Consider the following 115,343-nt stretch of genomic DNA (forward strand, 5'->3'; position numbering starts at 1 on the left):
TTCTCCTTGTCCGCGCGCCCGCTGAGGCGTTCCACCCCGCGGAGCAGGGCACTGTGATCGAGTCCGCCGTCGCCGTTCGCCTTGGCGGCGGCCACCAGCTGAGCGACCAAGGCGCCCAACGGAACCACGATCCCGGCCTCGCGGGCCGCGGTCGTGACGATGCCCATGTCCTTGTGGTGCAGATCGATTCGGAAACCGGGCTCGAAGGTGCGCGAGAGCATGTTGTCCTTCTTCTGCTCGAGCACCTTCGATCCGGCCAGCCCGCCGCCGAGCACGCGCAGCGCCGCCTCGGTGTCCACGCCGTACGCCTCGAGGAAGAGGACAGCCTCGGACAGGGCCTGGATGTTGGCGGCGACGATCAGCTGATTGGCCGCCTTCACAGTTTGGCCGCAGCCGTTGGGGCCCACGTGCACGACGGTCTTGCCGACCACCTCGAGGATCGGTTGTGCCGCCGCGAAATCGGCCGGGTCGCCGCCGACCATGATGGACAGCGTGGCGCCGACCGCGCCCGCTTCGCCGCCGGAGACGGGCGCGTCCAGTAGCCGGAAGCCTCGCTGCGCCGCCTGTTTCGCGAGTTCGACCGTGACATCGGGCCGGATGCTGGAGAAGTCGATGATCAGCGCACCGCGTTCGGCGCTGTCGAACACGCCCTTCTCCCCGGCCAGCACGTCCTGCACGTCGGGGGAGTCGGGCACCATCACGCAGATCACCTCGGCGCCGTGCACGGCGTCGGCGATCGAGGTGGTGGCGCGTCCGCCCGCCGCGACGAGCGGCGCGGCCTTGTTGGTGCTGTGGTCGTAAGCGGTCACCGAGTGACCGGCGGTGGCGAGGTGAACGGCCATGGGGCTGCCCATGATGCCGAGTCCGATGAAAGCGATTGTGCTCATGCGATATCCCTGAAGTCGGTGCGTGACAGTGGTTATGCGGTGGCGCCGCGGCGTTCGCGGGGCAGCCAGGCGAAGCTGTCGGCGGAGTCGCCGGACGGCTTGTATTCGAGTCCGACCCAGCCGCAGTAGCCGCCGGCCTCGAGCGCGCCGAGTTGCTGGTCGAGCGGCAGGTCGCCGGTGCCGGGTTCGTGCCTGCCGTTGTTGTCGGCGATCTGGACATGGGCGATGCGTGCGGTGTGCGCGGCGATCACCTTGTCCACGTCGTCACCGTTGACTGCCAGGTGATAGAGGTCGGCGAGCAAGGCGATATTCGTTGCGCCGGTAGCGGTTTGCACCCGGTCGAGTACCGCGAGCGCATCCGCCGCGGTGCGCAGCGGGTACCGGGTCGCGCCGCTGACCGGCTCGATCAGCACGGTCCCGCCGATCCGAGCCGCGGCCGCGGCGGCCAGCGCGAGATTCTCGGTCGCCGCCGCGTCCTGTTCGTCGGCGGACGACTCGTCGACGCGATTGCCGTAGAGCGCGTTGAACATTCGGCAGCCGAGGCGTTCGCCGATCGCGAGGGTGGCGTCGATGTTGTCGCGGAACTCGGCGGACCTGGCGGGCCAGGACACCAGGCCGCGGTCGCCGAGCGGCATGTTGCCGGCCGCGAAGTTCAGGCCGACCAGCGCCACGCCCGCATCGGCGATCGCGGCGACGAACGCGTCGGCTTCCCGGTCGCCGGGTACGGCGCCGTCGAACGGCCACCAGAACTCGACCGCGTCGAACCCGGCGGCCCGGACCGCCGCGGGCCGTTCGAGGAGGGGCAGTTCGGTGAACAGGAGTGAGCAGTTGACGGCGTAGCGCAGCGAGTGACCCACGGATACCTCCAATAAATTCCGCGATACGGAAAAGAACTTCTGTTATGCGGAATATGCTAGAAGTCCGGCTCGGGCCTCGTCAAGGAAAGTGCGCAGCGTTCGGCGGGTCTCGGACGGCCGACTGGCCTCGGTAGACTTCCGCCATCCGGAAAGATGGAGGTGGCCCGGTGACCGCAGCGAGCGAAGCCAGAGGACGGACCGGCGGCGTCCAGTCCATCGAGCGCGCCTTCGGCCTGCTCGAGACCATGGCCGACGAGGGCGGGATGATGGGCCTCTCGCAGCTCGCCACGGCGTCCGGTCTGCCGCTGCCGACCATTCATCGCCTGGTGCGCACGCTCGTCGACCTGGGATATCTGCGCCAGGAACCGTCGCGCCAGTACGTCCTCGGTCCGAAGCTGATCAAGCTCGGCGAGAGCTCGGCGCACATGCTGAGCGTCCGGGCGCGCCCGCAATTGGCCCGGCTCGTGGACGAACTCGGTGAGTCCGCGAACATGGCCATGCTCGACGGCGATCAGATCGTGTACGTCGCGCAAGTACCGTCGCGGCATTCGATGCGCATGTTCACCGAGGTGGGCCGTCGGGTGCTGCCGCACTGCACGGCGGTCGGCAAGGTGCTGCTGGCCGGCATGCCCGCCGAACAGACCCGAGAACTGTTGCAGCGCACCGGCATGCCGCGCTACACCGAGCACACCATCACCGATCCGGCCGAGTTCGCCGCGCAATTGGCGACCGCCGCGCAGCACGGCTACGCCATGGACGAGGGCGAACAGGAACTCGGCGTGCGGTGCGTCGCCGTCGCGGTCCCCGACGCGCCCGCCCAGTTGGCCATCTCCGTTTCCGGTCCGGTGGGCCGGATGTCCGAGGAACTCGTCGAGCGGGCGGTGCCGCTGCTCACCGAGGTCAGCCGGGCACTCTCGGCTGACCTGAGCTGAATTTCGGATGCCCGCGCGCGGCGGTCGTTGTTAGCCTGCTTGCCTCAGCTTGCCTGTCCGAGCACGAAACCTAGGAGTCTCGGTGGTCCACGACGATCGGCCCGCGTCACCGTTCAGCGTCCTGCCGACGCGCCTCGACCTGCCCGCGGCCGAATCGTCGATCATCGAATGGTGGCGGGCGCAGCGCATTTTCGCGCGCAGCCTGGAGCGCACCGCGGACGGGCCGCGGTGGGGGTTCTACGAGGGCCCGCCCACGGCCAACGGGTCGCCGGGCGTGCATCACGTCGAAGCCCGGGTCTTCAAGGACGTCTTCCCGCGGTTCAAGACCATGAAGGGCTATTCGGTGCCGCGGCAAGCTGGTTGGGACTGCCACGGGCTGCCGGTCGAGCTGGCGGTGGAGAAGGAACTGGGCCTCAACGGGAAGCCGGAGATCGAGAAATTCGGCGTCGCCGAATTCAACGCGCGTTGCCGGGAATCGGTGCTGCGCCATGTCGGCGAGTTCGAGCGGATGACCGAACGCATGGGGTATTGGATCGATCTGGCACATCCGTACACCACCATGTCGCCGGAATACGTCGACAGCGTGTGGTGGTCGTTGCAGCGGATCTTCGAGCGCGGACTGCTCACCGAGGACTTCCGGGTGGCGCCGTACTGTCCCCGGTGCGGTACCACGCTGTCGGATCACGAACTGGCGCAAGGGTATGAGACCGTCACCGATCCGTCGGTCTACGTGCGCCTGCCGCTGGTGGATCCGGTGGCCGGCCTCGACGGTGTCGAGCTGCTGATCTGGACCACGACGCCGTGGACCCTGCCCGCCAATACCGCCGTCGCCGTCCATCCGGCGGTGAACTACGTGGTCGCGCGCACCGACGCCGGGACATTCCTTGTCGCCGAGACCCTTTCGGCCGCGGTGCTCGGGGATGGCGCGCAGCGGCTGGCCGAGGTGCCCGGCGCGGAGCTGGCCGGCCTGCGCTATCGCCCCGCCTTCGACCTGGTCGACATCCCGAACGCACATCGAATCGTGCTCGCCGACTACGTGACCACAGCGGACGGTACCGGTCTGGTTCATCAGGCTCCGGCGTTCGGCGCCGACGATCTCGTCGTCTGCCAGGCCAACGGGCTGCCACTGGTCAATCCGATCGAGTCCGACGGCCGGTTCTTCGGCGACCTGCCACTGATCGGCGGGCTGTTGTTCACCGACGCCGATCCGGTGCTGATCCAGGAACTCCAGCGACGCGGACTGCTGTTCCGCCGCACCGATTTCGAGCACAGCTACCCGCACTGCTGGCGCTGCCACACCCGGCTCATGTACTACGCGCAGCCGTCCTGGTACATCCGGACCACCGCGGTGCGCGAGCAATTGCGGCACGAGAACGAGCGGACCAACTGGTTCCCGGAGACCATCAAGCACGGACGTTTCGGTAACTGGCTCGACAACAACATCGACTGGGCTCTCTCCCGCAGTCGCTACTGGGGGACCCCACTTCCGTTGTGGCGCTGCGAGAACGGGCACGTGACCGCAGTCGGCTCGCGCGCCGAACTCGGCACTCTGGCGGGCGCCGACGTGTCGAGCATCGATCCGCACCGTCCGTACATCGACGCCGTGACCTTCGCCTGTCCGCAGTGCGCGACCACGGCCACCCGCGTGCCCGAGGTGATCGACGCTTGGTACGACTCGGGGTCGATGCCGTTCGCCGCCTTGGGCTATCCGCACGTCGAAGGCAGCGTCGCGGCGTTCCAGCGCAACTATCCGGCGCAGTACATCTGCGAGGCCATCGACCAGACGCGCGGCTGGTTCTACACCATGATGGCGGTGGGCACGGTGGTGTTCGATCGGTCCGCGTACGAGAACGTCGTGTGCCTCGGGCTCATCCTGGCCGAAGACGGCCGCAAGATGAGCAAGCACCTCGGCAACGTGCTCGCCCCGGTCCCGCTGATGGACGCGCACGGCGCCGACGCACTGCGCTGGTTCATGGCCTGCTCGGGTTCGCCGTGGTCGGCGCGCCGGGTCGGCCCCGGCCCGCTCGACGAGATCACGCGGCGTCTGCTGATGACGTACTGGAGCACCGCGTCCTTCTTCGCGCTCTACGCGAGCAACTCAGCGTGGCAACCGGATTCGGCACGCCCGGTGGCCGAGCGCCCGGTGCTCGACCGGTGGATTCTGGGTGAACTGCACACGCTCACCGCGGAAGTGGATGCCCGGCTCGAGTCCTACGACACGACCGGCGCCGGTCGTCTGCTCGCGGAATTCGTCGACGCGCTGTCGAACTGGTACGTGCGGCGCTCACGGCAACGATTCTGGGACGGCGAACAGGACGCCCTGTCCACGCTGTTCGAATGCCTCGAGGTCGGCACGCGGCTGCTGGCTCCGTTCATCCCGTTCCTCACCGAACGGGTGTGGCAAGACGTCGTGCGACCGGGCCTGCCGTCGGCCCCGGATTCGGTGCACCTCGCCGAATGGCCCGGTGCCGACCGGGCATTGATCGATCCGGTGCTGGCCGAGCAAGTACATACCGCGCAGGCGCTCGCGGAGGCAGGCCGGGCGGCGCGCAAGGCGAGCAAGGTGCGGGTGCGGCAACCGTTGGCGCGGGCGTTCGTCGGCCTGCCACCGGGCGCCGACCTGCCGCGCGAACTGCTCGACGACGTAGCGGACGAACTGAACGTCAAGAGCCTGCAACGGTTGCAGTCCGCGGCGACGGTGCTCGACATCGGGGTGAAGGCGAACTTCCGGGCGCTGGGCAAGCGTTTCGGCAAGCAGACCCAGGCGGTGGCCGACGTGATCCACCGCGCGGACGCGGCCGAGCTGGTCACCCAACTGCGCGACAACGGCTCGGCGACAGTGGATTTCGACGGCGTACCGGTCGTGCTCACCGCCGGCGATGTGCTCGTTTCCGAGCTGCCGCGCAGCGGCTGGGTGGTCGAATCCCAGCGTGGTGTCACCATCGCGCTGGACACCGAGATCACCCCGGAACTCGCGGCCGAGGGAAGTGCCCGGGATGTGGTACGCGTCGTCCAGAACGCCCGGCGCGAAGCGGGCCTGGCGGTCGCCGACCGCATCGTGCTCACCGTCGCCGCGGCGGCCGAGGTGGCGCAGATCGTGCGTCAGCACGAAAACTTCATCGCGCGCGAGACGCTCGCGACCACCGTGGTATATGCGGATTCGGTCGAGGACGGATTCACCGGCACCGTCGGCACTTCCGCCGAGATCGCGGTGCGGGTCGAACGGGTCTGAGCTAGAGGCGCGCCTCCTGCCGCAGCTGCGCGAACCACGAAACCTCGTTGGCCGAGGCCATGTTCGGGTCCGCGAGGCGATGGCGGACACCGGCGACGAAGCTGTCGGCGACCGCCTCGTCGCCCGCCGCCAGCAGCAGCGCGTAGCGGATGACGTGAGTGCGCTGGGGAGCGCGGCCGAAGCGGATGTCGAAACCGTACTGCTCGCCCAACTCGTCGGCGTGCTGCACGATATCGCGCCAATCGGCGTCGATCATCGGATAGTTCGAGCGGTGCGGACCGCTCAGGCTGCCGACCAACTGCCGGTCGTACAGGGACGTGACGACCTCGGCGGCGTCGAATGCCGTGGCGAGGCCGCACAGGTCGGCCACTGTGTCCACGGCGTGCCCCCGATAGGTGAGTGCGGCGGTGGGGGCGAGCTTGGCGGTGAAATAGGTGGCGAGTTCTTCCGGACCCCAGCCGTCGCCGTAGGACTTCAGCTCGGCATACGAATCACCGGTGCGGACATCGTCGACGAGCCAGTTGAGCAGCGCGGCACGGCCGCGACCGGCCAGCGCGCGGGCGGCGGGTTCCGGATAGCCCGCCATCGCGGCGCCGAGCGACGCGCTGTCGTGAAACGTGCCGACGCCGGGCAGTGCGAACGGCATCAGGGCCCGCCGCGCTCGGCTCGCGGGTTCCTCGGCGTTCGGCGCGGCGCGGTGCACCGCCGGGGCTTTCCCGGCGAGCCACGCCTCGACCTCGGTGAACCCCCAGCGTTGCCGCGGATCTCGGGTCAGCAGGCCGGTCAGCAGTCGCTGCCACCGGCTGCGCATCGCGGGCCGCAGCGCCAGGTCGTCCAAGGCGGCCAAGGAGATATCGCGGGTGTTCACCTCGGCGTCGATGGTGCTGTCCGCCAGCTGCCTGCCCGCGTCGTCCTCGAAGTAGCCGCGGCCGACGGGCACTCGGTAGAGCACCATGCCGACACTCCACCAGTCGTCCTCGACTCGCCAGCGTTGCGGCGCACCCGGTGCGCTGTAGGCGGCGGTGCCCTGACCGGTATTGGTGATCTTCGACCGGCCGCCCAGATCTACCGCGAGGCCGAAGTCGGCGAGCACCAACTCCAGCGGCGAATCCGAACGCACCAGAATGTTGCGGGGATTCACGTCTCCGTGCACGAGTGTGCCGCCGTCCGGCCGCTGCAACGCGTGCAGCTTCGTCGCGAGCTGGCGCAGCACCTCCACCGCGAGATCCGCTGTGCCACCGTGCGGATCACGCTCCCGCAAGAAGCTGTCGAGCGAGCCGAACCGGCAGTACTCCATCACCTCGAAATGGATGTCCAGGTCGCTGCCGCGCTCGAAGACGCGCACCGAATGTTCGGCCCGGAAGCTGTTCCGGTACTGCGGCGCCTCGAAATCCACGCGGTAGCGGGGCACCTGGTGGAACAGCTTGATCGCGAAGTCGTGCCCGTTGGTGGCCCGGCACAGCCACACCGTCGCCTCGCCACCGCTGCCGAGCTTGCGCTGCACGGTGAATCGGGAAGCCAGCGCGGGCGGCAGCGGCTGGAACGCATCGTGCGGGCTGCTGTCGATCCGAGTCTGCGGCGCGGGCGGGCGCGGGGCGGTCTCGCTGTGCGCGGTGCTGCCGGGATCATCGAGCCGAGTCGGCGGCGCACTGGTGCCGGTGCGATCCAGTCGCGTCTGCGGTGCCCCCCGCCGACCGGAATCGGGGGCGTCCATGCGTGTTTCGTCAGCCATCGTCGTCTCCTTCGCCGTCACAGGCCACAACCTGCAGAACGGTCACGTTGTCGCCGCCGCCGCCCGCGATGGCCAGATCGCGGAGCTGTGCGGGCAGGTCGGCCGCGCCTGCCGCGAAGAGTCGTTCGATCGCTTCGGGTTTCGTGTAGTCGTCGAGGCCGTCCGTGCACAGCAGCATGCCGGGGTACGAAGGCAGGCGGCAGTCGAAGAACGCCGGATCGAGCAGGGTGCGCCGGCCGCCGCCGAGGGCCTGCTGTAACCGATTCGATCGGGCCGCACGGTGATCCAGCGACAGCTGGGCCAGATAGCGACCTTCCAGCCGGTAGGCGCGCGAATCGCCGACGTTGAACACCAGCGCGGATCCGTCCGGGTGCACGGTCACCCCCGCCACGGTGCAGCCCATGCCGCGCAGGTCGGCTCGTTGCTCGCCGAGGTCGTCGAGTGTCTCCGAGATCCGTTGCAGCAGCGCGCCGATGACGGCTCTGGTCTGTTCGGGCCCGGCCGACGCGGCGACCGTCGCAGGCGCGGTGAGGGATTCGCAGGCCAACCGGCTGGCGGTCGCGCCCCCGGCATGGCCGCCGAGCCCATCGCAGACGACGAGTGTGGTGGGGCGGTCGACGCGTAACTCGGTGGTGATCGGCGCGGGCATCGCGCCCTGCAACGCCCAACCGCCCCAGCCCAGCGCGTCCTCGTTGTGCGCGCGGGTCAGTCCGCGGTGGGTCACCGCGGCGATCCGGATCCGCATCAGGGCTCCCATTCGATGGTGACGGGCACGTCGGCGGCGAGCCGCAGGGTGTCGCCGCGACTGATCGGGTGCTCTTCGTGCTGTGGTATCCGGACGTCGTTCACGAACGTGCCGTTGGTGGAGGTATCGGTGAAATACAGGCGATCGCCGTCGTAGCGCAGCTCCCCGTGGAAACGCGAGACATTGGTGTAGTTCTCGAAAACCACTGCGGCGGGGAACCCTTCGTCGCGGCCGATGCCCACGAGCTGGCCGGGCAGGATTCGCAGTCGTGCGCCCGAGGCGAGGACGAGTTCGAGCGGCCCACCGCGCGAGGAGGTTTCGGGTTCCGGTGGCGCCGACGTATCCGGCAGGTCGTGGCCGCAGTTCGGGCACATCAGCGTCGGTGCGCCGCGGCTGCCGCAGGCGGGACAGGTGACTTCTCCGTCGGTCAGGTCAGCCATGACGCGTCGTCCAGCTCGATGTCCTGCTCGGACAGCGCCGCGGTCAGCGCCGCCATATGACCTGGCAACGGAATACCGACCAGCCGAACGGTTCCGCTCTCCACGTGCACGCCGAGTTCTCGTCGTTGCACGGCATAACTCGTGAAGTCCGGTCCGAGGTAGCGTTCGCGGCCGAGGTCGGTCAGCACGTGCACGTGCTGGTTCGATGAGCCGCGCAGCGGTTCGCACCCCGCCTTGGCGGCGACGAACGGCTCGCTCACCAGGACGTCGACGGCGTCGAACACCCACGCGCATTTCGCGCGTAACCATTTCGCCGAGCGGCCGGAGAACAGCAGGACGTCCAGCGGCGCACCGGTTTCGGCGTTCCGGCGCTCGATTCCGGCCAAGAGGGCACGCAATGCCTCGGGTTGGTCGGTGGGCTCGCCGCCGGAGATGGTCACGCCGTCCAGCGGTCCCGGAGTGCGCCGTAACCACTCGAGGACCCGTCGGACATCGCAGCGCGTCGCTTCGTCGGATGCCCAGGTATCGCGGGCCAGGCAGCCACGACAGCCGATCGTGCAGCCTTGGAACCAGACGCCCGCGCGGGTGCCGAAGCCCAGATTGCTCACCGGATAGTGCAAGCGTGACAACAACATCGACGTCATGCCAGGGTCACCGTCCATCCGTCGTCCGACTCGGCCAGATCCGTCACCGTCGCCGCGTCGGTACCGGACGGCAGGTCGAACAGCGCCCGCGCCAGCGGATTGACCAGCAGTGCCTCCACCGCGGCGGCCACACCGCCGCCGCCGAAGTCGAGCCGGGTCAGCGCCGCGGCCAGCAGCTGCTTGCGGACCGCGTCCTCGACCGTCACCGTGATGCCGGTGGTGGCGCGGACCCGGTCGATGACGTTCGAGACGAACTGCGGAACCAACTGCGCGGCAGTTTCGTCGGAGATGAAATCGAAGATCACCACGTCGTCGCCGATCCGGCGCAGCAACTCCGGCCGGCCGATCTCCTTGGTGAAGTAGTCGGCGATCGCCGCTCGGATGGTCGATTCGACCGTCGTGTACGGCGTGCCCCGGGCCACGATCGGCACCCGCTGCCCGGTCGAATCCGTCCGGTACACACCGAGATTCGAGGTGAACACGATGAGCGTCTCGGAGAAGTACACGGTAGACCCGCTGCCGTCGGTCAGCCTGCCGTCACCCAGGATCTGCAGGAACTTGTCCAGAATCCGCGGCGCGGCCTTTTCGATCTCGTCGAACAGGATCAGCCGGAAAGGCTGCTGGCGCACCGCGTTCGTCAGTTCGCCGCCCGCGCTGTGCCCGGTGTATCCCGGTGGCGCGCCGATCAGCCTCGCCTCGGTGTGCTCGGCGGAGAACTCGCTCATATCGAACCGGACGAACGCGTCGGCGCGGCCGAAGACGAGTTCGGCGATCGACTTGGCCAGTTCGGTCTTGCCGACTCCGGTCGGTCCGGCGAAGAACAGCACGCCCTGCGGGCGGGTGCCGCTGCCCGCCGTGTGGGCGCCGGTCAGTCCCATCGCAGAACGGATCAGGATGTCGACCGACTTGCGCACGGCGACCGGCTGGCCGAGCACCTTCGCGCCGAGCAGCTTCGTGCCCATCCGGATCCGCTGCTTGAGCGCCGCGTCCTGCCAAGGGTTTTCGGGGATGCCGACGCGAAAGGTGCGGATGGCGTCCTCGATCCGCTCGGCCGGAATCCGCCGATCGATGGCCAGGCGGTTGATCTCCTTGATCGAGCGCAGCGTCAAACCACTGGTCTGCCCGGCGTAGCTGTCGACGACGGCGTGGTACTGCACCGAATCCCGCAGGGGCGCTTCAGGGAGCGACGAGATGAGCAGCGCGACCACCGCGCGACGTTGCGCGAGCCCGGCGGCCGGAATGGAGACCACCCGGGCGAGCTGTCCGCTGATCATCCAGTGCGGCAGGTCGTTTTCCCGGTCCAGCAACCAGAAGACCGTGTTGTACAGCGATGTCCGATGTGGTCCCGGCACGGTGCGCCGGGGCGCGCCGGTCATCAGCCGCTCGGCGGTGATGAAGACGCGGTGCAGTTCCGCACTGCCCAGATCCGCGGCGGGGACCAGCCGGGAGGCCGAGTCGATGATCAGGCAACAGGGGCGTTCGGAGAGCACGACATCGTGCAGCACCCGGCGCAGCAGCGGTAGCGGATCGGTCGGTGTCCGGGAATTCGACGAGGCGGCGGCGCCGACGATCGCGGCGGCTACGCCGCCGTCGTCCATCATGACGCGCGCGCCGTCCACCGGATCGAGTGCGATCACCGACCGATGCCCCGCCTCCGCCAGCACGCTGCGCAGCGCCTCCGCCACGCTCACCAGCCTGGTCACAGTGCCGTCGGGGCCGGGCAGCAGCACGAGATCGCGCAGCGCGCCAGTGACCATGATCTGCGGGTTCGCGGCCAGCGCCACATCGATCTCGCGCAACCAGGACGGCAGCGCCTCGACCACGGGGGAACTCATTGTTCGGCACTCCGTTCCACGGCGGATCGGCGGACGGTCGCGGCCGTCTGCGGCGCGGGCACGACTTCGACGGCGGCCAATCCTGCCCCGGACTGCCGGAACCGATCGGGTACTACGCCATGTGCGCGTAGCCGATCCGGCAGTGCGCGGAGGTCGGCACAGATCTCGCCCTGCGCGGACAAAGTGACTTCCTCGGGCTCCGCACCGGTCTGCACCGTGCGAATATCGATCTCCCCGTTGACGATCCGGGCTCGCACGCCCATCGCCGCCGATCCGGGCGCGGTGAGCACGATCGATCCGGCGGTGTCCATGGCGACGGGTGTGACCGCATAGCCGAGGTCCGTCAGGGCCTGCTGCACCGCGTCGAGCACGAATCGGCGCTCGCGCGTGGCGTCTTCGTGTGCGATCCGTTCAGCGACGCGTGCGCGGGCCTGTGCCAGCTCCGCCGTCGGATCGAGCCCACGGTCGAGAAGGCGTTCGGCGCTGTCGAGTAACCGGGCGATGCTGCTCGGGTCGGCCAGTTCTGTTGCGGCGGCGCGTAGTTCTGCGAGTTGCTCGCGATCGGCCGTTGCCCTGCGGGTTGCCGTGTTGGCGGCGGCGATGCGCGAATCGAGTTCGCTGAGCAGCATTTCGGCCCGCGCCGGGTCGGTGCACCGGAGCACCGCCGCGCCCGCCTGCACGAGCTCGGGCGCCGGGACGAGCAGGGTGGTGAGCAGTCGATCGACACGTGTAGTCAATCGAGCGTGGGTGGACGTATCCGGCTCGGCGCGCTCGATTTCCGACCCCACGGGCTGAGTTCGGGCAAGGTCGGCGAGCGCCGTCGCCACGTCGCGGCTGACCTGTTCGGCCCGCTGCTGGGTTTGTGCCTGTTGGATGGCGGGTTCCGCCGCGGCGAGGGCGGTCTCCCATTGTTCGCACGCCGCGTTGATCTCCGCGGACGTCGTGTACCGGCCGGCGGGTGCTTGGGGCGCGGGAAGGCCGACCGCGGTGCACCGTGCGGACACCCGGGCGGCGCGCGCGCCGAGCACGCGCAGCCGCCGCTGCGCCTGTGCGCGCAGGGTGTGTTCGGGCACGACCTGATAGCGGATGGCGGCACTGCTCATCGGCTACCCGCTCGCTCGCGTGCCGCGGTAAATCCCGTAGGCCAGGTGCCCCACCACGGCGAACGCCGACGGTAACCACCAGGCACCGGCCCCCGCGCCGCTCAGCGCCTGAAAACCGAAGAGCGCCGCGCCCCCGGCGAAACCCCATGTGGCAAAAGGCGATACGACTTCTCGACCGATCGGATACGGGAACTGGAACGCGAGCACCGAGAGGGCGGCCACGGCGCTCAGCAGTGCGATCGACACGTACAGCCAGAGGGAGCCGAAATCGGCGAAAGAGACCCTGCGTACGTCGTAGGCAGCAAACCACACCGTCTCGGCGATGTGCTCGCTGAACGCGGCGGCCATGGCCCCGAACGCGGAGACCAGCAACGCCGTGAACACGGCCTGGACCGCGAGCCGACCGGCTCTGATCAGCACACGGCGGCGCAGGTCCGCGGCCTGACGCTGCCGGGCTCGCAATTGCTCGGTGACCCGCGCGTCGCGGAGCTGCCGGTCGGCCGCCGCCTCGTCCCGCGCGGTATCGGCTGCGGCGTCCACCAGCAGGACGAGCGCGAGCATTCGATTCGACAGCATGGGAACGGCTAACCGCGCGGGGAAGTGGTGCGCGAGTACTGCATGGGTTGGCCTTTCGTCGGCGGCGGACAGTCGCCACGGGGCGTTGCCGTCGATTCTCCCGCTGCGCAAGGGGCGTCGTCAGTCGTGCGATCGACCGACAGCGGCGTCGTGCGCCTGGCTCGGCCCGGCGGGTTCGCGCGCGGGCGCGACGGTGCTGGTGAGTGCGGCCCAGACGATCGGGGAACACGACGTCGCACCGGTGTCGCGCCAGGCGCACAGCTGCTCGCGCTGCCAACGCGCCAGTGCGGCAACGGGATCGGAGTCGTTGTGCGCGTCGTCGACCTGCAGGGCGAGTTCCGTGGTCGGGCGTCGCGCGGGCGGCAGGCCGAGACAGGAGCGGAAGGCGGCATCGGTGGGCAGCACCCAGCGGGTGGTGGTGACCAACTCCGCGCCCGCGTCGAGCGCGGCCATGATCAACCCGAAGGTCTCGGCGGACCGGAAGTCGACGCCGCCTTCGCACGCGATGATCGCGACCCGGCTCGGCATCGGCCAGATCTCGTGGCCGAACTGCGGGCGGGTCGCGCCGTAGCGGGTCCATACCTCGGGGTCGTCGGATCGGGTTGTGCCCAAGAGGAAGTCGAGCGCGCAGAGCGGAAGATGCGCGCCGCGGGTGTCACCCGGGGCCCCGCCGCGCGGCGCGGCCAGACCCCACACCCCACCCGGCTCGTCGGGCGGTCCGACGACATCGCCGAGATGAATTGCCGCGGAGCCGGGTTCGTTCGGCGTCGCCGAGACATGGCCGAAGTACAGAAATCTGGAGCAGCCCCGAATCAGTGCCGCGCTGAGTTGCACCCGGGTGACTTCGCCCTGCACCGGCACCAGGGCAGGCACGGGTCGCGCGGCGCGGTCCTGCCCCCGGCGGCGATGCGTACCGCGGCCGGCCGTGCGGCGCTCGCGCACGACCCGGCTCTCGAACGCGCCCAGCGCGCCGAGGTCGTCGAGATGGCGAAAGACGTTGTGCAGTGCTGGTTGTGCGCTGGCCGGCAGAACAGGGTCGATCACGTGCAGTGGCGGCAGCTGTCGCTGCTGGGCCCAGGGCACCGGCGGCCTGCTGCGGCCGACATGCAGTGTCGCGGGTGGGTCGTAGACGATCTCCGCGATATCCAGCAGCCGGCGGTCACCGTCGAGCACGAGCAGTTCCCACGGCACCTGGGCGAGCCGGGCACTCGGGGTGACCCTGATCCGGATGCGCCGAGCGTCGGCGTACTCGGCCAGCCGGTTGCGCACGTCGCGGGGCAGCAGCGCGTCGGCGAGGCGCGTCGACAGAGCGTGTTCGGTGGCGTACGCGGCGAAGGCGCCGATGGTGAGCGCACGTCGCACGGCCTCGGGGTCGGATTCTTGCCGAGCGTCGCCGCCGTTCCCGGTCGCCGGCGGGCGCGGGTGTGGCAGTGCGTCTTCCAGGGCGCCGAAGACCCTTTCCCGTTCTCGGGCATCGAGTCGGCAGACAGTGGGCGTGCGCGCCGCGTCCAACCAGGTCCACGACAGGTAGGTGTCGCCCGCATCGGCGGCGCGTACGAGCAGTTCGATCTCGGCGGCCGGGTCGTTCACGTGGGCCCGTCCTGCGCATCGTCGGCCGGAACCTGCTCGGCCAGTAGCGGCTCGGTCCCGGGCGCGAGATGCAGCGCACTGCCTTCCAGCGTCGAGATATAGCCATCGATGGCATCGAGTCGCGCGTCGAGCTGGTCACCCAGCGGCTCGTCGTCCGGCGAGATGCGCGCGGCCAGTACTTCCAGCCGATCCAGCGCGTTGTTGGTCAGCGATCTGGCGCGCACGAGCATGCCCTCGGCGCGTCCCCGCAGCTGTTGCTGTACCGCGTCCGGCGCGTCGGGATCGGTGGCCGCGGCCGCCGCGACGGCCCCGCGGTGGGTGGACCACGCGTCGATCATCAGACGGTCGATCGAGCGCAACGCGCGCCCGGTGGGCGTGCAGCGCAGGACGCCCGGCCCCAGGTCGGCCGAGAAGACGCCGAAGACGGGGTCCTCGCCGTGGCGCCTTCGGAAACTGAGTTCGCCCAACAGCATTCGCTCCCGCAGGTGCATCGCGGCGGTGCACAACAATCGGCCGCTCTGCCCGTCGGCCGCATAGGCGCGCAGGACGCCGGCCTCCCGGCACAGCGCGTCCACCTGATCCGCGAGGGGCACGTGCACGCGGACCGTCTCATAGCCCCGGTCTCCGGTGCGCGTCGTGGTCAGCACCCGGATCTCCGGTTCGCGCGATCCAGCCCAGCGCAGGATTCGCGCGGGCACCGCGAGCAGATCCACTTCCTCCGGCAACTGCGCCGGTGTCACGCCAGGCTCCGTGCCGCCGCCCAAAGTGAATGCCGATACCGAATCACCGCTGCGCGCAAGCCATTCGAGCAACGGACTCAGCCGACGCGCCGCAACGGCGGTTTGCCGGTGCGCGAGCCGCTCGGCGAGCGCGGTCACATCCGTGCCGACGTCGACGCCCGCGGCGGCTCGTTCACACTGCTGCGCAACGTCGTTGAGGGTGGCCGCGGCGGCCGGGGTGAGTTGGTCTGTCAGGCTCGCGGTGGCGAGCGCGTCGAGCACCGGCGCAGCCCAGCCCAGCGTGACTGCCGCCAGCGCCGAATCGCCGACGCCTTGATCGGCCGCTGCGGCATCGAGCAGCAGCGCTCCCTCGTGGAGCGGCGCCGGAAACCGTTGCGACACAGCAGCTACCAGTGCGCGCCGGGTCCATGCCGGACCGAGCCGCAGCGGGGTGTCCGCGGTGGTGCCTGTCCCGGCGCGGACCTGCTCGACGAGCGCGGTCACGTCCTCCGTGCAGGCAGTGGCCAGTGGGGTGGGATCCGCCTGTGCGGCAACGGACCAGGCGAGGACCGTCCCCGGGTCGGCGGCGTCCACTGTCACCGACACGCCGGGCCCGACCGCGACCGTGACCTCGGCGACCGCCGCCTCCGATGTGGACCGCCACACTGCGGGCGGTGCGCCGAGCGGTATCGGGATGCCGCCGACTCGAATCGCCGGGAGCGGTCTGTCCGGTCCGGTCATGCCCCGCCCCTCGACTGTTCGACCGCCCACCGGACGGCATGCAGGATGACATCCGCAGCGGCGACGGGGTCCATCGCCAGCGCGTGATCCGGGCGTTGCTGTGCCCAGGCCGCTGCGCACCAGGCGGTGAGTGCGGCGGTGTCACCGATCAGGAGTTCGGCTTCGAGGCCGGGCAATCCCAGCAGCCGCAGCACGAGGTCGTATTCCGCCGCCGCACCGATGCCGAGTGGGATCTCGGCACGGTGCCGGATCAGACACGTCCGCAGCGCGGTGAGCAATTCGTCCCTGGCGGTGCCGTGATCGGCGGTGTCCGCAGCCGCATGATCGCCGAACTGTCTGTGTGACTTCATTTTCGCCTCGCCGCGCACGAGCCAGCCCAGGCGCGCGTAGAACATGCGCCGAGCATCCTCGTCGGTCATGGCGCAGCCGCGGCGGATCGCCCGCAGCAGCGCGCGGTGGGTGCGCGCCCTGGCCTCGGTCAGGTGTTCCGACCGGCGTTCGAGCTGGACGGGCGGTGGCACGCCGGCCAGGGTGTGCCGCCGGATCGCCGCGACGACGTCCTCGTACTCCTTGTCCACGAACCGGAGCAGGTCCTCGGTGCGCGCCGATGCCTGCGGTGCGGTGGGCAGATCCAGGTCGTATTCCGCGATGAGGCGGTCCGCACTGTCGATCAGCCGTGCGATGAGCGGTTCGACCGCGTCGAACGGCAGCCCGCAGCGATCAGCGACGGCGACGTGGTCGCGGTCGAGCATTCTCGCCTGATCCAGTACGCCGTCGGCGAAGGCGAGGACCGCCGACTGCCGATGCGCGCCGCGGTGTTCGACGGCGTCCGCGGCGACCTGCGTCACGAACGACGTGGCCATCTGCTCGGTGCCGAGCACGCCGGGTTCGGCGGCGGAGCCACGCACGAGGCGGAGGTGGACCGCGGTGCAGGCCGTCGAGCGGGCTTGTTCGCGGAAAGGATCGCGCAGCTTGTTCGGAATTCCGGTCGGACGCAACGCCCAGGTCGCGTAGTAATACGAGACCACGTAGCGCGCGAGCGGATCGGCGAAGTCGCCGTACAGGTTTCGGACGCGCCGCCACCCGGTCAACTCGGTCGTCGGTGGCGCACCCGCGCAGACGGTTGCCGCTCGGCCGTAGCGGCGGGCGACCCAGTCGGGTTTCGACAGATCCAGCGACCACGCGTTCACCTGATGGGTCAAGCACTTACGGTCCACGGGAACCCGCGCAGCCGATGCACGCACCCAACGATCGACGAAGGCACGCCGTGTGTCGAGTTCCTCGGTTTCGGTAGTCGTTGCGGGCAATTCGGCTACCACACCGCCACCTCCCCAGGACGCTCGATGGGCGCGTAGGCGGCGTCGGCGGCCGCCAGGTACGGGGCGAGCGCCACGTGCCCATCGGGCATGCGCAGCCGCGGTGGCGGTCGCATCGGCAGGATCGCACCGGAGATCAGCGCGGCCGCACCGCTGATGCCGGATTCGGCCAGGCTGTGGTCGGTCGTCGTATCCGACATGTCTGCGCCTGAGACGGCGAGCGCGGCGAGGGTGGCCTGTAGGTCACCGCCGTCGTCGGCCGAATGATGCTCGGCCACATGGGTTCCGGAATTGATCGTGGTCTCGATCAGATCGGCCAGGAGCGTGGTGTCGCCGAGTTGATCCGCCCACTGGAACATTCCGGCCTGGATCACCGCGTTCATCTCGCGCCAGGAGATGCGGGCCGCGGCGGAGGCGAAGCCGAAGCGCTGGGCGTCGACGAAAACCGCTGCGGGCAAGCCTTGTTCGAGCGCGACGCGCACGTCGCCGGCTTCGGCGGCTGCCGCCGCGCCGATCAGATCGCATTTGGCGGCGGTGACCACGTCACCGATGTCGAGGGTGACCTGTCGCGCAGCTCTCGCGCGCGCGAGAGCTGCGTCGTAGTGCCCGGAGATCAGTTCGGCGCAGCCGAGATTGAGCAGCCCGACGGCGTGATAGCGACCATTGGCGGGGTCGGAGTCGAACACCGTGAGGACGGATTCGGTGAGTTCGGCGCCGATACTGTGGTCGCCCTGCATGATGAGCGCGCCACCCAGGCTCAGCCGGGCGACGGCCGCCTGGAACAGCAGACCCGAGCGCGTCAGCTCGGCCGCGGCCGTGCGGAACGCGTCCGCTGCCTGCCGGTAGCGACCGGCCCGCATGTGCAGCCCGCCGATGAGTGATTCGGTGTGGGCGGTGAAAGGGTGGTGTTCGAACTCGTGCAAACCGGCACGTCCGCGCTCGAGTGCTTCCTCCGCTTCGGCGCAACGTCCGGTCTGGTAGTACACGAGGCCGAGATGTAGATCGGCGGTGGCGAGTTCGGTGCGGAGCCCGAGCAGGACGTATGCCTGGCGGGCGCGGATCAGCAGATCCTCCGCCACGGCGTAGTGGCTCAGATGGTATTGACAAAGGCCGCTGAATTCCAGGCACTGAGCGGCCACCGCCCATTCCTGTGCCTGCTCGGCACCGGCTCGCACCTCGTCCAGCATCGTCAGCGCTTCGGTGAAATCACCACCGCCGTGCACGATCAGCCGACTTTCCTCCAGGAGACAGGAGCGGAGCAGTTCCTCCGAGTCGGCGTAGCGGCGTGCCTGCGCGAACAGGTGCCGAGCTGCCTGGATACGCCCGCGATGACCCTGTACCACACCGGTATCAAGGAGACACTGCGCGTAACGCGGGTCGCTGCGATGATTCTCGAAGACCGCGGTCGCATCGCGCAGCAACTCCGCGGCCTCGGCGAAATCGCCCATCGAGATTCGCACCGTGGCGAGGTGCATATCGCATTCGGCTACGTCGAGCAGTTCGCCCGCCCCCACATAATGCGCTCGCGCACGCCGATAGGCCGCCGTGGCGTCCTCGTAGTCGCTGCAATTCTGTAGCACTATCCCGAGGGTCACATCAGCGGCTGCGGCGAGGCCGGGTTCATCCGCCGCCAGCCACTGTGCGCGGACAACGGTGAATTCGACGATCGCCGCGCGTAACCGGCCCGCGCGCAGGTGGAGTTCGCCTGCCCGGAAACGGGACTGACCCGCCTGCAAATGCCTGCCCGCTGCCGCATACCCCGCGCCGGCCGCGCTGAACGCGGCCGCCGCATCCTCCTTGCGTCCGTCCGCGAGGTACAGCTCGGCGAGTTCCTCATCGCAGTTCGCGGCCCCAGCAGCATTCCCCTCGACCGTTGCTGAGGCCTTCGCGCGAACGAATTCCTGTTCCGCCGTGGCGGTCTCACCCAACTCCCGGCACGCCAGCCCGATCGCGTAGGAGCATGCGCCGGTCCGCGACAGCTCCCCGGCCCGCTCGTAAAGCTCTCGGGCGGTGCGATGTTCGTCGCGGACCCGGTGCGCGTCCTCGATTTCCATCGCCGCCTCGCCGCAGGACTCCCGGCATTCGGCGGCCTCGACGATCCGGTCGACGGCGAGGTAGCGCTCGGCGGCGCGTCGCCACACGATCATGGCTTCGCGGAACTGGCCCGTGTCGGCGAGCGCGCTGCCGAGGATCGCGTCGCAATCGGCCTGCTCTTCGAGATCGCCGAAGCATTCGAGCCCGGTGGCGGCCCGGCGCAGATACGGCACCGCGCGCTCGGGCTGTTCCAGCACATCGAAGCCACGGCCGGCCATTTCGGCGCATTCGACGGACAATTCGGTGAGCGGCCCCGCGGCGAGCAGATCCGCGGCACGCGCATACGCGTCGGTCGCCTGCTCCACCTGTTCCGATTCCGCGTGCGCGGCGCCGATTCCGTAGAGGCATTCGGCGGTGCGTTCGGTCTGCTCCGCGCCGTCGCATTCGGCCAGCGCGGCGGTGAACGCGCCGATCGCGTCGGCGGCGTTCCCGTCCTCGAGCAGGGCTAGGCCGTGCAGGAAAACGGCGCTCGGCCATGGTGATGCAGGCGGGGGAGCGGTCATCGCTGCCAGTTGCCGCCGTGGGAGTTGCAGACCAGCCCGGTGTTCTTGCAGGCGCCGCAGTTCATGTGGCCGAATATGTTGGAGCCACCGCCGCGACCCTTACACGACTGGCAATCGTTCAGATGTTTCGCGCATTTCTCGCACTGCATGACGGTATCTTTCTCGTTGCTTCGAGCCGGATTCGGCGAATATCGAGAACGATACGGAGCGGGCGCGGCGGGCAGTATCCGCCGAACAGATGAATCGGCCGAATCAGCAAGGGCCGCCGCAAAATCCGGTCGCTATCCGTAGGGGCGCACCACGTCGGCGTTGCCGTGGCGGCGGCACCAGCTGACGATGTATCGCATATGCAGCCCGCACCAGCGGGCGACGGCGGGCAGGGTCATCGGCACGAGCGGATCGTGTTCATTTCGCGCCCTGATGATCGGCCCCAGATAGTGATTGGTGACCTTGTTCGCGGTGTTGAGGCCGACACCGGCGACCTCGGCCAGGGAGGCGAGGTCGACCGCGCCGCCCGCCGCGATCGCGCCCGCGAGGCGGGCGGCGGTGTTGCCGCGCCTGCCCTCGAACAATTCACACAGGGGGCGCGGCAGGGTCGTCGCGCCCGGCGGCGGTGGGCGGCGGCCGAGGGCGGCCGTGCGGATCGCGGCGAGCAACGGCTCGACGCCGGCCGACTTCTGGCACACCGCGGCCACTTCCGGACGCCTGCGGGCCTCCTCCAGATGTTCGCGTTCCATGCTGTGGCCCTGGGCGGCCAGGATCACCGGGGCGACCCGGTCGGCCTCGTGCATCGTGCTGAGCACGTCGAGGCCGTCGAAGGCGAGTTCGAGCGCCAGTTCGGGGCGGTTCCACACCAGGTCGGTGAGCACGACATCGAAGCGCACGTTGTCCATGATGTGGCGGCGGACGTCGTCCTTGTCGATCGCGACCGCCACGGTCGAGCGGGGGAACACCGAGGCGATCACGGGCTCGATCACCCGGCCCAACGGCGATGCCACCAGGATGCGGTAGTCCATGCCGGCGATCATCGCGCGCACCTGCGGATCGAGCAAGATGTTGCCGGTATGTCGCGGGCAGTGGTGTGTCCATGCTCGAAATCGCCGCAGGCATGCAGCATTACCCGCTGTATCCGGCGCGAGTTCCGCGCATTGTTGACGGGCGTCGATGACATCGTTTCGGTGACATCGCCACCGCCACAACCCCATCCGTTCGTCGCAGCCTCGGGAGCATGCGACGCGCGGACCTCTCCAGGGAGCATCGATGTCCGAACCGCTCGGCTACCCGGCCTACGAATGCCCGGCCCTGAGCCCGCGCGAAAAGCAGGTCTTGCTCGTCTGGCTGCGCTGCGACTCCAAAGCCGCCGCGGCCCGCACCCTCTACCTCTCCGTAGCGACGGTCAACACCCACATCGCCCGCATCCGAGCCAAATACGCCGCCGCCGCCCGCCCCGCCCCCACCAAAGCCGCCCTCTTCGCCCGCGCCATCCAGGACGACCTCGTCACCCTCGACGAATGGTGAACCCCCCGTCAGTCGTTCAGCGGGTGCGTTGGACGCGGGGTTCGGTCCAGATGGGGGTGGGGGATTCGTAGACGGTGCCGTCGGAGCCGAAGACGAGGAAGCGGTCGAATTGGCGGGCGAACCAGCGGTCGTGGGTGACGGTGACCACGGTGCCCGCGAAATCGGCGATGCCCTGTTCGAGGGCTTCGGCGGAATGCAGGTCCAGGTTGTCGGTGGGTTCGTCGAGCAGCAGCATGGTGACGCCGGACAGTTCGAGCAGCAAGATCTGCAGCCGCGCCTGCTGACCGCCGGACAGGTCGTCGAAGCGTTGTTCGGCGGCCTGCACGAGGCCGTAGCGGTCGAGCACGCGGCTGGCGGCCTCGCGGCCCATACCGTCGCGATGCTCGTTGCCGGTGTGCAGGATTTCCAGCAGGGTGCGATCGGCCAGGTCCGGCCGGGCATGGGTCTGCGCGAAATATCCCGGCCGGACGCGCGCGCCGAGGGCGGCGACGCCGGTGTGCGGTACCGGCGCGAGGTCGAGATCGCCGACGGGGCGATGCTCGGCATCGGGATCCGTACCGCCGGTCGCGAGCAGACGCAGGAAGTGTGATTTGCCGGATCCGTTGGCGCCGAGCACCGCAACGCGGTCGCCGTACCAGATCTCCGCGTCGAACGGCCGCATCAACCCGGTGAGTTCCAACTGCGTGCACACCAGCGCCCGCTTGCCCGTCCGTCCGCCGCGCAAGCGTACGGAAACGTTCTGCCGCAACGGAATCGCCTCCGGCGGCCCGGCCGCCTCGAACTTGGCCAACCTGGTCTGCGCGGCGTGGTAGCGCGCCGCCACGCCGTCGTTGTATTTCGCCTTCTCCCGTAACCGCAGCACCAGCGCCCGCAGTTTCGCGTGGTCTTCGTCCCAGCGCCGGCGCAGTTCGGCCAGGCGTGCCGTACGATCCTCGCGCGCTTGGTGATAGCCGGCGAAGTCACCGCCGTGGATCCACGAGCCGGCCCCGCTGACCCCGGGTTCGAGGGTGATGATCCGGGTGGCCGCGTTCGCGATCAGCTCCCGGTCGTGACTGACGAACAGCACGGACTTCGCCGACGCCGCGATCGTGCGTTCCAGCCACTGCTTGCCCGGCACGTCCAGATAGTTGTCCGGCTCATCGAGCAGCAGCACTTCGTCCGGCCCCGCGAACAACGCCTCCAGAACCAGGCGTTTCTGCTCGCCACCGCTCAGCGTGCGCACCGCCCGCCACTTGGCGCGATCGAAGGCGACGCCGAGCGCGGTGGTGGTCACGTTGTCCCAGAACGCCTCGATCTCGTAGCCGCCGATGTCACCCCACCCGGTCAGCGCATGCGCGTAGGCCAATTGCGTTGTCTCGTCGTCGGTTTCGATCAACGCGTCCTCGGCGGCGTCGAGCGTTCGCGCGGCGGCCCGCACCGGTGGTGCGGCCACCGAGAGGAGCAGGTCGCGGGCGGTCGATTCGTCGTCGATCTGCCCGATGAACTGACGCATGACGCCCAGCGATCCGGACCGGGTCACGGCGCCCTCATCGGCCGTGACGTCGCCGGCGATGATCCGCACCAGCGTCGTCTTACCGGTCCCGTTCGGCCCGATCAACGCGGCCTTGACGCCCTCACCGATACGAAAGTTCACCCCGTCGAGGAGCTGTCGTCCATCCGGCAGGAAATAGTCGACATCGGAAACATCTACGTGGGCCACAGGGCTCCAGACAACCCGTTCCGTCCGATCGTCGCAACCGAATTTCGCAATGCGCGCCGGTACCGGGCGTCTTGTGACACCGTCTGAAGATGGGATCGAAAATGCGGGTGCTCGCGGTGGCGGTGAGCGTCGGTGTGTCCTTGACGGGGGTGACGGCCTGCGGGTCGGACGGCGACGGCGAGTCGCTGACGATCACCGCGAACGCGATCAATTCCGCGGGCGGGAAGAACGCCGCCGAAGCGAAGTGGATCGAAGACTGGGTCATCCCGGAATTCGTGGCACAGCAGCGAGCCAAGGGCGTCACCGTGCGGGTGAAGTTCCAGGCGACGGGGGTGCCCGACGAGGACTACAAGAGCCGGATCGCCAAGGATCTGAAGACCGGCACCGGCGCGGATGTCGTTTCGCTGGACGGGATCTGGGTCGGTGAGTTCGCCGAGGGCGAGCAGATCGCGCCGCTGGACGAACTGGTCGGCGCCGACAAGGTCAAGGCGTGGGACGGCTGGCGGCAGATGCCGGAATCGGTGCAGCGGTTGCTGTCCTACAACGGTGCGCAGTACGGCATCCCGCAGGAGACCGACGGGCGGGTGCTGTTCTTCAACCGGAAGCTGTTCGAGCAGGCGGGTTTACCGGCGGACTGGCAGCCGACCGGTTGGGACGACGTGCTCGCGGCGGGCCGCAAGCTGAAGACGGTGCCCGGTGTGCTTCCGGTGCAACTCGACGCGGGCACGAGTTTCGGCGAGGCGACGACAACGCAGGGGGTGCTGCCGCTGCTGGCCGGCACGGGTAGCGAGTTGTACGAGGACGGCAAGTGGGTGGGTAACACCGCGAAATTCCGTCGGGTGCTGGAGTTCTACCGCACGCTGTACGGCGAGAAACTGGGCGACGCGCAATTGCAGCAGGACGCCAAGGGCCGGGAGAAGAGTTTCGAGAAGTTCGCCGAGGGGCAGGTCGGAATCCTGTTGGAGAGCGACTATTTCTGGCGTGGAGTGCTGAACCCGGCTGGGGGCAGCGCCCCGATGGCCGACCGTGACACCGCGGTCGGCTGGGCCCGGATTCCGGCGACCACGCCGGGTACCGGGGTGCGTGGGCAGGACTTCGTGAGCATGTCCGGTGGCGGTGGCCGGGTGCTCAATCCGAAGAGCAAGAACATCGAACTGGCCTGGGAGCTGCTGCAATTCATGAACTCGCCGGCGGCGTTCGCGCAACTGCTGGCCGCCGGCGGCCCGCGGATCACCGCGCGCCAGGACGTGAATGCCGATGTGCTGAGCGGTGATCCGTTGCTTACCTTCGTATCGCGACAGGTCTTGCCGACCACGTCGCTGCGCCCCGCCTTACCGGAATACGCCCGGGTGTCGAAGGCGATCCAGCAGGCGACGCTGGACGTGATCACCGGAACGAGCCCTGCCGACGCCGCCGCCGAGTACGGCGCCGCGGTGGCCGAGGTGGTGGGCAAGGACAAGGTGGCCGGTGACTGACCGGGCCGCAACCGATTCCGATGTGGCGGGACTGGGACGCTGGAAGGCGAGCGCGTTCGTCACACCGGCGCTGCTGCTGATCGCGGCGTTCCTGGTGTTCCCGGCGCTGTGGCTGCTGTGGATCGGGCTCACCGACCTCACCGTGTCCGGGCGCACCTCCGTACACGTTTCGGTGGTGGGACTGGACAACTACGGCAAGGCGCTGACCGATCCGCTGTTCGGCAACAGCGTCTGGATCACCCTGCTTTTCGTGTTCGGCTCGGCGATCATCGGGCAGAACTTCCTCGGCTTCACCTTGGCCTGGTCGCTGCGCGACGTGCCACGCTGGCTGCGTGCGGTGGTGGAAAGCCTGGTACTGCTGGCCTGGATCCTGCCCGCCAGTGTGGTTGCGGTGCTGTGGATCGCGATGCTGGACCGCGACGAAGGAACGGTGAACCGGCTGCTGGACAGTCCGGGTTACGCCTGGATGATCGAGCACCCGCTGGTCGTCATCATCGTGTTCAACATCTGGCGCGGCACGGCGTTTTCCATGCTGCTCTATTCGGCCGCGCTGTCCACGGTGCCGCCATCGCAACTGGAGACTGCGCGCCTGGCGGGAGCATCCGGCCCACAGGTGTTGCGGGACGCGGTATTTCCGCATGTGCGCGGGCATGTCCTGACCAACACCCTGCTGATCAGCCTGTGGACGTTCAACGATTTCACGCCGTACCTGCTGACCCGTGGCGAACCGAACCATCGCAGCGAAACCCTGCCGATCTTCCTGTACCGGCAGGGCATCGATGACGGCGCACTGGGTTACGGCGCCGCCGCCTCGGTGCTGATGCTGCTGATCAATCTGGTGCTCGCACTGTTCTATCTACGACTGTTGCGGCGGAGGCCGGCATGAACCCCGGGCAGGTCGTCGCCAGGATCGGGTTCTACACCTTTGTCGCGGTCGTCACCGGCTGCTTCGCGCTGCCGATGCTGTGGCTGGCGTCCGCCCCATTCGACGCGACGCCCGGCTACGCCCCTCGAATCCCGGAAAAACCTACCCTGGAACACTTTTCGGCACTGTTCGACAACGATCTGACGATGGGATCGCTGTGGAACTCGATGCTGCTGTCCGCGGCGTGCATGGTGCTCGTCGTGGCCGCCGCGGCGCTGGCGGCCTATGCACTGTCGCGCGTGCGGATTCCGGGCCGGGACGCGCTGCTGTACCTGCTGCTACTGCTGTCCAGCGTGGTGACGGGCACGGCGGCGATGGTGCCGATCTTCCTGATGATCTGGAAGGTGGGGCTGCTGGACCGGCAACTCGGCGTGGTGCTGGTGTTGTCCGGCGGCCTGCTGCCCGCGGCGATTTTCATCCTGAAGGACTTCATGGACTCGGTGCCCCGGTCCTACGAGGAATCGGCGCGGGTGTTCGGCGCGGGCCCGCTGCGGATACTGCGCGACATCGTGGTTCCGGTGGCGCGGCCCGGCCTGGCCACGATCGCGGTGTGGACCGTCGTGAATGTGTGGGGCAGCTACCTGGTGCCGTTCCTGCTGCTGCGCGATCAGGACAAGCAGCCTGCCGCCGTGGTGGTGCGCACCTTCTACGACGAGGGCGGCGCGGCGCAGCTCGGGCCGATTTCGGCCTTCTCGCTGTTGTATTCGATTCCGGTTGTGCTGATGTATTTGTTCGTCAACCGGCGCTACGGCTTTCGGCTGCACGGAGGGATCAAGGCTTGATGGCGCAGATCGAACTGGTGGAGCTGACCAAGGAATTCGCCGGTGGCGTGCAAGCACTCGACGGTTTGTCTTGCACGATCGAGGACGGCGAGTTCTTCGCGCTGCTCGGCCCTTCCGGATGCGGCAAGACCACCTTGCTGCGCACCATCGCCGGACTGGAAAGCCCGACCAGCGGCCAGATCCGGATCGGCGACCGGGATGTCACCCGGCTCGCACCCGGGCGCCGGGATGTGGCCATGGTGTTCCAGGACTACGCGCTGTTCCCGCACATGTCGGTGGCGGACAACATCGCCTACCCGTTGAAGGTGCGCGGCGCCGACCGGCGCAGCCGGGTCGCGAAGGCGACCGAGACCGCGGAGCAGCTGTCCCTGCAAGGGTTGCTGGCGCGGCGGCCCGCCGAACTGTCCGGCGGGCAGCAGCAGCGGGTCGCGTTGGCTCGCGCGATGGCCTGTCATCCGAAGGCGTTCCTGTTCGACGAACCGCTGTCCAACCTGGACGCTCGGCTGCGGCTGGAAGCGCGGACCTTCCTCAAGAAACTGCAACGTGAGCTCGGCGTGACCACAGTGTTCGTCACCCACGATCAGGCCGAGGCGCTGGCACTGGCCGATCGGATCGCGGTGCTCGCGGCCGGGCGGATCCGGCAGCTGGGCACGGCCCGCGAGGTATTCCGCAGGCCCGCCGACACTTTCGTGGCCAACTTCATCGGGTCCACGCCGATGAACCTGATTCCGGGTGAGTCGGTCGGGTTGGCCGATTCGGTCATCTGGGGCGCGCGGCCCGAGTACCTCGAGTTCTCCGGCACCGCGGTGGCGGGGGCACTGCACGGTCAGGTGTCGACGGTCGAGCACCTCGGTGCGACCGCACTGGTCACCGTGACCGGGGACGGGTACACCGTGGGCGTGACGGTGCCGGAGGCGGCGGAGCCGGAGCCGGGTACCGAAGGCTGGGTCGTTCCGCAGGCCGATCGGGTGCTGCTGTACGACGCGGAATCAGGCCTACTGCTGCCCTGACGCCGAAATTCCGTGGGGTGTCCGGCGCTTGGGCCGCTAGTCTCGAGACATTATGACAACGCAAGCCCCGGTGGGTGCCGAACCGCCCATCGATGATCGGTACGACGAATTCCTGGACGGGGTGCGGCGGACGTTCGCAGCGAAAACCGCCGAGAACGCCGCGCTGTTCACGGTCGACACCGGTGATCTGTTCGACGTGTTCCTCGACGCGCTCACCCCGGAACTCGCCACGGCGAACAACTGCGGCACCTGCCGGGCGTTCCTGCGCCGATACGGCGGATTGGTCTGCGTCGATTCGGACGGAACCGCGAAATCCGTGCTGTGGTCGACGCACGATATTCCGCCGAGCTATGCCCGCGCCGTGGCCGCGCTCGCCGATGCGGTCGAGCGCAGGCCGATCACATCGCTGTTCCGGTCCAGCGCGGCGAATTGGGGCTGTGCCGAGCGCGGTTCGTGGACTCATCTCGCGCTCACACCCGCTGAGCACCTGCTGCATCGGCCGACGGCGCTCGCCTCGACCGGTCAGTATGTCGCGGCGAAGAACGCCGACCGGGAAACACTCGGACGCGCCCTCGTCGAGTTCCCGGCTCCGATCGTGAAAAAGGCAGTGGCACTGCTGCGCACCGAACAGCTCTACCGCTCGGACGCGATACTCGGTGCCGGTCAATGGCTTTCGACAGTGCACAAGCAACTCGGCGCGGTCCGGGGGCACGGCGCGGCCGCGCAACGGCAGCGCGACAATCTGGTCTGGCTCGCCGCCGCGACCGCACCGGCGGGGTTCTGCCACGTCAGGAGCGGCATGACCGGCACGCTGCTCAGCGATCTCGCGGCGGATCTGCCGTACGAGAGCGTCCAGCGGCGGTTCGCGGAAAAGATGAACCCGCTGCAGTACCGCAGGCCCACCGCGGCCCCGACGGCGGCGATGATCGCGCGCGCCGAAAAGGTCATCGGCGAACTCGAAGCCGCCGGATCGCTGGCTCGTCGTTTCGCGAAACTCGCCGATGTGCGCCCGATTTGGGCGCGGACGGCGCAGACCCATCGTTCCGGTGGGGTTTTCGGGCATCTCGTACCCGCTGAGAAGCGCAGGGGCGGAGCCGATCTCGACGTCGGCCCGGTGGTGCTCACCTGGACGAAGTTCGCGCGCACCGTGCTGCCGGACGCGGATCGGATCGAGTACGAAGTGCCCGGTTCGGCAACCAGTTACGGTGCGATGGTGACCGCGGCGGACCCGGCCGCGCCGCCGATCGTGCAGTGGGATTCGCCCGACCGTCGCAACCCGGTGACCTGGTACGTCTACGTGAACGGTTCCCCACCGAAGCAGTGGGGACTGCGCCCCGGTGAGCACCGTGACGTGACCGCCGTGGTCGCGCACCCCGCCACCTGGTACGTCGAGGACGACCGTACGGCGCGCGAACAATCCGTGCTGTTCGCCCTCGCGGGCGCCACCGATACCGGCTACACCAACGGCGCAGGATTCTTCCCGGAGTTCCTCAAGAGCGAATTGCACGAAATTCGGCAGACTTTGGCGGCGCACGCGCAACAGGCCGTGGTGGCCGGCAAGAACGACGCCGAGGTCTGCGGACTGCTGATGTCGAAAGGCGGCAGCCTCGGGCATACCTTCCGGGTTACCAGCGCCGGAATCCGCACGCGCTACACCATCGATCGCTGGGACTGAGTCGACGCGACGTGCCGGTCCGGTGTGGCGATCGCTCGTTCAGTCGGTGACGTGTCCGCTGCGGACCGGGCAGGCCCGCGCCTCCTGCGCGTCGAGATCGGCGAAGTACCGGGCGCAGGGGCGTAGGCGGCGGGCGTCGAGCACCATCCAGGTGCCGAGCACGAGCTGGGTGAGGCCGCGCCAGACGTCCTCGAACCGATCACGCGCCCGCAGCCCGGTCAGCATGGTGCGCAACACGATCGGTGACGGCGGCCGGTCGGCGGCCAGCAGCAGGCACGGGGCACGGTGCGGGATGGAGCGGGTGTGCGAGACCGACGAGTGCAGGCGGTAGCCGTCCAGCACCGTGCGCGCGACCGCGCGCATCGCGATCGGTGACAGCCGCCAGGCCGGGCACGGGCGATTGGCGGCGACGCCGAACGGGATGTGGTGGGTGTCCTTGGCGCGGTGCGTGATCCACCGATCGGGGTCGAAGCGGTCGGGGTCGAGGTGACCGGTGCGCTCGAACTGCTGATAGTTGAAGCACAGCACCGTGCCCGCGGGGATCGTGTTCCCGTCGCCCACCGCGATATCGCCGGTGGTGATCCGGTGCGCGATGCCGAAAAGCGGAAACTGACGCAAGGTTTCGTCCAGCACGTGCTCCAGGTACGAGCTGGCGGGTTCGGCCAGGATGCGGCGCTGCACGCCCTGGTGCCGGGCGATGGCGAGCAGCAGATGCGCCATGCCCTCCGACATCTGGACGACGGCGGTGTTGAAGAACGCGCCCTGCAGGTAACAGGCGTGCTCGCGCGGGCTGAACAGGGCGGGCAGTCGATGCGGCACCTCGCCCGCCTCTATCCGGACGAGCAGGTAGCGGGTGAGGCGGTCGCGCCTGCGCATATGCCGCAGCCCGGTGCATTTCAGCGACGTCACCACATCGTCGGCATTGCCGACGATGAGATCCCGGGCCGCCCGCGGGCACGGCTCACGAAAGACCAACTCGTAGAAGAACTCCGCCCAGATCGGCATCATCAGGTCGCGCAGCCGCACCAGTGTCACCGGGCCGGTGGGTAGCTCGGCGAGTATCCGGCGGGCGCAGCGTGCGGCGAGCTGCTCGATCTCGGCGGTCGGCAGGGAGAGCACGGCCCTGGTGGTGCGTGCCGCTTCGGCGTAGCGGGGGCCGTCCTCCAAATGTTCCTGATGTACTTCGGGCCCCGGTGCCAGCCAATACCAGAACAGATCCGAGAGAGCCGCTCCTCTGCTGCGACCGTTGGCCGCCGGATGCTCGTACAGGCGCTGGAACAACTCCGGGCCGCCGCGCTCGCCGGGTAGCGTGATCTCGTTGCCGCCGTTGACTTTCGCGAAGATCCAGACCCGTAGGGCCACCACCGCCTGGGGCAGCCAACGGGATACTGCCCAGAGTGCGCCGGTCGTCGCGAGTAGCAGCCTCGTTCGCCTCAGCACCGCGCCGCCGCCCCTCGGATCGTCACCAGGTCGGTGTCCAGTTCGGACAGCGCCGCCACGCCGCAGAGGGTCAACGTCTGCTCGACCTCCGTGCGCAGGGTGTCCAGCACTTCCGCGACGCCCTTGTCGCCGCCGACGGTCAAGCCCCACAGCACCGGTCGCCCGAGGCCCACTGCCCGCGCGCCCAGTGCGAGCGCCAGCACGACATCCGAGCCGCGGCGCACGCCTCCGTCCAGAAAGATCGGGATCCGATCGGCCACACCGGCCGCGATCGCGGGCAGGGCGTCCAACGTCGCGGGTGCGGCATCGAGTTGGCGTCCACCGTGATTGGACACCAGGATCGCGTCGGCGCCGAATTCGATCGCCAGCCGCGCGTCTTCGGGGTGCATGATCCCTTTGAGCACCAACGGAAGTGCCGTCACCTCGCGCAGCCACTCCAGGTGGTCCCAGGTGAAGGTGGGCGACATCGCGATACGCCGGAGCCCGTTTCCGGTCGTGCCGGGCAGGCCGCGCATGTTCTCGGCACAGAGCCCGGCGGGCAGATCGTGAAAGCCGTTGCGATCGTCTCTGGTGCGCCGCCCCAGGGCGGGGGAGTCGACCGTCACCACCAGTGCTGTACAGCCGGCGCGCTCCGCTCGTCGCACGAGTTCGGTGGTCACCTCCGGCTCGGGCTGCAGGTACAGCTGGAACCACACCCGTGCGTCCCGGTAGATCTCGCGGGCCGCGGCAGTGATCTCGCCGATGGCCACGGTCGCGGCCATGCTGGCGATCAGCACGAGTCCGGCCGCGGCGACCGCCCTGGCGGTCGCGCGTTCCCCCTCTGGGTGGGCCAGGCGATGAAACGCGGTGGGCGAGACGAACACCGGCATCGTGCTCGGATCGCCGAGTAGGGTCGTCGTGATGGACCGGCCGCTGGTATCTCGCAACACCCGCGGCAGCAGCGCGAGGCGGCGGAAGGCCTGCTCGTTGTCGGCCAGCGCGATCTCCTCGCCCGCCCCGCCGGCGAAGAAGTCGTAGTGCGCGGGCTCGAGCAGCTCCCTCGCCCGCTGCTCGAGCGCGGCCGGTGGGCAGGTCACCGGGTGGGCTCCGGGGCGGGCAGCGCGGTCGCCAAGAAGTCGAGCAGCGGCTTGCGGTGCACCGTTTCGTGCGTCCACTCGTTTTCGAGGTTCTCCGTGATGTGATGCTCGGCGATCCAGCACCCGTCGCGGTACTGCCGGAGGACCGGGTGCAGATACCGGCCGTCGAGGGCGTGTTCGGCGTCGGACTGGGCGATGCGCCGCGCGTTGATGTCGAACGGGTCGAAGCGGTCGTGATCCTTGCCGTACTCGAGGGTGATCACCAAGTAGGTCTCCACCTGGCCGAAGTCTCCTGCCGCGATGGCGGTTCCGAGGTAGTCGACCGGTAGTTCCGTCCAGTACCGCGCCTGCGCGTCGGGCCCGACCGTGACCAGATCGCCGAGGAAGCCGAACATCTGCCACAGCGCCGAGGTCCGGTTCACCCGCTCGAGGATCGCCTCGCCGATGTCGGCCGCGGCCGTGCCGAGTTCGCGGTGCGGCCAGACCCGCTGATGGTGTCGCTGTTCCAGAATTCGGTGCAATGCCCTTGTCCCATAACGGAACCCGTGGATGAAGCCGCTGGTGGACTGCTTGAAATCACGCTCCTGCGTGATCGTGCCCGCGAAGTACAGCCCCGGCACCGTGGTCGACTCCCACGCCGGGGTCTGGGCCGGGAAGCGATCGTTGATCGCCAATTCCGGCCTGCACTCCGGGGCGAAGATCGAAGCGTCGAAACGGAATCCGGTCGCCACGATCACCCGGTCGTAGCGGATGCCCTTGGTGACCTCGTCGGCCCGGGAGAAGCTCACCGTCACCAGATACGACCCGTCCGACTGCCGCGCGATATCGACCACGTTGCCGTCCAGGATCGCGTTCTGCGACTTGAGCTGATAGGTATCGAGGAAGTTGTTGTTGACCGCGCGCAGATGGCCGACGAAGTGGGTCTGCCAGGCCAGCCGCACCGAATGCGGTCCGGCGACATGGATCAGCGCGGTGGTCTCGGCGAGGTTGTCGGCGGTCTCGAAGGCCGAGTTGCCTTTTCCGATGATCAGCACCCGCTGATCGGTGAAATCCGCCGGGTCGACCGATACTTCGCTGTACAGTTCGGCCGTCTCGATACCAGGGATATCGGGTACATAGGGTTTCGAGACGCCGGTGGCCACGATCAGCCGGTGGGCGCGCAGCACCTCGCCGTGCTGATCGACGACCTCGAACAGATCCGGTCGGCTGATCCGTTCCACCCGGGTGTCGTAGCGGATCGACAAGCCTTGTCGCACAGCGTAATCACGGAGATAGCGGACCATATCGTCGGCGTCCGGAAAGAAGCGTCGCGAGTAGTCCTTGAACAGCGGGCCCGGCAGCAGCGAATTCCAGTCCATGCGCAGATTCAGCTCCGGATCGTCCCAGCCCGTGTGCACCTTGTTGATCGAGATGAGCCGGCGGTGCCGGGGATACCTGGTGAAGAACGTGCCCGCGGCGGGCCCGCCCTCAACGATCAGATAGTCGCGGCCCGCCTGCTGTAGGTGGTGACCCATTTGGAGACCCGCCGGTCCCGCGCCGATGATCAGGTAGTCGAGTTCGGACAACGTCTCCTCCAAAATGTCTGGCGTTACCGTGGATACAGCTCCAGCAAGGCCTTCTTGTCCGGCTTCCCGCTCGCCGCCGTCGGGGCTTGCGGCACCACCGTGTAGGACTGCGGCACACTCGATTCCCCGAGTTCGGCGCGCACCAGGGCCGACAGTGCGATCGAGTCCGGCGTACGGCCCGGACGCGGTACCACGAAGGCGTGCACCGCTTCACCGCGGCGCTCGTCCGGCGCGCCGACGACGTAGGCCTGGTCGATATCCGGGTGCCCGGCCAGCAGTCGTTCGATCGGACCCGCGTACACCGGCAGCGCGTCCACGATGATCACGTCGCGTGCCCGGCCGGTCAGGTAGAGGTAGCCGTCCGCGAGATAACCCAGGTCTCGGGTGCGTACCCAGCCGTCTACGAGGACATCGGCGGTTTCTGCCGGGTCACCGAGGTACTCGGACATCATGTACTCGTTGCGGACATAGATTTCGCCGTCCCGGATGTCCACCGCGACGCCGGGTAGCGGGCGACCGACCGAAGCGAGTACGCCGCTGTCGATTTCGGCGGGCGTCAATGCGGTCAAGCCACCGGTCTCGGTCTGCCCGTAGGCCTGATGCACCACCGGACCGAGCATCCGCACCGCGTCCGCGAGCCGATGCGGGGCCAGCGGCGAGCCCGCCACCACCATGGCGCGCAGGCTGCTCGTGTCCGTCGGGGTGGCGCGCAGTGCGTCCAGCATCTGGTAGAGGCGGGGCACGTTCATGATCGTGGCGGTGATCCGCAGGCGCTCGATGACCTCTGGAAAAAGTTCTGTGCCAACAGGTTCCGGGATAACCGCGGTGCCGCCGGCCAGCAGGCACAGCGCGAGATAGTCCTGTACCACCGCACTGGCCAGTGTACCGAACAGCAGGTAGCGCTCGGCGCAGGCGGCGAGTGCGGCCGTCTCCGGGCTCCACGTCGGCTTGCCCCACGACCAATGCGCGGACATCGCCCGATAGGTCTGCGCGCACCCCTTCGGCAGGCCGGTGGTGCCGCTGGTATACGCGACACGGGCGATGTCACCCGAACGCGCCTCGACCGTCACCGGCTGCGCCGGGCCCGCCAGCAGCGCGCGCACCTGCTCGTCATCCAAGACCGCGTCCACCCCGTTGCTCAGCACATGCTGCAGCTGCCGCGCACTGAGCCCCGGCCGCACCCCGACGACGCGGCAGCCGAGGGTATAGGCCGCCAGATACGCGGCCAGCGATTCGGCGCTGACATCCACCCGCATCGCCACGCCGCGACCAGGACCGAGCCCCCGTTCCCGCAGCCCGCCCGCGACGGTGCCCATCATCGTGAGCAACTGCCCCCTGGTGACGGTGCGCGCACCGTGCTCGACCACGACTTTTCCCGGCTCCACCTGCAACGCCCGCACGATCGACCCGGGAAAGCTCACCCGACCATGATAAGAACTGCACGGTCGGAATAGTTTGATATTCAACAAGTTTGGCCACTTCGACAAGGGATCTGACCGTCAGCGCATACTTTGTTTTGTCCTGTCCGATGAGTTTCGTGCGTCCGGGAGGTCTGTTCAGTCATGCGAAAACTGATCTATTCGTTCACCGTCTCCCTGGACGGTTTCGTCAACGACCGGGACGGCAAAATCGACTGGTCGGAGCCCGACGACGAACTGCACCAGTTCCACAACGACCGGTATCGCGAGATCGAGATCTCGCTGCACGGCCGTCGCCTGTACGAGTTGATGGCCGAATACTGGCCGCACGTTCCCGCGGATGCGTCGCCCATCGAGCGCGAGTTCGGCCGGCTCTGGACGGACAAGCCGAAGGTGGTCTTCTCCAGGACGCTCACCGAGGTCCAGTGGAACAGCAGGTTGGTGCGGGAGAACGCGGTCGAGGAAGTCCGCAAGTTGAAGGCCGAGGGCGACGGGGTGATGGAGGTCGGCGGGGCGGAGCTCGGCGCCGCGCTGATCCCGCACGGCCTCGTCGACGAGTACTGGCTGTTCGTCGCCCCGGTGGTCCTCGGTGGCGGTACCCCGCTGTTCCCCTTGCTGGACAAGCGAATCCAGCTCCGCCTGGCCGAGACGAAGCATTTCGACAAGGTGGTGCTGCAGCGCTACGTGCTCGACTGACTCGACCACGCAGCACCGAACCGCCTCAGCTCCGAGTGTCGCGCAGCCAGCCCCGCACATCGGCCAGCGCGGTACCGCCGCTGTCGTCATCGATGCCCGCGGCCAAGTCGGCGACCGAGACCCCGGCGAGCGCGCGCGACCACGCCTGCTGCGCGGCGGCCATGGTGCGGGCGATCGCGCACGGACGCACACACTGTCCGGCGGGAATGCCCAGTGGTCCACGCTGCCGGATCTCCGCGCAGCGGTAGGCCGGTTCGGTTCCGTCGATCGCCTGCGTGATGTCGAGCACGCTGATCTGCGCGGCCGGTCGGGTGAGGGTGTACCCGCCGACCTGACCGGCCGTGGACCGGACGATGCCCGCTCGGGACAAAGCCTGTAGGTGCTTGGCCGTGTACGCCGGTGGGGTGCCGTGCAATTCGGCCAGCCGAGCCGCCGGTACCGGCTCCTGGCTCTGGCTGAGCGTGACACAGCTGTGCAGGGCCCACTCCACACCGTTCGACATCTTCACGACCCCATCCTACCGATCTCGGACACGATATATCCGAGATGTGATAGAACTCGGATAGAAAATGTCCGAGATAAACCTGGGGTACCTCATGACAGGGATTGCATCCCGCACCGCACTGGGCGCCGCCGCGATCGCGTTGTTCGCCGCCGCCGCGAACCTGCGCCCGGCCATCGCGGCCGTCTCACCACTGGTGGACCGCATCCAGACCGACCTGGATCTGTCCGCGACCGGCGTGGCCTTGCTGACCACCGTTCCCACGCTGGCGATGGGCGTGTGCGCACCGCTGGGCGCATATGTGGGACGCCGCTTCGGATTGCAGCGCGGAGTGCTGCTCGGGCTCGCGATCATCGCGATCGCCACGGCAGCCCGCTCGGCCGGCGCATCCACCTGGCTGCAATTGAGCAGTGCGGCGATCGTGGGGGCCGGTATCGCGATCGCGCAGACCCTGTTGCCTGCCGTGGTCAAGACGCGTTTCGCCGATCGGGCCACGCTGGTGACGGGCATCTACACCGCCGGTCTCGGGCTCGGCGGAGCGGTGGCGGCCGGTGTCAGCGCGCCGTTGGCCGACCTGCTGGGCTCCTGGCCGGCAGCGCTGGCCTCGTGGGCGATTCTCGCGGTCGCGGGGATGGTGCTGTGGTCCGGTGCGAAAGGCGCGCTGGGGCTGGAAGGCGTTGCCGCCCTTGCGGGTCCGGCGACTCGGAGTCTGCCGTGGCGCAGCGGTCCGGCCTGGCGGATCACCATACTGTCGGCGGTCAATTCGGCGCTGTACTACTGCGAATTGGCTTGGGTCGCACCGCTGCTGCACAACAGTGGGGGCTACAGCGCGTCCGCGTCCGGCGTCATGCTGACGGTCATGATCGCCATCCAGGTCGTCGCGATGCCTGCCGTGCCGATGCTGCTCGGCGAGCGTCAGGACAAGCGTGGCGGCCTCGCGGTCACCATGATCGTCACTGCCGCAGGCTTTCTGGGCCTGGCCCTCGCGCCGGACACGGCGACGTGGGTGTGGATCGTCGCCCTCGGCGTCGGGCACGGCGGCCTTTTCACGCTCGTGCTGACCATGCCGGTGCTGGTGGGCCGCGATCCCGGTGAAGCCGGACGGATCAGTGCGCTGGCGTTCTTCGTCGGCTACGGCAGTGCCGCGGCGGCTCCCGTGCTGGTAGGCGTACTACGGGACAGCACAGGCGATTTCCGGCTCGCATTCGTCCTGCTCGCCCTGCTGGGCGTGCTCGCCCTGCTGCCCATTTTCCAATTGCGACCCGCCCTGAATCGAAAGGCATGAACGATGGAATTCACCGAAGTACTGCGCGGCCGCCGGATGGTGCGCCACTACCGACCTGATCCGGTGCCTGCGGAGACGCTGCGGCAAGTCGTGCGGGTTGTCCGCCGGGCTCCCAGCGCCGGCTTCAGCCAGGGCCATCGGCTCGTGGTGATCACCGATCCGCCACTGCGCCGGCAATTGGCGGCGGTCGCCGAACCCTGGTATCTCGAACACGGTCATCAACCGTGGATTTCGCAAGCTCCGGTGCACATCGCCCTCGGGATACGAGAAGCGTCCTATCACGAGCGCTACACCGAACCCGACAAGCTCGCCGACAACACCGAAATCCCTTGGCCCGTACCGTTCTGGTGGTTCGACGCCGGCGCGCTGTTCACCCTGCTGCAACTCGCCGCGATCGACGCGGGACTCACCACCGGCTTCTACAGCCCCGCCCCGCCCGAACAACTCGACGCCCTCGCGAAGATCGCCCAGTTCCCCGACGACGTGGCACTCGCCGGCATCCTCACCCTCGGCTATCCCGCCGCCCCGGACGCCGCCCCCGACCGCCGCCTCGCCGACCGCCGCAAACCGCTCGAAGAATTGGTTGTCTGGCGGTGAGCAGAAGCCGCCTGCGCGCGGGCGTACGTGATGGCCGCGCAGGCCCTGGTTACATTCGGCTGAGATCGCCATGAACCTGTCCTGGCTGCCATTGTCATCTGACTTCATGATCGCGTCATGCCTGGTGATCATGTGCCTCTGCCTGACCTCGATCGTCTCGGCGGCCTGCGGTGGGTCGAGCGCACCCGAGGTGTGCTGACCTGGCGTGAGCAACGCCAGTTCCTCGGCGCGGCTACCAAGATGATGGCAACCGCTCTGTCGGGTCGAATGCGGCTCGCGATTCGGGGAGCGTCCAACGACGCAAGCACGCTGGAAACTGTCGACTTTCGACCGCCGGACAGTAAATTCGCTCGTGAGGTCATGAAAGCGTGCGCCGAGCAGAGTCCGACGGTATCCGCGCACTCGTACCGAACCTGGATATTCGGCAGCGCTCTGAGCGCGATCGACGCTACGCCCATGGATTCCGAACTGTTCTTCGGGGCGGCGCTGCTGCACGATCACGGAATCGAGCAACCGGTCCCAGGGGAGGATTTCACGTTGCGAAGCGCCGCCCGTGCGCGTTCCTGTGCGCACGTCGTGGGGCTGCCGGAGCGGTCAGCCGTTGCATTGGCCGATGCGATCACGGCGCATTTCATGCCGGATCTGACGAGTGATCGCGACGGAGCGCTGGCGACCTACGTCAGCCAGGGGGCGATGCTCGATCTCGCGGGTTTGCGTGCCGAGAAACTGACTCGGGACTTCCGGGCGAAGGTCGCCCGCGCTTACCCGCGAGACCGATCGGTTGCGAACGAGATCGCCCTGATTCGCAAAGAGAGCCGGCTCAATCCACGTAGTCGGATGGGTCTCGCTTACCGTCTAGGAATGACTACGGCACTGCGTCTGTCCCCGATGCGACGTGATTGATCGGTTCGGGGCGGCGATCAGTTCTGACCCCAGTGTGTCGCTTCGGTCATGTACGCGTACACGGAGGCGGCGCGGTGGCACAGCGAGAAGGCGTTGGATTGGATATCGGAGTACGCGTTCCGGCAATTGACCAGAAGTTCTTGGTAGAACGCCGCGTTACACGGGCCGTAGCCGGTCTCGCGCCACCCTTCGGCTCGCCGCGCGTCGACCACGTCGTAGCACATGTCGTGCCGTGCGCACGGGCCCTCGAAGTTCGCGCTGCCGAACTGATCGAACGACGAGGTGCAGAAGTCATGTCGGGCAACCGGTTCCAGGGTCGGGTTGTAGACATAGTCGGCCGGCACATCGATGTAGGGCAATGCGGGGTCCGGGTCGCGCTTGTCTCGGCTCGGCTCCGGCTCGGACGACCAGAGCGTGCCCAGCCGGGCGTCCAGCGGATATTGCGGGGTAGGTGTCGCGTTCGCGGTGGACATAGCCGACGTGATCAGCACTGCCGCGAACCCGGTGATGCCGAGAATGCGTCTGATCCTGGAAGCGTTTTTGCTCATCGATACCCCTCTGTCGGTGTAGGGCGCGGAATGCGCAATCGCATCGCTTGCTGCGATGCGGATTCACCTTCACCTGCGTCGCGATATTCGACAAGCGGGCGGATTCGACAATGCCGAACCGACTCGAAATGAGCGGTCCACGAAAAATTGCGGCATCGGAGCGGCAGTTTCGGTCCAGGGGCGAAAGGCCTTTATTTATGGGAAATTTCCTCGGCCGAAGCCGGGAAATGTCCTATCGCACCGTGCGGGTCGGCGGCGGCAAAGGCGCGGCCCACCGCAGGGTCGTGCCCCCTTCGGCTCGCCGCTCCAGTCGGCAACTGCCCCCGTGCTTTTCGGCCCGCGCCGCGAGGTTCGCCAGCCCACTGCGATGCGTGATCTCGGCGGGTAGACCGATTCCGTCGTCGGTGACCTCGACGGTGATATCGTCGCGCACGCCGAGTTCCACCGAAATCGTCGTGGCCGACGCGTGCCGTACCGCATTGCTGATCGCCTCGCGCAGCACGGCTTCGACATCATCGGACAACGGCGGTGTGAGGACGGTGACAGGTCCGGCCAAATGCACTCTCGTCCGTATCCCGGTGTCCTTGGTCATATCCGAGACGATGCTGTGCAGCCGTTTTCGATAGGTGGACGAATCAGCGGCCGTATTGGTCTGCAGGTCGAAGATCGAGTGCCGGATATCGTGCACGATCGTCTGGATATCGTCGACGCTTTCCGCGAGGCGTGTCTGGGTATCCGCCGAATCGGTGCGCCGGATCGTGTTCTGCAGCGAGAGTCCGACGGCGAACAGGCGTTGGATGACTTGATCGTGCAGGTCGCGGGCGATCCGATCGCGGTCGGACAAGATGTCGAGTTCCCGCATGCGCCGTTGCGTATCCGCAAGCTGCAGCGCGAGCGCTGCTTGATCGGCGATGGCCGCCATCATCGACCGGGCGGCGGTGTCCAATTGCGGTGCGCCGCCGGGTCGTATCGTCGCCAGTACGCCGACGACCGCGTGGCCGGCGTGCAGCGGAAGAATGAGTGCCGGGCCGAGTTTCGTCCCGTCGCCGAGCGTCGTCTCACCACTCAGGGTGTCGACGGCGACCGCCAGGCCTTCGCGAAAGGACCGGCCGAGCGCCGTCGCCTGCACGGGTTCGCGTCGGCCGATCAGCCGCTGGGCGCAGCTGCCCGCCGCGGCGACCACGACGAGCTCGGTCTCCTCCGCGACTGTGCTCGAGTCGCCCGCCAAAGCCAAGAGGGTGCACGCCGATTCGGTGAGCGCGAGCGTGCGTTCGGTGACCAGTGTCAGCACTTCGTGATTCGCGCCGCCCGAGAGGAGTTCGGTGGCCACGTCACGCGTGGCTTCCAGCCACTGCTGTCGTATCCGAGTTTCTTCGTAAAGCCGCGAGTTCGCGATGGCGATGCCGGCCGCGGCGGCCAGCGCCTGTACGACGACTTCATCGTCTTCGGTGAACTCACCGCCACCCACTTTCTCGGTGAGATACAGGTTTCCGAATACTTCGTTGCGCACCTGGATCGGTACGCCGAGGAAGGACCGCATCGGCGGATGATTCGCGGGGAAACCGACCGAGGCGGGATGTTCGGAAAGATCGGCGAGCCGGATCGGTCTCGGTTGTTTGATCAGCAGTCCGAGTACGCCATGCCCATGCGGCAGATCACCGATCATGACGCGGGTGCGATCGTCTATGCCTTCGTAGACGAATTCGGTGAGCCTGGCGGCGGGCTGATCGGATTCGAGCACGCCGAGCGCGCCGTAACGGGCGTCCATCAACTCCAGGGCCGCGTGCACGATCGAACGGAGCGTGTCATCGATATCGAGTCCCGAGGTGACGATCAGCATCGCTTCGATGAGCCGATCCATCCGATCTCGCGTATCGACGATCTGCGCGATGCGCTCTTGCACCTCTTCGAGCAGTTCGTGTAGTCGGAGCTGGGACAGCGTCTCGGTGACCGGAGGCAACCCGCTCGTCGCCGGCTCGGTGAACCGCATCGGCACGGTCTGGCTCCTTCGCGGTCGGGGCTCGAGTGATCAGCCTGGGTTCTTGTCTCGGACGTTCAGCTGCGAGGCGAGTACGGCCGCCTGCGTACGCCGTTCGAATCCGAGCTTGGTCAAAAGCCGTGAGACATAGTTCTTCACCGTCTTCTCGGCCAGGAACATGCGGCCGGCTATCTGCCGGTTGGTCAGCCCCTCGCCGAGCAGCGACAGCAGAGCCAGTTCCTGCTCGGTCAGGTCCGCGAGCGGCCCGGATCGTTCTTCGGCATCCGTGCGGAGTTTCGCCATCAAGGTGGCCGCGGCGCGGTTGTCGAGTAGCGATTTGCCCGAACCCACGTCGCGGATCGCGCTGATGAGTTCGAAGCCTTTGATGTCCTTCACGACGTAGCCGCCCGCGCCTGCCAAGATCGCATCCAACATCGCTTGCTCGTCGGTGAAGGAAGTGAGGATGAGGCAACGGAGTTCGGGATCCGCGGACAGGAGTTCGCGGCACAGCTCGATGCCGTTGCCGTCCGGCAGGCGCACATCCAGAACGACCACATCGGGTCGCTGCGCCGGAATCCGAGCGAGGGCCTGGGCGTAGGTTCCCGCCTCGCCGCCGACTTCCATGTCGGGCTGTTGACCGATGAGATCGCCCACGCCGTGCCGCACTATTTCGTGATCGTCGACCAAGAACACACTGATCATGCTCGAACTCTCCCTTCGCCTTCGAGCCTTACGCACGCGGCGCGCTCGGGAAATGTGAATAGTGCCCTTGGTTCGAGGGCCAAAGACCCTCGATCGGTGCGATCAGGGCCGTTCGGCGGCCGAATGCGATCCAACGCGCAGCCGAGGTCCTCGCTTCGAAGGCCGTCGGACCCTTCTTCGCGGCCGCGCCATCGACGAAGTGGTGGACCCGTTCGGCGTTCGGGGAGTGCTCCGCGGCAACGACGTCACCGGTGGGTTGGTGTGCGTGTCTTGGCATCCTCGTGCCTTGCCCCGGCAGGCAAGGACGATTCCGTCTGGCGTGGGTAACGCCTACGGCGGGTTCCTGTTTCGTGGCCGAGTGCCGGGACGGGTCCTGGCCTCTTGTCGGCTCCACAGGCGTTTCTGCTCTCCGCCTGCCCGGCGGCGAGAATTGTGCGGGCGGCACGGTCGGGGTGATGCGGACCGGGCACGGGTGATGGCGAAACTTTGCCGAAGCGCCGTCCATAGCGAGCGGCCTTCTGATCGAGCATCCGGGTGAGGACGGTCCAGCTGTCGTCGTCGGTCGAGCGGGTCCGGCGCGACGGAGCCTTGGCGCGGTAGGGCAGTCCTTCGATATACACCGCTTGGTTTTCGCGGATGATCGCTGTCGACTGCTTGTGCGCCCAGTCGCGCCGGGTGTCGTTCAGTGCCGCAAGGGCTTTGGCGACCGCGAGCCGAGCCTCGAGCTGATTCTTGCTGCCCGGCTGCTTTCTGGACAGTGTTCGCCGCGCCCGGTCCAGTCTGCGTTGCGACCGCCGGAGGAATTCCGGAGGGGCGATTGTGGCGCCGTTGCTCAGCACCGCTACTGTGCCCGTCCCTCGGGCGATGCCGACCTGAGCCGATTGTTCGGGTAGCGGGTCGGCGGTGGATTCGACCACGAAGGAGGCGAAGTAACGACCTGCGGTGTCTCTGATCACCGTCACCGACGTCGGTTCGGCGGGCAGCGGCCGTGACCAGACCACTTTCACCGCACCGATTTTGGGCAGACGTAGCCGACCTCCCGCGGTCACGGCGAAGTGAGCGTTGCGGGTGAATCTGATGGACTGCCGGTCATGGCGGGACCGGAACTTGGGGAGTCCGACGGTGGGGCCCAGTCGCCGACCGGTCGCCGAGGCGAAGAAGTTCCGATACGCGGTGTTCAGGTCCGCGAGAGCCTGCTGGAGAACCACTGCCGATACGTCTGCGAGCCACGCACGTTCGGCGGTTCGCTTGGCCGCCGTCAGCCGTCGGGACAGCTCCGCGTCCGGTATCCAATGACCGGCAGCGCCGGCGCGTTGGCGCGCGTCCAGGGCGTCGTTGTAAACCACTCGCGCACAACCGAAAGCCCGTGCGAGCGCGGCCTGCTGCGACTCGTCCGGATAGCAGCGGAAGTTGTAACGCAGTTGGATGGAGCGCATCGGTCACCTCCCCCTGGCTGATGTCTGTGCCGGTAGCGGCAATGAAATGAACGCCGGTGTGGATCGATGTTTTCACGATAGGCAAACTTCGCGTCGTAGGAAAAGAGGGAATGGTCCATCAGCCGGGGACTTTCCGTCCTGACCCTGTGGGCCGTACGCCTCTGTCGAGAACCGCCGGGTGAAGCCAGCATGAATGACATGGGAACGCCGAGTGCTCGCATCGCAGTGATATTCGCTACGGCCCAAGGGTCCACCCGCGACATTGCGGAATACTTCGGGCAGGACCTGACTGCGCGAGGCGCCGAGGTCGTCGTCGCGGGCGTCAACCACGCTCCGCAGCTCACCGGGTTCGACGCGATCATCCTGGGTAGTGCGATTCATCATCGTGAATTCCTCCCGCCGGCAGCATCGTTCATCCGCGCGCACGCGGATATCCTTGCCAAGAAACGGGTCTGGCTGTTCAGCGTCGGTCTCGGGCCCGCGCTCGTCGGGCCGATAGGCCGGCGGCTGGGCCGGAAGGTGCCCAAGGAAATCGCCGCACTGCGCGCATTGGTCGCACCCGAGGACTATCACGCTTTCGCCGGTCACTACGAACGGGCCGGGGTCGACTTCAAGGCCCGCACGATCTATCGGCTCCTCGGCGGCACGCGGTACGGGGACTTGCGCGACTGGGCCGAGATCGCCGCATGGTCGGCGAAAATCGGGGAGTCGCTCGGGCTGCCGCAGACCGCGGTAACCATTGTTCGCCCCTGAATTCGTGCGCCGAGGTGTGTCCGCGGTTTGCTGCGCCCCGCCCGGCTGCCGGCCCCGCCGACGGCAGAGCGGTGCTCACTGTCCAGCTCTGGGTGAGCACCGCGCCGCCTCGGCTACCGCACCAGCTGGAACTGTTCGGTGACGGAATTGATCGCCGCGCTGACATCGGTCAGGCCTTGTTGTAGCTGCCTGGCCACCGGCTCGACTGCGGCCGCGACCGGTGCCGCGGCGTCCTGGCGCTGCGTGTACGCGAACCCTTCGAGGTCGTTCAGGTTCTGCTGAGCGAGACCCTGATTGGCTTGCGAGGCGGCGGTCGCCGCACCGATCGCGGCGCCGAGGCCTGCGCCGATCGCCGCCCCGACCGGAGTGGCGATGGCCGCGGTGCCCAGACCCACGGCGGTCGCGACGCCCGCACCGGCGCCTGCGCCGATAGCGGTGCCGGCCAGTGGTCCGACGACGGCTCCCGCGATAGTTCCGGCCACACCGCCGACGATGCCACCGATCACCGCGCCCGGGATGCACCCGACGATCAGGGCCGGCAGCCCGACGACGCAACCGAGTGCCATTCCGGTGAGTGTGCCGATCGTGGCGGCACCGACGCCGCCGATCACCAGACCGGCACCGGCGCCGATGCCGGCGCCGATCGGAACGGCCGCCAGACCGGTGCCGAGTCCGGTGATCGCCCCTACGGTCGCGCCGGCGGCCGCGCCGCCGATCCCGCCGATCGCCGCACCGTCGGCCGCGCCGTCGAGTGTGGCCGCGGACAACAGTTCCCGCCGACGCTGATCTACCAGTGGAAAGTATTCGGGTTTGATGATGATGTCGCTCAAGACCCCATTTGTTCCCGGTTCGAAATCGGTGCCCCGGCCCTGGCCGACGTTGTCCCAGGGGGCGACGACGGGCTGGGCGACGTCCGCTGCGGCGGTACGAAGGAGGGGATTGGCAACCTGAGCCACCGGTTCGGCCGAAGCGAAGCACTGGCCCGATGCAATTCCTGCCGTTGCTACGACAGACACGATTCCCATTCGCGCAAAGCCATGTCTCGCGGACATTCGTTCTCCTTTGGTTCGATCATTCGACTGCTAGGCGATACCGAGATTTCGCATAGCCGGTACGGCATCACGGACGATCGTTGGAATTCTCGAATGTATTTCCGAGAACTGATGCCGAGTGACAATCGAACCATTGCGACTGTTCCTTGAATAGAAGTCCGGAGTCACCGGACGCCGGGACATCGTGTCCGGATACTTTGTGACCACTGTCCTGTGTGCCGATTATTCGGCGCGACCGATCACCTCGATAGACGGTCTGTCCCCGGAACGGCGATGTCCGGCCCGGGCGGGACAAAAGTCATGAAATACATCGCCCATTGGTCGGATAACATGGTGACCTTTGCCCGCAGGATGATCCGACCGATTCCGATACATTGGGCCGCAAAGTAGAGTCGGCGGCTCGTGCGCTCATGACTCGATCAGCTCGGATGGGATCTGTGCCGAATCCGGCGCGAACGCGAGACCTGTTGTCCGAGCTGTGCATCGGGCGCAGTGCCGCCCGCCGGAAGTTCTGCTGGAGGGGTTGGTTGGCGTGACTAGAGTGTTCCTGGTCGATGGGCATCACATCGTCCGGCGCGGGATTGCCGACCTGATCGGAGCCGAACCCGATCTCGAGTTGGTCGGTGAGGCGGAGACGGTGTCCCGGGCCATCGAAGACATCCTGCGGCTGCGTCCTGACGTGGTCGTGCTCGAAATCAGGCTGCCCGACGGTGACGGGATAGCGCTGTGCCGTGAACTACAGAGTCACGGATTGGGCGCCCAGTTGCTGATCCTCACCGCGTTCATCGATGAGAAGTCGATGCTGAACGCCATCCGGGCGGGAGTCAGCGGTTACGTCATCAAGGACATCGGCACGGTGGAGTTGGTCGACGCCATTCGTGAGGTCGGGTCGGGCAAATCGTTGCTCGACAACCGCGCCGCCGCCGCGCTCATGTCCAAGCTGCGGGCGGACGGGGCCGCGCGGCGCGGTCCCTTCGCGCAGCTCACCGCTCAGGAGCGCACGCTGCTCGAGCTGCTCGGTGAAGGACTGTCGAATCGCCAAATAGCGGAACGAATGTCGTTGGCGGAAAAAACGATCAGGAACTACGTGTCGCGCCTGCTGACCAAACTGGGGGTCGAGCGACGAAGTCAGGCGGCGGTGCTCGCCCTGGAGCTGCGGCCGTCCGGCAGTATGCGATGAACGGTCACTGGTCGACACCGCACGAGCGGGACGCCGGAGCGGGTCTCGCGACCTACTTGGCTGCCTGCGGAGTGAGATATGAGCAGCTGCGGCCGGGTTCGACCGGTGTACCGACGGTGTCGATCGTCCCTCCGTCACCCTGGACGCAGGTGGATCGCGGATATTTCCGCGATGTCTATGCGATCTGGGCTCGGCCGCCGATCGAAGGCTACGGCTGGGTCGACAACGCGGTGCTCGTCCTCATCCGATTGACTCCTGGTGCCGATCACATCGAGCTGCTCACGCACGCCGTATTCGACGCACGCCGACTGCCCGGCTGGGATGAAATCTATGTCGAGGAAACGCGGTACGAGGGTTATCCGTCCTGCCTCATCGCGGGCATCTATGTCGTCGACTCGCTACGACTGCGGGCCGACACCCGATACATCGTCATAGGCGATAGCGGTTGTCAGTATCTGGTGCAGTTCACCATCACCAGCCAACTGTCCTCTTTTTCCGAGGCTGCCGGATGGGCCTCGAAAGAATTCGATCAATTCAAAGGCTGGTGGGTGACCCTGCCCCGATAGCGCCCGTCATAGATATGCAGGAGGTACGACATTGACGAATTCCATTGCCGTCGAAATACGCGATACCGGTAGTGCCGAAGGGCGCGGCATGAATGTATTGATTGTCGTCGAGTCTTGTTTCGGGAACACCGCGCACATCGCGGAGTCCGTCGCCGAGGGGATTCGTGCGCATGGCGGCAGCGTCACGGTGGTCGGTGCGCACACCATGCCCGCACTCGACGACGTCGATCTCTTGCTGGTGGGGGCGCCTACGCACAATGCGGGTCTGTCTACACCGACATCACGTCGTCAAGCGGAGGCCCATGGTGCAGTCCGATCCGTGACCGGTGTGCGGGAGTGGCTCGATGCGCTGCCCGCGCGGCTGAACGTCCGTGCCGCGGCGTTCGACACCGTCGCAGGCAGAAGCATCTTCACCGGGTCCGCGGCGCGACGGATCGTGAAGCGACTGCAAGGGCACGCCTGTGATGTGCTCGGGCGAGAAAGCTTCCTGGTCGTCTCCCGCGTGGGGCCGCTGGTCGGCGACGAGTCCGCTCGGGCCGAGCGTTGGGGTAGCGAGCTGGCCGACAGACTGTCCCGCTTCGGAACGGCATGAGTAGTCAGATCAGCTGCGGCACAGCGGCAGCCGTGCGTGTGCCCGGTTGCCGCGGCCGAAGCTCAGGTCGAGGCGTGGCTGGGAGGCGCGGTCGGCACGCCGCCGGCCACCGCACATACCGCGTCGAGCACGACGGCCTGAATCGGAAGGGTTGTGACGTAACCCGGTTCGACCACCCACACCGGTGACCAGCCGAGCTGCCGATCCGAATGCGGAAGCATGATCCGGCTGCCGCGTGCCACGATCGTGACGCCGAGTTCGTCCAATCGCCGCACGAGGTCCGGATCGAGGCTGTCGGCCGGGTAGCGGACGAGGAACCCGACGCGATTCGACTTGGTGTGCAACATGACCGGCGCGGTGTGTACGGCCGTGGATACCTCGTACCCGAGTACTCGCGGCATGGTGACCATGCCGAACCGGTCGTCGGTGAGCAGACAGGGATGGGAGCCGAGTAGGGAAACCGGCAGACCGCGGTCGCGGTAGGTCGTCCAGATCCGTTGTGGGGTGGTGCAGTTCGCGAACATCCTGTCGGTATCCCTCGAGTCGTGGTGCCCGTCGGCCTCCGGAACGGTTCAGTGTGCAGTCCACTCGCGAAGGTAGCGCCTGATCCGCTTGTCGGGCAGAGCAATTCGGCTCTACTGGACCGGACTGCGGGCAGCGGAGGCGTGGGACGTAAGTCCTGACCGGCATGACGAATATCACGGACATGAAACCGGAGGAGTTTCGGCCCTACCGAGGTGTGCCATTCGGCTCTCGATGCGGAGAATGGCGATATTCGATTCTACGGATATGAGACCTTCGGTGGTGTTAGATCGGGCGGCACAGCTGCTCGAGCGCGATGCGGGGGAGTGGGCGGGAAGCGGGAGCTGTGCACAAAGCGATCCGGAAGAATTCTTCCCCGAGGCCGGCGAGACCTCGCTGCTCGCGGTGCGTATTTGTGGCCGGTGCGAAGTACGCGAATCCTGCCTCGAGTACGCGATGGAGCACAGCGAGGTCTTGGGTATCTGGGGCGGGCTCACCCGTCGGCAGCGGATCAAGCTGTCCCGGCTGCGCGCGAGTCGGGAGCGATCGCGCGGGGCGGCAACGCGCAACGGGGCCCGGCGTCCTCGTGCGATAGAGATCGTGGTGACCGCAATGGACGGCGCCGGTCGCCATACCGTTGTCGACTGCCGGTGACGATCGGCCTGTATCCGGTGGCACAAAGGCCCTCGTGCGACGAATACGGTTCCGGATATTCGTGTTACATGAGCCTTGTCGAACCGACCCGGATCGAAATGGCCGATGCGGCATCCTCAGCGCCGCCGAGCCGTTTGTCCGTCGCTCGACCGAGCACCGCGTGGGTGCTGCTGCTGGCCGCGTCGGCGGGTTGGCTGGCCTCGTTCACCTTGACGGTGGAGCGGTTCAAACTCTTTGTCGATTCGAGCTATCGGCCGTCGTGCAGCATCAACCCGATTCTGTCGTGCGGGTCGGTGATGGCGACGCCGCAGGCGGCCGTTTTCGGTTTCCCCAATCCGATCATCGGCGTCGTCGCGTTCTCGGTCGTGCTGCCGCTCGCGCTGTTGAGCGTGGCCAGAATCGCGCTGCCACAGTGGATCTGGATCGGACTCTGGATCGGCACGGCCTGCGGTGTCGGGTTCGTGTGCTGGCTCATCTTCCAGACGCTCTATCGGATTCACGCGCTCTGCCCCTACTGCATGGTGGTGTGGGCGGTCGTCACCCCCATGCTGGCCGTGCTGAGCAATCAGCTCAGTTCAGCGCTGCCCCGGCCGGTGCGTGCGATAGTCGGCTGGCGCTGGACCGTGGTAGCGCTCTTCTGCACAGCCGTTGTGCTGCAGGTCTTCCTAGCGTTTCAGGACTACTGGTTGTCGCTCGTCTGAAGGCGCCGACCCGTTCCGCTGCTGCCCTCCTCGCGGTGCGTGCCGAAGACTCCGCCAGGGACGTTCTTCGCCGAGTTCGGAAACGTCGTTGCTGGTCAATAGGCCGGTGGTTGGTAGGGAAGGGTGGGTGCCAACAGGGTGAGCAGGCCCAAGACGATGGGCAGGAGCGCCGCGAGGTAGATGAACGTGTAGCCGACGATGTCGCGTGCCTCGAGCGACAGCACGCCGAGGAGCGGGAGCATCCAGAACGGGTTGATCAGGTTCGGCAGCGCCTCCGCGGCGTTGTAGATCTGCACCGTCCAGCCGAGGTTGACGTGTGTGTCGTTCGCCGCCTGCATCACATACGGCGCCTCGATGATCCATTTGCCGCCGCCGGAGGGAATGAGGAAGCCGAGGACCACGGAGTAGGCGCCGATGAGCAGTGGGAAGGTGGTGGCGTTGCCCGTCGCGGTGAACAGCGAGGCGAGGTGGTGGGAGATCGAGGTGCCGGGGCTGTCGGTGGCCTTGGTGAGAATGGCCGCGGTCCCGGCGTAGAAGGGAAATTGGATGAGGACACCGCCGGTGGCAGGCACGGCTTTGGTGACTGCGGCGAGAAATCGGCGGGGGCGCCAGTGCAATAGCATGCCGAGGCCCAGGAACAGCAGGTTGTAGGTATTGAGCCCGGAGATGGCGACGAGGGGGTCCTTGGCGGCGAATTCCTGGATCGCCCACCCGCCGACCAGGACGACGACCACGATGGTGAGCAGCGGGCTGTATTCGAGCCATTCGCCGGGACGCGAGCGCGGCATGTCGTCTTCGACCGGGTCGCGGGGATCGATGCCGAGATCGGTGGCGGTAACGGCGGTGTCGGCGCGGGGCGCGGTCAGAAACGCGATGGCCACACACACCGTGACGACGACTGCGGCCACAACGAGTGACTGCCAGGTGAAAATGGTGGCCCGGAACGGGATGACGCCGGTGATGGGCAGCAGCGACTGCGGAATGCTGGCGGGGTTGGCCTGTAGTTGCGCGGCCGACGAGCTGAGGCCGAGAGCCCAGCTCCCGCCGAGGCCGAGGTAGGCCGCTGCCGACGCGGCCCGATAGTCCATGCGCAGCTCGCGGCGCCCGGCGAGTCGCCGGACCAGCAGCGCGCTGAAGATGAGACTGAAGCCCCAATTGAGCAACGCCGACAGTAGGCTGACCGCGGCGACGACGGCGATCGCCGCACGCGGAGTGCGGGGCACTCGGGCGAGCCCGGTGATGGCCCGCTGGACAGGGCGGGCGGTGGCGACGACGTAGCCGCCGATGGCGACCATCGCCATCTGCATCGTGAACGGGATGAGGTCCCAGAAGCCGTTGCCGAAGACCGCGGCGACATCGGCGGGCCCGGAGCCGATCGCCAGCGCGGCGATGGCGACCACCGCGACGATGAGCAGTGCGAAGACAAGGGTGTTGGGGAACCACTTCTCCGACCAGGCCGCACTGCGGGTTGCGAATCGGGCGAGCAGGCCGGCCGGTGGGTCGGCGGCGAGCTGGGAATCGGGCACAGACATGCGAACTCCTGAGTGGTCAACCGGCGTGCCGGAGGACGTGGTGGTGGACCAGCGTCGCGGCGGTCAGGTCGGCCAGGGCCGTGCCGACTGCTTTGAACACGGTGATCTCGTGGTCGTTGCGGCGACCGGGAGCTTCATTTCGACAAAGCTCGGGCAGCGTGGCGGCCACGTCGTCACGGGTGATGACACCGGCGGCGAGTGGCTGGGTGAGGTCGCCCGATTCGTCGAGCGCGTTGTCGCTGTCGACGTAGACGACGCCGCGGGTCAGGCAGGCGTCGTCGGCTTCGCGCATCTCCGGGCGGAAGCTGCCGACGAGGTCGAGGTGCGTGCCGGGGCGCAGTAACTCACCGCGGATGATCGGGCTGGTGGCGAGCGTCGCGCAGGAGATCACGTCGGCGTCGGGGATCGCGGTGTCGAGGTCGACGGCGACGCGAGCGTCCGTTCCGGCGGCCCGCAGCCGTGCGACCAGGGCTTCCGCGGAGGCGCGGTGTTGATCGTGGACGAGCACGGTGGCGATGTCGAGGACCGCGGCGTGTGCTGCGGCGATGAGCGAGCCGACGTGCCCCGCGCCGACGACGAGATGGACTCGGCTGTCGGGGCGGGCCAGATAGGACGAGGCCAGTGCCGCGGTGGCGACGGTGCGCCGCCTGGTGAGTTCGTTCCCATCGATGACCGCCAGGTGTTCGCCGGTGTCCGCGCGGGCCAGGACGTAGGCGGAGGACAGGGCCGGGCGACCGTGCGCGTTGTTCTGGGGGAATACGTTCACGAGTTTGACGCCCAGCAGCCCATCGGCCTGCCAGGAGGGCATCAGGAGCAACGTCGACCCGGTCTCGTCGATCTGATGATGGTGGCGCGGTGGGGTTGTGGCGCCGCGGGCGAAACCCGCTCGCAGGGCTGGGATCAATATGTCGAACGGCAATGCGTCGACGGTCTCGTCGGCGGAGACGATGAGCACGGTCGGACCTTTCGGAATCAGGCGTCGAGCACGACGTCGGACGTCGGCACGGACTGGCAGGTGAGGCAGTGATCGTCGGGCAGCTCGCTCCCGACGGCGACGAGGTGTGCCACCGTGCCGTCGAGCACCCGGACCGCGCAGCTTTCGCATTGGCCGACGCGGCACCCGCTGGGCACGGACAGACCCGACTGCTCGGCGAGCTGCAAGAGGGTGCCATCCGATTTGCGCCACGCCACGTCTCGGCCCGAGCGGGCGAACCGAACGGTCGCGGTCGCATCGTCGGCGATGCGCACCGGCACAGGCGCGGCGTGGAACTTCTCGGCGAAAATGTCGAATCGGGGAACACCTCGGCCTACCAGGCCGGCGGTGAGTTCATCGAGCATGTCCGTGGGGCCGCACAAGTAGAAGCGCGCTCGCCGGTCGATCAGGGCGGGGTCGACGTCGGAGGCTGATACCCGCCCGCGCAGGTGGTGACGGTCGCCCGCACCCGGCCGGCTGTAGTGGTCGATCACGCGCAGGGACGGCAGATGCGCGGCGAGGGCGGCGATCCGGGCCCGGAAGGGGTGGCGCGCGCCGTCCCGGTTGCCGTAGTGGAGCACGACTTCCGGGGCAGCCGACGGGGTGAGAGCGAGTGTTTCGAGGTAACTGAGGAACGGGGTGATCCCGATGCCTGCGGCAAGGAGCACGATCGGGCGGGAGTGGACGAGGGGCACGGCGAAGCCACCAGCAGGAGGCGTGACGAGCAGGCGGGTGCCGGGCCGGAGCCGGTCGTGCACGGCGGTGGAGAAGCGGCCGCCGGACACGCGACGCACCGCGATCGTGTACAGCTCCTGAGCAGCCGGTCCGGCGGGTCCGGTCAGCGAGTAGCTGCGGGTCAGATCGGGTTGATCGGGCCAGGCGACTGTGATGTGTTGCCCGGCGCGGAACGCGGGTAACGGTGTCCGGTCTACGGGCCGCAACTGCACCGCCAGGATCTCCTCGGTTTCGAGTTCGCAGTGCTCGATCAGGAACTCGCGCTGCGCACGCCACCGTGTCGAGTGCGCGAGCTGGACGTCACAGGGCACCGCGCGCAGCCCGACGGAGCCACTGATCGGATCGCGGCTGCCGTCACCGACCAGGAGGTTGTAGTTGGCGCCGTTACCGGCGAGCGGATCCGCACCGGGCAGGGCGAGGTCCGAAGCGGCCTGCCACCAGCCGTATTCGGCGACGACGACGTCGCGGTGCAGGTCCGAGTCGATCCGTGCGCGCATACCGACCGTGGCACGCGATGTACTGATCCGCACCCAGTCGCCGTCGCAGATCCCACGCGCGGCGGCGAGTTCGGCGCTCAGCTCGACGATCGGATCGGGGAAGCGTTTACGCAGCGAGGAGATTCCGCGGTGCTGGCTGTGACAGAAATAGCCGTTCTTCGCGCAGGTGAGCACCAGCGGATAGGACGGGTCCGGTGCCGGCGGCTCCGCCACCGGTACTGCGGATTGTCCGTGCTGGGCGAGCATCTCGGAGTAGAGCTCGACCCGGCGGGTCGGGGTCGCGAACCCGGTGACCGTTCCGTCGTCGGACTCCTCGGCGTATTTGCGGTAGCGGACGTGTAACGGCAGATCCATCCCGCCGGGGCGTTCGCGCAGTTCGGCCGCGGTGACCGCGAGCGGAGCAAGCTGATGGTTCCAGCCGTCCTCGATGCGTCCGTGGAAGAAGTCCTCGCCGTGCCCCAGCCGGACGGCCAGGTCGAACGCGATCTCGGTGTCCGAACGCGCCTCGCCCTCGGGCTCGACCAGCTGCGGCCGCAACTGCACTCGCTGCTGAGCGGCGACGCTGATCTCGAACCCGGCTCTGATCGCTTCGCGCTCCCACGGCGTGTTGACCGGCAGCAACAGGTCGGCGAAGCGAGAGGTGGGGTTTTCGAACAGGTCTAGATGAACTGCGAAGTCCAGGCTGCGCAGGGCGTCGGCGGTCCGCCGCGGATCAGGCTGGGTCAGCAGGAGATTCCCACCGAAGGACACCAGCGCCCGTACCGGATACGGCTCACCCTGGAGCACCGCCTGGCAGAAGTCGCGGGCATTGATCCAGCCCTGCGCCGGTGGTCCCAGCGGGAAGCTTTCGAGGCCAAGGGCTTTCGCGCGCTGGGCGGCTGCGAGCTGGCCGGGACCGGTGACCGGATTGACCGGAGGTTTGGGCAGCAACACGTTGCCGCCAGGGGCGTCGTAGCTGCCCGTGAGCGCGTAGAGGGTGGCGATCGCTCGCTCGGTCTGGGTCGCGTTGACATGCTGACCGACCCCGGACCACGTTGCGTACGACACCGATCGTGCCGCGCCGAGTTCCGCGGCGAATGTCTCGATCGCTGCCGGGGCGACCGTTGTCACCGCCGCGGCCCGGTCGACAGGCCAGGCGGCGCAGGCAGCGGCATAGCGGTCGAAGGCGGGCACACAGTCGATCGGTCCGCGTCGGGTGAGCACCCGCCGCCGGCCGCGCAGCGCGAACCGTTGCGCACCGTTCGGCGCGCGGGTGGTGTCCAACGGCTCCGCCCGACCGGACAACTCGTCCCACACGACATAGCCCGGCGTCCCGGGATGCAGGTCCGAAGCTCGCAGGAACGCGCCTGTGTCGAGCCGGACCAGTAGCGGCGCATTCGTCCACGATCGGACGAACTCCTCGTCGTGGCCGCGTCGGGCGAGTAGTCGACCGGCCACGCTCAATGCCAGCGCGCCGTCAGTACCGGGGCGTACCCGCAGCCAGTGGTCGGCCTGTAATGCGCTGGTCGACCGGCGCGGGTCGACGACCACCAGCCGTGCCTCCCGCGCCCGGGCGAGTGCCGCCGACTGTGCCAGCCAGGATTTCGCCGGGTTGTGGCCCCACAGCACGGCGAGGTCGGTGTTCGCGTAGTCCGGCGCGGGCAGCGCGCTCCCGAACGTGAAAGCGTGCGCGAAATCCTTGTGCCAATTACAGATCTCGGTCGAATACAGCGTGTTCGGGCTGCCGAACACCCGAATGAATCGCTCGACCCAGTCGATGGAATCCGACATCGGCGTGCCGCTCGGCGAGGTCACCGAGAACGCGACCGCCTCCGCGCCGTTTTCCGCACGGATACGGTCCAGTTTTTCAGCGACCTCGGTCAAGGCTTCGTCCCAGCCGATTTCTCGCCAGCGCGGGTCGGGATCGGATTTGGGCGTGGTCCGTCGCAGTGGCCGCCGCAAGCGCTCGGGGGAGTACACCAGCTCGGGAGCGGCACGACCCTTCGGGCACATCGCCGCACCGGTGGGATGTGCGGAATCCGGCCGGACATCGCGCAATACGCCGTTCTCGACCGTGTAGACAGCGCCGCACCGGGAGCGGCACAGCGTGCAGTAGCCGCGCACCTCAGCCATCATGTTACTCCTTAGTAACCGGCTACCGGTTACCGATTGCCGGTGACAAGTAAGATGCGGGAAAGAGGCGGGGAAGTCAAGACCGAGCGTCGAAAGGCAGGTAGTTGACCGAGGACGGAGCAGTGCGACTGCAGCACACCAACTTGCGCGATCAAGTGCTCGAGGTCGTGCGGCAAGCGATGGTGTCCGGTGAGCTCCAGCCAGGAGACATCTACTCGGCGGCGGCGCTCGCGACCCGGCTGGGCGTATCCAGCAGTCCGGTCCGTGAAGCGATGCTGACGCTGGTCACGCAGGGTTTGATGGAGCCGGTGCGCAACCGTGGTTACCGAATTGTCGCGATGACCGAACAGGATCTGGACGAGATCTACGAGCTGCGTCAGTTGCTCGAGATCCCGGCCACGCTCGCAGCGGGAGCGAAGATCGAACCCGAGGACCTGGACCGGCTCGCCGGTTTGGCCGGGGATATCGAAAGCGCGGCCCGGGCCGGAGATGTCGCCGGCTTCCTCGAGGCGGACCGCCGGTTCCATCTGGACTTGCTGGCACACGGCGGAAATCGTCGGCTGGTGGACAGCATCGCCACCCTGCGGGACCAAACGCGTCTGTACGGATTGGACAAACTTGCCGAGGGCGGCCGGCTGATCGGGGCAGCCGTCGAACACCGAGAAATCCTCGCCGCCATCTCGTCGCGCGATTGGGCCGAGCTGGAAAGGCTGATGCATACGCACCTGCGCCACACTCGCGCGGACTGGGCGAGTGGCTGAACTGCGCGAGTCGGTGCTCGACCGCGGGAAAGGCGTTGCCGGCGCCGATCATCGCGCTTCGACTTGCCGCACGGGCGGACCGGGACCGGCATCGGCCGGCTGAATGGAGTTGAAAGCAGCGCGGCCGCAACGTTTTTAGTGCAACATTGATCGTGTGGTTCCTGGCCGCGGGGCTCGGCACCAACTAGCTGGCGCAGGAGACCGGTCATGGTTGAAATCAATCTCGTGCTATCCGCCCAGGACCTGCCGGACACCGACACGCTAGGGGAGACGGACCCCTACCTGAAACTCTATGTTCAGCGCGCCGGAGCTTGGGTGCTGGCCACCATGACCGAGATCCGCAAGAACGACCTGAATCCGCGCTACGCGCCCTGCGTCGTCGATGTCGGCGACAGTGAGGGGTCCGCCATCCGGATCGAGGTGTGGGACCACGATCGGATGGGCAGCGACGAATTGGTCGGCAAAGCCGAACTCTCGGTGTCCGAGTTCCTGCGCGCCGGGGGAAACGCCACCCTGCCCTTGCCGGGCGGAGGGCAGGTCAACGTCTCGACGTTGTGATGGAGCGAAGGCGCGGCTCGCCCACCGGTGTCAGGTGGGTGGCTCAGCGGCTCGCGGGTGGTAGGCGGTCGGTCGGGGTGAGGATGTCCGATCGCACGTCGAAGAGGAACGGTACGTCGGCGGGGCCGCCGGACAACCACCATGTGCTGACAATTGCTATGTCGTCGTTGATCTCTTCGATCGTGCACTGGATCGTGGTGGGGCGGGGATAGGTCGACGTCGGCGACAGTTCGCCGCCGAAAAGGGCGCTCTTGCCTACCAGTTGGTGAGGTCGGCCGTGCGCGTCTGCGAATTCGACCAGGACGATCCCCGGCTGCGGATCGTCGCTGAGCCAATGGATAGCGCTGGCCGGCAGTTCGCAACCATCGCCCTTGCCCAAACTCTGTTGCACCACAACACCTTATCGAGATGACGGCCCGCCGGTAAATCAGCGCGCGGCAGCGCAGGCGATTGGTCTGAAGCGACAAAAAGCGGTTGGCGAAGATTCGGCCGGCGAGAAGAATCGAGCCGTGACGAAGACTGTGACGCTGATCAGATCCGACAAGCTGGCCACTGTCGCCGAATACGCTTATGCCGCTACGGCTCCGGCGGAGGCGCGACTCATCTTTCTCGCCGGTGCGTGCCCGCTGAATGCCGACGGCAGCACCGCGGCGGTGGGGAATTATGCGGGACAGGCCGCGAAGGCGATCGAGAACCTGCAGATCGCGTTGCGCGAGGCCGGCGCCGAACTCGAGAACGTGATCAACACGCGGGTGCTCGTCGCCAGTGCCCGACAGGAGGATTTGGTCACGGCCTGGGAGGTCGTGCGGGACGCGTTCGCCGAACACGATGTGCCCAGCACCCTGCTGGGCGTCACGGTGCTCGGCTACGACGACCAACTGGTGGAGATCGAAGCGGTGGCCGCCGTCGTGGATTAATAGGCAACAGTACTTTTGACGAGTTCGTAGCCGTCGGGTCCGTTTTGGCGCGGGTAGGTTCAGCGCCCCGGTCTCGATGGCCACGGGCTCGAGGATGCCGGACACGTAGCGAGGGGTGTCGAGGCGAGCTGCGGCCTGGACGAAACCTGCTGCGGTATAGACGTTTTCCTCGTCAGGGGCTGAGGCGCGCGGGGGTGGGTCCAGCGGGCGAGTAGGACGGTGGCGTCGTCCGGCAGGTTTCCGTGCTGGTGGGTGAGGATGGCGTGGATCAGGCGGCGCGCGGTCTCCGGCGACGGGGTGTCGGCATGCGGACGATGCACACCGAAGCAGTCCGATAGCCGATCGAGGAATACGAGAACTGTTGGCCGAATCGGGACTTCACGCGGCGGTCAGCGCGGTTCGGCGGCGCAGCGCCGGGCCCAGGGCGTGCTGGCCTGCGAACAGTGCGACGCCGACGAGCGCACAGGCCGTTGCCAGGGTCTCTCGTCCGGCGTGGTTCAGCAGGACGGTGCCGACCAGCGGGCCGAACACTCCGCCGATACTCCAGGTGGCCGATGCGACGCCCATGTACTTTCCGCGCAGGTCGGCCGGCGCGATCGCGGCGAAGACGCCGCCGAACATGACCGCGATACCGATCTGGCCGAGGGTCCAGGCCAGAACCGATGCCGCATAGGCGGTGCTGCTGTGTGCGAGAGCGCTGAAGGCGGTGCCGGCGCCGACCATGAGCATCGAAACAGCCAGCACCACACTGGGATTGCGATGTGCGAGCAGCCGTACCGCCAGCGGCTGCCCGACGACGATGGCGGCGCCGTTCATCGCCAGCATCGTGCCGTACATCGCCGGGCTGTGGCCGTCTGCGGTCATGATGAGCGGCAGCGTGGCGAATGTCTGCTGGAACAGTGTGAAGTAGACGACGTAGATCAAGGCCATCGCGATCATCAGTGGGTCGCGCAGCAGTACCGGCAGCAGGGCGCGCGGCGCGAGTTCCGCTGTCGGCGGGCGGGTTTCGGGGACCCGGTGCCAGACGATCAGCGCCGCGAGGACCGAGGCGGTGGCGTTGATCCAGAACAAGAGCCCATACCCGTGCTGGGCAAGGATCCCGGCCGTGACCGTGGCGACGGAGAAGCCCAGGTTGGCTGTCCAGAACAGCAATCCGAAGGCCCGGATGCGTTGTGCTGGTGGGAGATCGGCCACCATGGCGGCTCCGGCGGGGCGAAACAGGTCTGCGGTCAGTCCGAGTCCGAGGGCGGCTGCCCAGATCGCGGGCATGGCGTTGGCCGAGCCGAGCGCGACAAGCGCGAGGGCGGTCCCGAGGAAACCTACGAGCATGGTGTGGCGTCGACCGATGCGGTCGCCCAGCCAGCCGCCGAGCAGCTGGGATCCGATGCCTCCGATACCGACCGCCGCGACCACCGCACCGGCGGTCGTCGGTGTCAGCTGCCGTTCCTGTGTCAGATAGAGCACCAGGAAAGACTGTGCGACGCCGCCTGCTCGGCTCACGAAATGTGTTGCCGCCAAGGCCCAGACGAGGTCCGGCAGGTTCAGCCGCAGTCGGGAGGGTTCGCGGACGAGTACTGCGGCGGTCGGCGCGGCGGGGGCGTAGGTGGTCATGTGAACGAATCTAAGAACTGGAGTGCATCGAGAAAAGCGATCATTTCTTCTCGATTTGATCGGTATTGCTTATGCTTATGCGATGGCTGAAATCGAGCTGCGCCACCTGCGCACCATGGCCGCCATCGCCGCGGAAGGAACATTCGGGCGAGCGGCGCAGCGCCTCGGCTACACCCAGTCCTCGGTGAGTCAGCAGATCGCCGTGCTGGAGAAGGCCGTCGGCGGTGCGGTGTTCGACCGTCCCGGCGGGCCCAGGCCCGTGCGGGTCACTCCGCTCGGCGAAGTGGTCCTGCGTCGCGGACGTGTCCTGCTCACCGAGGCAGACGAACTGGCCGACGCGGTCGACCGTTTTCGCGCCGGCCACGGTCGCATCGACATCGGAACTTTCCAAGCCGCGACCAAGCTGATCCTTCCGGCGGTCGTGCGTCGGCTACTGACCGAGCATCCGCACTGCGACATTCGGTTGTCGGAGGTAGAGCCGGCCGATCCCCAGCTCGGCGGTCTCGACCTGCTGTTCCACTACGGAAGCGTCGACGCCGATGTGGAATGCGTAGAGCTACTCGACGAGCCGTACCTCTTGGTGGCAGGCGTTGGTGCATTCCCCGAGGGGCCGGTGCGGACGGGGCTGCTCAACGACGCCCCGATCGTCGCCTGGCCGCCCACTCATCACCAGACGTGGCTGGAACGGACCCTCGCTGCCAAGGGCGCGCGGCCGCGCATAGTGTTTCGAACGACCGGCCACGAAACCATCCTGGCCATGGTGCGAGCGGGCATAGGCTCAGCAGTGCTGCCGGCGCTGGCCCTCCACGGATCCGACGTGTGGTCCGACGGCGAACTCAGTGTCCATCCACTGCAACCGGCGCCCTCCTGCCCGTGGTACCTCTACTGGCCGACCGGCCGCGCCCCCGCACCCCTCGCGGCCCGAGTCATCGACATCGCCACCACTGAGGCCCAGGAACTGGGCGGCGAACTTGCGCGACTCATCGACCGGACAGGAGCCGTCACGAGCCTGAAAACTTCTGTCCCGCCGGATAATTGAGCCGATAGCAGGGGAGCACACAACCGCAGCGCCGGGTCAAGAGTCGAACTGCACCTGCTCCCAAGGCAGGGCGAGCAGGACGTCGATGAGCCGATCTGCTTCGCCGTGCTCGACCAAGTGGCCGGCGTAGCGTAGAGAATGGGCCGTCGGCCTTGGCCGATTAGTGCCAGGCTGATTGTCCGCCGTGGCCTCGCCGTCTTCAGTGCCCGCGGCAAGCCGTGCCGAAAAGTGTTGCGATATCGAACAATCCGGGTTTCTCTCGGCCATTCGCGACTCGTTACCCTCGATGGGTCGAAGTGACGATGGTGGCTGGGACTGCGCGGGCTCACCCGGCTCGACGCCGAGGTCGTCGAGCGCGCCTGCAACATCTCGACCGTCATGTCGTCTGCTGGCGAAACCGATGGCGGGACTTAGGTGAATTCGGCGAGATACTTCGTGACGGCTTGGGAGTCGCCGGCGTCGGAGATCAGTCCGATATAGCCGTCGGGTCGGATCAGGACGAGCGTTTGGTCGGTGGAGGCATAGGCAGTCGCGAGGGTGCCGGCGGTATCCGCGAATTCATCTGTTGCCAGTGGCTTCGCGACGAGGTGCAGTACTCGGGGCGGGTTGCCGGGAAATATCGGGCTCAGTCGGGGGCCGAAGTTGAGCAGGGTGAAGCGGCCCTGGCCGATCAGGTCGAACAGGCGATGGACCCCGTCGGCGGTGGCAAGCTCGGTCGCGTCGGGCGCGCGGTCTCCGGCGCGCAGGCGCGCCTGGTCGTCACGGTCGTCGCTCGCCAGAACGGATCCGCGGTATCCGACGTCGAGCTGGATCGTGCTGGCGTCTCTGTCGACCGAGATCACGTTGGTCTGAACGATTTTGGCCAGGCGGGCGTTCGACAGTGCGAGGACGTGAGCGGCGACGGGACGTCGCTCGGACTCGTACGAATCGAGCAGCGCGAGCGGCGCGCCGTCGTTCACCACGGCAGCGAATTTCCATGCGAGATTGTGTGCGTCCTGGATTCCGGTGTTCATGCCCTGGCCGCCGGCCGGTGAATGGATGTGTGCCGCGTCACCGGCGAGGAAGGTGTTCCCTGTCCGGTAATGGTCGGCCAGCCGAATATTGGCGCGCCACATCGAGATCCACTCGGGTTCGTGTAGTCGGATGTCGGTGCGGCCCGTCCTTTGGTCGACAGTCGCCTGCAAGTCGGCGAGGCTGAGCCGGGGTTTTGCGCCCGGTGGGAGGGACGCGACGTATTGGAACACTTCGGTGGAGGGCAGCGGGCACAGGCTCAACAACCCGGTCGGGTGCGCCCAGGTCTTCCATGCGTCACGACTCACGCCGGAAACTGGAAGGTCCGCCACGATCATTCGCACGTCCTCCCGCGTCTCGCCGGCGAAGGTGACCCCGGACTGTTTGCGGACGATGCTGTGTCCGCCGTCGGCGCCGACGAGCCAGCGCGCATCGATGGTGGTCGAGATGCCATCGGTGACTATCTCGGCCGCGATGCCGTCCTCGGTCTGGGTGTAGCCGACCAGCGCGGTGTCGAATTCGACTGCGCCCCCGAGTTCTTCGAGCCGAATCCGGAGGGCTTCCTCGACTCGCCACTGCGGCGTGATCACGCTTGCCGGGTACGGAATGTCCGGCCGGTCGGTCAAGTATTCGGGGGTCGTACCACCGTGTGTCACCTGCCCGTCGGGGCCGGTCGCGTTCATAGGCATCGCCATCTGGCCGTTCGCGATCACTCGTTCGACGATGCCGAGGTCCTCGAAGATCTCGAGGGTGCGCGGTTGCACGCCCTTGCCGCGTGAACCTGGCCGGGGGCCGGGTGCGGAGTCGATCAAACGGAACGACACGCCGCTGCGTGCAAGTTCGACGGCCATCGTCAGCCCGGTCGGCCCGGCCCCGACGATCAAAACCGTGGTGGCGTTCGTTTCTGCGGAAGTGACGTCGTGCAACTCGTCCATCGAGTCTCCTAAGAAAGTAAAACCTTTCTTGAACAGTAGCTCGGATTGCTTAGAAAGGTGGACCTTTCTAAGGTGGGACAATGGTCACAGCGGAGACGAATCCCGTGCGGTCGGCGGGCCGACGGCACGGAGCGGCACTCGAAGCTGCCATCCTCGACGCCGGCTGGGACGAGCTGACCGAGGTCGGTTATGCCCGCCTGACCATGGGATCCATCGCCAAACGTGCGCACACCAGCGAGCCGGTCCTGTATCGCCGCTGGGCGAACAAGGACGAACTCGTGCTCGCCGTCTTGGACAGATACCGGGCGACGCATGCCGTTGCCGTTCCCGACACCGGCAATCTGCGTGACGACCTGATCCAATATCTGACCGCGCTGAGCAAATCCCTTGCCGGGTACTTCGCCATCACGGCGGCCGCGTCCTTGTCGGGCTTGCTCGCCGCCACCGGCATGTCGCCCGCGCAGATCCGCGAACGTGCCATGGGTGGCCAAGCACTACCGCAGCGACGAACCGTCTACCGGCAGGCTGCAGCCCGAGGAGAGCTCGAAGGCGTTCCAGCGGCGGTGCTCGCCGTGCCGTTCGATCTGGTGCGGCACGACCTCCTGATGGACCTCGAACCCCCTGGCCCCGAACGCATCCACGCGATCGTCGAGGAGATCTTTTTGCCCCTCGTGCGGGCTTACCGACCAGGCTGAGAACTACTGGGCGGCCGGGCATGAGGTCGGTGGATCGGTCAGGTGCGGTAGAGCTCGGTGAGCAGCTCGAGTACGGTGCGGGTGGCGGGGTGGGGGTCGTCGCGCCACCAGATCAGTTGTACGGCGATCGGTTCGGCGTCGCGTACCGGTAGGTAGACGATGCCGGGGCGGGGATATTGGTCGACGACGGATTCCGCGGTGACCCCTACGCAGCGGCCGGTGGCGATGACTGTGAGCCAGTCGTCGATGTCGCGGCTCTCCTGTTCGGCGGGGCGCGCGTCGGCGGGCCACAGATCGGCGGTGGTCGTCCCGGTGCGCCGGTCGACGAGCAGGTCGCGGCTGCTGAGATCGGCCAGGCGTACCGAGCGGCGCGTTGCCAGGGGATCGGCGGTGGCGATTGCGCACCAGCGTGTTTCCAGGCCGATGATGGCGCTCTCGAAGCGGCGGTCCGCCAACGGTTTTCGGATGACGCCGAGGTCTGCGGTGCCCTCGGCCAGGCCTGCGCTCGGGGAGTTGATGCGAAGCAGGTGCAGTTGGGTCTCCGGGTGTGCTGCCTGCCACCGGTGTTGAAAGGTGATTGTGCGTCGGCCGAGTGCCGACCAGGAGTGGCCGATACGCAGTTCGACGTGGCCCGATGTCGCGTCCTGGATCAAGTTTTCGACCTCGCTCAGCACGCGCCGGGCGTGCGCCACGACGCGTAGTCCGATCGCGGTTGGCGAGGTTTCGCGCGATGTGCGCCGCAGCAGCCGGACGCCGAGGCGCTGCTCGAGCGCCGACAGTGTGCGCGAGACCGCCGCCTGTGAGACGCCGAGAGTGATCGCGGCGTCGGTGAACGTGCCCTCGTCCACGATCGCGACGAGGCAGCGCAACTGACGCAGCTCGATATCCATAACCAGATCGTATAGTTGGTGCGCGCCATGCATTTTGCGAATGCGCAGCCTCGGCACAGGATCTCAGTGTGCAAGCAGACTCCACGCGCCCGGCAGACCTTGCCGTCCTGCCCGCGAAGCCCGGCGCCGTGCCGATTGCCGGAGTGTGCGCGATGCTCGCCAGCGGCCTGTCGAACCAGCTCGGCGCCGCGATCGGGTCGTTGGCCTTCCCGGTGCTCGGCCCGGTGGGCGTGGTCGCGGTCCGTCAGTGTGTCGCGGCGGCGGTGCTGCTCGCGGTCGGCCGGCCGCGCTTTCGGTCCTTCACGCGCCGCCAGTGGGGGCCGGTGTTGCTCCTCGCGATCGTCTTCGGCGTGGTGAATCTGTCGCTCTATTCCGCGATCGACCGGATCGGTCTCGGCTTGGCGGTGACCCTGGAGTTCCTCGGTCCCCTTACCATCGCGCTGGCCGGCTCGCGCCGACGCGTGGACCTGGGCTGTGCCGTGCTCGCCGTGGCGGGAGTCGTCGTGCTGATGCGCCCGCGCCCCACTGCCGACTATCTCGGCATGGGGCTTGCTCTGCTCGCCGCTGCCTGCTGGGCCGGTTACATCCTGCTCAACCGTTCCCTCGGACAGCGCTTTTCCGGGGCGCAAGGCACAGCGGCCGCGGCAGGGCTGTCCGCCTTGATATACCTGCCGCTCGGAGTGGGTGTCGTGGTGCATCACCCGCCTTCGGCCGGTGCCGTCGGTGCGGCTGTCGCGTGCGGAATCCTCGCCTCCGCTGTGCCGTTCCTCGCGGACCTGTTCACGCTGCGTCGCGTTCCCGCTGCGGCGTTCGGGTTGTTCATGAGCGTCAACCCGGTGCTCGCCGCGGTCGTCGGTGCGCTCGTGCTGGGTCAGCGGCTGGACGTGGCCGCCTGGTCGAGCATCGCGGCGATCATCGCGGCCAACGCGATCAGCATCGGCCGCGATGCCGAGTTCGACGCGGCGACAATGCTCGACGTAAGCCGAAACAACGCCCCTGCCAAGATAACTCGTTGCCGCAAAAGGAGCTTTCCGTGCACGGTGTAACCCTGACCGACCACTTCTTTTCCGTCCCCCTCGACCATGATCGGCCCGATGGCGAGCACCTCGAGATCTACGCCCGCGAGGTCGTGGCCACCGGACGCGAGCGCGAGCAGCTGCCCTGGCTGCTGTTTCTGCAAGGCGGCCCCGGCATGGTGCCGCCGCGTCCGATCGGCCGGGACTCCTGGCTGGACCGTGCGCTCGACGACTACCGCGTCCTACTGCTCGACCAGCGCGGCACCGGCCGCTCCAGCCCGATCACCCGGCAAACGCTCCCGGCGTGTGGCGAGCCCACCGCCCAGGCCGACTATCTCACCCATTTCCGCGCCGATTCGATCGTCCGCGACGCCGAACTGATCCGGCGCGCACTGACCGGCGAACCATGGTCGGTGCTCGGCCAGAGCTTCGGCGGTATGTGCACCGTCACCTACCTCTCGTTCGCGCCCGAGGGTCTGCGCGAGGCAATAATCACCGGCGGCCTTCCCGGTTTGCGCGTCACCCCCGACGAGGTCTACCGCGCCACCTATCCGCGCGTGCACCACAAAAACACCGCGTACTACCGCCGGTACCCGCAGGACGTCGCCGCGGTCCGGCGGATCGCCGCGCACCTGATCGAGCATCCGGCGCCGCTGCCCGACGGATCCTTGCTCACCGTCGAGGCCTTCCAGTCGCTCGGACTGATGCTCGGCACCCGCGACGGCGCGGACGTGCTGCACTACCTTCTTGAAAACCCTTGGGCCGGAACAGAATTGTCCGACGGCCTACTCGCCCGCATCGCGGGTTTCCTCAGCTACGCCCAACTGCCGCTGAACCCGCTCATGCACGAACTCACCTACGCCCAGCGCTTTACCGGTGCCACGGACTGGGCCGCGCAGCGCGTACGCGGCGAGTTCCCCCAGTTCGACGCGCGCAAGGCGTTGGCCGGGAACGATCCGGTGCTGTTCACCGGCGAGATGAGCTACCCGTGCCACTTCGACCAGCCCTGCCTCGAGCCCTTGCGCGAGCCCGCCGAGATACTGTTCGCCCGCGCGGACTGGCCCGACCTCTACGACCCGCAACGCTTGGCCGCCAACGACATCCCCGTCGCCGCCGCCGTCTACCTCGACGACATGTACGTCGACGCCACCTACTCGCTGCAAACCGCCGAGACCATCAAGGGCCTACGGCTGTGGGTCACCAACGAACACGAGCACGACGGGCTTCGGGTCAGCAGCGGACGCGTCCTCGACCACCTGCTGCGCATGCTGCACGGCCAGATGAGGTGAGTACGGGTACCCGGCTTTGGGCCGTCGGTGGATCAGCCCTGGTCGACGTGCGGATGTTGCGCGCGTGCACGTTCAAGAAGGCGGTGACTGCTCCGGTTCCGTGGAGGTCACAGCCCGCAACAAACTCGCCGATGCCCTCTACGACGGACTACCTCTGCGTGACAACCTGGCACGAATGGCCTTCCTCGACGAGGCGGTGAACCGCTTCGTCGAAGACCCCGACCAACTTGCCCACTGCACCGTCGCGACGTTGCGAGCTGCCGCCGGGCCCCAACCTCGCATGCGGCAGATGATCGAGTTGATCGGGGAACTGTCGCTGCGCAGCGACAAATTCCGTCAGCTGTGGGCTCGCCACGACATTCACCGTAAAGGCAGCGCAGTCAAACACTTTCACCACCCGGTGGTGGGCCGGCTCATGCTGCACCAGCACGCGATGACCCTGCCCGATCATCCCGATCTGCAGCTGTGGATCTACCAAGCTGAGCCGGGCTCCGACTCCGAACACGCACTACGAAGGCTCGCCGAGCTGGCAACCACGCTGGTCGACCGCTCGCCGACCAACAGCTGATCGAACCAACTACGGTTTGCCAGTGGTTCTGGTCCCCCCGTCCGTGCGGTAGCTCGCTCCGCGAGCTGCGTCGACTCGCCGGATCCGTGCGGCGATCCGGCTACGTGGCGTGCGATACCAGGCTACGGTGGGAGCGTCGCGTTGATCCGGGGGAGCCGATCATGGAATTGCATTACAGCCCATTTGATTTCGACGTTCAGCGGGATCCGTATCCGTATTACGCGCGTTTGCGGGTCGAGGCGCCGGTGTTCCATAACGAGGCCGACGACTTCTGGGCGTTCTCGCGGTATGGGGATGTGCGTGCGGCGCTGCGGGATGCGGAGACGTTCTCCAGCGCCAACGGGTTCCGGATGGAGCCGGCGTTCTGGGGGCCGCAGGCCGAGCGGTTCTTCTCGTTCGTGGCTATGGATCCGCCGAAGCACAGCAGGTTGCGCGGGCTGGTCACCAAGGCGTTCACCGCGCACCGGGTGCAGGGCTTGGAGCCGCGGTTGCGGGCGATCGCGGCGGCGATGATCGAGCCACTCGTCGCGGCCGGAAGTTTCGATCTGATGGTCGATTTCGCCGGGGCGTATCCGATGGAGGTGATCTCGGAATTGGTGGGTGTCCCGGCCGCCGATCGGGACATGCTCCGCGGCCTCGGGCGCGAGATCATGTATGTCGATGAGGAAAGCACCGATCTGCGACCGGAAGCGGTGCAGGCGATCGGTGCGTTGATCGGGTATTACACCGAGCTCACCATCGAGCGGAGCAAACAGCGGCGCGACGACCTGCTGTCGGATCTGCTCGACGCGAGCGACGCCGGCGACCGGCTGACCCCGGAAGAAATCGTCGGGGTGCTCATTCTGTTGGTCGGTGCGGGCGTCGAGGCGCCGATGCTGAGCCTGGGCAATATTTGGTATTCCGGCCATCGGCATCGTGCACAGCGGCCGTTCGAGCGGCTCGATGAGTGGATCGCCGAGACTATGCGCTGGGATCCCTCCACCCAGACCCTCTTGCGCACCACCACTCGTGATATCGAGCTGCACGGGACGAAAATTCGTGCCGGAGAACGCATTCTGCTCATCACCGGCTCGGCCAACCGTGATCCGGAGGTCTTTCCCGAACCGGACACCTTCGACCTGAACCGCGACACCAGCGCATCCCTCATTTTCGGTAGCGGCCGCCACCACTGCCTCGGCGTCAGTCTCGGCCAGCTCGAACTGCGCACGGCACTAACGGAATTACTCGCCGCCATCACCGAATACGAGATCGATCCCGAAGGAACCCGCCGCATCCACTCTTCGAACAACCGAGGTTTCGCGGCCCTGCCCACGCAGGTAAAAGCGCGCTGACACCGACAGCCGTCGGCCGCACCGAGCCCCCGCAGGCCCTCCGCGTTATCTTGGCGTCTGAACGCACTGAAGAAGCCGAATTGAGCGTGTTCGGCTGTCACTGTTGTTGGTTCCGATCGATGGCGCGGTGTGGTTGTTCAGGTAGGTGGACTGCGGTGGTTCGCGCACCGCTTTCGTGTTCGCGCACCCGCTGCGGCCGGCCATATGGGGTGCGGGAACGCAGGAGGGGTGCGTGGAGTCGGAAAGGACATCCCCGTGCCGCCGAACCAATCCACGGCGCAGCTGTTTGCGGCGATCCGCCGGGACTCGCGAGCGGTCATGTCGGCCGGGAGCTACAGGCCGAGTACAGCGTCGGCTACCGCACGATCAACGCTACGCAGACCTCAGCGTTCCCTGAGAAGCGCAAGGAGTATCCGGCGCGGGCCTCGAAGCTGGATCCGTTGTCTCGTGTGCAGCGAGTCCACGGGCCGTGACGGCACGCGGTACCCGTACTTCATCTGTCGCCGTAGCAAGGAAGCTCTGTGTGTGATCTTCCGGCTCTTCCGGTGGAGGACGCGGTAGCTGAGCACTACCGCGCACTTCGGTTGCCGAGCGATTTCGCCGTCGAGACACGAGCTCGTCTGGAGGAGGTCCTCGCCGATGAGCAGAGCGCCACGCGGGAGATGCACACGAATCTGAACCGTCAGCTCGAGGAACTCGACAAGCAGGAGAACCGTCTCGTGGATCTGCTGGCGGATGGGTCGATGCCGCAGGCCAAGATTCGGATGAAGCTGATCGAGACCAAGAGTCAGCGCACGCGACTGGATGCCGGGCTGATCATGGTGGACCTGGCGGGACGGTATTCAAACCGTGTTGACCTGCGGGAAATTGAATCTGCTCGTGCCTCGATCGAGGTCGAGGATCGTTCACCGGTCCTTAGCCGACGCAAGCGACGGGCGCGAGCGAAGGCGGCTCGCCGAACCTCGCAGCGTCTCGAGCGTCGGTTGCTGCAGGCGACAGTCGATGAGTTGGTCCAGGCATACGGCGAGGGTGCGTCTACTGCGGAACTCGCCGAGCGCTACGGCGTGTCCAAGAGCGCGGTTCTCGCCCTGCTGATCAAGCGTGGTGTTGTGAGGCGCTATCAGTCCATGACCGAAGTCGATATCGACCACGCCGAACAGCTCTACCTCGAGGGCCACTCCCTGGTCGCCTGCAGCAGGTTGACGGGCTTCCCTGCCAGCAGCATCAACCGCGCACTCCATAAACGCGGTACTCCGATGCGACCCGCTGGCCGACGCCGGGCCCGCACGCCTCGGTAGAACCAGGGAATTGCGGCGTGGCTACACCCCCGAATCCGAACGAATCTATGACCGTTGGCAACTGATCGGCAACACGATGTTGTCAGACGGCGTGCGAAGGGTGGTCCACGGTCGGTACAGAGGAACGTCGCGGTGGAGCGGGATGCAGGGACTCAATGGCTTGAAAAAGACCTCGAGTCGGTTCTGGTCTGACGGTCGTTGAATGCATATACGCGCGCGCGGTGTGTCGCTAATCTGTTGACAGAAGATCGCTGTGGATGTGCCCGCAAGTTGAGTAGAAGTTCTGAGAAATGAACTCTAAGAGTAAGAGAATTGCCGTATGTGGGCGGCGAGTATGGGGGTTGACGATGAACCTTCGCCATTTCAAAAGCTGGACACGATTGCGTTGTGCCCCCCGAGCAGGGGAGGTGCAATTATGCGTGTGACGGTGTATCTGTTACGCGAGCATGCCGAGTTGGCGGAGACCAGCCTGCGGCAGCCCAGCGCGTACAAAGAGTGGTCGCTGGTGTCTGCTGAGGCTGGCGTGCAGTGGCGACTGTTCGTCTATCAGGGTCGCGACAAGCCAGTCTGCTGGCACGACTACCTAGCCCCTTTGTTGGATCAGGCTGATGGCGGTGAGCCGATCACTGGCAAGTCGGCCGGGGCTGTGCTGCTGGTCCAGGCGCACGCCCGAGTCTTCGCCATTACCTTCGGATACGGCTTCCAGGCCGTGGACAAATCTCTCATCGAACACGACTTCGGGCTGAAGGTGGCTGCGAATTCGATAGATCCGGATCGAGTCAACCTCGCCGACACGCGAGGGCTTGGCAAAGGCCGACGCAACGCGTCGAGTCGCCTGCCAACCCCTAACGAGGTGTTCGCTCTCGGGCTGCTAACGGATGAGGAATGGATCCGCCGGTTCGGGGGCGAGGTGAAGATTCCGGGATTCGCGAAAACGGTCAACGGTTCCGATGCTCTCCAGCTGAATGTCGATAGTTTTGATTTCCAGGCGCTGTCGGGCACATTGGGAAAGGCGCTCGAGCTCTACAACTCTGACGAGTACAGCTCGCTCTTCCCGTTCTTGGACTACTTTCGTCGAGAAACCGACAAGGAGAAGATTGCGGAGCTGGACGTGGAGATTGCCGAAGCAATGCGCCGTCGAGAGCAGACGGTCGGATTTGCGCTACCCGACGACTCCGATCTCGTGGCTGATTGGTTCCGGCTGTCACGCCGCCGAGCTTGTGCGGAGCTGCCGGAGTTGGTGGCAGAGGACATCTATGGCGCGATCGATGGCTTGAGCGGGTGGTCGGATCCGTTGAATGAGGTCAAGGTTCAGGCATTCGACCTGACCGGCGAATCGATCAATCTCAAAGAGCCGCTGCGGAATTACGTTGTCGGTTCGGTCAACAGCACCCGCAACGGGCGTGCTCAGGACTACGTGCTTACTGCCGGCGCATGGGTTCGCATCAGTGGCGATTATGTCGCGTTGGTCGACCGCTACGTGCGCGACAACATAGTAGATATGACGACGACCTTGAATCTGCCGGGATGGGATGATCGGTACCTCGTCGACAACAACGTACCCGGTACATACGGAGAGCAGCGATATAACAACTGGCTCGGCCAAATGCTTTCTGACACAGTTGTTCTCGATCGACAGCTGTACCGCGGCCGGCCTGGAATGCGGGTCGAGGTCTGCGATGTGCTGATTCGCGGCAAGATCTTGTTGTGCGTCAAACGAATGGATGGTTCCGACAAGATGAGCCATCTGTTTCAGCAGGGCTCGGTGTCAGCTCGGATGCTGTTGGATGACAACGACTATCGGGCGAAGGTCATGGAGGACCTACATCGCATCGATCCTACGGCCGAGTTCGGGTCGGCAAACGAGTGGACGGTGGTGTACGGGATCGCAACGAGTAAACCTGGGAAGCTCGCGGACATCATGTATTTCTTCTCGCGAGCGGCGTTGAAGATGCACGGTGAAGCAATTGGAGGGCGCGGTATCAAAGTCGCGATCGCTAAGATCGACCATATTCCATCGCTCGGTAAGGTCTTGGCCTGAAAGTGGCGCTCAGCAAATGTGCAGGTACGCGATAGGAAGGGCACGATTTCCGTTGGGAGTGTGTGAGCTCGAGGAGTTCTCGGGGCGGAGACTTATCGGTCCCGGCTAAGGATGTTGCCGGACGGTCAATTTGGCCGCGGTCGCGGCGAGTTGCCCGGTGATCTCCGAGGGCACGATCTGGATCAGGTTTCCTGATATGAGCGTGATCATCGCGACCTCGGAGGTGGCGTCGATCGGCCGGGCGGGATGCCGCACGCTCACTGCGGTGCCGTTTACGGCATGGTCTGCTCCGTTCAGTGTCAGGACGAGTGTGATTGTCTGCGAGGCCGTCTGGTCGACCGGTACGAGTGTCACGTTGTAACGGCGGACCGGGCCGTGTCTGGAGCGGTTCGAGTCCGGGTAGGTCCCGCATCAGCTGATCGATCGCCGGTGGGTTGCGGGTACCGCGCCGACTGGATACCGCTGCTCGGACCGTGGTAGTCGGCACGGCGTGCATGCGGTTGGTGGCGATGTTCCCGGTGCCGGTCAGCTGGCCCGCGGGTGGGCGACGAAGTAGAAGGGCGGATCGCCGAAGGAATTGTGTCCGGCGCCGGTGATGCTCGCACCCATTCTGGAAAAGGTGGCGTGTATCGGCGAGTCAGCCAATCGGAGATGCGTCTCGGGCAGACCGCGGTCGTCGCATGGTCGAGTGACGACACAGCTGTGATCCGAGGCGATCGGCAGTCGAGGCTTTGGGCGGTCTTCCTGGCGTGGCGGAGGCTGAGGTCCGTCCAGATTGAGCGATCCGATACAGCGCCTTTCGCGGTCGCGGCCGATCGCTGCCAGCATGCCGCCGAGCGAGTGACCGCCGAACACTGCGTTGTCTGGATCGAGGGCACCGCCGCTCCGCTGCACTCGTGATCGTTGCGATCACGGTGTCCGCTTCGGGTGTGCTGATCAACAGCTCGGCATAGCCGAGTTCGTGTGCGAAGTCCTCGCTCACCCTCAGGCGTACTGCGGGAACCCAGCGACGAACGCTGAGAAAGCGGTGCGTCCGAGTGCCGATACCCCAGCGGCCGAGTTTGAGCACGCCGGTGACGACGAGCCCTGCGCGCCCGCCTGGCGCGGCTGTGTAGCGGGTGGGTCGCACGACCCGTTCCGCCTCGCGGATCTCGGCGAGCGGTACGGACAATCGCGTGCGGCGACCAGCGAACGGGCGCTCCCACCAACCCAGCTCTACTCGCACCTGCGTGTCATCGACGTATAGCTTTGCCATCCGAGTGCCCGTTCTGTATCGATATCAGTTCTGGCATTAATATCACTAATGATACCAAAGGGGCAAGGGTGGCCGAGCCGGAGAAACCGTCACTCGCATCGGTGCTGCATCAGCCGGTGCGCTGGCGGATCGCGCAAGCGTTGATCGGCCGCGAAATGACGACGGCGCAGCTCGCGGCGCACCTCGACGACGTCGCGCACGCGACGCTGTATCGACACGTCAACGTCCTGCTCGAAGCGGGCATCGTCGATGTCGTCGCCGAGCGGAAGGTCCGGGGAACCACCGAGCGCACTCTACGGCTGCATGTCGAGAATCCCGCCGCGGCAAATAGCGAGGTCGTAGGGGCCGATGAGGTGCGGGGGTTCTTCACCGTATACGTCGCGGGCATAGCCGGCAGCCTGGATCGTTATTTGCAGCGCGACGACATCGACCCGGCTCGTGACGGTCTCGCGCTGCGGCAGAGTGCGCTCTGGCTCGCCGACGATGAGATGGCGGAGTTCTCCGAACGGTTCCGGCAGTTCCTCGAGCCTTATCTCAGTGCGCAGGACAATCCGAACCGAAGCCGCCGCATCCTGTCGACGATCCTGATGCCCGACGCCTGAGCGATCGCCGAATCCGCAACGCACCCAACGGCGTTCATGCCCGCGCGGCCACGAAGACCAGGCCCGGGACGTCTGGCTACGGTTTGTGGGTGACCATGACCGGGCACTGTGCGTGCTGCACCAGGAAGTTGCTGGTGGAGCCGAGCACGAGGCCGGCGAAGCCGCCCCGGCCCCGGCTGCCTACCACGATCAGCTGCGCAGACTTCGACCAGTCGAGCAGAATTTCTGACGGTCGAGACGCGGAGACCTCGGATACGAGGGTGACGTCGGGATACTTCTCGGGCCAGCCGGCGAGGCGCTCGGCGAGGATGGCATCTTCCCCCGTTTCGGAGTTGGGCCCCATGAGCCCGACGTTGAGGTGGCCGGCGAACTCGCCGAAATGCCAATCGCTCCAGCAGTGCACCGCGACCAAATCGGCGTCGCGCTCCGACGCTTCGGCGAATGCCGCCGCGATCGCTACCTCGCTGAGTGGGCTGCCGTCGACGCCGACAACGACCGGCCCTTCGCGCCGGAGGTCCTGTCCGGGCGCGTCGCGGACGACGACGACACGGCCGTGGCTATGGCTGGTGACGGCGAGCAGGGTGGAGCCGAGGTGGGCGAACTGACCGGCGTTTCCGGTGGCGCCGAGGACGAGCGTGTATGCCGATAGCGAAAGCTCGATGAGCGTTCGTGCCGGGTTCGATTCGGCGAGCTCGGTGGTGATGTCTGTGTCGGGCGCGACCTCGTGGGCTAGCAAGCGTGCCTCGGCCAGGGTATCCGCTGCGCGTGTTCGCATTGTGTCGAGCACCGATGGCGAGAGCATGTCGTAGCCGCCGAGCATGGATTGGGTCGCGACCAGATCGAGTCCGTGCACGATGAGCAGCCTGCGGTTGCGTTGTGCGGCGAGCTCGGCCGCCCAGCGAACCGCGAGCTTGCTGCCCGCAGAACCGTCGACTCCGACCACCACGGGCGCCGAGGCCAAGTGGTGCGGATTCTCATTGGGCACAGGGCTCATGGCGGGCCTCCGGTCAGCAGTCATTCGGGTACTCATACGGTATGTACCGGCGAGTCGATCCCACTGCTGGCGTTGGTCCTCGATCAATGGGTCCACGGTCGTCCAGATCGGCTGACCTGCGCCCTGTGGTCGGTCCCACGGTCTTCGAGGAACTGCCTGCTGGACTGTTACGGGTGCTCGGCGGTGTACCTTTCGCGCCACCGGTCGATGAGGGGGACCAGCTCGTTGGTCATGTAGGTGTAGAAGTCCTGCATCTCGTGTAGCCGCCGGGCGGAGACGGTATCCGCCGCGGTGGCATCGAGGCCTTCCTGGGCGGCGTCGCGCATGGTGGCCAGCATGGTGTTCTGCTGTGACATCAGCGCCGCCCATGCGCCCGCGCGGAATCTGTAGTGGTCGCGGCGGCTGCCGGGGGCGGGTACGCGTTCGATCAGCCCGACGGGGATCAGATGTTTGATGGCGGTGGACACCGCGCCGGAGCTGATCGCCAGTTCCTCGCACAGGTCGGCTGCAGTCATCGTGTCCTGTTCGGTGTAGAGCAACGCTGTCATCACCCGCGCGGTGGAACGCTGCATGCCGCCGCCGTCGGACAAGGTCAGGGCCAGCTTCTCCGCCGCGGCCCGCAAGCGCTCGTTGGTTCCCACCCTGGAACTCTAGCAAAGCTCCATAAGTTCTGAATATTTACAGATCTCTGAAAGCTGGATATCGTCATCTCATGGTGAAAGCTATTGAGCTGTACGAGCTCAGCAAGTCCTACGGGGCATCCAGAGGCCTGGCTGAGCTTTCTCTAGAGGTGCAGCGCGGGGAGGTGTTCGGCTATCTGGGCCCGAACGGGGCGGGAAAATCCACGACCATCCGCCTGCTGCTGGATCTGATCCGGCCGACCGGTGGCTCCGCGCGGGTGCTCGGTCTGGACCCGCGGATCGATGCGGTCGAGCTGCACGCGCGAATCGGTTACCTCGCGGGCGATGTCGTGGTGCCGGGACGTCAGCGGGTAGGTGCGGCGCTGCGGTTCTTGGCGCGACTGCGTGGCGGCGTGGACCCCGCGCGTATCGATGGGCTGTGTGAGCGGCTCGAGCTGGACCAGTCCGCGCAGGTGAAGAGCTTGTCGAAAGGTAACCGGCAGAAGCTGGGCCTGGTGCAGGCGTTCATGCACGCCCCGGAGTTGCTGATCCTGGACGAACCCACCTCGGGTTTGGATCCGCTCGGGCAGCAAACGTTCCTGGACATGGTGGCCGAGGCCGCGGGCAACGGGCAGACGGTGTTCATGTCCAGCCACATCATGAGCGAAGTCGAAGCCGTGGCCGACCGGGTCGCGATCATCCGGGCGGGTCGGCTAGTCGCGTTGAACACGGTGGCGGGGTTGCGCAGCAACGCTGTTCGCGATGTCGAGATCGTCTTCGCGGCGCCGATCCGGGCCGCGGAGTTCGCCGCTGTCCCGAATGTGTCGGCCGTCGAGGTGATTGAGGCGGTCTTGCGGTGCAAGGTGACCGGTAGCCCCGACGCCCTGCTGCGAGCCGTGGTCGGTCATTCCGTCGTGGCGATGTCGGTCACCGAACCGGCGCTGGAGGATCTGTTCCACGACTACTACACCGGAGCCAGCGATGCTGCCTGAGATCTACCTCCGGACTGTTCTCGATCACCGCCGCGCCACAGTCGCCTGGGCGGTCGGTATCGCGGCGGTCGGATTGATGTATGCGAGCTTTTACCCGCAAGTCTCCGAAGGCGGTATGGCCGACTCGGTGGCGAACTATCCCGAAGCCATGCGCGAGGCGCTTCGGTTGGACGATATGTCCTCCGCTGCAGGCTATCTCGGTTCCAGCGTGTTCGGGCTGCTGCTGCCACTGCTGGCGATGATCTACGGAGTCAGCTTCGGCGCTCGTGCGATCGCGGGGGACGAGGAATCCGGTTACCTGGATCTGTTGCTGGCCTACCCGGTCAGCCGCGTCGGGCTCGCGCTACAACGGTTCGCGGCGCTTGTCACCGGGGCGGCGATAATCGGGCTGCTGGTGTTTCTCGGCATGCTGGCCATCCGCTCCGGCGCCGACCTCGACTCCATCAGCGTCGGCGAGTTCGCCGCGCAGTGCGTAAATCTGGTCTTGCTCGCGATCACCTTCGGCGCCTTGGCAATCGGCCTGGGTGCCGCGACCGGGCGGCGAGGGCCGGTACTCGCCGGCGCCGCCGGGCTCGGGGTGCTCACCTACGCCGCGCACAGTCTCGCCGGAATCATCGGCGTGAGTTGGCTGCGATACCTGTCGCCGTTCCATTACTACATCGGCGGTGAGCCCCTGCGCCACGGTCTGCAATGGCGGGATGCCGCAGTTCTTGCGGCGATTTCGGCGGCTTTGGTCATAGCCGGGGTGTTGCGGTTCGATCGGCGCGACCTCAACGTCTGAGCTCGATCGGTGTGCTGCTCGGGCGCGGGCCGAGCAGCGCACCGCGTGCGCCGGTACGACGTCTGCGCGTGGACCTGATGTCGGCGCGTGGGGTGATGTCACAATCGTCGGGTGAGCCCGTCGCGCCGCCTCAGTCGTGTGGTGCTGGCGTTCACCCTGGTGACCTCAGCGGGCACGGCGGGTTATCTGATCCTGGGATTCGGGTTCCTCGACGCGCTCTACCAGACGGTGACGACGATAACGACCGTCGGATTCCGTGAAGTCCAGCCGCTGACCCCGGCGGGCCAGATCTTCACCATGGTGCTGATCCTTGCCGGTGCGGGAACGGTCTTCTACATGTTCGGCGTCCTGCTCGAGGCACTCATCGAGGGAGACCTGCACACCCGTTGGGAGCGGCAACGAATGAACCGGCAGATCCAGCGGATGCGCGGTCATGTCATCGTCTGCGGCTGGGGCAGAGTGGGGTGCTCCACCGCGCAGTACCTCAGCAGCCTCGGTAAGACGATCGTGGTGATCGATCGTGATCCGGAACGGCTGCGGGGGATCGAGTTCGCCAGCATCCTCGGTGATGTCACCGATGACAGTGTGCTGGCTGCGGCAGGTATCGAGCACGCCTACGCCTTGATCGTCGCGCTGGACAGCGACGCCGACAACGTCTACGTGACGTTGTCGGGGCGAGCACGGCGGGCGGATCTGGTCATCGTCGCGCGGGCGCGCACCGAGAGCTCGCAAGCGATCCTGCTTCGCGCGGGCGCGAATCGGGCGGTGAATCCTCAGCTGATCGGAGGCCGCCGTCTGGCGGCGTTCGCGCTGCAACCGCACGTGGCCGAGTTTCTCGATGTGGTGATGCACGAAGCTGCCCACGAGTACCGGATCGAGGAGATCGCGATCGACGCCCGGTCCGCACTGATCGGCCGATCGCTGACCGACACCGCACTGCGGCGTGTCACCGGTGCGCTGGTGGTGGCGATCCGAACGCCGGAAGGCAAATTCATCGCCAACCCCACTGACGACACTCCACTGCATCCCGCCACGATCCTCATCGTTCTGGGCACCCCCGCTCAACTCGACGCCGTCAGGACCTTCGCGGCGAACTAGCCGTCGGCGAACTCTGCCGCGGGTTGCCTGTCGCGTCCGAGCTTCGAGCGCATCACGGGTTCAGGTCGTCTCGGCGAACGTTAGACGTCTTCGAACCCTCCGCTGACGATGAGCTGGTCTCGCAGCAGATGCGATGGCGCGCGCACTAGGCTACGCTGATTTTAGTCATTACTAAAATGTTCAGTCATTAGCGAAAGTGGGTGCGATGACCGACCTCGGCGACGCGGAACGCGAGCGGCTGATGGAGTGGGTCGAGCGGCTGACGGCCTTTCTTGCCCAGGACGGAGTTCCGCCGATCGCGGGCCGATGTTTGGGCTGGTTGATGGTGTGCGATCCGCCGGAACAGTCCGCGGCCGAAATCGGTGCGGCGATCGGCGCCAGTCGCGGCTCGCTGACCACGAACTTGCGCGTGCTGATGGCCATGGGGTTCGTCGACAAGCGAACTCGGGCCGGTGAACGCACCGCGTACTACCGCGTCGACGACAACGCATGGCAGCGCGTCGTCCAACGACAGGTCGCGGGGTTGGCAGCGTTTCGGGAGCTCGCCGCCGACGGCATGACATTGCTCGGCCCTGGCACCGTCCGATCGGCGCGAATACAGGAGGCACACGACACCTTCGACTGGATGGCGAAGGTGTTCGACAACGCACCCGCACGACCCTCGAACAAGTAAACGCGATCATGAACCGGTCAGCGATAGTGGTCGGCGGTGGTATCGGCGGACTGACCGCCGCCATCGCCCTGCGACGGATCGGCTGGGACGTAACCGTCCTGGAACAGGCATCCACGCTCGGCGAGGTGGGCGCTGGAATGTCGCAGTCGCCCAATGCCCTACGCGCCTTCGACGCGATCGGTGTCGGCGAGCACGTCCGCCGGGCCGGCGTTCCGTTCCACGCCCCCGACAACCTGCGCACTCCGTCGGGTGAATATCTCATCCGGGCACAGCGGCCCGATCGCAGCACACCGCTGCTCGGGTTCCACCGAGCCGACCTGCACCGGGCGCTGCTCGATCAGGTTCCACCGGGCTGCGTGCGCACCGGCGCCGAGGTGACCGACATCCGGCAAACCGCCGAGCGGGTCACCGTGATCTGCCAAGGTGAGCAACTCTGCGCTGATCTGGTGATCGCCGCCGATGGCGCGAACAGCACCGTCCGCCGAGTGCTGTGGGCGGACGCCCCGCAGCCTCGATTCTGGGGCAACACCGTCTGGCGGTCCATAGCGAAACTCGATGGCGTCCAAGGAAGTTTGACCATGAGCCGCGGTCAGAACTTTCTGATCATGCCGGTCAGCGACGGCCGGGCCTACTGGGCACTGTGGGCCCGCGCGGAACGAGCGGGGATTCGCTACGACAACGAACTCGCCGAAGTACGTCGACGCGTCAGCGGGTGGCACGATCCGATCCCCGCGCTACTGGACGCCACCCCGGCCGATGCCGTGCTCCATCACGACCTGGCCGACCTCGAGAAACTATCGACGTATGTGCAAGGCAGGGTGGCGTTGCTCGGCGATGCCGCGCACGTGATGCACCCCGACATGGGGCAGGGTGCGGGTCAGTCCGTCGAAGACGCGGTCGTACTCGCAGCCGCGCTGGCCGAGGCCGACACGGTCACCGAGGCGTTGACACGCTACGACGAGCAGCGCAGGCCCCGCACGCAAACCATCGTCGGACAAGCCCGGAAGAAATCACTGTCCGCCACCTCGCCGAACCGCTTCAGCTACCACACACAGAACCTGATACTGCGCATGATCCCGGACTCGAAGTGGCCCAACCTTGCCGAACGCGCACTCGAACCGGTCTGGAACTGGACGCCCCCGCAACTTCCCAACCGCCACAACTGATTTCACGCACTTCGGGGCAGGTGGGGTGGTCGCTCAGTTCGGGATCGGAGGACCGGGCTCCCAGCCCATCGCTTCGCGTGCCTTCCCGATGAAGTACAGCCCACTGCGAGCGGTTTCGCGCGCCACCCGAACCTGGCCGAGGGTGGTGGCCGACGTCAGCTGAGTGCGTCCGGTGTTCAACCGGTCGGCTGCCTCGCCGAGCATGTCCACGGCAGCATCGTCATCGAGCGCGAGCACTGTGAGCTCGCTGGCCACCTGATCGAGATGGCGGCGAACCTCTTTCTTTGCCTCGGCTACCCGCTCGGCGTTGCCGGACCATTCCCGCGAGATCCACCAGGCGACCAGCGCGAGAAGCGCGATGACCAGAGCAACGAACAACAGACGGCCCACACCTCGAGCTTACGGGCGACCCACTGGCGGACGGGACGACTCGCAGCTGCGCGACCGGGTGGTGTGCGGTGGTAGCACGAGAAACGGCGGCGGCTGTGCTCGCGTTCTTCGGCGGTGCCGGTATCCGAACGGGCGTGCAGCGCAGTGCGCGCGCGCCAGTTTGTAGTTCGTCACCGTGGACGGTTCGGACGTGCGCGATCACCGGTTCCGTCGCTGTCTCGGCGTCCGCGCGGCGGGGGTGTCCGGTTTGCTCCCGTAGGACGTTTACGGCATCTTTACGGGTGGTGTGCCGGGAAGTCTGGTCGGCAACCCGGCTCGTGACCACGGGGCGGGCGGTCCGGCGATGGGGAGTGCGGGGTGTGCGCATCAGGATGTTGCGCGGCGATGTTCGCCACTACCGGCGAATGCGCGGCATATGTGGTCGTCGGAGTCGTATCGTGCTGGTGTGCAGGCACGTCAGATCGCCGAGGACTACCCGTCGGTGACCAAGGATTCCGATGCGCTGGCCGCGGCGAAGCTGCTGGCCGAGCATCGGCTGCCCGGAATCGTCGTGACCGATGGCGAGCGGGTGCCGCGTGCGGTGCTGCCGGCGTCGCAGGTGGTGCGATTCCTGGTCCCCGGATATGTGCAGGACGATCCGTCGCTCGCCGGGGTGCTCTCGGAATCGGTCGCCGATCAGATCGCGGATGCGTTGCGCGGCAAGACGGTTGGCGAAATGCTGCCCGAGCTGAAAGCGAAGCCGGTGCTGCCGGTCGTCCGTGCCGACGACACGGTGATCGAGGTCGCGGCGCTGATGGCGCGCTCGCGCTGTCCTTTGGTGGCGGTGGTCGACGGGAAGCAGATGATCGGAGTAATCACCGCATCGCGGCTGCTTCAGGTGGCGCTGGCCAAGACTTGACCTGCGCCGTTGTGGCGGTGACGAGGTGACTGCGGTCGCGTTGATCACCTTCGTGGTCGCCTACGCGTTGATCGCCACCGAACGTATCCACAAGACCAAGGCGGCGCTCGGTGGCGCGGCGGTGGTGCTGGCACTGGGTGTCCTCGATTCCGGTGAAGCGTTCTTCTCTCACGACACCGGTGTCGACTGGGACGTCGTGCTGTTGTTGTTCGGGATGATGATCATCGTCGGGGTGCTGCGGCAGACGGGGGTCTTCGAGTACGCCGCGATCTGGGCGACCAAGCGCGCCAAGGGATCGCCGGTGCGGGTGATGATCCTGCTGACCTTGATCACCGCCGTGGCGTCGGCGTTCCTGGACAATGTCACCACCGTGCTGCTGATCGCTCCGGTCACCGTGCTGGTCTGCGATCGTCTCGGTATCCGGGCCGCACCGTTTCTGATTGCGGAGGTACTGGCGTCGAATATCGGTGGTGCCGCCACGTTGATCGGTGATCCGCCCAACATCATTATCGGCAGCCGAAGTGGGTTGTCGTTCAACGACTTCCTTGTGCACATGACGCCGATCGTGGTGCTCGAACTGCTCGTGTTCACACTGGTGTTGCCTCGGCTTTTCCGCGGGTCGTTCGACGTGCGCCCGGATCGGATCGCGGAGGTAATGGCGTTGGACGAGGGCGAGGCCATCCGCGATCGTCAGTTGCTGATCAAGTGCGGGGCGGTACTGCTGGCCGTATTCGCCGGTTTCGTGGCACATTCGGCGATCCATGTCGACCCCGCGGTGGTGGCGCTGCTCGGTGCGGGAGTGCTGGTCGTGATCTCGGGGACCGAACCCGGCGACTACCTGTCGGGGGTGGAATGGGAGACGCTGCTGTTCTTCGCCGGACTGTTCATCATGGTCGGCGCGCTGGTCAAGACCGGCGTCGTGGCGACGATGGCACGCTGGGCGGCCGAGGCGACCGGTGGTCGTGCGCTGGTGGCGGTGCTGCTGATTTTGGTGGTGTCGGCGGTGTTGTCAGGGGTCATCGACAACATCCCGTATGTGGCCACGATGAGTCCGCTGGTGGCCGATCTCGCGGGGACGATCGACAACCCGGTGCACGCCGACGCGCTGTGGTGGTCATTGACCCTGGGATCGGATTTCGGCGGCAACCTGACCGCGGTCGGCGCCAGCGCGAACGTGGTCATGCTCGGTATCGCCGCGCGTGCGGGTGCGCCGATCTCGTTCTGGGAGTTCACCCGTAAAGGTGCGGCGGTCACCGCGATCACGATCGCTGTCGCAGCACCCTATCTCTGGTTGCGCTACTTCGTCTTCGGATGAGCCCGCTACGATCTGAGCGGCGGTGCCCACACCGGGTTGGTGATGGGCAAAGACAGTCGCGCGGCAGATTTCTGGCGCTTCGAGTTGCTGGTTGCCGCGATCCGCGCACAGCATCCTGTCGAAGCCATCCCTCTTGTGACACCGTTTCTGGTGCGAGGAGCACGCGAGGATCGTTGACCGACTCGGCTTGCTGATTCCGAGATCGCTGTGGCCGGGCCGCTCGCGCGAGTACTATCGCTGCACTGTCGGCTCGACGAAAGCGTCGAGAATGCTGAGCGCCGTCGAGGAGCATCTGCGATGACCGGAGCTGTGCAGTTGGCTGCTGTTGCCGTATTCGTCGGCATCGCTGTGTTCTTGCGGTTGTGCAATCGGCGCAGTGCGAGTCCGGACGCGGATTCGATGCACAGTTTCGGGCGAGAGGGGTCGGCAAATCACCTTGGTAGCGATGAGTCGGCGAAGGGTTGATTGCGCGACCTAATCCGTCGCGGCCGCTACGCTGCCGTTCGGTTCCCGTGGTGGCCACGCCGCTCGGATCACCAGCAATCGATCTGTGGCACGCAGTGGTGCGGTGTCAGGGTCATCGCGCCAGCGCAGACCGCTTCCGTGGATGACCGCCAGCACGAGAGATCCACAGCGGGCCGGGTGTCGTCCGACTTCGTTCGCGCGTACCTGTCGCTGTGCCACAACCCATTCCGGGTGTGTCCAGAGCGCCCGCCGAAACTCCGTGAGCAGTCCGGGACGGCGTGAACTCAGCCCGATCAGCTGCCCGACCAACTTGTCGGTGACGATGACCTGGTCAGCGCCGAGGTGCTCGGCCACTCCCTTCCAGCCGGCGGCGCGCAACGATGTGCAGATGACGGCGTGGTCGTTGAGCCCACGGACAGCGGAAGTGATGCGCACCGCGTCGCTGTCTCGGGCGACGGCGATGGATACGGTCTCGGCGCGGCTCACTCCGGCCTGCCGCAGGACCTCGAAGTCCTGGGCGTCACCCAGGATCGAGCGTGCCCCGTCGCTTCGGGCTACGGCGGCGCGCACTGGATCGATATCGATGATGGTGAGGCCGGATCCGGTTTTGGCGGCGGCGATTACGTGCGCGGCATTGCGGCCGACGTTTCCATAGCCGATGACGATCGAGTGTGCGGTCAATCCAGGCTCCTGGTCTGTTCGGCAACGTGTCATCAACTCGCCGACCAGGCTTCCCGGCACTCCGGGCGCATACAGTAGCAGTTCGAACCAGCCTCGAGCGGCTCTCAGCAGGATCGGCATGTTCAGCGGGTGAGCAGCAACCCGATACCGACCAGGAGTAGCGGAATCAGGACGGCCGCACCGACTATCGCGAGCACCGCGCCGCGTCCTGGGCGTTGCTGGGGCTCGAACCCGGCTGCACCGGGGGAGTAGATGGTGTAAGGCGAAGCGTAGTAGAACGTGATCGGCCCATGGCCGGCGTCGATATCGATCCAGGCCTGGCCGACCCGTTGCCACGCGTACTGCGAAAACAGCGCTACGCGGTACTGTCCCTTCGGCACCATCAAGTGGTTACGTCCTTGCATCAACGAATAACGCAACCCGTAGCCGAAGTCGGCCACCGTGGTGAGGCGTCGTGTGCCGGTCGTGACCGGCGCGCTCGTCTCGATGACGACGGCGACCGCGGGTACTGGCGCGGGTCGCTCGGATAGCGGTCCGATCCCGGGGGTGAATATCATTGCAGCCCTTCGACTGTCGGTGCGAGTGGTGCGCGGTCGACGCCCGCCGGCCGTGCGCAGGACCGGCGCGCACAATTCATGCCGGCGGACCGCGTCGGCCGTCGGCTATCCGAACCAAGCCCCACGCGCCGATGCCTACCGCGACCACAATCGCGGTTGCGATGCCGATGCCGGTCATCACCGCTTGCGTGCCGGTCAACGGGGCGGTGGTCGGTGTGTCGTCGCTGTCGAGCCATAGGGTGAGACGCTCACCTCTGGATGCCGTACGCGGCACCTCGACCGTCGCGGTCCCGATACGACCGTCGCTGCTCCACTGGGTACGCGCACGATAGCGATATGAGCCGGTCCGCTGCGGATCCTCGAGGAGCGTGGCCTCCGCGGACCGTTTGGTTGTGTCGGAACGGGTTTCGGCGATGATCGCCGAGCACGACGACGCTCCGGTCATCGCGGCGATCGGAATGCAGGCCAAGACGAAGGTCAACGCGGCGACCTGTCCCGGCGAGCGGCGCCGAATCGGCAAAAGCCGCCATCGATCTCGACAGCGCGCCAGTATCCGGCGCATCCGGGGACCGTGGAGACCCATCAGCGCCGCCGTCTCGGCCCGGCAGCGGGGGGCATGATCCCGCCGTTCCCGCACATACCTGTAAAGATGCCGTATAGATCGTTGCAGAAGCAAGCTGCGATAGAACTGGCCTCGGTATCTCGCCACTGTCGCACAGACTATTCGCGTGCGGCGTCGTAGGTGCGCGACAGCAATGCTTGCACCCCTGTTACACGGTGGTAATCGGCGGTAACCGTGTTGTCGCGCGGCATATGCGAGTATCCTGCGTCGACGTCGTTACCCCGATGGGAGCAAGTGTCTTGAGTGAATTCCTAGCTACCATAAGTGGCTATATATGGAGCAACGCGCTGATCTACCTGTGTTTGGCAGCCGGAGTGTATTTCTCGGTTCGATCCAGATTTGTTCAGGTGCGCCAAGTCCCGGAGATGATCCGGTTGATGATGAAGGGGGAGAAGTCACCCTCGGGCGTCTCGTCTTTCCAAGCGTTGACCATGTCGTTGTCCGGGCGGGTCGGCACCGGCAACATCGCGGGTGTGGCCACCGCGATCGCTTTCGGCGGTCCGGGCGCGTTGTTCTGGATGTGGGCGGTGGCCTTCCTCGGGGCGTCGACGTCGTTCGTCGAGTGCACCCTGGGGCAGATCTACAAGACGCGTGATCGCCTCACCGGCGAGTATCGTGGCGGACCTGCCTACTACCTGAGCAGGGCGATGGCGCACACCCGCGCGGCGTCGCTGTTCAAGGTGTACGGGATCGTATTCGCGGCGGTGACGGTGCTGGCCTGTGGCCTGTTGCTACCCAGTGTGCAGTCCAACTCGATGGCCTCGGCGATGCACCAGGCGTGGGGCGTGCAGCAATGGGTGGTCGCCGTGGGCACGGTCATCGTGCTGGCGTTCGTCATCATCGGCGGAGTCAAGCGCATCGCGGCGTTCGCGTCGGTGGTGGTGCCGTTCATGGCGGTCGTGTACATCGCTTTGGCGCTGATCATCGTGCTGGTCAACGCCACCGAGATACCCGAAATCCTGCGGATGATCTTCGCGAGCGCTTTCGGCGTCGACTCGGCTTTCGGCGCGATCATCGGCACGGCGATCATGTGGGGCGTCAAGCGCGGGGTCTATTCCAACGAGGCGGGTCAGGGGACCGGTCCGCACGCGGCGGCCGCCGCGGAAGTGTCGCATCCGGCCAAACAGGGACTGGTGCAGGCGTTCGCGGTCTATGTCGACACCTTGTTCATCTGCACCGCCACCGGTTTCCTCATCCTGTCCACCGGCGCCTACCGGGTATTCGAGAACGAGAGTGCGACGGGACCAGTGTTGGCCGAGGGTGGGGCACTGCCGTCGGACGCGGCGGTGGGGCCGGCATTCGCCCAGGTGGGCTTCGATACCTTGTGGAGCGGTGCCGGAGCGACCTTCGTCGCGGTCTCCCTGGCGTTCTTCTGCCTGACCACGATCATCGCCTACTACTACATGGCCGAGACGAACCTGCGTTTCCTGCTCGGCAAGTCCTCGACGATCCCGGTTCCGCTGATCCGCGGCACACTCGGGTCGAACTCCACGCTGCTGTTGCAGGCCTTGATCCTGGTCTCGGTGGTGATCGGCGCGGTATCGACAGCGACGGACGCTTGGACTCTCGGCGATATCGGCGTGGGGTTGATGGCCTGGCTCAACATCATCGGCATCCTCATCTTGCAGCAGCCTGCCTACAAGGCGCTGCGCGATTACGAGCGCCAGCAGCGAGCGGGAAAGGACCCGGTCTTCGACCCGCGGGCGTTGGAAATTACCGGCGCGACATTCTGGGAAAGCTATAAACCGGCCAGCGAAACGAAGGCCGATTCCCGAGTCTGATCCCACGCCGAAATGCGGGTGTGCGTGCCGCGCACCCGCATTTCTATGTCCACATCATGGATTGTGGCAACTCTTCGGCAAAATTAGGATATCTGCAGGAAAGATCCCTTTCTGGTATCTGTCAGCCGGGCTAGGCCGGATTGCCTACAGCCGTCCACCGGTGGCGCTGTTCCTCGGTGGCCAAAGCGGTGATCTTGGTCTCGATATGTGGCGGCACATCGGTGATGTCGAGGCGGACACCATCTTTGTCGGAATGGTCGATAAAGGTGAGCAGCGCTTTGGCGCCGGACATGTCCATGTAGCCGACATCCGCCAGCGACAGCGACACTTCGGGCTTGTCGGTGCGCAGCGTCGTGAACACGTGGTCGGCGGACAGGAACGACAGCGGCCCGTGGATGCGATAGCTGGTGCCGTCCTGGATGAGCGCGGCTTTGCGTTGCCGCGCCTGCACCGCGTGGACGAGCAGTGAGAGCAGCACGCCGACCGCCACCGCCGCGGTCAGATCGACCACGACGGTGATGATCATCGTGGTGAACAGCACCACGACATCACCTTTCGGCGAGACATGAGCTTTGCGCATGGTCGCCCAATCGAACATGCCGAAGGCGGTCATGATCAGGATGCCCGACAGCACGGCCAGCGGGATGTACTGCACAACGACGCCGAGCCCGGCGACGAAGATGAGCAGGATGACGCTGTGGGTCGCGGCCGAAATCGCTGTGCGGCCACCGCTTCTGATGTTGACCACCGACCGCACCGTCGCGCCGGCGCTGGCCAGACCACCGAACAGGCCGCTGGCGATATTGCCCAAGCCCTGTCCGATGAGTTCTTTGTTGCTGCGATGGCGAGTGCCGGTGATGTTGTCCATCACCACCGAGGTCAGCAGCGAATCGATCGATCCGAGCAAGGCGATGCTCAACGCCGGCAGCAGCAGTGTCAGCAGTAGCGAACCACTCAGGTCGGGGGTGTTGAGGGTGGGGATGGCCTCAGGGATCTTGCCGATGTAGTCGACCGCGGTGTTCAGCGGAATCGGGCCGAGGCGGACGTTGTCCAACGCGCTCGCGGTCAACGGCAGAACCGCGGTGATCGTCGCCAGCACGATCAAGCTCGCCGGGATCGACTTGATCAACCGCGCCGAGATCAGCATCAGCACGATGGTGAGCGCAACCAACAGGAAACTCTTCTGCGCCTGGTCCAGCTCACCGAGGATGATGATCAACGCGATGCCGCCCATGAAGCCCGAGACCACCGGATGGGGGATGAACCGGATGAACGAACCGAGCTTGCACAGTCCGAACAGGATCTGGAACCCGCCCGCCATCACGAACGCGATAAACGCGGCCTCGAGCCCGTGCGCCGCGATGACGCCGGTCGCGACCACGGTGATCGGCCCGGTCGGTCCGGTCACCTGCCCAGGGGTGCCGCCGAAGACCGCGGCGAAGAAACCTGCGAAGATCGCCCCATAGAGGCCTACCAGGGCGCCTTCGGGCGTTCCTGTCGCGGTGATCCCGAACGCGATGGCCAGCGGCAATGCCACGATCGCCACCGTCAATCCGGATAACGCCTCCGTGGCGATACGTTGCAACACGAGTCGAGCACCTCGAATCCAGCAGTCCAACCAAAGTTCGGCTCGCAACGAACCCAACTGCCGACCAGACTTCCCGGCGCTCCTAACCGTAAAGATGCCGTAAAGACCCCCTAAAGAGCAAGCCCGACCGGTCGGTTATGTGTAACTGGGGACCGCGTGCGGCGGTCACCGTCAGAGCAATCCGACGGTGAACCCCTCGTCGGACACGCCCCGATAGCGCGGGCCGGCGAACTCCCGCAGGGCTTCGTCGAGCCGCGGGCCAGGCCACGCGAGTCAGGGATGTCGCCGAATGGCACCCGGTATCCATTTCGAACCCGCTGCAACTCCCACAGTCGCTCCATCTCGGGATGGCGCTGCCGGAACCCGGGGTCGGTGGGAAACAAATCGAGCCGCACCATCGCCGAGGAAACGAGCTTCCTCGGATTGCGATTGACCGTGCGCGACACCGAGATCGCCGCCAACTCGGCCCAGGCGATCGACCACGAGCTCCCGCGGGGATCGATCCATCGGACACCAGCCTGCTCGATCACCAGCGAGCGAGGTCGAGTGAGCACCTGCCACAACAACACTGCGATCACCGCGATCAGCAACAGCAGCCCGCCGACGACTCCGGAGGCCACCGCCACCCCGGCCCCTCCGGATACCCGCCCTGTCAGCCCGGCTGAGATACCGAGCACACCCAGTCCGCCACAGACCGTTATCGCGGCCGCGGACTTCGCCTTGACGCCGTGTGCCAAGTCGATCACTACCGGCGGTGGTTGCTCGCAGTACATCCCAGCAGCGTATGCGCCGGAACCAAGGTCGCTGCTCTTGCTGAGGACGATACGACTATCGGGCGGTGCGATGGTGTACCCACCACTTTCGGAAGGTCTGCACGTCTCGCCCGCGACCGCGACACCCTCGATCCCCATCGGCTACCGAATCGGTGTGAGATCGCACCACGTACCGAAGATCGCGGTCCAGCGCAGATACGATCCCAAATTACTAAGCACAAACATGCCTATTTATCGCATCTACCGGGTTGACTCACAGAAATAGCAAGCGATAGCTTGTAATAATGGATGTCGAGAGCGAGCGTGCCGCCGAGGATCTGCGGTTGGCCGAGTCGGTGCGGTGGGCGGTATCGCGGCTGTCGTCGCGGCTGCGCGCGGAGCAACCCGGCAGCGGGAGACCGTTGACCCGGCTGAGCGCGTCGGTGCTGGCGAACCTCGCCCACAGCGGGCCGCTGACGGCGTCGAAGCTCGCGGCGATCGAGGGACTGCAGGTGCAGTCGCTGACCCGTGTCCTCAACGAACTCGACGACCTCGGCCGCATCCGCCGCTCCCGCAGCGACACCGACGCCCGCCAGCACGACATCGTGATCACCGAAGCGGGACACGAGGCACTGCGCGAGCACGTGCGCGACGGCAACGCCTGGCTGGCCACCGCGCTGCGCCACACCCTCAGCGACGCCGAACGCGGTGTATTGGCCATCGCGGCTGGACTGCTGCGCGACCTCGCCGACACCGACACCCCACCCGGCCCCCGGGCCCCGTCTCGGGACGACGGCGCGGCACCGGCGCTATGACCACCCATCGCGCACCGGCGACGCGGTCGAAACCGGCAGCGGGACAACGTATTCGACTGCTTCTGGTGCTCGCCGGGCTCAGCGGTGCGGCGCCGCTGGCCACCGATATGTACGTGCCTGGCCTGCCGGACCTGGCCACCTCGCTGGGCACCGACGCCTCCGGCGCGCAGCTGTCGCTGACCGGATTCCTGGCGGGAATCATCGTCGGACAACTGATCCTCGGACCGCTCAGCGACGCAACCGGTCGACGCCCCGTCCTGTTGGCGGGCACCGCCGGATTCACCGTCCTCTCCGCGGTCTGTGCGCTGGCACCCACCATCGCGGTCCTCGACCTGGCACGGTTCGGGCAAGGTGTCAGCGGCGCGGCTGGGATCGTCGTCGCCCGCGCCGTGGTCGCCGACCTGTTCGACGACCACGACATCGCCACCATGTACTCCCGCCTCGGCGCCATCACCGCCGCCGCCCCCGTCCTCGCACCCATGGCTGGCGGAGCCCTGCTCCTCGCCCTGCCCTGGCGCGGAGTCTTCGCGGTACTCGCCGCGTTCGGCCTGCTCCTCGCGCTCGGCGTCTGGCGGTGGATCCCCGAATCGCATCCTCCGCAGGCCCGGCTGACCGGCGGTGTCACCGGCGGCCTGCGGACGGTCGCCGCCCTGGCCACCCGCCGCGCCGTCCTGGCTCCCGTACTGGCGTTGTCGTTCGGCGGCGCAGCGGTTTTCGCCTACATTGCCGGTACGACCTTCGTCTTCCAGGACGTCTACCACCTCACCCCCGCCGCGGCCAGTCTCGTCTACGGCGTCAACGCCATCGGCAACATGCTCGGCAGCCTCGCCTGCGGACGACTCGTGAAACACCGGCCACCGGAAACACTGCTCGTCGCCAGTGCCGCAGTCGCGGCGGCCGCGGCGGCTCTACTGTTCCTCGCCTCCGTCACTACCGATAGCCCTTTGGCCGTCACCTGGGGATGTCTTCTGGTGTCGCTCACCGCATTCGGTGTCTTCTTCCCCGCCGTGGTCACCATCGCCCAGCAACGCGGACGCACCGCCCCCGGCGCCACCTCCGCCCTCCTCGGCAGCGGGCAATTCCTTCTCGGCGCCGCAGCCTCCCCGATCGTCGGACTCTTCGGAACCCACACCCCCGCACCCATGGCAGCGGTCATGACCCTCGTCCTTACCCTGGCCACCCTCGCCGCACTCACCACCACCCGCTGTCGATAGAACGCAATTCGACAACCGGCGATAGGCCGTTGCGAGGATGCGACCGAATCCGGATGTGTCGGCGCCGAGGGCTCGACTGTCATCTCGGTATCTGATCGGGGTGCATCGCCACATCGCCACTGTAACGGGCGCTCGGTGTGAGCACGATCGACGAAGATGCGGGCGCGGTTGCGCGGTAAGGCATTCGAACTTGTCTGGCTCGGATTGTCTGTCCCACAGGCGGATTCACGCCTAGTCTGTGGTGCGGAGGTGATGGTGCCGGGGCCAGGTCAGCGCGCTGATCGAACGCGCACGAGGTACTGAGCGCGTCCCGCGTGTGGAAGTGCGCGACGACTGCCGGGCGGTCGCGAACGTAGGCTGCCACGCCGCACGTGGTGCTCGACCGATGCCGAAGCCGGGCAAGTGACCAGCAGGGATGGACTGGCGACTGATCATCGCTATAGTCTGCGTGTCCGCGAGACCGACGCGGCCACACGGAACTGGGGGCGGGATGCTTGTCATCGGCAATTCGAAACAACATGCGGTAGCAGCGGTTATCTGGTGGAGGAGTCGATAGTGGCGGTTCAGGGTCACTACAACCACTTCGACGACCCCGATGAATTCTGGGACGAGGAACCCCTCGAAATTCGCAGGCCATCTGTACCCCATCCTGCGGTGCCCGTATCACGATCTGCGGTCGAGTTCCGGCCTTTGGTCGAGCCTGTCCCCACTCGTCCTTCCAGTGCGCGGCCCGAGCGAGGGGAATCCGTCGAACCCGATAGCGGTGGATCGGTCGAGGACGTGGACCTGCAGCAGGACCAGTTCGAGCGCTTGCGAGCGGTAGCTCGGCGCCGGATCGAGGCAGTCATGGCCGAGGTCCGTATGCAACAGTTCACCGGGATATCCTCGGACCGGACTGCTACCGCGCGCGTTTCGAGTAGCGGCGTCGTTCTCGATATCGAGTTGTCGAACGGGTTCGGTGATCCGCGACAGCCGCAGTGGCTGGTCGCGGAAGGGATCGACTCGGCCGCCCGCGCCATCGTGGAGGCTGTCAACGCGGCCCGGGTCGCCGCAGCGCAGGCCGTTGCCGGAGGCTTCTCCGACGAATTTCGTCATCGATAGAGGTTGGTCCAAGGATGCGGGAAGGACAGCTGTGATGGACTTCGACAATCTCTACCATTTTACGCAGGAAATGAATAAGAACTGGCGTGCTCTGATCGATGACATCGATTCCGGGCGATATCACGAGAAGCGTGCCGCCTCGAGCCGCCAGATCCCCGTCATCGACCCAGATTTGGGGCACTCCTACGGGTTGCTGTCTGTCGACGGAAACGGCTTCTTGCAAACGATCGGCCTGAGCATCGACGACGTCGTCCAGTCCAACGAGGCCGACGTCCTGCGGGCGATTTGTGCGGCGATCAACTCACCCGCGGCCCGGCCGGCGCCGGTGCTGTCCGATGAAGGGGGCAATCTTCATGGCTGACCAGGATTTCCACGTGGTCCCCGAGGCGTTGAAGCTCGAGGCCGAAGAGGTCAGGCAGACCTCCGGACATTGGGACGCCGCCAAGGACAAGATTCAGGGCACTCCGATGGACCTCAACGCACTCGGCTCCTTCGGCAAGGACAACGCCGCGAAGTTCAATCTCGCCACCGCGCGGCTCGCCACCAAACTGCGCGAAGGCTCGGCCTCCATCCAATCCGCCGCAGACGGCCTGAAAACCTGTGCAAACCACTTCGAGAGCTTGGATGCCGACTACTACCGGAAATTCGGCTACATCGACGCACAAGTGGGGTACTGACCGTGGGAGACAAGAAGGGCTTCGCAATTCCCGCGGACCGAAACCCCAACGGCCTACCCGCGGAGTTGGTGTTCCCCTGGGAACAGGCAGCCTATGTGGTGAATTGGGCAGAAGACCTGGGTGTCGACGGACCGGTGCGCGACCGGATGAGCACCATTCAGAAGATGCTCGGCGATCCGAGCAAAGTTTCCACCGTCCTGGCGGCCTGGCAGGACTCGGTGTCCGAGCTGACCAAGGCGGTCGACGGCAGCAATGACGGTATCGGACTGGCAACTGCCAACGAGAATCTCAAAGCACGATGGGCCGGTTCAGCCCGAGATGCCGCCGTGGACTACGTCGATCGGCTCGCCACCTCGACCCGATCGAACAACACATTCATCTCCCAGATCGCCGGCTACCTCAACGACCTGGGTGCATACTGCGCGACGGCATATACCAACGCCACAACCAGTGTGCACTCGACAGCGGCCAGCCTCGCGCAATACGAGTCGGCACGCAAGAAGGCGCAAACCAACGCACTGGTGGTCATCCTCACCGGCGGAGCCGCAGGCACGGACAGCTACCAGAGCGCCGCATTGGACTTCGTTTCGACATTCATGACCGACACCAAAACACTCATCGACAACCTGAGCAAATACATGATCGACACCGGCGGCAAAATAGACGACGTCATCACCAAGATCAACCTGATCGAGGTTCCCGCCGCCATTGCGCCCGCGGCGTTGACCGTTTCCGGATGGCAGCCCCGCAATCCGACGGGTCCAGGTTGGGGGACGCCGTCGTGAGGCGCGTGCGGGTGTGGTCACGGGTTGTCGTCATGGCGGCGGCGTGCTGTCTGGCTGTCGCGGGTTGTGGGACAACGACATCGGGCAAAGACAAACCGGCACCGCCTTACGACAGTCCACCTGCCGATTGTGTTCCCGTCCAAGGCGTCAGCAGAGGGGCTGTGTCGAATTTCGCTGGGAACCTCTACGACCCCAAGGTCGAGTTTCGGAGCGAGCGGCCTGGATACGAGTCCGCGAAGGTGTTGACCTGTTTCGGCGCGTACACCACCGAGCAAGGTCAACCAGCTGCGGACAATACCGGCCCGCGGTCCAGCACGGTATTCATCACGATCACAGTGCGGCACGCCGACAACTCGGGTAGCAGCGACGCCGTGGAGTCCGCGAAGCGAAGCTTCACGAGCTACCGCGATGAACATGCCCGATTCGCCAAGATCATCAGAGGTCTCGGTGACGACGCGTACACCTCGAAGGAGACCACGGACACCGATACCAGCGCTGAAGTGGACTTCCGTGTCGGCAACGCGGCATTGCATCTCCGGCTGAACCGTAGCTACGCACAACATCCGACACCACAACAGGAGTCCGATGTCGAATCCAACGCATTGGCACTGGCACGCGCGCTCGCGGACGGCATGGACACCTTCATGTGATCCGAGTCGGGTACGCCTGCGCTCCCGGCTGCTGGTCTTGTTCGACGGATGGCGTTCCAATGCGCTGGTGATGGTGGCGCTTTCACCGAAGGCGCGACGATGCCCGGTTGCCCCGCGCACCGGGTGCCAGTGCGAGCGATTCTCTGCTGAGCACAACTGAGAACGCCAGGGTGCGTCCGGACCCCGCTCAGCCGCGGCATGGTTCGGGCCGAAAGGTTTGCCTCGGTGGTGTACGGGTTGCTGGCGTTGCAATCCGGAATCGCCGACAGTGAGGTGGTTTTCGATCTGGTTGCGGTCACGATCGCGCTGTCGATCGTGCTGCACTCCTCCACCGATGTCCCCGTGGCGCGGATGCTGCGGGTGGAACCGCCCGACAATCTGCCCACCGGCAAGCACGCCCCGATGCATCCCGAGACGACCGCGCAATAGCGGACTGTCAGTTCGACGTCGGCTGCATCGCGTGGCTGAATCAGCGGTTCGCTGGATGGATCGGATATGCGGTTGTGGCGCTTCGGGAAAGCCCGCAGTGCCGGCCACGGCGGAGTAACCTCTATCACAGGAGCGCCGGGAAGCCTGGTCGGCATGTTCATATCTGTCGACCTTGAAGGGGGCTCCCGTGTCTGCTATCACGGCCTCGCCCGTGCCCGCGATCGAAACCTGTACTGCTGTCACGATCGAGCACCTGTCCAAACGGTTCGGTCGCACCGTCGCAGTCGATGATCTCAGCCTCACGGTGGCTGCCGGTGAGGTGTTCGGGTTCCTCGGTCCCAACGGTGCTGGGAAGTCGACCACTATCCGGTTGCTACTCGGATTGATTCGTCCCTCGGCCGGATTGGTGCGAGTGTTCGGTGATGACGCTGCCGATGTCCGGCGTGCGCACCGCCACCTGGCGTATGTGCCTGCTGACGTGGCCTTGTGGCCGTCGCTGACCGGTGCGGAGACCCTCGAGTTGCTTGCCAGGGTCGGTACGGGCACCGACCTCGGGTATCGCGCCGAACTCATCGAGCGGTTCGCCCTGGACGTGGACAAGCGAGGCAAAGCCTATTCGACCGGCAACAGGCAAAAGGTCGCTCTGATTGCCGCGTTCGCTTCCCGAGCGCCACTGCTGGTTCTCGACGAGCCGACCAGCGGGCTGGATCCATTGATGGAGCACGAGTTCCGGCTCTGTGTCGGTGAGGCTCGAGATCGTGGGCAGACAGTCTTTCTGAGTTCACACCAACTCGGCGAAGTCGAGGCACTGTGTGATCGGGTGGCGATCCTGCGCACCGGACGGCTTGTGCAGACCGCGACGATGACGGAGCTGCGCCGTCTGCACCGAACCGTTATCGAGGTCGCCTATGAAGGCCGAACGCCGTCGCTGGCGGAGGTAGCCGGTGTCGAGGGTGTCGAAGCACCCGAACCGGGCCGACTCCGGTTCACGCTGTCCGGGCCTGCGGCACCGGCACTGCGCGCACTGTCCGCCGCACAGGTGACGACCCTGTCCTCGCACGAACCCAGCCTCGAGGAGATCTTCCTCGACTACTACGGGCAGAAGTAGCGATGAGCACCACGACAGTCACATCGGCCAGTGACTTCGCGCCGGGACGGGCAGCCGGCCGGCTCGCGCGACATCAAGCACAGCGCGGGGCGTTGTTCGTGACAGCCATCGCCGCGGGCATGTCGGCGCTGGTCGCGTTTCAATACCGCACCACCTTCGCCGACACCATCGACACCGGTGCGATCCGTGCACTTGCTGAGAACCCTGCCATCCGAGTCCTTTTCGGGCCTCCGCTGGCCTTGTCCGACCCTGGCGGATTCACCGTGTGGCGTACCGGCACCCCGGTCTTGGTGCTGTGCGGGGTGTGGGCACTGCTGGCCGCCACTCGCCTGACCCGCGGTGAGGAGGACGCCGGACGCTGGGAGCTGCTCCTCGGCGGCAGACTGCGCTCGGCCGACGTGCTCGTGCGGATCACCGCCACGCTGTGGCTGGCCGCAGCGGTGATCGGGGCCGGGGTCGGGACCGCGCTGGTCCTCACCGGTACCGATCCGCTGGGCGCCTTCCTGCACGCAACCTGCGTGCTCGCAACCACCGCGGCTTTCGCCGGTGTGGGATTGCTTGCCGCGCAATTGATGCCATCGCGGGCCGCGGCCACCTGGCTGGCCTCGACCGCAGTCGGGGTGAGCCTGCTGCTGCGGATGCTTGCCGACGGTGTCGCCGTGTTCGCTTGGACGGCATGGCTTACCCCCTTCGGCCTGGCAGCACGCACCGCGCCCTACGCCCAGAATCGTGTTGCACCAGTGCTCGTGCTGGTGCTGTTCGCCATCGTGCCCGCCGCGTGCGCGCTGACCCTTGCCCAGCGGCGCGACCTCGGCGGTGCGGTGATCGCCTTGTCCAGCACGCGCGCTGCGCGTACACGCCTGCTCGGATCTGTAACCGGTTTCGCAGTTCGGCGCGCCGTCGGCCCCACCACCGGATGGGCACTAGGCATCGGCGCCTACTTCCTGCTGATCGGGGCGTTGATCTCCTCGATCCTCGAATTCATGGACGAGAACCCTCGTTTCGCCGAGCTTGCCGCGACAGCAGGATTCGGCGGACTCGGGTCGGCTACCGGATTCGCCGCTGCGATATTCGCGATCTTGGCCCTGCCAGCCGGAGGGTACGCCGCCAGTCGCATCGCCACCGCTGTCGCCGATGAGAAGGCACGCCGTTGGACCGCCCTGCATGCCCTGCCGCTGTCACGCTATCGCGCGGCGGGAATCGAAATCGCTGTCACCACAGTCGGCTTGATGATCCTACTGAGCACAGCGGCGATCGCGATGTGGGCAGGTGCGGTACTCACCGGCGCCCCACTGGCCCTAGGCGACGCCCTCGCAGGCGCCGCCAACATCGCCCCGGTAGCCCTGCTCGCGCTCGGCGCCGCAGTACTGGCGTTGGGCTGGTACCCCAGCGCGGTCAGCGCGATCGGTGCTATCCCCGTGGTCGGCGGATTCCTGCTCGACGTCACGGCCCAGAGCATTGGCGCGCCAGCATGGATCCGGCAGATCTCCCCGTTCGCTCACCTCGCCGCCGTACCGGACACCGCACCGGACTGGGGTGCCATCGCCATCCTGATTGTCGTCACCATCGCAGGGATCGCGATCGGAATTCACGGCTACGCGAGGCGCGACCTGGAAGGATAGCGAAGCTGTCCGGACGATCGGAACGGTCCGGACACCGTGGACGGTGAGCTTCTCGTCTCGACGCCCTCGACACCGCCGGGGCGGATAGGAAGACCAGGACTTGGCCAGCGTCCGGCGGAGCGGTCAGTCCGAGGAGCTACTGATCCTGTTGGTCGTGCAACCGGCTTGCTTATGGCGTCTACAGGGGTCTGATGGGATCTTGTGGGCGCAGAGGGGATCGAACCCCCGACCGCTGGTGTGTAAAACCAGAGCTCTACCGCTGAGCTATACGCCCTCGACCTTGTCGGCCGGGTTATGAATTTAGCGTGGGGGTGGGGGTTATCCCAAGCCGACTGGTCAGGGCCCTTTTTTGCGGGAGGGCTAGGAGTCCAGGGCGGCGAGGGCTTTCTCCCAGGCTGCCTGGTCGCGGGGTTCGCCGGGGGCGTTCATCTCGGCGAAGCGGATGCGGCCTTCACGGTCTACGACGAAGGTGCCGCGGTTGGGGTAGCCGGACTTCTGGTTGAAGACGTCGTAGGCCTGGGCCACGGCGCCGTGTGGCCAGAAGTCGGACAGCAGGGGGAAGGTGTAGCCCTGCTCGGCGGCCCAGATCTTGTGGGTGGGCGGCGGGCCGACGGAGATCGCGAGGATCTCCGCGTTGTCGTTCTGGAACTTGGGCAGCTCGTCGCGCACCTTGCACAGTTCACCTTGGCAGATGCCGGTGAAGGCGAGCGGGTAGAAGACGATGAGCACGTTCTTCTTCCCGCGGTAGTCGGACAGGCTGACGTCCTGGTTGTTCTGGTCCTTGAGCGTGAAATCCGGCGCGACAGTGCCAACTTCGAGCGGCATCGCAAATCCTCCATCGTGTCGGTTTTCCGCCGGGCGGCGTGTTCACCGCCCGGCGACACCATAGCGAAAGGTGGGTCAGCGCTGCTTCGAGGGCGCCTTCGGTTGCACCAGGCGGCTGCCCGCCCAGGTTCCCAAGCTGATCGCCGAAGTCTGAGTCAGACCGGCGGTCGGTGCGGATTCAGCGATTTCGCTCGGTTCCACATGGCCCGGATGTCCGGTCTTGGGCGTGAGTACCCAGACGAAGCCTTCGTCGGCGAGTGGTCCGATCGCATCCATCAGGGCGTCGACCAGGTCACCGTCGCCATCGCGCCACCACAGCAGCACGACGTCGATTACTTCGTCGGAATCCTCATCGACGAGCTCGCTGCCGATCGACTCCTCGACGTCGGCCCGCAGGTCGTCGTCGACGTCATCGTCCCAGCCCAATTCCTGGACAACCATGCCGTGTGTAATGCCAAGCTTCTGAGCGTAGTTCTGCGCGTCCGCCGCGGCGACCACGGTGGTGTCCTCCTCAACTCCCGACAATAGGTAGTTGCAAGCGAACATGGTTATGGCTCTCAGCGCAAGCCGATCGACAGAAATAGGCCCGGAATGTCGCGAGAAGATGTGCGCTTCAGCGTTTCGGGCAGGCGTCGCGCACGGCGTTTCGCGCGTCGTTGACCCGCCTGCTCGCGTCGTTGAGCGGGCCGACCGGCGCGGTGTAGGTCATCTTGCGGGTTTCGGCCGACAGCGCGCGGGCGGCGTTGACGTAGTCGGTGAATTTGGCAGCCAGATCGGCGGGCATGGCGTCCTTGGCGGTGCTGATCCCGGTCTCCACCTTGTTGGCGGCGTCATCGAGGGTCGACGCGGCGAGTTCTCGTTTGGCGGCGTAGTCGCCGGCGTTGGCGTCGTGCGCGTCGATGAACTCGTTGTATTTGGACACGCCGACGCCGGTGGTGGTGGGGAACTGGGCGCAGTTGTCGCCGATCGCCTTGGTCTGCGCGGCAGCTCGTTTGGAGGAGGTCGCGGCGGCGGAGGAGGCGGCTGCCTCGGTCTTGTAGGCGGCCAGATCCGCGGTGTTGGGATTGGGCGTACCGTGGACCCGGTTGCCGCAGCCCGCGACGACCAGTCCGACCGCCACTGCCCCGGTCGCGCAGATCAGTCCGAATCGGCGTGGGTCCAGCGTTCTCACTCGTCCTCCCGGTCAGGTCTGAACAACGTCGAAAAACTACAGCGGCCTGGGCGCATAAGGGAGCGCCGCGAGCGTATCGAAAGACGCAGCGCCCCTGGGCAGCATGGAGCCGAGCGTCGGCGAGGCGCAGCCATGAGCGAGCGTAGCGAGTGAATCGAAGACACAGCGCCTCTGGGCAACATGGAGCAGAGCGCCAGCGAGGCGCACGCCAATGTTGCCCAGCGCACGGTACTGGAGTTCCTGCTGACATGATGACCTGGGGCACACCATCGGGAAGGATGGAGGGTGCGCCCGAACCTTTCGTAGAACGAGTGGTACGCAGACCCACGCGACGCCACTCAGGGATACCGACGCCATCCGCATGTCCACCCCTGTACGAGGAGCAGATTTGACCGACCTGATCCACTCTTCCGCTCCAGCGCAATCCGCTGGATCCGATGCCGCCCCCGCTCCCGCCGCAGGCCGCGATCCGAACGGATCGTCAGCTCCGGCTGGACGGGTGCGGGTAATCCGCGAAGGGGTGGCGTCCTACCTACCGGACATCGACCCGGAGGAAACCAGCGAATGGCTCGAGTCGTTCGATGAAATGCTCGACCGGGAGGGCCCGGGTCGAGCGCGTTACCTCATGCTCCGCCTGTTGGAGCGGGCCGGTGAACGCCGTGTCGCCATCCCCGCCTTGACCTCCACCGACTACGTCAACACGATCCCCACCGAGAACGAGCCGTGGTTCCCCGGCGACGAAGAGGTGGAGCGGCGCTTCCGCGCCTGGATCCGCTGGAACGCCGCGATCATGGTGCATCGCGCCCAGCGTCCCGGAATCGGTGTGGGCGGCCATATTTCGACCTATGCGTCCTCGGCGGCGCTGTACGAGGTCGGCTTCAACCACTTCTTTCGCGGCAAGGACCACTCCGGCGGCGGCGATTCGATCTTCATCCAGGGTCACGCCTCGCCGGGTATCTACGCGCGCGCTTTCCTCGAGGGCAGGCTCGGCACCGACCGGCTCGACGGCTTCCGGCAGGAGTACAGCCACGGCGGCCCCGGCCACGGTCTGCCGTCGTACCCGCACCCGCGGCTGATGTCGGACTTCTGGGAGTTCCCGACCGTGTCGATGGGCCTGGGCCCGATGAACGCCATCTATCAGGCGCGGTTCAACCACTACCTGCACGACCGCGGCATCAAGGACACCTCCGATCAGCACGTGTGGGCGTTCCTCGGTGACGGTGAGATGGACGAGCCGGAGTCGCGCGGTCTCGCGCACGTCGCGGCGCTGGAGGGCCTGGACAACCTGACCTTCGTGGTCAACTGCAACCTGCAGCGGCTGGACGGCCCGGTGCGCGGCAACGGCAAGATCATCCAGGAACTGGAGTCGTTCTTCCGCGGCGCCGGCTGGAACGTCATCAAGGTGATCTGGGGCCGCGAGTGGGACGCGCTGCTCGGCGCGGATCGCGATGGCGCACTGGTGAATCTGATGAACACCACGGCCGACGGCGACTACCAGACCTACAAGGCCAACGACGGCGCGTACGTGCGCGACCACTTCTTCGGCCGGGACCCGCGCACCAAGGCGCTGGTGCAGGATCTGTCCGATCAGGACATCTGGAACCTCAAGCGCGGCGGCCACGACTATCGCAAGGTGTACGCCGCCTACGCGGCCGCGATGGCGCACAAGGGCCAGCCGACGGTGATCCTGGCCAAGACCATCAAGGGCTATACCCTCGGCAAGCACTTCGAGGGCCGCAACGCCACGCACCAGATGAAGAAGCTGACGTTGCAGGACCTCAAGGACTTCCGCGATCTGCAGCGAATTCCGATCAGCGACGCGGAATTGGAGAAAGATCCGTACCTGCCGCCGTACTATCACCCGGGCATGGAGGCGCGGGAGATCCAGTACATGCTGGATCGCCGCAAGGCGCTCGGCGGCTACTTGCCCGAGCGTCGCACCACAGCAAAGCCGCTGCAACTCCCCGGTGACGAGGCGTACAAGTCGGTGCGCAAGGGCTCCGGGAAGCAGAACGTGGCGACCACGATGGCGCTCGTGCGGCTGATGAAGGAGCTGTTGCGGGACAAGGAGATCGGCAAGCGGATCGTGCCGATCATCCCCGACGAGGCCCGTACCTTCGGCATGGACTCGTGGTTCCCTTCGTTGAAGATCTACAACCGCAACGGGCAGTTGTACACATCGGTCGACGCGGAATTGATGCTTGCCTACAAAGAGAGCTCGGTCGGGCAGATCCTGCACGAGGGCATCAACGAGGCCGGTTCGACCGCTTCGTTCACCGCGGCGGGCACCTCGTACGCGACGCACGGCGAGCCGATGATCCCGCTGTACATCTTCTACTCGATGTTCGGTTTCCAGCGCACCGGCGACGGGCTGTGGGCCGCGGCGGATCAGCTCGCCCGCGGATTCGTGCTCGGAGCAACCGCCGGGCGAACCACGCTGACCGGTGAGGGTCTGCAGCACAACGACGGCCACTCGCTGCTGCTGGCCTCCACCAACCCCGCGGTGGTCACCTACGACCCGGCCTTCGCCTACGAGATCGCGCACATCGTGCGTGACGGCCTGCGCCGGATGTACGGCGGCGGCGCACCGGAACCGCTCCCGTACTCGGTGCCCGGCACCGATACGCGCAAGGCCGACGGCGGCTTCGGCGGCGAGGACGTCTTCTACTACATCACCCTCTACAACGAGCCGTACCAGCAGCCGGCCGAGCCCGCCGAGCTCGACGTCGACGGTCTGCTCAAGGGCCTCTACCTGTACCAGCGCGGGGGAGAAGGCGATGTGCGGGCCCAGATCCTGGTCTCCGGCGTGACGGTGCCGGACGGTCTGCGCGCGCAGGCGCTGCTCGCCGAGGACTGGGGTGTGCAGGCCGACGTCTGGTCCGCCACCTCGTGGGGCGAGCTGCGCAAGGAGGCGTTGCAGAAGGAGATCGCCGCGCTGCGCTTCCCGGACGAAGATCACGGTGTGCCATATATCACCGAGGCGCTCTCCCGGGCCGAGGGTCCCTACGTGGCCGCGACCGACTGGATGCGCGCGGTGCCGGACCAGGTGCGCAAGTGGGTACCGGGCGAGTTCGTCACGCTGGGCACCGACGGTTTCGGCTTCTCCGACACCAGGGCCGCGGCGCGTCGCGTGTTCAACGTCGACGCGCAGTCGATCGTGGTGGCCGCGCTGTCGGGGCTGGCCAAGGCCGGCAAGATCGACCCGGCGAAGGTGATCGAGGCGGCCGCGAAATACCGCATCGATGATGTCGACGCCGCGCCGAAGAACGCCTCGAGTTCCGACGGGGACGGCGAGTAGCGGACGATTGAATGGTGGACCGTAAACCGCCGCGGCCGCGCCGGATCTCCGAGGGCTCGTCCGAGCACGAGGTGTATCTGCCGACGGGCGCGCTCTCCCCGAACCGGCAAACCCGCGACCCGCTGCCGGACACGCTGCTCAAACGGGTGAAGCAGTTCTCCGGACGCCTCTCCACCGAGGCGGTCGGGTCGATGCAGGATCGGTTGCCGTTCTTCGCCGATCTGGACGCCGCGCAGCGCGCCGGCGTTCAGATGCTGGTGCAGACCGCGGTGGTGAACTTCCTGGAGTGGTTGCAGGACCCGGACAGCGATATCCGGTTCAGCCTCGACGCGTTCCAGGTGATTCCGCAGGATCTGGCGCGGCGGCTCACGCTGCGCCAGACCGTGGACATGGTCCGGGTGGCCATGGAGTTCTTCGAACAGTGGCTGCCCGCGCTCGCGCGCAACGACCGGCAGCTGGTCGCGTTGACCGAGGCGGTGCTGCGATACGGGCGTGAGCTCGGTTTCGCGGCCGCCTCGGTGTACGCGAGCGCCGCCGAATCCCGGGGCGCGTGGGACACCCGGCTGGAAGCGCTGGTGGTCGACGCGGTGGTCCGCGGCGACACCGGTCCCGACATGCTGTCCCGGGCCGCGACGCTGAACTGGGACGCCACCGCGCCCGCGACCGTGCTGGTGGGCACGCCGCCGCCGGAGCACGGCATGTCGTCGGTGGGGTCGGTGCACGCGATCGCGGCCCGGCACGGCCGGGCGGCACTGGCCGTGGTGCAGGGCACGCGCTTGGTGATGGTGGTGAGCGGGCACCTGGGTGAGTCGTCCTATATATCCCCGTTCCTCGCGGATCTGCTCGCCGAGGTCTTCTCCGACGGTCCCGTGGTGATCGGCCCGACCACCCGCACGCTGGGCGCCGCGCACGCCAGCGCGGTCGAAGCGCTGGCCGGAATGGAGGCCGTGGTGGGCTGGCGCGGGGCGCCACGCCCGGTGCATGCGACCGAATTGCTGCCCGAACGCGCTTTGCTCGGCGATCGAGCTGCGGTCGAGGCGTTGAACGAGTATCTTGTCCTTCCGTTGGCCGCGGCGGGATCGGCGCTGGCGGACACCCTCGAGGCCTATCTGGATTGCGGTGGCGCTGTCGAGACTTGTGCCCGTCAGTTGTACGTCCATCCAAATACCGTTCGCTACCGCCTCAAACGGATCGCCGAAATCACGGGTCGTGATCCGATGAATCCGCGGGACGCGTATGTGCTCAGAATCGCCGCCACAGTGGGTCGTTTGACACGAACCCGTAACGAATCGTCAACACCTACCCCAGAGGCCACTCATCTCGCCCTGGGCAACGAGGGGCTGTAACGGAAATCGTGGGTTGTTCGATCCGAACAGCCCACATGCCGTTTTGTGGGAGTCCCACAAAACGCGGCGGCAAGCTTCATTCGCGTCGACATCTCCTGCGGGGTGCCTCACAGTGTTCTCTTAGGGAGTGATCGCGTTGTTCGCCCCTGGACAGGGGTCCCAGACTCCCGGCATGCTCGCGCCTTGGCTCGACCTCCCTGGCGCGCATGACCGGCTCACTCTCTGGTCCATGGCCGCAGGCCTGGACCTGGTCCGCCTCGGCACCACGGCGACGGCCGAGGAAATCACGGATACCGCCGTGACGCAGCCACTGGTCGTGGCCGCCGCGTTGCTCGCGTACACGCAAATCCCCACGGATTCACTTCCGGCCGCTACCATCGTCGCCGGACACTCGGTCGGCGAACTCGCCGCCGCCGCGGTCGCCGGGGTCATCTCGCCCGACGACGCGGTGAAATTGGCCGCCATCCGCGGAGCGGAAATGGCCAAGGCGTGCGCGTTGGAGCCGACCGGCATGTCCGCCGTGCTCGGTGGCGATGAGGCCACCGTGCTCGCGCGACTCGCGGAACTCGACCTGATTCCGGCCAACCGCAACGCGGTCGGGCAGATCGTCGCCGCGGGTCGGCTGGACGCATTGGCGGAACTGGCCGCGAACCCGCCGGAGAAGGCGCGGATTCGCGCGCTGCCCGTCGCGGGTGCGTTCCACACCGAGTTCATGGCTTCGGCGCAGGACGCTGTGACCGATGCCATATCGCAGATCGTGCCGAACGAGCCGACGCGGCTGCTGCTGTCGAACTTCGACGGTCAGCCGGTCAGCTCGGGACGTGATGCGATCAACAAGCTCGCGGCCCAGGTCACCAGGCCCGTCCGTTGGGATCTGTGCACCGAAACCGTAAGGCAGGCAGAGGTTTCCATGGTGGCGGAGTTGCCGCCGGCGGGCACCCTTGTCGGTATCGCGAAGCGGGAGCTGAAGGGCACGCGCACACTGGCCCTGAAGACCCCCGAAGACCTCCCCGCGTTGGCCGGGGTGAGCATCTCCGGCTAGCTTTTTCCGGCAGCCATGCATCGGTATGCACGGTTGTGACCGAGCGGACGTAACCATCGCCCGCCTCGATCCGAAAAAAACAGGTACGAGCCCTACAAAGAACAAGAAGGGAGCCACGAAGTGGCCGCTCTGACCCAGGAACAAATCGTCGAGGAACTCGGCAAGATCATCGAAGAGGTGACGGGTATCGAACCCTCCGAGGTGACGATCGAGAAGTCCTTCGTCGATGACCTGGACATCGACTCGCTGTCCATGGTCGAGATTGCGGTGCAGACCGAGGACAAGTACGGCGTGAAGATCCCGGACGAGGATCTGGCCAGCCTGAAGACGGTCGGCGACGCGGTCGCCTACATCCAGAAGCTCGAGGCCGAGAACGCTGACGCGGCCGCGGAGCTCAAGGCCAAGTTCGACGCCGAGTAGGGCCGACACTGTGACCACTCCTTCCACCTTGAACGGGAATTTCCCCAACGTCGTCGTCACTAGCCTGGCGGCGACCACGTCGATCGCGGGTGACGTCGATGCGACGTGGAAGGGACTCCTCAACGGCGAGAGCGGTATCGACGTTCTCGAGGATTCCTTCGTCGAGGAATACGACCTTCCGGTCCGCATCGGCGGTCACCTGAAGGTCCGGCCCGAGACCCTGCTCACCCGAGTCGAGTGCCGGCGCATGGCGTACGTCGAGCAGCTCGCGACCGTGCTCGGTCGCGAAGTCTGGCGTAACGCGGGCAGCCCGGAGGTCGACCCGGAACGGCTGGGTGTGGCCATCGGAACCGGGTTGGGTGGCGGCGACGCCCTCATCGACTCGGTGGACAAGCTGAAGAACGGTGGCTATCGCAAGATCTCGCCGTTGGCTGTGCAGATGGTCATGCCGAACGGTCCTTCGGCCGTTGTCGGCCTCGAATTGAAGGCCAGGGCAGGAGTGGTCACTCCGGTCTCGGCATGCTCGTCTGGCTCCGAGGCCATCGCCAACGCATGGCGGATGATCGTCATGGGCGATGCGGACATGGTCGTCACCGGTGGTGTCGAGGGTTACATCGACTCGGTGCCGATCGCGGCGTTCAGCATGATGCGCGCCATGAGCACCCGCAACGACGACCCGAAGGGTGCCTCGCGTCCGTTCGACAAGGACCGCGACGGTTTCGTCTTCGGTGAGGCGGGCGCCCTGATGGTCATCGAGACCGAGGAGCACGCCAAGGCGCGTGGGGCCACCATCCACGCTCGCCTGCTCGGTGCCGGTATCACCTCGGACGGCTTCCACCTGGTTGCCCCCGCCCCGGACGGCGTCGGCGCCGCACGGGCGATGAAGCGGGCGATGCAGACCGCGGGTCTGACCGCCAAGGACATCACCCACGTCAACGCGCACGCCACCGCGACACCGATCGGCGACACCGCCGAGGCCAACGCGATCAGCCTCGCCGTCGGCAAGCACGCTTCGGTGTACGCCCCGAAATCCGCACTGGGCCACTCGATCGGCGCCGTCGGCGCACTCGAGTCCGTGCTGACCGTGCTCAGCATCCGGGACGGCATCGTCCCGCCGACGCTGAACCTGGAGAACCAGGACCCGGCCATCGATCTGGACGTGGTGCACGGCGAGGCGCGCCGGCAGGAGATCGAGTACGCGATCAACAACTCCTTCGGTTTCGGTGGGCACAATGTCGCGCTCGCCTTCGGTCGGGCCTAGCCGCATCGACTGAGACTGCTCGAACGATCCCGGCGGGATCTGCCGCTTCGACGGCCAGATCCCGCCGGGATCGCCATTTTGCAGCCGCGTCAGCGGCCTTTTCCTGAAGGTTGAGGGAAGAACGCGATGACAACCATGGCTTCCGCGTTGCACCACGCGACATCGACCGATCCGCGGGATCCGCTGGGTCGGCTGCAGCGCTTCTTCGATCCCGGCACGCTGCTTCCGCTGCATCCGCGCGACAAGTCCGGCGTGCTCGCCGCGATCGGCGAGGTCGACGGCGTGCGCACCGTGGCCTATTGCTCCGACGCCACCGTGATGGGTGGCGCGATGGGCGTCGAGGGCTGCAAGCACATCGTCGACGCGATCGACACGGCCATCGACTCCGGCGTCCCGGTCGTCGGTATCTGGCATTCCGGCGGCGCGCGGCTGGCCGAGGGCGTCGAGGCCCTGCACGCGGTCGGCCTGGTCTTCGAGGCCATGGTGCGCGCCTCCGGCCTGGTACCGCAGATTTCGGTGGTGGTCGGCTTCGCCGCGGGCGGCGCCGCCTACGGCCCCGCGCTCACCGATATCGTGATCATGGCGCCCGAGGGCCGCATCTTCGTCACCGGACCCGACGTGGTGCGCAGCGTGACCGGCGAGCAGGTCGACATGGCCACCCTCGGCGGCCCGCAGACGCACGGCAAGAAGTCCGGCGTCACCCATATCGTGGCCGACGACGAGGCCGACGCGGTGCATCGCGCGCGGCGGCTGGTGTCGATGTTCGCCGAGCAGGGTGAGTTCGATCTGGTCGCGGCCGCGCACGGCGACGTCGACCTGAAGGCGATGTTGCCGGAATCGCCCAAGCGCGCCTACGACGTGAAGCCGATCATCCACGAACTGCTCGACAACGTGGACGGCGAAAGCTCGTTCGAGGAGTTGCAGGCGGGCTACGCGCGCAGCATCGTCACCGGTCTCGGCCGGTTGAGCGGGCGCACCGTCGGCGTGCTCGCGAACAACCCGATCCGCCTCGGCGGCTGCCTCAACTCCGAAAGTGCCGAGAAGGCAGCGCGTTTCGTGCGGCTGTGCAACTCGTTCGGTATTCCGCTCATCGTCGTCACCGACGTGCCCGGCTATCTGCCCGGCGTCGGTCAGGAGTGGGAAGGCGTGGTGCGCCGCGGCGCCAAGCTGCTGCACGCGTTCGCCGAGGCGCGCGTCCCGCGCGTCACGCTGGTGACCCGCAAGATCTATGGCGGCGCCTACATCGCGATGAACGCACGCTCGCTGGGCGCGACCGCCGTGTACGCGTGGCCCGGCTCCGAGGTCGCGGTGATGGGCGCCAAGGCGGCCGTCGGCATCCTGCACAAGAAGGCGCTGGCCGCCGCCCCGGAGGAAGAGCGGGAAGCGCTGCACGAGCGGCTCACCGCGGAGCACGAACGCATCGCGGGCGGCGTCGAACGGGCCATCGCGATCGGTGTGGTGGACCAGGTGATCGACCCGGCCAAGACGCGCAGCATCATCGCTGCCGCGCTGGCCGCAGCGCCGTCGCGGCCCAGCAGGTTGAAGAACATCCCGCTGTAGACGACCGCGCAACTGGGCCCCGGTACATCCGGGGCCCAGTTGCGTTGTGGGGGAGCGGGCTTCGCCTCGGTCAGCGCGGAAGCGATCGCCCGCCCGTCCTGGTTCCCGCACCCGTTCTGACTTCCCGCACCCGCTCCGGCATGCCACAGGGGTGCGAAGCGTCGGAAGTGGTGCGGGAAGACGGAAGGGGGTCGTGGGCGGTCGGTAGCATCTAAAGGTGCGTTATGAGGAGCTTGCCGACGTGCCGTGCTCGATCACGCGTCCGCTCGTGATCTTCGGTGACCGCTGGACTCTGCTGATCCTGAAGTTCTCGTTCTCCGGGGTCCGCCGATTCAACGCGTTCCAGAGTGCGCTCGGTATTTCTCGCAGCCGGTTGCAGGATCGCCTCGATCGGTTGATCGAGCACGAGATCCTGGTGAAGCGCAAGGCCGCGGTCGGCGCGCACGAGGAATATCGGCTCACGCAGAAGGGCCACGATATCTATCCGATTCTGATGGCTATTCGGGACTGGGGCGACACCTACATGGCCCCGGACGGCCCGCCGGTGCGTTACGCGCACCGCGAGTGCACCGGTGAGGTGCACGCAAACCTCGAGTGTGACGTGTGCGGCGGCGCGATGACGGCCCGCGACGTGACCCCCGAACCCGGGCCGGGACTGCTCGGGCCCGAGGTCGACACGGATCAGTCGGTGAACCAGGTCGCCACCTGATCGATGCTCTCGCGCGCGGTGCGGAATCCGTTGACCGGGTGCGCGGTGTCGGGATAACCGAACGAGATTCCGGCGACCACCCGGCGGTGCTCGGGTATATCGAAGTACTCCCGGATGAACGGCGCGTACGAGGCCAGCGCGGCCTGCGGCGCCGCACCGAGCCCGAGGCTCTGCGCGCCGAGCAGGAAGTTGCCGAGGTACAGGCCGCAGTCGACGGCGCCGTAGACACCGAGATCCGCCTCGGTCGTCACGATCGCGACGTGCGGGGCGTCGAACAGTTCGAAGTTGCGCAGTGTCTGCCGCATTGTCTTCTCGTGCTCGCCTTTTGCGATCCCGATGCTGTCGTACAGCTGAAAGCCGCACGCGCGCCTGCGATCCCGGTACACCCCGGCGTACTGCGCGGGAAACGCGAAATCCGGTTCAGGAGTGGCGGTTCGGACGTGCTCGAGCAGCGCCGCGCGGAAACGGTCGGTGCCCGCGCCCTCGGTCAGCACCACCTGCCACGGCTGGGTGTTGCACCAGGACGCCGTCCGCTGGGACAGGCGCAGCAGTTGTTCGATGACGGCGCGCGGCACCGGATCGGCCAGGAACTGCCGGCAGGTCCAGCGCTCGTCGAGCAGTCGGGTCAGCGTGGCGAATTCCTGGGTGTCCACCTCGGCCGTTGTCATGCCATCTCCTCATGCAGTCTCATTATGAGACCGAACGTTAGCAGCAGCGGGGCGAACTCGGAATGGCCTGCTGCGGGATTACGCCGAATCGAACGCCCGAAAAGGGCAGAATCCACGCATGGCGTCCGAGGCCCGCGGCGCGCGGGATCGCAAACGGCACGGCAGGCACTACACGCCGCCCGTGCTGGCGCGTTTCCTGGCCGCACGGCTGCTCGCGCACGTGGCGCCGCCGCCCACCGGGGTGCTGCGGGTGCTCGATCCCGCCTGCGGGGACGGGGAGCTGCTGTTCGCGCTGCGGTCCGAAGCGGCCGAACGACTACCGGGTGCCCGGATCGAGCTGATCGGCTACGACCTCGACCCGGCGGCGTTGCGAGTGGCGCGGGCACGAGCGGCCGCAGCGGGGATCGCCGTCGACTGGCAGGTGGGCGACTTCTTGACGGTCGCGGCCGAGCTGGCGGCGGGCTCGTTCGACGCGGTGATCACGAATCCGCCGTACGTGCGGACCCAGCAACTCGGCGGTGCGACCGCCCAGCTGCTGAGCAAGCAGTTCGGATTGCGGGGGCGGATCGATCTGACGCATCCGTTCGTGGCGACCCTGCCCAGACTGCTGCGTCCCGGCGGCGTGCTCGGATTGCTCAGTGCCAACCGGTTTTTGACGACCAGGGCCGGCGCGAACATCCGGCGGCTGCTGCTCGCCGAACTGGCGCCGGTCGAACTGTACGACCTCGGCGACACCAAGCTGTTCGAGGCCGCGGTGCTGCCCGCGATCACCATCGCGACGCGTGGCACGAGTGCTGATACCTGCCGCTATGTGTCGGCGTACGAGGTGGACAGCGGCGGCATCGCCACGGAGACCGGCCTTTTCGAGGCCATGGTCGGTGAGACCGGTTGTCTGGTCACCCACGAGGGACGGCAGTTCGCGGTGGAGATCGGCACTTTGGTGACCGGGGAATCCGTGGGCAGACCGAGGACGAACGGCCACTTGGCGTTTCGGCCAGGGGCACCCGGGACGGACCCGCCCATCGATGCCGAGTCCGCGACGAGACACCGAGCGCCGCCGCATGCCACGACACCGGATACCGCTTGGCGCATGTCCAATGCGCGCGTGGACGCCTGGCTCGCCGCCATCGACGCCGCGACCTGGCGGACTTTCGGCGAGGTCGCACGAATCCGGGTGGGTATCAAGACAACCGCCGATCGGGTGTTCATCTCGGACCGGTGGGCCGAGGCCGAGCCGGTCCCCGAAGCGGAACTGCTGCTGGACCTGATCACGCACAACGATCTGGAGCCGTGGCGGATCACCCGGGCCCAGGACACCCGTGTGCTCTACCCCTACGATCTGACGCTGGCTCGCCGCACGCCGATCGATCTGGACGAATATCCCTGTGCCGCTGAATATCTACGTAACCACAAGGACATACTCACCGCGCGCCGCTACGTCGGCGCGACCGGCCGGGAGTGGTTCGAGATCTGGGTGCCGCAGCGTCCGCAACTGTGGCGGCAGCCGAAGGTGGTCTTCCCGGATATCAGCGACCGCCCGCGTTTCGCCCTCGACCGCTCCGGCGCGGTGGTCAACGGTGATTGCTACTGGCTGTCCCTACCGGACCTGTCCCGTGATTCCGCCGAGGCCGAGCAGCTCGCGTATCTGCTGATGGGCGTGGCCAATTCCGCCCTCGGCCTGCGCTTCTACGACACCGTCTGCGGCAACCGCCTCTACTCCGGTCGCCGTCGCTGGATCACCCAGTACGTCTCGCGCCTACCCCTCCCGGATCCGGCCTCTCCGCACGCCGCGGCGATCATCACGGTGGCCCGGGACCTCACCGAAGGCCGGTGCGCAGACCCCGCAATACGCGCCGAACTGAACGATCGGGTGGCCGCCGCATTCCGCTGACGCGAGGCTCAGCGGGGGAGGTGGACGCCCACCATGGGAAGCAGCGTGCGGCGCGCGAACTCGCGGGCGGCGTCGCGGTCGGCGACGGGGATCAGCCCGTCGGGGGTGAGGGCCAGCGAGAGGGCCAGGCGGGCCATGATCTCGGCGACGAGGTCGGCGTCGAAATCGTGGGTGCCTTCGGTGTCGCGCAGTTCGCGCAACTTGTCGGCCAGGTAGCCGCGGCCGACGGCGAGGACGGGGCCCGCGTCGGTGGTGAGGCGGGGCAGGATCAGGTCGGGTTCGGTGCGCAGCAGGCGGCGCAGCAACTCGTTGTTCGCGATCGCGGTGATGAACGCGACGAAGATCTCCACCAGCTGGTCCTCGCTGCCGGAGACGGCCCGCACCTGCTTGTCGATCATCTCGACGAAGTGCTGGGCTTCGCGCACGCTCACGGCCTCGACCAGGTCGTTCTTCGATTCGAAGCGGCGGTACAGGGTGGCGGGGCTGATGCCGGCGCGGCGGGCGATCTCGCCCATGCTGGTCCGTTTGATGCCGAAGTCCAGGAAGGCCGAGAGCGCGCTTTCCAGGAGCTTCTCGCCGTCGGCGACGGGCTTCTCCAGGATGCGCTGCAGCATGGGCGGGACAGTGGGCATCTGGTCTCCAGTCGATTCGCGCGGACGCCGGGGCGAGCGGACGGCATCGCGACGGTGCGGGTGAGGGCCATTCATTATTTCATCGGGCGGTGTCGGCGTGGTCGGGGATGGCCGAACCAGGGGGTGTTCTGTCTTATCGGTCGCATGTCCAGCTTCGAGTGATTACCCTGTGGATATCCACCTTGGATGCTGGATGGGCCGGAAGAGGTTGCGCCGTGGCATATTTCGCGAACCGGGTGGTGGCGATCACGGGGGCCGGCGCGGGTATCGGCCGCGAATTGGCCCTGGCGCTGGCCGGCGACGGCGCGTTGCTCGCACTGTCGGACAAGTCGGCGCAGGCCGTCGCCGAGACCGGAAGGCTCTGCGCCGCGCTGCATTCCGAACCGCTGGTGACCACCCTGGACGTCACGGACCGGTCGGCGGTGCTCGCGCACGCGGCGGCAACGGTCGCGCACTTCGGCCGGGTCGAGGCACTGTTCAACAACGCCGGGATCCTGCACGTCGGCGGCGTCGCCGAATCGCCGTTCCGGGACTTCGAACAGGTGATGGACGTGGATTTCTGGGGAGTCGTCAACGGCACCAAGGCTTTTCTGCCCTACCTGCAGGCTGCCGAGCGGGCGCACGTGGTGAACATGTCCTCGGCTTTCGGGCTGGTCGGGGTGGCGCAGCACGGGCCGTACAACGCGGCGAAGTTCGCCGTGCGCGGGTTCACCGACTCGCTGCGGCAGGATATGCGCGCGGCGGGCGGTGTGGTGCGGGTCACCGGGGTGTATCCCGGCGGCGTGCTCACCTCGATCGCCCGGTCGGCGCGGGTCGCACCGGGGATCGACGCGGCCGCGGTGGCCCGGCGCTTCGAGGAGCGGGTCGCGCGGACCGGCCCGGCGGCGGCCGCGCGGACGATCCTGCGCGGCGCCGCGCGCGGTGAGGCGAAGGTGCTGGTCGGACTGGACGCCCTTCTTGTGGATCTGGTCACACGGATCACCGGCTCGTATCACGAACGGGTATTGGACATGGTATTTCGTTCCTGACCGCGCGCCCCGGCGCGGGCAGGGACGGATAGACGAAATGGCAACTGGTCGAACATATCTCGTGACGAAGAATAATCGGACGCGATTGATCGGACGCGATTGATGGCGAAATGGCTTCTGATCGAGTGCTTCTCCGGACCGCCGGGCGCGGTGATCGCCCTCGGGGCCACGCCGAAATCCTTCGTGCCGCTGCGCCACATCCTGCGCAATCCGCTGTCGCTGGCCGATGCCGAAGCCGCACTGGCGCAGGCGGTCGCGACCTGTGCCGTGGTCGCGCGGGTATCGGCGGACGGCCGGCGTGCCGTGCGCGCCGAGCCGCTGCTGATCGCGCCGGACCGCGCGCACGCCGTACGGCTGTGGGTGGGGCCCGTGCTGGAACCACTGCCGGAGCGAGAACCTGTGGGCGCGTGGTACTTCAACCTGACCACCAATCGATCCGTGCGCAGCAACGATCTGCTCGACCTCTACGGCGTCGCGCCCGAGGACCGCGCGGCGGAGCTGGCGATCGCGGGCGCGTTCGCGCGGCTGGTGACCAACCGGGACGAGAGCGAGGCGCTGGCGAAGCTGGTGAATTCGGAGCCGGACACCGAGCATCAAGCGGTGTGGACCATCCGGCGGGACGACAATGCCTTGCGGGCAGGACATTTCGCGTGCCGGATCAATGTCGAGACCGACGCCGCGGGCGAGCGCGCGGTGCTGTTCCGCGGCGTGACCCAGGACATCGGCGCGGCCACGGCGGTACCGTCCGCGCCTCCGCCGATGATCCTGGAGTATCAGTTGCTGGAGGCCGCCACAGCGCCGGGGGAGTATCGCGCGATCGTGAATCTGCGCTCACTGCAACTGATTCGCTGGATCGGGCCGCCGATGCCCGGCATCGCCTGGGCCGACCTGCCGGGGGAGCCCGCGCCGCAGATCCACCCGGACGATCTCGCCGCGGCGCGCGAGATGTCGCGGGAGCTGGCGCACCGGCGCGCGGAGGGCACGGTGCGGTTGCGGCGGCTGGACGGAGGTTGGCAGGCGGTGCGGGTGCGAGGCGCGCTGATGGTGCTGGATCAGCACACCACGGCCGGACTCGCCACGGTCACCGCGGCGTCGTGACATCGCGGTGACCGTGGGCCGAGCTCATTGGCGGGGTAAGTCCAGTGCCGCCATCTCTTGTTCGATCGCGTTCGCGGCGAAATCGACTCCGCTGGAACGCAGTTCATGAACCCGTCGCTGTAATGCCTCGACCCCACCCGGTTGGGCGGCGATGTCGGCCACACTGATCCGCCCCATCGGCCGGTGCATACTGGCCTGCACGTACGCAACCACCGTGATACCTCCTGCCTGCACGCTAGCTCACGTTCCCACCCGACCCAGGGTGGGTTCACCACTGCGCTACAAGCCGCACGACAACCGTGTCGGCAGGAGACCCCGGGTCACCGGGCACGCTGGCAGAATGTTATCAGCGAATCCTACTGGACGCTTGATCAGTGTGCTCTGTCTCACACCTCTCTCGCGGTGCGGTGATTGGCCGTGTTGTGTACGTACACAGCCGCATTCAGTCGAATGCCGTCCTGTTCGGCCGTGCTGAGTTCGCGGCGAACTTTACCGGGCACGCCGGCGACGAGCGACCCGGGCGGAATCTGCGCACCCTCCGGAATCAGCGCGTTGGCCGCGATCAGGCTGCCCGCGCCGATCACCGCGCCGTTGAGCACGGTGGCGCCCATGCCGACGAGTACGTCGTCGCCGATCGTGCAGCCGTGCAGAATCGCGTTGTGCCCCACCGAAACCCCGGTGCCGACGGTGAGCGGGAAGCCCGGATCGGCATGCAGCACGCAGCCGTCCTGGATGTTGGTGCGTGCGCCGACGGTGATCTGCTCCAGGTCGCCGCGGATCACCGCTCCGTACCAAATGCTCACCTCGGCCGCGAGCCGCACCCGCCCGATGACTGTCGCCGTCGGCGCGAGCCACGCGTCCTCGTCGATCTCCGGAACGAACTCACCGATCTGAATCCTCATGCGCTGAACCTAGCGTCTCCGCCGCGCACCGCTAGGGCCTGGTTCGTAAGTCGCGGCGGCGCCTTCGGGGTCCAGCTCGCCGCCTGGCCGCGTTGTCGTCGTCGCCGATACAACCCCGGTGTCGGCTCCTCCTCCGCCTTGCCAGGCGACGAGCTGAACCCCGAATGCATCCACCGTGACTCATGAACTAGGGCCCTAGTGCACCGGGGTCGCGAACAGCGCGCGGTGTGCGGCGGGGCTGGTGCCGAGGATGCGATGGAAGTGGTGCCGCAGGCTGACGGCGGAGCCGAAGCCGGTTTCGGTGGCGATCCGGTCCATGGTGTCGCCGGTGGTCTCCAGCAGCAGCCGGGCCCGGTCGGTGCGCTGGTGCAGCAGCCATTGCTGCGGGCTGCTGCCGGTGCGGTCGCGGAAACGGCGGGTGAATGTGCGCCGTGACATCAGGGCCACCCGCGCCCAGCCGTCCAGGTCGATCGGATCGCCGAGATGCGTTCGGGCCCAGACCATCGCGCGTTCGATCGGGTCGTCGTCGGCGGCATCCGGCACGGCGACCGGGATGTACTGCGCCTGCGACCCGCTGCGGTGCGGCGCCGTCACCAGCTCTCTGGCCAGTTCGGTGGCCGCGCGGCTGCCGAGATCGTTGCGCACCAGGTGCAGGCAGCAGTCGAGGGCGGCCGCGACGCCCGCGGAGGTGACCACGTCGCCGAGGTCGGACCACAGGGTGTCGGCACGGACGCGGACCGCGGGGAAGGCGGCGGCCAGCTCGGCGGCGCCGGCCCAGTGGGTGGTGATCTCGCGGCCGTCGACCAGTCCGCTGGCCGCCACCGCCCACGAGCCGAGGCACAACCCGACGATCCTG

Annotated in this window: 108 protein-coding genes and 1 tRNA gene (1 of these 109 running past the window's edge); 58 read left to right on the plus strand and 51 right to left on the minus strand. The window is 66.8% G+C overall.

The window, feature by feature from the left end:
* A partial coding sequence (locus NBRGI_RS33410; RefSeq protein ID WP_029901167.1) for a 2-hydroxy-3-oxopropionate reductase occupies positions 1-887 on the minus strand: 887 nt, incomplete at its 3' end.
* Positions 888-919: 32 nt separating this feature from the next.
* Positions 920-1,744, minus strand: coding sequence for a hydroxypyruvate isomerase family protein (locus NBRGI_RS33415; protein ID WP_029901168.1), 825 nt, complete (start codon positions 1,742-1,744; stop codon positions 920-922).
* 167 nt (positions 1,745-1,911) lie between these two features.
* Between NBRGI_RS33415 and NBRGI_RS33420 the strand changes: the two genes are divergently transcribed.
* Positions 1,912-2,676, plus strand: coding sequence for an IclR family transcriptional regulator (locus NBRGI_RS33420; protein WP_029901169.1), 765 nt, complete (start codon positions 1,912-1,914; stop codon positions 2,674-2,676).
* Positions 2,677-2,758: 82 nt separating this feature from the next.
* On the plus strand, positions 2,759-5,908 hold the full coding sequence (gene ileS, locus NBRGI_RS33425) for an isoleucine--tRNA ligase (RefSeq protein WP_029901170.1): 3,150 nt from the start codon (positions 2,759-2,761) through the stop codon (positions 5,906-5,908).
* A 1-nt stretch (position 5,909) separates the two neighbouring features.
* On the opposite strand, the gene NBRGI_RS33430 is transcribed toward ileS, so the two are convergent.
* The 12 genes from NBRGI_RS33430 to NBRGI_RS33485 all read right to left on the minus strand — a co-directional run bounded on the left by NBRGI_RS33430 (position 5,910) and on the right by NBRGI_RS33485 (position 20,974).
* The gene (locus tag NBRGI_RS33430; RefSeq protein WP_081878338.1) at positions 5,910-7,640 is read right to left on the minus strand and encodes a protein kinase domain-containing protein; all 1,731 of its coding nucleotides are present in this window, start codon (positions 7,638-7,640) and stop codon (positions 5,910-5,912) included.
* Entirely contained in the window at positions 7,633-8,385 is a 753-nt protein-coding gene (locus NBRGI_RS33435) for a PP2C family protein-serine/threonine phosphatase (RefSeq protein ID WP_029901172.1), read from the minus strand. The genes NBRGI_RS33430 and NBRGI_RS33435 overlap by 8 nt, the downstream gene beginning before the upstream one ends.
* A complete protein-coding gene (locus tag NBRGI_RS33440; RefSeq protein ID WP_029901173.1) occupies positions 8,385-8,825 on the minus strand; it encodes an FHA domain-containing protein in 441 nt (146 codons plus the stop codon). Before NBRGI_RS33440 ends, NBRGI_RS33435 begins: the two co-directional genes overlap by 1 nt.
* Positions 8,813-9,469: a 4Fe-4S cluster-binding domain-containing protein gene (locus NBRGI_RS33445; RefSeq protein WP_029901174.1), complete on the minus strand. Its 657-nt coding sequence runs from the start codon at positions 9,467-9,469 to the stop codon at positions 8,813-8,815. The genes NBRGI_RS33440 and NBRGI_RS33445 overlap by 13 nt, the downstream gene beginning before the upstream one ends.
* A complete protein-coding gene (locus NBRGI_RS33450) occupies positions 9,466-11,304 on the minus strand; it encodes an AAA family ATPase (RefSeq protein WP_029901175.1) in 1,839 nt (612 codons plus the stop codon). Before NBRGI_RS33450 ends, NBRGI_RS33445 begins: the two co-directional genes overlap by 4 nt.
* The gene (locus NBRGI_RS33455) at positions 11,301-12,407 is read right to left on the minus strand and encodes a hypothetical protein (protein WP_029901176.1); all 1,107 of its coding nucleotides are present in this window, start codon (positions 12,405-12,407) and stop codon (positions 11,301-11,303) included. The genes NBRGI_RS33450 and NBRGI_RS33455 overlap by 4 nt, the downstream gene beginning before the upstream one ends.
* Positions 12,408-12,410: 3 nt before the next feature.
* Entirely contained in the window at positions 12,411-12,983 is a 573-nt protein-coding gene (locus NBRGI_RS33460) for a hypothetical protein (protein ID WP_148311044.1), read from the minus strand.
* A gap of 120 nt (positions 12,984-13,103) precedes the next feature.
* Positions 13,104-14,573 (minus strand): CHAT domain-containing protein, encoded by a 1,470-nt coding sequence (locus NBRGI_RS33465; protein ID WP_051728226.1) that lies wholly within the window; start codon positions 14,571-14,573, stop codon positions 13,104-13,106.
* Positions 14,570-16,033, minus strand: a complete 1,464-nt coding sequence (locus tag NBRGI_RS33470; protein WP_029901179.1) for a hypothetical protein — start codon at positions 16,031-16,033, stop codon at positions 14,570-14,572. The genes NBRGI_RS33465 and NBRGI_RS33470 overlap by 4 nt, the downstream gene beginning before the upstream one ends.
* Positions 16,030-17,235 (minus strand): hypothetical protein, encoded by a 1,206-nt coding sequence (locus NBRGI_RS33475; protein WP_148311045.1) that lies wholly within the window; start codon positions 17,233-17,235, stop codon positions 16,030-16,032. The genes NBRGI_RS33470 and NBRGI_RS33475 overlap by 4 nt, the downstream gene beginning before the upstream one ends.
* A gap of 110 nt (positions 17,236-17,345) precedes the next feature.
* On the minus strand, positions 17,346-19,946 hold the full coding sequence (locus NBRGI_RS33480) for a tetratricopeptide repeat protein (protein ID WP_029901181.1): 2,601 nt from the start codon (positions 19,944-19,946) through the stop codon (positions 17,346-17,348).
* A gap of 281 nt (positions 19,947-20,227) precedes the next feature.
* Positions 20,228-20,974 carry a hypothetical protein gene (locus tag NBRGI_RS33485; RefSeq protein ID WP_029901182.1) on the minus strand — a complete coding sequence of 249 codons (747 nt, stop codon included), beginning with the start codon at positions 20,972-20,974 and terminating at the stop codon, positions 20,228-20,230.
* Positions 20,975-21,206: 232 nt separating this feature from the next.
* On the opposite strand from NBRGI_RS33485, the gene NBRGI_RS33490 reads away from it, so the two are divergent.
* Entirely contained in the window at positions 21,207-21,464 is a 258-nt protein-coding gene (locus NBRGI_RS33490) for a LuxR C-terminal-related transcriptional regulator (protein ID WP_029901183.1), read from the plus strand.
* Between the two features lie 16 nt (positions 21,465-21,480).
* On the opposite strand, the gene NBRGI_RS33495 is transcribed toward NBRGI_RS33490, so the two are convergent.
* Positions 21,481-23,163: an ABC-F family ATP-binding cassette domain-containing protein gene (locus NBRGI_RS33495; RefSeq protein ID WP_029901184.1), complete on the minus strand. Its 1,683-nt coding sequence runs from the start codon at positions 23,161-23,163 to the stop codon at positions 21,481-21,483.
* Positions 23,164-23,252: 89 nt separating this feature from the next.
* On the opposite strand from NBRGI_RS33495, the gene NBRGI_RS33500 reads away from it, so the two are divergent.
* Genes NBRGI_RS33500 through NBRGI_RS33520 form a run of 5 tightly spaced genes read left to right on the plus strand, consistent with a single transcriptional unit; the run spans position 23,253 to position 29,030 of the window.
* Positions 23,253-24,638 carry an extracellular solute-binding protein gene (locus NBRGI_RS33500; RefSeq protein ID WP_235211180.1) on the plus strand — a complete coding sequence of 462 codons (1,386 nt, stop codon included), beginning with the start codon at positions 23,253-23,255 and terminating at the stop codon, positions 24,636-24,638.
* Entirely contained in the window at positions 24,631-25,524 is an 894-nt protein-coding gene (locus tag NBRGI_RS33505; protein WP_029901186.1) for a carbohydrate ABC transporter permease, read from the plus strand. The genes NBRGI_RS33500 and NBRGI_RS33505 overlap by 8 nt, the downstream gene beginning before the upstream one ends.
* Positions 25,521-26,345, plus strand: a complete 825-nt coding sequence (locus NBRGI_RS33510; protein WP_029901187.1) for a carbohydrate ABC transporter permease — start codon at positions 25,521-25,523, stop codon at positions 26,343-26,345. Before NBRGI_RS33505 ends, NBRGI_RS33510 begins: the two co-directional genes overlap by 4 nt.
* Positions 26,345-27,355 carry an ABC transporter ATP-binding protein gene (locus tag NBRGI_RS33515; RefSeq protein WP_029901188.1) on the plus strand — a complete coding sequence of 337 codons (1,011 nt, stop codon included), beginning with the start codon at positions 26,345-26,347 and terminating at the stop codon, positions 27,353-27,355. The genes NBRGI_RS33510 and NBRGI_RS33515 overlap by 1 nt, the downstream gene beginning before the upstream one ends.
* Before the next feature lie 52 nt (positions 27,356-27,407).
* Positions 27,408-29,030, plus strand: coding sequence for a hypothetical protein (locus NBRGI_RS33520; protein WP_148311046.1), 1,623 nt, complete (start codon positions 27,408-27,410; stop codon positions 29,028-29,030).
* Between the two features lie 39 nt (positions 29,031-29,069).
* Here the strand turns inward: NBRGI_RS33520 and NBRGI_RS33525 are convergent, their stop codons facing one another.
* From NBRGI_RS33525 to NBRGI_RS33540, 4 genes are read right to left on the minus strand one after another with little or no spacing between them, the layout of a single operon-like run.
* On the minus strand, positions 29,070-30,470 hold the full coding sequence (locus tag NBRGI_RS33525) for a cytochrome P450 (protein WP_081878339.1): 1,401 nt from the start codon (positions 30,468-30,470) through the stop codon (positions 29,070-29,072).
* A complete protein-coding gene (locus NBRGI_RS33530) occupies positions 30,464-31,546 on the minus strand; it encodes an alpha-hydroxy acid oxidase (protein ID WP_029901191.1) in 1,083 nt (360 codons plus the stop codon). The genes NBRGI_RS33525 and NBRGI_RS33530 overlap by 7 nt, the downstream gene beginning before the upstream one ends.
* The gene (locus tag NBRGI_RS33535) at positions 31,543-33,111 is read right to left on the minus strand and encodes an NAD(P)-binding domain-containing protein (RefSeq protein ID WP_029901192.1); all 1,569 of its coding nucleotides are present in this window, start codon (positions 33,109-33,111) and stop codon (positions 31,543-31,545) included. Before NBRGI_RS33535 ends, NBRGI_RS33530 begins: the two co-directional genes overlap by 4 nt.
* A gap of 23 nt (positions 33,112-33,134) precedes the next feature.
* Positions 33,135-34,532: a class I adenylate-forming enzyme family protein gene (locus NBRGI_RS33540; RefSeq protein WP_029901193.1), complete on the minus strand. Its 1,398-nt coding sequence runs from the start codon at positions 34,530-34,532 to the stop codon at positions 33,135-33,137.
* Positions 34,533-34,673: 141 nt separating this feature from the next.
* Between NBRGI_RS33540 and NBRGI_RS33545 the strand changes: the two genes are divergently transcribed.
* Positions 34,674-35,225: a dihydrofolate reductase family protein gene (locus NBRGI_RS33545; RefSeq protein ID WP_029901194.1), complete on the plus strand. Its 552-nt coding sequence runs from the start codon at positions 34,674-34,676 to the stop codon at positions 35,223-35,225.
* A gap of 25 nt (positions 35,226-35,250) precedes the next feature.
* Here NBRGI_RS33545 and NBRGI_RS33550 read toward each other — a convergent pair whose 3' ends face one another.
* Positions 35,251-35,733: an RrF2 family transcriptional regulator gene (locus tag NBRGI_RS33550; protein WP_029901195.1), complete on the minus strand. Its 483-nt coding sequence runs from the start codon at positions 35,731-35,733 to the stop codon at positions 35,251-35,253.
* A gap of 88 nt (positions 35,734-35,821) precedes the next feature.
* Between NBRGI_RS33550 and NBRGI_RS33555 the strand changes: the two genes are divergently transcribed.
* From NBRGI_RS33555 to NBRGI_RS33565, 3 genes are all read left to right on the plus strand, one after another.
* Positions 35,822-37,012: an MFS transporter gene (locus NBRGI_RS33555; RefSeq protein WP_029901196.1), complete on the plus strand. Its 1,191-nt coding sequence runs from the start codon at positions 35,822-35,824 to the stop codon at positions 37,010-37,012.
* 3 nt (positions 37,013-37,015) lie between these two features.
* Positions 37,016-37,609, plus strand: a complete 594-nt coding sequence (locus NBRGI_RS33560; protein WP_029901197.1) for a nitroreductase family protein — start codon at positions 37,016-37,018, stop codon at positions 37,607-37,609.
* 117 nt (positions 37,610-37,726) lie between these two features.
* Positions 37,727-38,512: a hypothetical protein gene (locus NBRGI_RS33565; protein ID WP_148311047.1), complete on the plus strand. Its 786-nt coding sequence runs from the start codon at positions 37,727-37,729 to the stop codon at positions 38,510-38,512.
* A 17-nt stretch (positions 38,513-38,529) separates the two neighbouring features.
* On the opposite strand, the gene NBRGI_RS33570 is transcribed toward NBRGI_RS33565, so the two are convergent.
* The 4 genes from NBRGI_RS33570 to NBRGI_RS33585 all read right to left on the minus strand — a co-directional run bounded on the left by NBRGI_RS33570 (position 38,530) and on the right by NBRGI_RS33585 (position 43,176).
* Positions 38,530-39,060, minus strand: a complete 531-nt coding sequence (locus NBRGI_RS33570) for a hypothetical protein (protein WP_029901199.1) — start codon at positions 39,058-39,060, stop codon at positions 38,530-38,532.
* 232 nt (positions 39,061-39,292) lie between these two features.
* Complete coding sequence (locus NBRGI_RS33575; protein WP_029901200.1) at positions 39,293-41,050, minus strand: GAF domain-containing sensor histidine kinase; 1,758 nt, start codon at positions 41,048-41,050, stop codon at positions 39,293-39,295.
* A 39-nt stretch (positions 41,051-41,089) separates the two neighbouring features.
* Complete coding sequence (locus NBRGI_RS33580; protein ID WP_029901201.1) at positions 41,090-41,740, minus strand: response regulator; 651 nt, start codon at positions 41,738-41,740, stop codon at positions 41,090-41,092.
* A gap of 245 nt (positions 41,741-41,985) precedes the next feature.
* Entirely contained in the window at positions 41,986-43,176 is a 1,191-nt protein-coding gene (locus tag NBRGI_RS33585) for an RNA-guided endonuclease InsQ/TnpB family protein (protein ID WP_029901202.1), read from the minus strand.
* A 198-nt stretch (positions 43,177-43,374) separates the two neighbouring features.
* Between NBRGI_RS33585 and NBRGI_RS33590 the strand changes: the two genes are divergently transcribed.
* Positions 43,375-43,929, plus strand: coding sequence for a flavodoxin domain-containing protein (locus NBRGI_RS33590; protein ID WP_029901203.1), 555 nt, complete (start codon positions 43,375-43,377; stop codon positions 43,927-43,929).
* A 113-nt stretch (positions 43,930-44,042) separates the two neighbouring features.
* Here NBRGI_RS33590 and NBRGI_RS45640 read toward each other — a convergent pair whose 3' ends face one another.
* Entirely contained in the window at positions 44,043-44,759 is a 717-nt protein-coding gene (locus NBRGI_RS45640) for a hypothetical protein (protein ID WP_029901204.1), read from the minus strand.
* Between the two features lie 754 nt (positions 44,760-45,513).
* Here NBRGI_RS45640 and NBRGI_RS33600 point away from each other — a divergent pair.
* The 3 genes from NBRGI_RS33600 (at position 45,514) to NBRGI_RS33610 (ending at position 47,319) form a co-directional block, all read left to right on the plus strand.
* Positions 45,514-46,161 (plus strand): response regulator, encoded by a 648-nt coding sequence (locus tag NBRGI_RS33600; RefSeq protein WP_029901205.1) that lies wholly within the window; start codon positions 45,514-45,516, stop codon positions 46,159-46,161.
* Positions 46,158-46,727, plus strand: a complete 570-nt coding sequence (locus NBRGI_RS33605; RefSeq protein WP_081878341.1) for an LpqN/LpqT family lipoprotein — start codon at positions 46,158-46,160, stop codon at positions 46,725-46,727. Before NBRGI_RS33600 ends, NBRGI_RS33605 begins: the two co-directional genes overlap by 4 nt.
* A gap of 88 nt (positions 46,728-46,815) precedes the next feature.
* Positions 46,816-47,319 carry a flavodoxin family protein gene (locus NBRGI_RS33610; RefSeq protein ID WP_036561861.1) on the plus strand — a complete coding sequence of 168 codons (504 nt, stop codon included), beginning with the start codon at positions 46,816-46,818 and terminating at the stop codon, positions 47,317-47,319.
* A gap of 62 nt (positions 47,320-47,381) precedes the next feature.
* Here NBRGI_RS33610 and NBRGI_RS33615 read toward each other — a convergent pair whose 3' ends face one another.
* Positions 47,382-47,843 carry a hypothetical protein gene (locus NBRGI_RS33615; protein ID WP_029901208.1) on the minus strand — a complete coding sequence of 154 codons (462 nt, stop codon included), beginning with the start codon at positions 47,841-47,843 and terminating at the stop codon, positions 47,382-47,384.
* A 265-nt stretch (positions 47,844-48,108) separates the two neighbouring features.
* On the opposite strand from NBRGI_RS33615, the gene NBRGI_RS33620 reads away from it, so the two are divergent.
* Both NBRGI_RS33620 and NBRGI_RS33625 read left to right on the plus strand, forming a co-directional pair.
* Entirely contained in the window at positions 48,109-48,495 is a 387-nt protein-coding gene (locus NBRGI_RS33620) for a WhiB family transcriptional regulator (protein ID WP_081878342.1), read from the plus strand.
* A gap of 68 nt (positions 48,496-48,563) precedes the next feature.
* Positions 48,564-49,196 carry a vitamin K epoxide reductase family protein gene (locus NBRGI_RS33625; RefSeq protein WP_029901210.1) on the plus strand — a complete coding sequence of 211 codons (633 nt, stop codon included), beginning with the start codon at positions 48,564-48,566 and terminating at the stop codon, positions 49,194-49,196.
* 95 nt (positions 49,197-49,291) lie between these two features.
* On the opposite strand, the gene NBRGI_RS33630 is transcribed toward NBRGI_RS33625, so the two are convergent.
* Genes NBRGI_RS33630 through NBRGI_RS33640 form a run of 3 tightly spaced genes read right to left on the minus strand, consistent with a single transcriptional unit; the run spans position 49,292 to position 55,045 of the window.
* Positions 49,292-50,728, minus strand: coding sequence for a short-chain fatty acid transporter (locus NBRGI_RS33630; RefSeq protein WP_051728228.1), 1,437 nt, complete (start codon positions 50,726-50,728; stop codon positions 49,292-49,294).
* Between the two features lie 16 nt (positions 50,729-50,744).
* Complete coding sequence (locus NBRGI_RS33635; RefSeq protein WP_029901212.1) at positions 50,745-51,683, minus strand: ornithine cyclodeaminase family protein; 939 nt, start codon at positions 51,681-51,683, stop codon at positions 50,745-50,747.
* A gap of 17 nt (positions 51,684-51,700) precedes the next feature.
* Positions 51,701-55,045, minus strand: a complete 3,345-nt coding sequence (locus tag NBRGI_RS33640; RefSeq protein WP_029901213.1) for a molybdopterin-dependent oxidoreductase — start codon at positions 55,043-55,045, stop codon at positions 51,701-51,703.
* A gap of 122 nt (positions 55,046-55,167) precedes the next feature.
* On the opposite strand from NBRGI_RS33640, the gene NBRGI_RS33645 reads away from it, so the two are divergent.
* Both NBRGI_RS33645 and NBRGI_RS33650 read left to right on the plus strand, forming a co-directional pair.
* On the plus strand, positions 55,168-55,806 hold the full coding sequence (locus tag NBRGI_RS33645) for a GntR family transcriptional regulator (protein ID WP_029901214.1): 639 nt from the start codon (positions 55,168-55,170) through the stop codon (positions 55,804-55,806).
* A gap of 207 nt (positions 55,807-56,013) precedes the next feature.
* A complete protein-coding gene (locus NBRGI_RS33650; RefSeq protein WP_029901215.1) occupies positions 56,014-56,364 on the plus strand; it encodes a C2 domain-containing protein in 351 nt (116 codons plus the stop codon).
* Positions 56,365-56,407: 43 nt separating this feature from the next.
* Here NBRGI_RS33650 and NBRGI_RS33655 read toward each other — a convergent pair whose 3' ends face one another.
* Positions 56,408-56,743 (minus strand): hypothetical protein, encoded by a 336-nt coding sequence (locus tag NBRGI_RS33655; RefSeq protein ID WP_148311050.1) that lies wholly within the window; start codon positions 56,741-56,743, stop codon positions 56,408-56,410.
* A gap of 130 nt (positions 56,744-56,873) precedes the next feature.
* Between NBRGI_RS33655 and NBRGI_RS33660 the strand changes: the two genes are divergently transcribed.
* Entirely contained in the window at positions 56,874-57,281 is a 408-nt protein-coding gene (locus NBRGI_RS33660; protein ID WP_029901217.1) for a RidA family protein, read from the plus strand.
* A gap of 378 nt (positions 57,282-57,659) precedes the next feature.
* On the opposite strand, the gene NBRGI_RS33665 is transcribed toward NBRGI_RS33660, so the two are convergent.
* Positions 57,660-58,892 (minus strand): MFS transporter, encoded by a 1,233-nt coding sequence (locus tag NBRGI_RS33665; protein ID WP_036561864.1) that lies wholly within the window; start codon positions 58,890-58,892, stop codon positions 57,660-57,662.
* 22 nt (positions 58,893-58,914) lie between these two features.
* Here NBRGI_RS33665 and NBRGI_RS33670 point away from each other — a divergent pair, with 22 nt between their 5' ends.
* Positions 58,915-59,931: a LysR family transcriptional regulator gene (locus NBRGI_RS33670; protein ID WP_235211181.1), complete on the plus strand. Its 1,017-nt coding sequence runs from the start codon at positions 58,915-58,917 to the stop codon at positions 59,929-59,931.
* A 410-nt stretch (positions 59,932-60,341) separates the two neighbouring features.
* Here the strand turns inward: NBRGI_RS33670 and NBRGI_RS33680 are convergent, their stop codons facing one another.
* Entirely contained in the window at positions 60,342-61,877 is a 1,536-nt protein-coding gene (locus NBRGI_RS33680) for an FAD-dependent oxidoreductase (protein ID WP_051728230.1), read from the minus strand.
* 80 nt (positions 61,878-61,957) lie between these two features.
* On the opposite strand from NBRGI_RS33680, the gene NBRGI_RS33685 reads away from it, so the two are divergent.
* Positions 61,958-62,572 (plus strand): TetR/AcrR family transcriptional regulator, encoded by a 615-nt coding sequence (locus tag NBRGI_RS33685; RefSeq protein WP_029901221.1) that lies wholly within the window; start codon positions 61,958-61,960, stop codon positions 62,570-62,572.
* A gap of 38 nt (positions 62,573-62,610) precedes the next feature.
* Here NBRGI_RS33685 and NBRGI_RS33690 read toward each other — a convergent pair whose 3' ends face one another.
* Complete coding sequence (locus NBRGI_RS33690; RefSeq protein ID WP_029901222.1) at positions 62,611-63,462, minus strand: LysR family transcriptional regulator; 852 nt, start codon at positions 63,460-63,462, stop codon at positions 62,611-62,613.
* Between the two features lie 68 nt (positions 63,463-63,530).
* Here NBRGI_RS33690 and NBRGI_RS33695 point away from each other — a divergent pair, with 68 nt between their 5' ends.
* From NBRGI_RS33695 to NBRGI_RS33720, 6 genes are all read left to right on the plus strand, one after another.
* Positions 63,531-64,508 (plus strand): EamA family transporter, encoded by a 978-nt coding sequence (locus tag NBRGI_RS33695; protein WP_235211182.1) that lies wholly within the window; start codon positions 63,531-63,533, stop codon positions 64,506-64,508.
* The gene (locus tag NBRGI_RS33700) at positions 64,496-65,767 is read left to right on the plus strand and encodes an alpha/beta fold hydrolase (RefSeq protein WP_029901224.1); all 1,272 of its coding nucleotides are present in this window, start codon (positions 64,496-64,498) and stop codon (positions 65,765-65,767) included. Before NBRGI_RS33695 ends, NBRGI_RS33700 begins: the two co-directional genes overlap by 13 nt.
* A gap of 100 nt (positions 65,768-65,867) precedes the next feature.
* On the plus strand, positions 65,868-66,335 hold the full coding sequence (locus tag NBRGI_RS33705; RefSeq protein WP_235211189.1) for an MmyB family transcriptional regulator: 468 nt from the start codon (positions 65,868-65,870) through the stop codon (positions 66,333-66,335).
* Positions 66,336-66,496: 161 nt separating this feature from the next.
* Positions 66,497-67,666, plus strand: a complete 1,170-nt coding sequence (locus NBRGI_RS33710) for a cytochrome P450 (protein ID WP_029901226.1) — start codon at positions 66,497-66,499, stop codon at positions 67,664-67,666.
* A 521-nt stretch (positions 67,667-68,187) separates the two neighbouring features.
* Positions 68,188-68,964: a hypothetical protein gene (locus NBRGI_RS46835; RefSeq protein WP_148311052.1), complete on the plus strand. Its 777-nt coding sequence runs from the start codon at positions 68,188-68,190 to the stop codon at positions 68,962-68,964.
* Positions 68,965-69,379: 415 nt separating this feature from the next.
* Positions 69,380-71,005 (plus strand): DUF6119 family protein, encoded by a 1,626-nt coding sequence (locus tag NBRGI_RS33720; protein WP_029901228.1) that lies wholly within the window; start codon positions 69,380-69,382, stop codon positions 71,003-71,005.
* A 105-nt stretch (positions 71,006-71,110) separates the two neighbouring features.
* On the opposite strand, the gene NBRGI_RS48300 is transcribed toward NBRGI_RS33720, so the two are convergent.
* Positions 71,111-71,266, minus strand: a complete 156-nt coding sequence (locus NBRGI_RS48300) for a hypothetical protein (protein ID WP_158439964.1) — start codon at positions 71,264-71,266, stop codon at positions 71,111-71,113.
* A 1,062-nt stretch (positions 71,267-72,328) separates the two neighbouring features.
* On the opposite strand from NBRGI_RS48300, the gene NBRGI_RS33740 reads away from it, so the two are divergent.
* Positions 72,329-72,862: a helix-turn-helix domain-containing protein gene (locus NBRGI_RS33740; protein WP_029901231.1), complete on the plus strand. Its 534-nt coding sequence runs from the start codon at positions 72,329-72,331 to the stop codon at positions 72,860-72,862.
* A 76-nt stretch (positions 72,863-72,938) separates the two neighbouring features.
* On the opposite strand, the gene NBRGI_RS33745 is transcribed toward NBRGI_RS33740, so the two are convergent.
* The gene (locus NBRGI_RS33745; RefSeq protein WP_029901232.1) at positions 72,939-73,856 is read right to left on the minus strand and encodes a universal stress protein; all 918 of its coding nucleotides are present in this window, start codon (positions 73,854-73,856) and stop codon (positions 72,939-72,941) included.
* A 167-nt stretch (positions 73,857-74,023) separates the two neighbouring features.
* Positions 74,024-74,428 carry a GbsR/MarR family transcriptional regulator gene (locus NBRGI_RS33750; RefSeq protein WP_081878348.1) on the minus strand — a complete coding sequence of 135 codons (405 nt, stop codon included), beginning with the start codon at positions 74,426-74,428 and terminating at the stop codon, positions 74,024-74,026.
* Between the two features lie 140 nt (positions 74,429-74,568).
* Between NBRGI_RS33750 and NBRGI_RS33755 the strand changes: the two genes are divergently transcribed.
* From NBRGI_RS33755 to NBRGI_RS33775, 5 genes are all read left to right on the plus strand, one after another.
* Positions 74,569-75,468, plus strand: a complete 900-nt coding sequence (locus tag NBRGI_RS33755) for an ABC transporter ATP-binding protein (RefSeq protein ID WP_029901234.1) — start codon at positions 74,569-74,571, stop codon at positions 75,466-75,468.
* On the plus strand, positions 75,458-76,249 hold the full coding sequence (locus NBRGI_RS33760; protein WP_029901235.1) for an ABC transporter permease subunit: 792 nt from the start codon (positions 75,458-75,460) through the stop codon (positions 76,247-76,249). The genes NBRGI_RS33755 and NBRGI_RS33760 overlap by 11 nt, the downstream gene beginning before the upstream one ends.
* A gap of 111 nt (positions 76,250-76,360) precedes the next feature.
* Positions 76,361-77,347: a potassium channel family protein gene (locus tag NBRGI_RS33765; protein WP_029901236.1), complete on the plus strand. Its 987-nt coding sequence runs from the start codon at positions 76,361-76,363 to the stop codon at positions 77,345-77,347.
* Positions 77,348-77,552: 205 nt separating this feature from the next.
* Positions 77,553-78,020: a GbsR/MarR family transcriptional regulator gene (locus NBRGI_RS33770; RefSeq protein WP_029901237.1), complete on the plus strand. Its 468-nt coding sequence runs from the start codon at positions 77,553-77,555 to the stop codon at positions 78,018-78,020.
* An 8-nt stretch (positions 78,021-78,028) separates the two neighbouring features.
* Positions 78,029-79,186: an FAD-dependent monooxygenase gene (locus tag NBRGI_RS33775; protein WP_029901238.1), complete on the plus strand. Its 1,158-nt coding sequence runs from the start codon at positions 78,029-78,031 to the stop codon at positions 79,184-79,186.
* A 33-nt stretch (positions 79,187-79,219) separates the two neighbouring features.
* On the opposite strand, the gene NBRGI_RS33780 is transcribed toward NBRGI_RS33775, so the two are convergent.
* Entirely contained in the window at positions 79,220-79,576 is a 357-nt protein-coding gene (locus NBRGI_RS33780; RefSeq protein ID WP_029901239.1) for a hypothetical protein, read from the minus strand.
* Positions 79,577-80,021: 445 nt separating this feature from the next.
* On the opposite strand from NBRGI_RS33780, the gene NBRGI_RS33785 reads away from it, so the two are divergent.
* Positions 80,022-80,474, plus strand: a complete 453-nt coding sequence (locus NBRGI_RS33785; RefSeq protein ID WP_029901240.1) for a CBS domain-containing protein — start codon at positions 80,022-80,024, stop codon at positions 80,472-80,474.
* Between the two features lie 25 nt (positions 80,475-80,499).
* Positions 80,500-81,789 carry an SLC13 family permease gene (locus NBRGI_RS33790; RefSeq protein ID WP_029901241.1) on the plus strand — a complete coding sequence of 430 codons (1,290 nt, stop codon included), beginning with the start codon at positions 80,500-80,502 and terminating at the stop codon, positions 81,787-81,789.
* 474 nt (positions 81,790-82,263) lie between these two features.
* On the opposite strand, the gene NBRGI_RS33795 is transcribed toward NBRGI_RS33790, so the two are convergent.
* The 3 genes from NBRGI_RS33795 to NBRGI_RS33805 form a co-directional block, all read right to left on the minus strand.
* On the minus strand, positions 82,264-82,935 hold the full coding sequence (locus NBRGI_RS33795; protein WP_158439966.1) for an NAD(P)-binding protein: 672 nt from the start codon (positions 82,933-82,935) through the stop codon (positions 82,264-82,266).
* A gap of 122 nt (positions 82,936-83,057) precedes the next feature.
* Positions 83,058-83,492, minus strand: a complete 435-nt coding sequence (locus NBRGI_RS45650; RefSeq protein ID WP_051728234.1) for a hypothetical protein — start codon at positions 83,490-83,492, stop codon at positions 83,058-83,060.
* A gap of 76 nt (positions 83,493-83,568) precedes the next feature.
* A complete protein-coding gene (locus NBRGI_RS33805) occupies positions 83,569-83,973 on the minus strand; it encodes a hypothetical protein (RefSeq protein ID WP_148311053.1) in 405 nt (134 codons plus the stop codon).
* A 380-nt stretch (positions 83,974-84,353) separates the two neighbouring features.
* Here NBRGI_RS33805 and NBRGI_RS33810 point away from each other — a divergent pair, with 380 nt between their 5' ends.
* Positions 84,354-85,895 carry an alanine/glycine:cation symporter family protein gene (locus NBRGI_RS33810; protein ID WP_029901245.1) on the plus strand — a complete coding sequence of 514 codons (1,542 nt, stop codon included), beginning with the start codon at positions 84,354-84,356 and terminating at the stop codon, positions 85,893-85,895.
* A 130-nt stretch (positions 85,896-86,025) separates the two neighbouring features.
* On the opposite strand, the gene NBRGI_RS33815 is transcribed toward NBRGI_RS33810, so the two are convergent.
* Positions 86,026-87,483, minus strand: a complete 1,458-nt coding sequence (locus NBRGI_RS33815) for a SulP family inorganic anion transporter (protein ID WP_029901246.1) — start codon at positions 87,481-87,483, stop codon at positions 86,026-86,028.
* Between the two features lie 110 nt (positions 87,484-87,593).
* Positions 87,594-88,256: a hypothetical protein gene (locus tag NBRGI_RS33820; protein ID WP_148311054.1), complete on the minus strand. Its 663-nt coding sequence runs from the start codon at positions 88,254-88,256 to the stop codon at positions 87,594-87,596.
* 284 nt (positions 88,257-88,540) lie between these two features.
* On the opposite strand from NBRGI_RS33820, the gene NBRGI_RS33825 reads away from it, so the two are divergent.
* The 10 genes from NBRGI_RS33825 to NBRGI_RS33870 all read left to right on the plus strand — a co-directional run bounded on the left by NBRGI_RS33825 (position 88,541) and on the right by NBRGI_RS33870 (position 96,636).
* Complete coding sequence (locus tag NBRGI_RS33825; RefSeq protein ID WP_029901248.1) at positions 88,541-89,050, plus strand: MarR family winged helix-turn-helix transcriptional regulator; 510 nt, start codon at positions 88,541-88,543, stop codon at positions 89,048-89,050.
* Entirely contained in the window at positions 89,047-90,264 is a 1,218-nt protein-coding gene (locus NBRGI_RS33830; RefSeq protein ID WP_029901249.1) for a multidrug effflux MFS transporter, read from the plus strand. Before NBRGI_RS33825 ends, NBRGI_RS33830 begins: the two co-directional genes overlap by 4 nt.
* 402 nt (positions 90,265-90,666) lie before the next feature.
* Positions 90,667-91,365, plus strand: coding sequence for a hypothetical protein (locus NBRGI_RS47770; RefSeq protein WP_148311055.1), 699 nt, complete (start codon positions 90,667-90,669; stop codon positions 91,363-91,365).
* Positions 91,366-91,399: 34 nt separating this feature from the next.
* On the plus strand, positions 91,400-91,726 hold the full coding sequence (locus NBRGI_RS33840) for a hypothetical protein (RefSeq protein ID WP_148311056.1): 327 nt from the start codon (positions 91,400-91,402) through the stop codon (positions 91,724-91,726).
* Positions 91,719-92,042 carry a hypothetical protein gene (locus NBRGI_RS33845; RefSeq protein WP_029901252.1) on the plus strand — a complete coding sequence of 108 codons (324 nt, stop codon included), beginning with the start codon at positions 91,719-91,721 and terminating at the stop codon, positions 92,040-92,042. The genes NBRGI_RS33840 and NBRGI_RS33845 overlap by 8 nt, the downstream gene beginning before the upstream one ends.
* 2 nt (positions 92,043-92,044) lie before the next feature.
* Positions 92,045-92,827: a hypothetical protein gene (locus NBRGI_RS33850; protein ID WP_029901253.1), complete on the plus strand. Its 783-nt coding sequence runs from the start codon at positions 92,045-92,047 to the stop codon at positions 92,825-92,827.
* 161 nt (positions 92,828-92,988) lie between these two features.
* Positions 92,989-93,477: a hypothetical protein gene (locus tag NBRGI_RS33855; protein ID WP_029901254.1), complete on the plus strand. Its 489-nt coding sequence runs from the start codon at positions 92,989-92,991 to the stop codon at positions 93,475-93,477.
* 225 nt (positions 93,478-93,702) lie between these two features.
* Positions 93,703-93,906, plus strand: coding sequence for a hypothetical protein (locus NBRGI_RS33860; RefSeq protein WP_235211185.1), 204 nt, complete (start codon positions 93,703-93,705; stop codon positions 93,904-93,906).
* Positions 93,907-94,102: 196 nt separating this feature from the next.
* On the plus strand, positions 94,103-95,014 hold the full coding sequence (locus NBRGI_RS33865; RefSeq protein ID WP_275451615.1) for an ABC transporter ATP-binding protein: 912 nt from the start codon (positions 94,103-94,105) through the stop codon (positions 95,012-95,014).
* A gap of 2 nt (positions 95,015-95,016) precedes the next feature.
* The gene (locus tag NBRGI_RS33870; RefSeq protein ID WP_029901257.1) at positions 95,017-96,636 is read left to right on the plus strand and encodes a polyketide antibiotic transporter; all 1,620 of its coding nucleotides are present in this window, start codon (positions 95,017-95,019) and stop codon (positions 96,634-96,636) included.
* 202 nt (positions 96,637-96,838) lie between these two features.
* On the opposite strand, the gene NBRGI_RS33875 is transcribed toward NBRGI_RS33870, so the two are convergent.
* The 4 genes from NBRGI_RS33875 to NBRGI_RS33890 all read right to left on the minus strand — a co-directional run bounded on the left by NBRGI_RS33875 (position 96,839) and on the right by NBRGI_RS33890 (position 98,632).
* Positions 96,839-96,910: transfer RNA gene (locus NBRGI_RS33875), tRNA-Val, on the minus strand.
* 86 nt (positions 96,911-96,996) lie between these two features.
* Positions 96,997-97,461 carry a peroxiredoxin gene (locus NBRGI_RS33880; RefSeq protein ID WP_014982990.1) on the minus strand — a complete coding sequence of 155 codons (465 nt, stop codon included), beginning with the start codon at positions 97,459-97,461 and terminating at the stop codon, positions 96,997-96,999.
* A gap of 75 nt (positions 97,462-97,536) precedes the next feature.
* The gene (locus NBRGI_RS33885; RefSeq protein WP_014982991.1) at positions 97,537-97,959 is read right to left on the minus strand and encodes a DUF3052 domain-containing protein; all 423 of its coding nucleotides are present in this window, start codon (positions 97,957-97,959) and stop codon (positions 97,537-97,539) included.
* Positions 97,960-98,074: 115 nt separating this feature from the next.
* On the minus strand, positions 98,075-98,632 hold the full coding sequence (locus NBRGI_RS33890; RefSeq protein WP_036561873.1) for a hypothetical protein: 558 nt from the start codon (positions 98,630-98,632) through the stop codon (positions 98,075-98,077).
* A 388-nt stretch (positions 98,633-99,020) separates the two neighbouring features.
* On the opposite strand from NBRGI_RS33890, the gene aceE reads away from it, so the two are divergent.
* From aceE to NBRGI_RS33925, 7 genes are all read left to right on the plus strand, one after another.
* A complete protein-coding gene (aceE, locus tag NBRGI_RS33895) occupies positions 99,021-101,930 on the plus strand; it encodes a pyruvate dehydrogenase (acetyl-transferring), homodimeric type (protein WP_029901259.1) in 2,910 nt (969 codons plus the stop codon).
* Positions 101,931-101,941: 11 nt separating this feature from the next.
* Entirely contained in the window at positions 101,942-103,276 is a 1,335-nt protein-coding gene (locus NBRGI_RS33900) for a PucR family transcriptional regulator (protein ID WP_014982994.1), read from the plus strand.
* A 127-nt stretch (positions 103,277-103,403) separates the two neighbouring features.
* Complete coding sequence (locus NBRGI_RS33905) at positions 103,404-104,318, plus strand: ACP S-malonyltransferase (RefSeq protein WP_029901260.1); 915 nt, start codon at positions 103,404-103,406, stop codon at positions 104,316-104,318.
* A gap of 120 nt (positions 104,319-104,438) precedes the next feature.
* Positions 104,439-104,738: a meromycolate extension acyl carrier protein AcpM gene (gene acpM / locus NBRGI_RS33910; RefSeq protein WP_014982996.1), complete on the plus strand. Its 300-nt coding sequence runs from the start codon at positions 104,439-104,441 to the stop codon at positions 104,736-104,738.
* Between the two features lie 10 nt (positions 104,739-104,748).
* Positions 104,749-105,999: a KasA/KasB family beta-ketoacyl-ACP synthase gene (locus NBRGI_RS33915; RefSeq protein ID WP_014982997.1), complete on the plus strand. Its 1,251-nt coding sequence runs from the start codon at positions 104,749-104,751 to the stop codon at positions 105,997-105,999.
* Between the two features lie 126 nt (positions 106,000-106,125).
* A complete protein-coding gene (locus NBRGI_RS33920) occupies positions 106,126-107,559 on the plus strand; it encodes an acyl-CoA carboxylase subunit beta (RefSeq protein WP_029901261.1) in 1,434 nt (477 codons plus the stop codon).
* A gap of 217 nt (positions 107,560-107,776) precedes the next feature.
* Entirely contained in the window at positions 107,777-108,268 is a 492-nt protein-coding gene (locus NBRGI_RS33925) for a winged helix-turn-helix transcriptional regulator (RefSeq protein WP_029901262.1), read from the plus strand.
* Here the strand turns inward: NBRGI_RS33925 and NBRGI_RS33930 are convergent.
* Complete coding sequence (locus NBRGI_RS33930; RefSeq protein ID WP_029901263.1) at positions 108,241-108,936, minus strand: nitroreductase; 696 nt, start codon at positions 108,934-108,936, stop codon at positions 108,241-108,243. The genes NBRGI_RS33925 and NBRGI_RS33930 overlap by 28 nt on opposite strands.
* Before the next feature lie 118 nt (positions 108,937-109,054).
* Between NBRGI_RS33930 and NBRGI_RS33935 the strand changes: the two genes are divergently transcribed.
* Positions 109,055-110,827 (plus strand): Eco57I restriction-modification methylase domain-containing protein, encoded by a 1,773-nt coding sequence (locus NBRGI_RS33935; RefSeq protein WP_029901264.1) that lies wholly within the window; start codon positions 109,055-109,057, stop codon positions 110,825-110,827.
* An 8-nt stretch (positions 110,828-110,835) separates the two neighbouring features.
* On the opposite strand, the gene NBRGI_RS33940 is transcribed toward NBRGI_RS33935, so the two are convergent.
* Positions 110,836-111,459: a TetR/AcrR family transcriptional regulator gene (locus tag NBRGI_RS33940; protein WP_036561877.1), complete on the minus strand. Its 624-nt coding sequence runs from the start codon at positions 111,457-111,459 to the stop codon at positions 110,836-110,838.
* 215 nt (positions 111,460-111,674) lie between these two features.
* Between NBRGI_RS33940 and NBRGI_RS33945 the strand changes: the two genes are divergently transcribed.
* Together NBRGI_RS33945 and NBRGI_RS33950 are read left to right on the plus strand one after the other, a co-directional pair.
* Positions 111,675-112,487 carry an SDR family oxidoreductase gene (locus NBRGI_RS33945; RefSeq protein ID WP_029901266.1) on the plus strand — a complete coding sequence of 271 codons (813 nt, stop codon included), beginning with the start codon at positions 111,675-111,677 and terminating at the stop codon, positions 112,485-112,487.
* A 102-nt stretch (positions 112,488-112,589) separates the two neighbouring features.
* Complete coding sequence (locus tag NBRGI_RS33950) at positions 112,590-113,585, plus strand: GAF domain-containing protein (RefSeq protein ID WP_029901267.1); 996 nt, start codon at positions 112,590-112,592, stop codon at positions 113,583-113,585.
* 24 nt (positions 113,586-113,609) lie between these two features.
* Here the strand turns inward: NBRGI_RS33950 and NBRGI_RS44525 are convergent, their stop codons facing one another.
* The 3 genes from NBRGI_RS44525 to NBRGI_RS33965 form a co-directional block, all read right to left on the minus strand.
* Complete coding sequence (locus NBRGI_RS44525) at positions 113,610-113,798, minus strand: hypothetical protein (RefSeq protein ID WP_014983005.1); 189 nt, start codon at positions 113,796-113,798, stop codon at positions 113,610-113,612.
* Positions 113,799-113,971: 173 nt separating this feature from the next.
* Positions 113,972-114,487 carry a gamma carbonic anhydrase family protein gene (locus NBRGI_RS33960; RefSeq protein WP_029901268.1) on the minus strand — a complete coding sequence of 172 codons (516 nt, stop codon included), beginning with the start codon at positions 114,485-114,487 and terminating at the stop codon, positions 113,972-113,974.
* Positions 114,488-114,682: 195 nt separating this feature from the next.
* On the minus strand, positions 114,683-115,343 hold the 3' portion of the coding sequence (locus NBRGI_RS33965; protein ID WP_029901269.1) for a GlxA family transcriptional regulator. The gene runs 290 nt beyond the window's last position; 661 of the gene's 951 nt are visible here — the last part of the coding sequence; the start codon falls outside the window, past its right edge; the stop codon is at positions 114,683-114,685.

Source organism: Nocardia brasiliensis IFM 10847, assembly GCF_000710915.1.
In the GTDB taxonomy this organism is placed as follows: Bacteria; Actinomycetota; Actinomycetes; order Mycobacteriales; family Mycobacteriaceae; genus Nocardia; species Nocardia brasiliensis_A.

Coding starts and splice junctions, on each gene's coding strand:
- NBRGI_RS33880 (WP_014982990.1), bottom strand. CDS start 97,461: ATGCCGCTCGAAGTTGGCACTGTCGCGCCGGATTTCACGCTCAAGGAC.
- NBRGI_RS33900 (WP_014982994.1), top strand. CDS start 101,942: ATGGTGGACCGTAAACCGCCGCGGCCGCGCCGGATCTCCGAGGGCTCG.
- NBRGI_RS33570 (WP_029901199.1), bottom strand. CDS start 39,060: ATGAGCAAAAACGCTTCCAGGATCAGACGCATTCTCGGCATCACCGGG.
- NBRGI_RS33585 (WP_029901202.1), bottom strand. CDS start 43,176: ATGCGCTCCATCCAACTGCGTTACAACTTCCGCTGCTATCCGGACGAG.
- NBRGI_RS33940 (WP_036561877.1), bottom strand. CDS start 111,459: ATGCCCACTGTCCCGCCCATGCTGCAGCGCATCCTGGAGAAGCCCGTC.
- NBRGI_RS33775 (WP_029901238.1), top strand. CDS start 78,029: ATGAACCGGTCAGCGATAGTGGTCGGCGGTGGTATCGGCGGACTGACC.
- NBRGI_RS33710 (WP_029901226.1), top strand. CDS start 66,497: ATGGAATTGCATTACAGCCCATTTGATTTCGACGTTCAGCGGGATCCG.
- NBRGI_RS33650 (WP_029901215.1), top strand. CDS start 56,014: ATGGTTGAAATCAATCTCGTGCTATCCGCCCAGGACCTGCCGGACACC.
- NBRGI_RS33935 (WP_029901264.1), top strand. CDS start 109,055: ATGGCGTCCGAGGCCCGCGGCGCGCGGGATCGCAAACGGCACGGCAGG.
- NBRGI_RS33630 (WP_051728228.1), bottom strand. CDS start 50,728: ATGTCTGTGCCCGATTCCCAGCTCGCCGCCGACCCACCGGCCGGCCTG.
- NBRGI_RS33690 (WP_029901222.1), bottom strand. CDS start 63,462: ATGGATATCGAGCTGCGTCAGTTGCGCTGCCTCGTCGCGATCGTGGAC.
- NBRGI_RS33460 (WP_148311044.1), bottom strand. CDS start 12,983: ATGCTGTCGAATCGAATGCTCGCGCTCGTCCTGCTGGTGGACGCCGCA.
- NBRGI_RS33520 (WP_148311046.1), top strand. CDS start 27,408: ATGACAACGCAAGCCCCGGTGGGTGCCGAACCGCCCATCGATGATCGG.
- NBRGI_RS33440 (WP_029901173.1), bottom strand. CDS start 8,825: ATGGCTGACCTGACCGACGGAGAAGTCACCTGTCCCGCCTGCGGCAGC.
- NBRGI_RS33555 (WP_029901196.1), top strand. CDS start 35,822: ATGACAGGGATTGCATCCCGCACCGCACTGGGCGCCGCCGCGATCGCG.
- NBRGI_RS33950 (WP_029901267.1), top strand. CDS start 112,590: ATGGCGAAATGGCTTCTGATCGAGTGCTTCTCCGGACCGCCGGGCGCG.
- NBRGI_RS33840 (WP_148311056.1), top strand. CDS start 91,400: ATGGACTTCGACAATCTCTACCATTTTACGCAGGAAATGAATAAGAAC.
- NBRGI_RS33625 (WP_029901210.1), top strand. CDS start 48,564: ATGAGCCTTGTCGAACCGACCCGGATCGAAATGGCCGATGCGGCATCC.
- NBRGI_RS33515 (WP_029901188.1), top strand. CDS start 26,345: ATGGCGCAGATCGAACTGGTGGAGCTGACCAAGGAATTCGCCGGTGGC.
- NBRGI_RS33545 (WP_029901194.1), top strand. CDS start 34,674: ATGCGAAAACTGATCTATTCGTTCACCGTCTCCCTGGACGGTTTCGTC.
- NBRGI_RS33620 (WP_081878342.1), top strand. CDS start 48,109: ATGAGACCTTCGGTGGTGTTAGATCGGGCGGCACAGCTGCTCGAGCGC.
- NBRGI_RS33580 (WP_029901201.1), bottom strand. CDS start 41,740: ATGATCAGTGTGTTCTTGGTCGACGATCACGAAATAGTGCGGCACGGC.
- NBRGI_RS33755 (WP_029901234.1), top strand. CDS start 74,569: ATGGTGAAAGCTATTGAGCTGTACGAGCTCAGCAAGTCCTACGGGGCA.
- NBRGI_RS33455 (WP_029901176.1), bottom strand. CDS start 12,407: ATGAGCAGTGCCGCCATCCGCTATCAGGTCGTGCCCGAACACACCCTG.
- NBRGI_RS33770 (WP_029901237.1), top strand. CDS start 77,553: ATGACCGACCTCGGCGACGCGGAACGCGAGCGGCTGATGGAGTGGGTC.
- NBRGI_RS33480 (WP_029901181.1), bottom strand. CDS start 19,946: ATGACCGCTCCCCCGCCTGCATCACCATGGCCGAGCGCCGTTTTCCTG.
- NBRGI_RS33830 (WP_029901249.1), top strand. CDS start 89,047: ATGACCACCCATCGCGCACCGGCGACGCGGTCGAAACCGGCAGCGGGA.
- NBRGI_RS33720 (WP_029901228.1), top strand. CDS start 69,380: ATGCGTGTGACGGTGTATCTGTTACGCGAGCATGCCGAGTTGGCGGAG.
- NBRGI_RS33490 (WP_029901183.1), top strand. CDS start 21,207: ATGTCCGAACCGCTCGGCTACCCGGCCTACGAATGCCCGGCCCTGAGC.
- NBRGI_RS33685 (WP_029901221.1), top strand. CDS start 61,958: ATGGTCACAGCGGAGACGAATCCCGTGCGGTCGGCGGGCCGACGGCAC.
- NBRGI_RS33565 (WP_148311047.1), top strand. CDS start 37,727: ATGCCTGGTGATCATGTGCCTCTGCCTGACCTCGATCGTCTCGGCGGC.
- NBRGI_RS33640 (WP_029901213.1), bottom strand. CDS start 55,045: ATGGCTGAGGTGCGCGGCTACTGCACGCTGTGCCGCTCCCGGTGCGGC.
- NBRGI_RS33750 (WP_081878348.1), bottom strand. CDS start 74,428: ATGCAGCGTTCCACCGCGCGGGTGATGACAGCGTTGCTCTACACCGAA.
- NBRGI_RS33450 (WP_029901175.1), bottom strand. CDS start 11,304: ATGAGTTCCCCCGTGGTCGAGGCGCTGCCGTCCTGGTTGCGCGAGATC.
- NBRGI_RS45650 (WP_051728234.1), bottom strand. CDS start 83,492: ATGATATTCACCCCCGGGATCGGACCGCTATCCGAGCGACCCGCGCCA.
- NBRGI_RS33510 (WP_029901187.1), top strand. CDS start 25,521: ATGAACCCCGGGCAGGTCGTCGCCAGGATCGGGTTCTACACCTTTGTC.
- NBRGI_RS33430 (WP_081878338.1), bottom strand. CDS start 7,640: ATGGCTGACGAAACACGCATGGACGCCCCCGATTCCGGTCGGCGGGGG.
- NBRGI_RS33615 (WP_029901208.1), bottom strand. CDS start 47,843: ATGTTCGCGAACTGCACCACCCCACAACGGATCTGGACGACCTACCGC.
- NBRGI_RS33485 (WP_029901182.1), bottom strand. CDS start 20,974: ATGATCGCCGGCATGGACTACCGCATCCTGGTGGCATCGCCGTTGGGC.
- NBRGI_RS33820 (WP_148311054.1), bottom strand. CDS start 88,256: ATGTACTGCGAGCAACCACCGCCGGTAGTGATCGACTTGGCACACGGC.
- NBRGI_RS33605 (WP_081878341.1), top strand. CDS start 46,158: ATGAACGGTCACTGGTCGACACCGCACGAGCGGGACGCCGGAGCGGGT.
- NBRGI_RS33920 (WP_029901261.1), top strand. CDS start 106,126: ATGACAACCATGGCTTCCGCGTTGCACCACGCGACATCGACCGATCCG.
- NBRGI_RS33470 (WP_029901179.1), bottom strand. CDS start 16,033: ATGACCGGACCGGACAGACCGCTCCCGGCGATTCGAGTCGGCGGCATC.
- NBRGI_RS33825 (WP_029901248.1), top strand. CDS start 88,541: ATGGATGTCGAGAGCGAGCGTGCCGCCGAGGATCTGCGGTTGGCCGAG.
- NBRGI_RS33870 (WP_029901257.1), top strand. CDS start 95,017: ATGAGCACCACGACAGTCACATCGGCCAGTGACTTCGCGCCGGGACGG.
- NBRGI_RS33665 (WP_036561864.1), bottom strand. CDS start 58,892: ATGACCACCTACGCCCCCGCCGCGCCGACCGCCGCAGTACTCGTCCGC.
- NBRGI_RS33610 (WP_036561861.1), top strand. CDS start 46,816: ATGAATGTATTGATTGTCGTCGAGTCTTGTTTCGGGAACACCGCGCAC.
- NBRGI_RS33760 (WP_029901235.1), top strand. CDS start 75,458: ATGCTGCCTGAGATCTACCTCCGGACTGTTCTCGATCACCGCCGCGCC.
- NBRGI_RS33445 (WP_029901174.1), bottom strand. CDS start 9,469: ATGACGTCGATGTTGTTGTCACGCTTGCACTATCCGGTGAGCAATCTG.
- NBRGI_RS33560 (WP_029901197.1), top strand. CDS start 37,016: ATGGAATTCACCGAAGTACTGCGCGGCCGCCGGATGGTGCGCCACTAC.
- NBRGI_RS33960 (WP_029901268.1), bottom strand. CDS start 114,487: ATGAGGATTCAGATCGGTGAGTTCGTTCCGGAGATCGACGAGGACGCG.
- NBRGI_RS33435 (WP_029901172.1), bottom strand. CDS start 8,385: ATGCGGATCCGGATCGCCGCGGTGACCCACCGCGGACTGACCCGCGCG.
- NBRGI_RS33930 (WP_029901263.1), bottom strand. CDS start 108,936: ATGACAACGGCCGAGGTGGACACCCAGGAATTCGCCACGCTGACCCGA.
- NBRGI_RS33845 (WP_029901252.1), top strand. CDS start 91,719: ATGGCTGACCAGGATTTCCACGTGGTCCCCGAGGCGTTGAAGCTCGAG.
- NBRGI_RS33590 (WP_029901203.1), top strand. CDS start 43,375: ATGGGAACGCCGAGTGCTCGCATCGCAGTGATATTCGCTACGGCCCAA.
- NBRGI_RS33680 (WP_051728230.1), bottom strand. CDS start 61,877: ATGGACGAGTTGCACGACGTCACTTCCGCAGAAACGAACGCCACCACG.
- NBRGI_RS33500 (WP_235211180.1), top strand. CDS start 23,253: ATGGGATCGAAAATGCGGGTGCTCGCGGTGGCGGTGAGCGTCGGTGTG.
- NBRGI_RS33575 (WP_029901200.1), bottom strand. CDS start 41,050: ATGCGGTTCACCGAGCCGGCGACGAGCGGGTTGCCTCCGGTCACCGAG.
- NBRGI_RS33745 (WP_029901232.1), bottom strand. CDS start 73,856: ATGAGCCCTGTGCCCAATGAGAATCCGCACCACTTGGCCTCGGCGCCC.